Annotated in this window: 84 protein-coding genes and 1 pseudogene (1 of these 85 running past the window's edge); 57 read left to right on the top strand and 28 right to left on the bottom strand. The window is 41.3% G+C overall.

Translation table 11 applies throughout. The features are described from left to right. Nucleotides 1-831 carry the 5' portion of an isochorismatase gene (locus V7K50_RS12115; protein WP_334960291.1) on the bottom strand. It extends 204 nt beyond the left edge of the window, so only the first 831 of its 1035 coding nucleotides appear in the window; it begins with the start codon at nt 829-831; the stop codon falls past the left edge of the window. 448 nt (nt 832-1279) lie between these two features. Between V7K50_RS12115 and V7K50_RS12110 the strand changes: the two genes are divergently transcribed. From V7K50_RS12110 to cofG, 6 genes are all read left to right on the top strand, one after another. Further along, nucleotides 1280-1534: a SemiSWEET transporter gene (locus V7K50_RS12110; protein WP_334960289.1), complete on the top strand. Its 255-nt coding sequence runs from the start codon at nt 1280-1282 to the stop codon at nt 1532-1534. A 137-nt stretch (nt 1535-1671) separates the two neighbouring features. Further along, on the top strand, nt 1672-3327 hold the full coding sequence (locus V7K50_RS12105) for a B12-binding domain-containing radical SAM protein (RefSeq protein ID WP_334960287.1): 1656 nt from the start codon (nt 1672-1674) through the stop codon (nt 3325-3327). Between the two features lie 127 nt (nt 3328-3454). Beyond that, the gene (locus V7K50_RS12100; protein ID WP_012411100.1) at nt 3455-3643 is read left to right on the top strand and encodes a CPXCG motif-containing cysteine-rich protein; all 189 of its coding nucleotides are present in this window, start codon (nt 3455-3457) and stop codon (nt 3641-3643) included. Between the two features lie 19 nt (nt 3644-3662). Continuing rightward, nucleotides 3663-4112, top strand: coding sequence for an SRPBCC family protein (locus V7K50_RS12095; RefSeq protein ID WP_334799844.1), 450 nt, complete (start codon nt 3663-3665; stop codon nt 4110-4112). 840 nt (nt 4113-4952) lie between these two features. After that, nucleotides 4953-5714 carry a beta-carotene ketolase CrtW gene (crtW, locus tag V7K50_RS12090; RefSeq protein WP_334960285.1) on the top strand — a complete coding sequence of 254 codons (762 nt, stop codon included), beginning with the start codon at nt 4953-4955 and terminating at the stop codon, nt 5712-5714. 215 nt (nt 5715-5929) lie between these two features. Continuing rightward, nucleotides 5930-6916, top strand: coding sequence for a 7,8-didemethyl-8-hydroxy-5-deazariboflavin synthase subunit CofG (cofG, locus tag V7K50_RS12085; RefSeq protein ID WP_334960283.1), 987 nt, complete (start codon nt 5930-5932; stop codon nt 6914-6916). A gap of 161 nt (nt 6917-7077) precedes the next feature. Here the strand turns inward: cofG and thrS are convergent, their stop codons facing one another. Then, nucleotides 7078-8928, bottom strand: a complete 1851-nt coding sequence (thrS, locus tag V7K50_RS12080; protein WP_334960307.1) for a threonine--tRNA ligase — start codon at nt 8926-8928, stop codon at nt 7078-7080. A gap of 417 nt (nt 8929-9345) precedes the next feature. Between thrS and V7K50_RS12075 the strand changes: the two genes are divergently transcribed. Next, nucleotides 9346-9663, top strand: a complete 318-nt coding sequence (locus V7K50_RS12075; RefSeq protein ID WP_334960282.1) for a DUF2605 domain-containing protein — start codon at nt 9346-9348, stop codon at nt 9661-9663. A 305-nt stretch (nt 9664-9968) separates the two neighbouring features. After that, on the top strand, nt 9969-10298 hold the full coding sequence (locus V7K50_RS12070) for a DUF2973 domain-containing protein (protein ID WP_334960281.1): 330 nt from the start codon (nt 9969-9971) through the stop codon (nt 10296-10298). Between the two features lie 204 nt (nt 10299-10502). Here V7K50_RS12070 and V7K50_RS12065 read toward each other — a convergent pair whose 3' ends face one another. The 4 genes from V7K50_RS12065 to V7K50_RS12050 form a co-directional block, all read right to left on the bottom strand. Next, a complete protein-coding gene (locus tag V7K50_RS12065; protein WP_334960279.1) occupies nt 10503-10739 on the bottom strand; it encodes a DUF7219 family protein in 237 nt (78 codons plus the stop codon). 46 nt (nt 10740-10785) lie between these two features. After that, entirely contained in the window at nt 10786-11061 is a 276-nt protein-coding gene (locus V7K50_RS12060) for a hypothetical protein (RefSeq protein ID WP_334960277.1), read from the bottom strand. A 448-nt stretch (nt 11062-11509) separates the two neighbouring features. After that, the gene (locus V7K50_RS12055; protein WP_334960275.1) at nt 11510-13033 is read right to left on the bottom strand and encodes a chlorophyll a/b binding light-harvesting protein; all 1524 of its coding nucleotides are present in this window, start codon (nt 13031-13033) and stop codon (nt 11510-11512) included. 83 nt (nt 13034-13116) lie between these two features. Then, complete coding sequence (locus tag V7K50_RS12050) at nt 13117-14175, bottom strand: chlorophyll a/b binding light-harvesting protein (RefSeq protein WP_334960273.1); 1059 nt, start codon at nt 14173-14175, stop codon at nt 13117-13119. A 515-nt stretch (nt 14176-14690) separates the two neighbouring features. On the opposite strand from V7K50_RS12050, the gene V7K50_RS12045 reads away from it, so the two are divergent. Both V7K50_RS12045 and V7K50_RS12040 read left to right on the top strand, forming a co-directional pair. After that, nucleotides 14691-15104: a RusA family crossover junction endodeoxyribonuclease gene (locus V7K50_RS12045; RefSeq protein WP_334960271.1), complete on the top strand. Its 414-nt coding sequence runs from the start codon at nt 14691-14693 to the stop codon at nt 15102-15104. Beyond that, entirely contained in the window at nt 15104-15784 is a 681-nt protein-coding gene (locus V7K50_RS12040; protein WP_334960268.1) for a hypothetical protein, read from the top strand. Before V7K50_RS12045 ends, V7K50_RS12040 begins: the two co-directional genes overlap by 1 nt. Nucleotides 15785-15926: 142 nt before the next feature. On the opposite strand, the gene V7K50_RS12035 is transcribed toward V7K50_RS12040, so the two are convergent. Beyond that, the gene (locus tag V7K50_RS12035; protein WP_334960266.1) at nt 15927-18209 is read right to left on the bottom strand and encodes an amylo-alpha-1,6-glucosidase; all 2283 of its coding nucleotides are present in this window, start codon (nt 18207-18209) and stop codon (nt 15927-15929) included. A gap of 1357 nt (nt 18210-19566) precedes the next feature. Here V7K50_RS12035 and V7K50_RS12030 point away from each other — a divergent pair. The 3 genes from V7K50_RS12030 (at nt 19567) to trpE (ending at nt 23905) form a co-directional block, all read left to right on the top strand. Beyond that, entirely contained in the window at nt 19567-21576 is a 2010-nt protein-coding gene (locus tag V7K50_RS12030; RefSeq protein WP_334960264.1) for a DICT sensory domain-containing protein, read from the top strand. A gap of 210 nt (nt 21577-21786) precedes the next feature. Further along, complete coding sequence (locus V7K50_RS12025) at nt 21787-22209, top strand: photosystem I reaction center subunit II PsaD (RefSeq protein ID WP_334960262.1); 423 nt, start codon at nt 21787-21789, stop codon at nt 22207-22209. A 181-nt stretch (nt 22210-22390) separates the two neighbouring features. Further along, nucleotides 22391-23905, top strand: a complete 1515-nt coding sequence (gene trpE, locus V7K50_RS12020; protein ID WP_334960261.1) for an anthranilate synthase component I — start codon at nt 22391-22393, stop codon at nt 23903-23905. 479 nt (nt 23906-24384) lie between these two features. Here trpE and V7K50_RS12015 read toward each other — a convergent pair whose 3' ends face one another. Further along, nucleotides 24385-24624 (bottom strand): hypothetical protein, encoded by a 240-nt coding sequence (locus tag V7K50_RS12015; protein WP_334960259.1) that lies wholly within the window; start codon nt 24622-24624, stop codon nt 24385-24387. A 101-nt stretch (nt 24625-24725) separates the two neighbouring features. Here V7K50_RS12015 and V7K50_RS12010 point away from each other — a divergent pair, with 101 nt between their 5' ends. Next, nucleotides 24726-24896 carry a hypothetical protein gene (locus tag V7K50_RS12010; RefSeq protein WP_334960257.1) on the top strand — a complete coding sequence of 57 codons (171 nt, stop codon included), beginning with the start codon at nt 24726-24728 and terminating at the stop codon, nt 24894-24896. A 245-nt stretch (nt 24897-25141) separates the two neighbouring features. Here V7K50_RS12010 and V7K50_RS12005 read toward each other — a convergent pair whose 3' ends face one another. Beyond that, the gene (locus V7K50_RS12005; RefSeq protein ID WP_334960255.1) at nt 25142-25318 is read right to left on the bottom strand and encodes a hypothetical protein; all 177 of its coding nucleotides are present in this window, start codon (nt 25316-25318) and stop codon (nt 25142-25144) included. A 37-nt stretch (nt 25319-25355) separates the two neighbouring features. Here V7K50_RS12005 and V7K50_RS12000 point away from each other — a divergent pair, with 37 nt between their 5' ends. From V7K50_RS12000 to V7K50_RS11990, 3 genes are all read left to right on the top strand, one after another. Beyond that, entirely contained in the window at nt 25356-26318 is a 963-nt protein-coding gene (locus tag V7K50_RS12000; protein ID WP_334960253.1) for an orange carotenoid protein N-terminal domain-containing protein, read from the top strand. A 170-nt stretch (nt 26319-26488) separates the two neighbouring features. After that, nucleotides 26489-26734: a UPF0175 family protein gene (locus V7K50_RS11995; protein WP_334803981.1), complete on the top strand. Its 246-nt coding sequence runs from the start codon at nt 26489-26491 to the stop codon at nt 26732-26734. Then, on the top strand, nt 26731-27213 hold the full coding sequence (locus V7K50_RS11990) for a DUF3368 domain-containing protein (protein WP_334960251.1): 483 nt from the start codon (nt 26731-26733) through the stop codon (nt 27211-27213). Before V7K50_RS11995 ends, V7K50_RS11990 begins: the two co-directional genes overlap by 4 nt. Here the strand turns inward: V7K50_RS11990 and V7K50_RS11985 are convergent. Then, complete coding sequence (locus V7K50_RS11985; RefSeq protein WP_334960249.1) at nt 27193-27351, bottom strand: hypothetical protein; 159 nt, start codon at nt 27349-27351, stop codon at nt 27193-27195. The genes V7K50_RS11990 and V7K50_RS11985 overlap by 21 nt on opposite strands. 65 nt (nt 27352-27416) lie before the next feature. On the opposite strand from V7K50_RS11985, the gene V7K50_RS11980 reads away from it, so the two are divergent. Further along, nucleotides 27417-29150, top strand: coding sequence for an AIPR family protein (locus V7K50_RS11980; RefSeq protein WP_334960247.1), 1734 nt, complete (start codon nt 27417-27419; stop codon nt 29148-29150). Between the two features lie 135 nt (nt 29151-29285). After that, the gene (locus V7K50_RS11975; RefSeq protein WP_334960245.1) at nt 29286-29873 is read left to right on the top strand and encodes a Uma2 family endonuclease; all 588 of its coding nucleotides are present in this window, start codon (nt 29286-29288) and stop codon (nt 29871-29873) included. Between the two features lie 2 nt (nt 29874-29875). Here V7K50_RS11975 and V7K50_RS11970 read toward each other — a convergent pair whose 3' ends face one another. Beyond that, nucleotides 29876-31411 carry a hypothetical protein gene (locus V7K50_RS11970; protein WP_334960243.1) on the bottom strand — a complete coding sequence of 512 codons (1536 nt, stop codon included), beginning with the start codon at nt 31409-31411 and terminating at the stop codon, nt 29876-29878. Between the two features lie 316 nt (nt 31412-31727). On the opposite strand from V7K50_RS11970, the gene V7K50_RS11965 reads away from it, so the two are divergent. Both V7K50_RS11965 and V7K50_RS11960 read left to right on the top strand, forming a co-directional pair. Then, nucleotides 31728-32822: a DUF4350 domain-containing protein gene (locus V7K50_RS11965; RefSeq protein ID WP_334960241.1), complete on the top strand. Its 1095-nt coding sequence runs from the start codon at nt 31728-31730 to the stop codon at nt 32820-32822. Nucleotides 32823-33021: 199 nt separating this feature from the next. Then, nucleotides 33022-33972 (top strand): AAA family ATPase, encoded by a 951-nt coding sequence (locus V7K50_RS11960; RefSeq protein WP_334960239.1) that lies wholly within the window; start codon nt 33022-33024, stop codon nt 33970-33972. A 266-nt stretch (nt 33973-34238) separates the two neighbouring features. Here the strand turns inward: V7K50_RS11960 and V7K50_RS11955 are convergent, their stop codons facing one another. Beyond that, entirely contained in the window at nt 34239-35393 is a 1155-nt protein-coding gene (locus V7K50_RS11955; protein WP_334960237.1) for an iron-containing alcohol dehydrogenase, read from the bottom strand. A 604-nt stretch (nt 35394-35997) separates the two neighbouring features. Between V7K50_RS11955 and V7K50_RS11950 the strand changes: the two genes are divergently transcribed. Continuing rightward, entirely contained in the window at nt 35998-36795 is a 798-nt protein-coding gene (locus V7K50_RS11950) for a sulfite exporter TauE/SafE family protein (protein ID WP_334960235.1), read from the top strand. A 13-nt stretch (nt 36796-36808) separates the two neighbouring features. Here the strand turns inward: V7K50_RS11950 and V7K50_RS11945 are convergent, their stop codons facing one another. Next, entirely contained in the window at nt 36809-37486 is a 678-nt protein-coding gene (locus V7K50_RS11945; RefSeq protein WP_334960233.1) for a cadmium resistance transporter, read from the bottom strand. A gap of 343 nt (nt 37487-37829) precedes the next feature. Between V7K50_RS11945 and V7K50_RS11940 the strand changes: the two genes are divergently transcribed. Then, nucleotides 37830-38537 carry a cadmium resistance transporter gene (locus V7K50_RS11940; protein ID WP_334960231.1) on the top strand — a complete coding sequence of 236 codons (708 nt, stop codon included), beginning with the start codon at nt 37830-37832 and terminating at the stop codon, nt 38535-38537. 517 nt (nt 38538-39054) lie between these two features. Here the strand turns inward: V7K50_RS11940 and V7K50_RS11935 are convergent. Then, nucleotides 39055-39441, bottom strand: coding sequence for a hypothetical protein (locus V7K50_RS11935; RefSeq protein ID WP_334960230.1), 387 nt, complete (start codon nt 39439-39441; stop codon nt 39055-39057). A 388-nt stretch (nt 39442-39829) separates the two neighbouring features. Here V7K50_RS11935 and V7K50_RS11930 point away from each other — a divergent pair, with 388 nt between their 5' ends. Further along, complete coding sequence (locus tag V7K50_RS11930; protein ID WP_334960228.1) at nt 39830-41734, top strand: chloride channel protein; 1905 nt, start codon at nt 39830-39832, stop codon at nt 41732-41734. A 156-nt stretch (nt 41735-41890) separates the two neighbouring features. Here V7K50_RS11930 and V7K50_RS11925 read toward each other — a convergent pair whose 3' ends face one another. Continuing rightward, on the bottom strand, nt 41891-42304 hold the full coding sequence (locus V7K50_RS11925; protein ID WP_334803965.1) for an AbrB family transcriptional regulator: 414 nt from the start codon (nt 42302-42304) through the stop codon (nt 41891-41893). A gap of 457 nt (nt 42305-42761) precedes the next feature. Here V7K50_RS11925 and V7K50_RS11920 point away from each other — a divergent pair, with 457 nt between their 5' ends. The 5 genes from V7K50_RS11920 (at nt 42762) to V7K50_RS11900 (ending at nt 47596) form a co-directional block, all read left to right on the top strand. After that, a complete protein-coding gene (locus V7K50_RS11920; protein ID WP_334803964.1) occupies nt 42762-43202 on the top strand; it encodes an Rrf2 family transcriptional regulator in 441 nt (146 codons plus the stop codon). A 57-nt stretch (nt 43203-43259) separates the two neighbouring features. After that, on the top strand, nt 43260-44234 hold the full coding sequence (cbiB, locus tag V7K50_RS11915) for an adenosylcobinamide-phosphate synthase CbiB (protein ID WP_334960226.1): 975 nt from the start codon (nt 43260-43262) through the stop codon (nt 44232-44234). A 98-nt stretch (nt 44235-44332) separates the two neighbouring features. After that, the gene (gene pyrR / locus V7K50_RS11910; RefSeq protein ID WP_334960224.1) at nt 44333-44869 is read left to right on the top strand and encodes a bifunctional pyr operon transcriptional regulator/uracil phosphoribosyltransferase PyrR; all 537 of its coding nucleotides are present in this window, start codon (nt 44333-44335) and stop codon (nt 44867-44869) included. A 452-nt stretch (nt 44870-45321) separates the two neighbouring features. After that, nucleotides 45322-46587 (top strand): DUF4912 domain-containing protein, encoded by a 1266-nt coding sequence (locus tag V7K50_RS11905; RefSeq protein ID WP_334960222.1) that lies wholly within the window; start codon nt 45322-45324, stop codon nt 46585-46587. Between the two features lie 82 nt (nt 46588-46669). Further along, nucleotides 46670-47596: a phosphodiester glycosidase family protein gene (locus tag V7K50_RS11900; RefSeq protein WP_334960220.1), complete on the top strand. Its 927-nt coding sequence runs from the start codon at nt 46670-46672 to the stop codon at nt 47594-47596. A gap of 228 nt (nt 47597-47824) precedes the next feature. Here V7K50_RS11900 and V7K50_RS11895 read toward each other — a convergent pair whose 3' ends face one another. Continuing rightward, the gene (locus V7K50_RS11895; RefSeq protein ID WP_334960218.1) at nt 47825-48139 is read right to left on the bottom strand and encodes a hypothetical protein; all 315 of its coding nucleotides are present in this window, start codon (nt 48137-48139) and stop codon (nt 47825-47827) included. Nucleotides 48140-48967: 828 nt separating this feature from the next. Here V7K50_RS11895 and V7K50_RS11890 point away from each other — a divergent pair. The 12 genes and pseudogenes from V7K50_RS11890 (at nt 48968) to V7K50_RS11835 (ending at nt 67925) form a co-directional block, all read left to right on the top strand. Continuing rightward, complete coding sequence (locus V7K50_RS11890; RefSeq protein ID WP_334960216.1) at nt 48968-53236, top strand: ATP-binding protein; 4269 nt, start codon at nt 48968-48970, stop codon at nt 53234-53236. A 463-nt stretch (nt 53237-53699) separates the two neighbouring features. Further along, nucleotides 53700-55910: an EAL domain-containing protein gene (locus V7K50_RS11885; protein WP_334960214.1), complete on the top strand. Its 2211-nt coding sequence runs from the start codon at nt 53700-53702 to the stop codon at nt 55908-55910. Between the two features lie 896 nt (nt 55911-56806). Continuing rightward, nucleotides 56807-57418, top strand: a complete 612-nt coding sequence (locus V7K50_RS11880) for a PEP-CTERM sorting domain-containing protein (protein ID WP_334960212.1) — start codon at nt 56807-56809, stop codon at nt 57416-57418. A 761-nt stretch (nt 57419-58179) separates the two neighbouring features. Beyond that, a complete protein-coding gene (locus V7K50_RS11875; protein WP_334960210.1) occupies nt 58180-58857 on the top strand; it encodes a hypothetical protein in 678 nt (225 codons plus the stop codon). A 70-nt stretch (nt 58858-58927) separates the two neighbouring features. Next, nucleotides 58928-59098: pseudogene (locus V7K50_RS11870) on the top strand (CRISPR-associated endoribonuclease Cas6); the annotation flags it as partial. Nucleotides 59099-59443: 345 nt separating this feature from the next. Next, nucleotides 59444-61090: a mechanosensitive ion channel family protein gene (locus V7K50_RS11865; protein ID WP_334960208.1), complete on the top strand. Its 1647-nt coding sequence runs from the start codon at nt 59444-59446 to the stop codon at nt 61088-61090. A 23-nt stretch (nt 61091-61113) separates the two neighbouring features. Beyond that, nucleotides 61114-61365, top strand: coding sequence for a hypothetical protein (locus V7K50_RS11860; protein WP_334960206.1), 252 nt, complete (start codon nt 61114-61116; stop codon nt 61363-61365). Nucleotides 61366-61738: 373 nt separating this feature from the next. Continuing rightward, nucleotides 61739-62326 (top strand): LemA family protein, encoded by a 588-nt coding sequence (locus V7K50_RS11855; protein ID WP_334960204.1) that lies wholly within the window; start codon nt 61739-61741, stop codon nt 62324-62326. A gap of 6 nt (nt 62327-62332) precedes the next feature. Next, nucleotides 62333-64255: a M48 family metallopeptidase gene (locus V7K50_RS11850; protein WP_334960203.1), complete on the top strand. Its 1923-nt coding sequence runs from the start codon at nt 62333-62335 to the stop codon at nt 64253-64255. 321 nt (nt 64256-64576) lie between these two features. After that, the gene (locus V7K50_RS11845; protein WP_334960201.1) at nt 64577-65296 is read left to right on the top strand and encodes a hypothetical protein; all 720 of its coding nucleotides are present in this window, start codon (nt 64577-64579) and stop codon (nt 65294-65296) included. Between the two features lie 244 nt (nt 65297-65540). Continuing rightward, a complete protein-coding gene (locus V7K50_RS11840; protein WP_334960200.1) occupies nt 65541-66308 on the top strand; it encodes a DUF1350 family protein in 768 nt (255 codons plus the stop codon). A 462-nt stretch (nt 66309-66770) separates the two neighbouring features. Then, nucleotides 66771-67925 (top strand): PP2C family protein-serine/threonine phosphatase, encoded by a 1155-nt coding sequence (locus V7K50_RS11835; protein ID WP_334960198.1) that lies wholly within the window; start codon nt 66771-66773, stop codon nt 67923-67925. Here the strand turns inward: V7K50_RS11835 and V7K50_RS11830 are convergent. From V7K50_RS11830 to V7K50_RS11815, 4 genes are all read right to left on the bottom strand, one after another. Continuing rightward, nucleotides 67908-68234: an STAS domain-containing protein gene (locus tag V7K50_RS11830; RefSeq protein ID WP_334960196.1), complete on the bottom strand. Its 327-nt coding sequence runs from the start codon at nt 68232-68234 to the stop codon at nt 67908-67910. The two genes, V7K50_RS11835 and V7K50_RS11830, sit on opposite strands and share 18 nt — an antisense overlap. Before the next feature lie 850 nt (nt 68235-69084). Beyond that, nucleotides 69085-69750 carry a nucleotide exchange factor GrpE gene (grpE, locus tag V7K50_RS11825; RefSeq protein WP_442944584.1) on the bottom strand — a complete coding sequence of 222 codons (666 nt, stop codon included), beginning with the start codon at nt 69748-69750 and terminating at the stop codon, nt 69085-69087. A gap of 188 nt (nt 69751-69938) precedes the next feature. Further along, nucleotides 69939-70430: a Dps family protein gene (locus V7K50_RS11820; protein WP_334798949.1), complete on the bottom strand. Its 492-nt coding sequence runs from the start codon at nt 70428-70430 to the stop codon at nt 69939-69941. Between the two features lie 83 nt (nt 70431-70513). Continuing rightward, complete coding sequence (locus V7K50_RS11815) at nt 70514-70777, bottom strand: sulfiredoxin (RefSeq protein WP_334798950.1); 264 nt, start codon at nt 70775-70777, stop codon at nt 70514-70516. Nucleotides 70778-71029: 252 nt separating this feature from the next. On the opposite strand from V7K50_RS11815, the gene V7K50_RS11810 reads away from it, so the two are divergent. Continuing rightward, on the top strand, nt 71030-72619 hold the full coding sequence (locus tag V7K50_RS11810) for a SpoIID/LytB domain-containing protein (protein WP_442944583.1): 1590 nt from the start codon (nt 71030-71032) through the stop codon (nt 72617-72619). Between the two features lie 272 nt (nt 72620-72891). Here V7K50_RS11810 and V7K50_RS11805 read toward each other — a convergent pair whose 3' ends face one another. Further along, nucleotides 72892-73191, bottom strand: coding sequence for a ferredoxin (locus V7K50_RS11805; protein WP_334798952.1), 300 nt, complete (start codon nt 73189-73191; stop codon nt 72892-72894). 630 nt (nt 73192-73821) lie between these two features. Between V7K50_RS11805 and V7K50_RS11800 the strand changes: the two genes are divergently transcribed. The 5 genes from V7K50_RS11800 to V7K50_RS11780 all read left to right on the top strand — a co-directional run bounded on the left by V7K50_RS11800 (nt 73822) and on the right by V7K50_RS11780 (nt 78264). Next, on the top strand, nt 73822-74826 hold the full coding sequence (locus V7K50_RS11800; protein WP_334960192.1) for a Gfo/Idh/MocA family protein: 1005 nt from the start codon (nt 73822-73824) through the stop codon (nt 74824-74826). Between the two features lie 10 nt (nt 74827-74836). Further along, nucleotides 74837-75613: a type I methionyl aminopeptidase gene (gene map, locus V7K50_RS11795; RefSeq protein WP_334960191.1), complete on the top strand. Its 777-nt coding sequence runs from the start codon at nt 74837-74839 to the stop codon at nt 75611-75613. A gap of 175 nt (nt 75614-75788) precedes the next feature. Further along, complete coding sequence (locus tag V7K50_RS11790; RefSeq protein ID WP_334960189.1) at nt 75789-76277, top strand: restriction endonuclease subunit R; 489 nt, start codon at nt 75789-75791, stop codon at nt 76275-76277. A 69-nt stretch (nt 76278-76346) separates the two neighbouring features. Continuing rightward, entirely contained in the window at nt 76347-76961 is a 615-nt protein-coding gene (locus V7K50_RS11785) for a Uma2 family endonuclease (protein ID WP_334960187.1), read from the top strand. Nucleotides 76962-77577: 616 nt separating this feature from the next. After that, entirely contained in the window at nt 77578-78264 is a 687-nt protein-coding gene (locus V7K50_RS11780) for a calcium-binding protein (protein ID WP_334960185.1), read from the top strand. Between the two features lie 349 nt (nt 78265-78613). Here the strand turns inward: V7K50_RS11780 and V7K50_RS11775 are convergent, their stop codons facing one another. Continuing rightward, on the bottom strand, nt 78614-79966 hold the full coding sequence (locus V7K50_RS11775) for a pentapeptide repeat-containing protein (RefSeq protein WP_334960183.1): 1353 nt from the start codon (nt 79964-79966) through the stop codon (nt 78614-78616). 30 nt (nt 79967-79996) lie between these two features. On the opposite strand from V7K50_RS11775, the gene V7K50_RS11770 reads away from it, so the two are divergent. The 5 genes from V7K50_RS11770 to V7K50_RS11750 all read left to right on the top strand — a co-directional run bounded on the left by V7K50_RS11770 (nt 79997) and on the right by V7K50_RS11750 (nt 97894). Continuing rightward, nucleotides 79997-81508 (top strand): FAD-binding oxidoreductase, encoded by a 1512-nt coding sequence (locus V7K50_RS11770; protein WP_334960181.1) that lies wholly within the window; start codon nt 79997-79999, stop codon nt 81506-81508. Nucleotides 81509-81919: 411 nt separating this feature from the next. After that, nucleotides 81920-82177, top strand: coding sequence for a helix-turn-helix domain-containing protein (locus V7K50_RS11765; protein ID WP_334960179.1), 258 nt, complete (start codon nt 81920-81922; stop codon nt 82175-82177). 176 nt (nt 82178-82353) lie between these two features. After that, a complete protein-coding gene (locus V7K50_RS11760; RefSeq protein WP_334960177.1) occupies nt 82354-87840 on the top strand; it encodes a trifunctional serine/threonine-protein kinase/ATP-binding protein/sensor histidine kinase in 5487 nt (1828 codons plus the stop codon). A gap of 24 nt (nt 87841-87864) precedes the next feature. Next, nucleotides 87865-96855, top strand: a complete 8991-nt coding sequence (locus tag V7K50_RS11755; protein WP_334960175.1) for an amino acid adenylation domain-containing protein — start codon at nt 87865-87867, stop codon at nt 96853-96855. Nucleotides 96856-97039: 184 nt separating this feature from the next. Beyond that, nucleotides 97040-97894: a phytanoyl-CoA dioxygenase family protein gene (locus V7K50_RS11750; RefSeq protein ID WP_334960173.1), complete on the top strand. Its 855-nt coding sequence runs from the start codon at nt 97040-97042 to the stop codon at nt 97892-97894. Between the two features lie 100 nt (nt 97895-97994). On the opposite strand, the gene chlP is transcribed toward V7K50_RS11750, so the two are convergent. Further along, nucleotides 97995-99215: a geranylgeranyl reductase gene (gene chlP / locus V7K50_RS11745; RefSeq protein WP_334960171.1), complete on the bottom strand. Its 1221-nt coding sequence runs from the start codon at nt 99213-99215 to the stop codon at nt 97995-97997. Nucleotides 99216-99506: 291 nt separating this feature from the next. Between chlP and V7K50_RS11740 the strand changes: the two genes are divergently transcribed. Then, the gene (locus V7K50_RS11740) at nt 99507-99983 is read left to right on the top strand and encodes a hypothetical protein (protein WP_334960169.1); all 477 of its coding nucleotides are present in this window, start codon (nt 99507-99509) and stop codon (nt 99981-99983) included. A gap of 633 nt (nt 99984-100616) precedes the next feature. Further along, nucleotides 100617-103721 (top strand): HEAT repeat domain-containing protein, encoded by a 3105-nt coding sequence (locus V7K50_RS11735; protein ID WP_334960167.1) that lies wholly within the window; start codon nt 100617-100619, stop codon nt 103719-103721. A gap of 26 nt (nt 103722-103747) precedes the next feature. Here the strand turns inward: V7K50_RS11735 and V7K50_RS11730 are convergent, their stop codons facing one another. Beyond that, nucleotides 103748-103885 carry a hypothetical protein gene (locus V7K50_RS11730; protein WP_334960165.1) on the bottom strand — a complete coding sequence of 46 codons (138 nt, stop codon included), beginning with the start codon at nt 103883-103885 and terminating at the stop codon, nt 103748-103750. 49 nt (nt 103886-103934) lie between these two features. On the opposite strand from V7K50_RS11730, the gene V7K50_RS11725 reads away from it, so the two are divergent. Further along, complete coding sequence (locus V7K50_RS11725; RefSeq protein ID WP_334960163.1) at nt 103935-104951, top strand: sulfate/molybdate ABC transporter ATP-binding protein; 1017 nt, start codon at nt 103935-103937, stop codon at nt 104949-104951. Nucleotides 104952-105082: 131 nt separating this feature from the next. Here V7K50_RS11725 and V7K50_RS11720 read toward each other — a convergent pair whose 3' ends face one another. After that, nucleotides 105083-107854 carry a pitrilysin family protein gene (locus V7K50_RS11720; protein WP_334960161.1) on the bottom strand — a complete coding sequence of 924 codons (2772 nt, stop codon included), beginning with the start codon at nt 107852-107854 and terminating at the stop codon, nt 105083-105085. A 498-nt stretch (nt 107855-108352) separates the two neighbouring features. Here V7K50_RS11720 and V7K50_RS11715 point away from each other — a divergent pair, with 498 nt between their 5' ends. Further along, nucleotides 108353-108817: a hypothetical protein gene (locus tag V7K50_RS11715; RefSeq protein ID WP_334960159.1), complete on the top strand. Its 465-nt coding sequence runs from the start codon at nt 108353-108355 to the stop codon at nt 108815-108817. A 184-nt stretch (nt 108818-109001) separates the two neighbouring features. Here V7K50_RS11715 and V7K50_RS11710 read toward each other — a convergent pair whose 3' ends face one another. Further along, a complete protein-coding gene (locus tag V7K50_RS11710) occupies nt 109002-109478 on the bottom strand; it encodes a Uma2 family endonuclease (RefSeq protein WP_334960157.1) in 477 nt (158 codons plus the stop codon). 120 nt (nt 109479-109598) lie between these two features. Between V7K50_RS11710 and V7K50_RS11705 the strand changes: the two genes are divergently transcribed. Beyond that, nucleotides 109599-110408 (top strand): hypothetical protein, encoded by an 810-nt coding sequence (locus V7K50_RS11705; protein ID WP_334960155.1) that lies wholly within the window; start codon nt 109599-109601, stop codon nt 110406-110408. Nucleotides 110409-110494: 86 nt separating this feature from the next. Here the strand turns inward: V7K50_RS11705 and V7K50_RS11700 are convergent, their stop codons facing one another. Both V7K50_RS11700 and V7K50_RS11695 read right to left on the bottom strand, forming a co-directional pair. Continuing rightward, on the bottom strand, nt 110495-112564 hold the full coding sequence (locus V7K50_RS11700; RefSeq protein WP_334960153.1) for a prolyl oligopeptidase family serine peptidase: 2070 nt from the start codon (nt 112562-112564) through the stop codon (nt 110495-110497). A gap of 33 nt (nt 112565-112597) precedes the next feature. Beyond that, nucleotides 112598-115343 (bottom strand): hybrid sensor histidine kinase/response regulator (locus V7K50_RS11695; RefSeq protein WP_334960151.1); only part of this gene is annotated, 2746 nt, incomplete at its 5' end.

Here is a 115343-nt window from a genome sequence, read left to right as displayed (position 1 = left end):
AGCCACACAGTGACTTTTAGCTTGGCCACCAATAATGACAACATCAAATTCTAAAAGTTGTTTAATCAGGCGCGTATTCTTTTGAGCAAGTGGACGTTGTTCAAAATCTTCTAACACTTCTGGACGTAAGATAGAATAGTTTTCTGTTAAAGGATTTTCGCCTTTAATTTCAAATTGTGCCTGACTCTGACGCCCAATGCCGTGGAAAAATATTGCTTCTTCTACCGATGAAACTAAAGCATGACCGATACCGCCCAACATAGAATGATAAGGCCAAATAGTGAGGGGATATTTACCGTCTTGACTGAGTTGCTTAATATAATGGTAGGCGTGTTTCTCTAATAATTCATAATCCCTATTAGTAACACTGTTGGCAACTGCTGGGTTGACTTTCCAGATACCTTGTTGAATATCTGCTAGTGTGATACTAGTAGCTGCTGGAGTTGGATGTTCTCCCGCAGCGTTCACCCAAAAGATCGGATGAAAAATTTGCGTTGCTGTGTGGGTGTCCAGAGTGGGTACAATTTTTGTAATTACTCCCAAGTTACGATAGATAAACTCACATAACCTGACGTTATCATCCACCGCCGCATTACCAGATTTTCCACCTACAAATAATTCAAAGCCGGGGATACAGAAGGTGTTCTGGACATCAATTAACAATAGACAAATACGGGTTTTATCTAAAGATGCTGGTTTGATATCGTGTTGTTTTGCCCAGATTTCAGCTTCGGTGGCACGTTCTTGGTAAGGTACGCGCGAAACTTCGCCCACTTCTTCAGGGTTAAAGTGTCGGGGAATTGGTAGTTGGGGTGTTATTTGGGTGTTCATAATTACAGTCGGTTTTATTCTGTCATAACATCTATAACTTCAATACCCAAATTTTCTTAAGTCCTTCAGCAAGTTGAGGACTTTTCAAACAACCTCTTAGCGCCGAGGGCACCACAAGCTTAGACTATTGCGTTACGCTCTGCTAACACACCCTACAATAGTACTGAGATTTTTTCAGAAATCAAATATGATTCCTATATAAAGCGGTATGAGGCGGCAGAGTATTTGTTAAACAAAGATGCAGTTGGACTAAAGCTGATCTCAAAAAACCGAACAATAAGGGCTGAATCAAAAATTAAAATGCCATCATAAAAACGAGAGATAACTACGAGCTGATTTAGAAGTTGGCAACCTTCATGTAATATAAAAGTAGTAATATAGACATTAACCGCACAAAATCTTCAGCAATGGTACTAAGTTAGGGTAGTGTTTACCAGGATTAAACCGCATGGACTTTGTTACAATTCTAGGATTACTTGCCGCTTCTATAACTACGGTTTCATTCTTACCCCAGATGATTAAAATATGGCAAAATCAATCAGCGAAAGACGTTTCTTTTGTTATGTTGATTTGTTTCAATACCGGGATATTTTTATGGCTTATATATGGAATTATCCTGAAACAATTGCCGATCATTTTGGCTAATGCTGTCACACTATTTTTTAACTTGATAATTCTATGGCTTAAAATTAAATATAGATAAAGAAGTCCTAGTGACTGTAAGTTGCGCCTATACAAACTCTCATACACCTGCGCGGACTAAAATCAGTTGGTTTTGGCTGTGTAGGCGCGAATTATATGAGACTGCATGATTGATTCAAACACCCAAAAGAAACCCCTGTGACATCATCTGTTTTTGATTCTGAACGCCTTCTATTTACACCCACCAGCCCAGACACCAACGCTATCCCCATAATCTTCGCCTTTCCCAATGAGTACAGCGTAGGTATCACAAGCCTTGGCTATCAGGTGGTGTGGGCAAATTTTGCAATGCGTGATGATGTGAAGGTGAGTCGCCTGTTTACCGATACTCACGAACAACTCCCTAGAACACCAGAAATTGTGGGATTTTCTATTTCGTGGGAACTGGATTATGTGAATATTTTAAATTTGCTGGAATCTTTAGAAATCCCCATTCGAGGAACCTCTCGTGATAATTCTCATCCGATAATTTTTGGTGGTGGCCCGGTTCTTACAGCTAACCCCGAACCTTTTGCAGATTTTTTTGATGTCGTTTTGCTGGGGGATGGCGAAACCCTGTTGGGGAATTTTATTGAGGCTTACAAAGAAGTCAGAAATACCTCAAGACAAACTCAGCTAAAAAGACTTGCACAAATACCAGGAATTTATGTACCAAGTTTGTATGAGGTGGAATATCACACTAGAGATGGTGAAGTAAAGTCTATTAAACCAATTTCTCCCGAAATTCCCGCAGTGGTGCAAAAGCAAACTTATCGAGGGAATACCCTATCAGCCTCAACTGTAGTCACCGAAAAAGCGGCATGGGAAAATATTTACATGGTGGAAGTGGTGAGAAGTTGTCCAGAAATGTGCCGCTTTTGTTTGGCGAGTTATCTCACGTTACCTTTTAGAACAGCCAGTCTAGAAGATTCATTAATTCCAGCGATCGCCAAAGGTTTAGAAGTCACAAATCGGCTAGGATTATTAGGGGCTTCAGTAACTCAACATCCAGAATTTGAGGCCTTGCTAGATTATATTAGTCAACCAAAGTATGATGATGTCCGTCTCAGTATTGCCTCAGTGCGAACCAATACCGTAACAGTCCAGTTAGCAGAAACTTTGACGAAACGAGACACGCGATCGCTTACCATTGCTGTAGAGAGTGGTTCTGAGAAAATCCGGCAAATCGTCAACAAAAAGCTGCATAACGATGAAATCATCCAAGCAGCCGTCAATGCCAAAACTGGCGGATTAAAAAGCTTGAAACTCTACGGAATGGCAGGAATTCCCGGTGAAGAAGCAGAAGATTTAGAACAAACCGTGGCAATGATGCGTAATATCAAAAAAGCTGCGCCGGGATTGCGGTTAACATACGGATGCAGCACCTTTGTACCCAAAGCACACACACCGTTTCAATGGTTTGGGGTGAATCGCCAAGCCGAAAAGCGGTTACAGTTTTTGCAAAAACAGCTAAAACCACAGGGGATAGAGTTTCGCCCAGAAAGCTATAATTGGTCGATTATACAGGCTTTGTTATCGAGAGGCGATCGCAGACTCTCCCAACTTCTTGAACTTACTCGTGACTTTGGCGATTCCTTAGGTAGCTACAAACGTGCTTTCAAACAACTCAAAGGACAAATCCCCGACTTAGATTTCTACGTCCACGCCGAATGGTCAACAGAACAAGTATTACCCTGGAGCCACTTGCAAGGGCCTCTGCCACAGTCTACACTACTAAAGCATTTGGCTGATGCTAAGAGTTATATCAATTCATCCCCAAAAGAACTACAGCCATTACTGGGGACTAGGAACTAGGGACTGGGGACTAGGGACTGGGGACTAGGGACTGGGGACTAGGAATTAAAAGTTAATACCCAATACCCAGTACCCAGTACCCAATACCCAGTCCCCAATACCCAGTCCCCAATACCTTGAAAACTTGATGCAAAACACAGCTGAGTATTACTGCGCCTATTGCGGCGAACCAAACTTAACTTTTATTGATTTGAGTGCTGGAGGACAGCAATCTTACGTTGAAGATTGTCAAGTTTGTTGTAACCCAAATATTTTGTATGTGCGGGTTGATGAAGATACCCTAGATATCGAAATTGATACCGAATCCGAAAGTTGAATTTTAGGTTTTTCTTTCCATGCTGCACTTTAAACATTCCTCAATAATTAATACGTCACCAGAAGTAGTTTGGAAATTTCACGAAAGGCCAGATATTTTGCAACTCTTGAATCCACCTTGGCAGCCAGTCCAAGTGGTTCGTCGTGAAGGGGGGCTGAACGTGGGAGCTATCACCGAATTTCGTCTGTTTCTCGGCCCATTACCCTTAACTTGGTTAGCGCGTCATACTGAATGTGAAAAATATCGCCTGTTTACCGATGAGCAGATATCTGGCCCTTTTGAGTATTGGGTACATCGACATGAATTTGAACCGGAAGATGGCAAAACTAGGTTAACTGATGCTATCTCCTTTTCCATGCCTGGTGGAGGAACAGTTGAATTTATCAGTGGTTGGCTAGTGCAAGCCCAACTAGAAGCGATGTTTCGCTATCGTCACTATGTGACTAAACGCGAGTGCGAGTCATTATAAACCAATGGTCATTCTCTTATACTAAGTGGCTCCAACCCATTAGCTGATTCTGAGCCATACTATAAGTCAATGCGCTTGGCTTTGTGAAAAATTGCTTTGTTGGGTTGCGCTTTGCTTAACCCAACAAAGCCCAAGAAATGTTGGGTTTCGTTCCTCAACCCAACCTACACAACTCCAACCCATTAGCTTATTCGGAGCTACACTATAAGTTTGAAAAATATTATTATTTGCTCTTTTTTAGTCTGAACAATAACACTCAGGAAACCTTCTAACTTTCCTTAGATTTTTTTTGATATTTGAAATACGACTCATACCATTTATTTTTGAATATCCGTCTATAGAACTTACGCAGAATCACAAAAAGTAGGGACAATTCATGAATTGCTCCTACTTACCGCTAATTATGTTAGGGACTGACAATAAATAAATTATCCATCTTGTGGGGTGGGCAACATGAGCGCCCTAAATCTGGGACGGGTGGGGACACACATTCCACAAAAAATTTGTGATGTTTTTTTATTTGTCAGTCCCTTAAAGTCTTTTTCCCTGGCTTCGGCTGTTTACAAAGTACCATATTAATAACACTAGTTCCTACAATCACGATATTTATCAGTATTGTCACGTATGCAAATCAACCATCAAACCAAAAAATGTTTTTGGTTTGACGCTTCTATGTGTAATAATAGTTAAAGTATCTTAATATTTATAAACATTTTAAAGTATTGGCACTATCCAATGCAAAGCACTAACCACTAATAGAGTCTTCTGGCTGGTAGTTTGTGGTTTTTCTGGTGACTATATTTTAGGAACTTTCATCTGAATACTAGGCGGAGTAAAAGCGTGATTCAATTAGAACAACCACCCAGTCATCAAACAAAACTGACCCCTGTAGTTAAAAGTAAATCTCAGTTTAAAGGACTTTTGATTGCTATTGTAATTGTTAGCGTATGGGTAATTAGCCTGAGTTTATTACTTCCTCTTAATATCTCCAAATTAGAATTTTGGATGCTACTGCCTATCATACTTTGGCAAACATTTTTATATACGGGATTATTTATTACATCTCATGATGCTATGCATGGGGTAGTATTTCCTCAAAACACCAAAATTAATCATCTTATTGGGACATTAACCCTATCTCTTTATGGTCTTTTACCATATAAAAAATTATTGAAAAAGCATTGGTTACATCACCACAATCCAGCAACTCAAGGAGACCCTGATTTTCATAATGGTAAATACAAAAACTTCTTTGCTTGGTATTTCCATTTTATGAAAGGTTACTGGAGTTGGGGACAAATAATTGCCCTCATTATTATTTATAACTTTGCTAAATACATACTCCATATACCCAGTGATAATCTAACAAACTTTTGGGTAATTCCCTCGCTTTTAAGTTCATTGCAATTATTTTATTTTGGTACTTTCCTCCCACATAGCGAACCAATCGGAGGTTATGTTCAGCCTCATTGTGCCCAAACGATTAGCCGTCCAATTTGGTGGTCATTTATTACGTGCTATCATTTCGGCTACCACGAGGAACATCATGAGTATCCCCATATTTCTTGGTGGCAGTTACCAGAAATTTACAAAGTAAAATAGTTATTGTTTCTCTAATAAGTAACTGGGTGTGAATAATTAAAAGTTTGTAGTAAAGGTTTCAACCATTAAAATAGGGCTGGAGCCTCTTAACTAAGAGCAAATTTTCTATCGTAAAATCAAGAGTTAAAGACCCCTACATCTATATGTAGTATCATTTTCATTCGGGGTTAAATCCCCGTCTGAAATGTCTTTAATTTTTAATTTTTAACCTGCTTATGCCAATTAATAATTCTCGTATTGTCACCTATAGCCCTGCTTATACAATCGTTCCCACTTACGAGTGCTTTAATCGGTGTAGCTACTGCAACTTTCGTAGTGAACCGGGTAAAAGTCCCTGGATGAGTCTTTCAGATGCAGAAAGTATTTTAAAACCACTTCAAAGCGAAAAAGTCTGTGAAATCCTCATACTTAGTGGTGAAGTGCATCCCCATTCGCCAAAGCGTCAGGCGTGGTTTGAGCGGATTTATGATTTGTGTGAATTAGCGCTTTCAATGGGGTTTTTACCACACACAAACGCAGGACCTCTGAGTTTTAAGGAGATGCAAAAGCTCAAATGTGTAAATGTTTCAATGGGGCTAATGTTGGAACAGTTAACGCCAACATTGTTAAATAGTGTACATCGTCACGCACCGAGTAAATTACCAGAAGTTCGTTTACAACAATTGCAATGGGCGGGAGAGTTACAGATTGCCTTTACAACGGGGTTGCTGTTGGGAATTGGGGAAACTGTAGATGATTGCTGGGAAACATTAACAGCTATATGTGAACTGCATCAACGTTATCACCACATTCAAGAAGTTATCCTGCAACCTCATAGTCCTGGACATCAGCAAACCTTTGATGCACCACATTTTGACCCCCATCAGTTACCAGAAGTCATTTTTAGGGCGCGTCAGATTTTACCGCCAGATATTACTATTCAAATTCCGCCGAATTTAGTTAAAGATCACCGATGGTTACTCGCTTGTATTGAAGCTGGTGCGCGAGATTTGGGGGGAATAGGGCCAAAAGATGAAGTGAATCCCGATTATCCTCATGTTCAGGAACAGGCATTAAGAGAAATTTTACAGCCTGCGGGGTGGGAATTGGTGCCGCGATCGCCAGTTTATCCCCAATTTGATCGCTGGTTGTCGAAAGAATTGCAAAAAGCAGTGAAACACTGGCGTAAGACTTTAACTCCAGTTTCTCTTTTGTCAGAATAGGGAAGTAGAGATTTTCCCACCTCGTAGTAAGCTGTCGCGCATTTAATTTGCACAACTAGGGCGGGCAAGATGCCCACCCCACAAGAAATTCATTTTTTTTAGGATGCAAATTAAAAGATTTTTAGCTTAGTTTCTTTGCTGATGAGTCTTTAAACTTGAAGTTAATCTGCGCTTGTGACATTGATGTGAAAGTTATCGAAGTTAGCGATAGCTTCTTGTAATTTATCCACAACTTGATCAACAGAAATACTACCTAAGTCTCCAGAGGTGCGGGTACGTATACTCAAGGAGTTGGTTTCCACTTCCTTGGCTCCCACAACTGCCATTACTGGTATTTTTTCTTTCTCTGCATTGCGAATCTGTTTACCCAAGCGATCGCCACTAGTATCAACTTCTGCACGGATACCCAATGCACGCATCTTCGCCACCACATCTTTAGCAAAATCTAACTGTGTGTCACCTACTGGTAGTAATCTAGCTTGCACTGGCGCTAACCATAAAGGAAAATCACCTGCATATTCTTCAATTAATATCCCAATAAGTCGTTCTAGTGAACCAAAAGGCGCACGGTGAATCATGACTGGGCGTTTGCGAACACCATCTTCGGCAACATACTCCAAATCAAAGCGTTCTGGCAAATTGTAATCTACTTGCACAGTTCCTAATTGCCACTCGCGATCTAAAGCATCACTAAAGATAAAGTCAAGTTTGGGGCCATAAAAAGCCGCTTCTCCAATACCTTCAAAGTGTTCCATCCCCAAGGTTTCAACTGCGCGGCGAATTGCACCTTCGGCTTTGTCCCAAACTTCATCAGAACCGATGTACTTATCACTAGCAGGATCGCGGAAACTGAGTCTAGCTTTAAAGTTCTTCAGTTGCAGCTTATTAAACACCGACAAAATCAAATCCACCACACTGAGGAACTCACTATCTAGCTGTTCTGGGGTAACGAACAGGTGAGAATCATCCACAGTAAAACCGCGCACACGTGTTAAACCGCCCAATTCCCCTGATTGTTCATAGCGGTAAACAGTACCAAATTCTGCTAGTCGCATCGGTAGTTCCCGATAAGAGCGTAACTCACTCTTATATATTTGGATGTGAAAGGGGCAGTTCATCGGCTTCATCACGAAGCCCTGTTCCTGTGCAGCATCTTCTTGATTATCTGCCATTAAGGGGAACATATCTTCTTTATATTTCTGCCAATGTCCAGAGGTTTTAAATAAATCGACTCTGGCAATGTGAGGCGTTACTACAGATAAATAACCCCGTTTTAACTGTTCCTGCTTCAGGAAGTCTTCTAAAGTACTCCGTAACACAGTGCCTTTGGGTGTCCACAAAGGTAAACCCGGCCCTACTAGATCAGAAAATATAAATAATCCCAGTTCCTTACCCAGTTTCCGGTGATCTCGTCGCAGCGCTTCTTCTTTGCGTCGCTTATATTCAGCGAGTTGTTCTGGACTTTCCCAAGCTGTAGCGTAGATGCGTTGTAATTGGGCTTTAGTTTCATCTCCACGCCAATAAGCGCCAGCAACGCTTTCTAATTCAATTGCTTTCGGGTTTAATTCACTGATATTTTCCAGATGAGGCCCTGCACACAAATCCCACCATTCATTCCCCAGGTGGTAAATCGTGATTGGCTCGTTTTTGATATCTGCCAGAATTTCTAGCTTGTAAGGTTCTTTAATTTCCTGAATCCGGCGTTGGGCTTCTTCGCGGCTGACTTCTTCCCGAATTACTACCAGTTTACGATTGATAATCTTCACCATCTCTTTCTTGATGGCTTTGAGATCGTTCTCGCTAAAAGGTTCTGGATTGTCGAAGTCATAGTAAAAACCGTTTTCAATCCAAGGGCCGATTGTAACTTGCGCCTTGGGAAACAGCTTTTGTACTGCCATTGCCATTACATGGGAAGCAGTGTGGCGAATCTTTTTTAAGTTCTCCGATTCGCTGGTACGCGGTAAATAAATTTTTTCAACTTGTTCTGACTGATTTGATGAATTTGGCGACATTGGCTGCTGAACTGTTGGCGAAGTGATTACAAAAGGTGATTTATCTGAATCTGTAGGCTTATTCAACTATAACGACTTTGATTTTGGCCAGTTCGACTTTATTCTCACTACTGAGATTAATTTTTAATCCGGGATAAAGATAAATTTTTGATTACTTACCTGAGTGTCAAATTCAGGATTGCACGCGTACGCGTAGACATCGCTAAATTATCTGATGAATTGCAACTTTATAGCATATATACCTATAAATGCCTCTCCAAAGGAACTGTACAAACCGAATATCAAGACTATATAATGAAATCTGTGTTCTTTGTTACAAATTTTTACATCTCGGAATTATGAGAGAAATCAAAAAAGTGTTAAGAAACGTAAATAACGTTAATATTAGTAAGCAAACTTGAAATATGCTTCTCATTTATGCCAGACTCAAATGTACCAGGGACTGAGTTGCTGAAAACGGTTTTAGAACCCCTGCTAGAAGATTTTCAGCATTGGTTTACGCGATCGCGCCATTTACTCGAAACTGAGCAACTATCATTTATGAGTAACCAAGAGCAATCTGACTTACTCTTGCGGGTTAAGCAAGCGCAAGATGAACTAAATACGGCGAAGATGCTATTTGCTGCTACTGATAAACAAGTCGGGATTGATATGGCAACATTAATGCCCTGGCATGAATTAGTTACAGAATGCTGGAATGTTGCAATGCGCTTTCGTCAAGGACGTGAAGCATAAGCTGTAACTAGGAGCATCTGCTAAATTTCGGCAGACTACTCAGCTATGTCTCCTAAAAAGACGGTAAATCAGTCGTTAAAGAAATAGTACAAAATTCTTAACAACTTCTTAACACTTTTTGGATTAACAAAATAATGTATCCTATGCTACCGTAAGTAGAACAACGGTTGACAAATAGCTCCATATAGATGTAATAGCACCAAAAGGTGCGTAAAATACTCGTCTTAACTGTGAGTCACAGTGTCGGCGAAGCAAAGCGTTTACAAAATAAAGTTTAAAAAATTACTGTCCTGGAGGAAAATCCAATGTTACATCTGCTTTACATTCTGGCTTTTACAATCCTTGCATTCATCGCTGTTGGCAACTTAATTCGTAACTTGATCATGTTCAGTTTTGATCGTGATCGAACTTACCCAACAAATTCTTCGCCAATGAATAATCAAGGCAATTATGGTTATTATTCATCAAAAAGACAGTTTGTACCCCATCCAGAGTTATTAGATAACGCGGGTAACTTAATTAAAGAGCCACTTTTGGTAATGCGTTCGATTAACGTTGAAGATGCGCGTCAACATCTTGATGCACTTTACGAAGCATCCCCAGGACATAAAAGAGAAAATTCAGAAGAAGCATAACGTAACGTAGAGACGCGATTAATCGCGTCTGTTAGGAGTTTAGGTGTAAATTATTGTTGTTTTTACATCCTTAACCCTTTTCTTAGCAGAAATTTATTCCCATATCAATCCAGTGAATGTAGCTAATTGGTGGATGCCGAACTCATCGTTGCAAGGACTGCGATCGCAGGCGGATACAATTTTCATTCTATTTAGCTAGCGAATTTACAATTCTTTTTTGGCGCTTTTCAACTGTCTCCAGAGGATGTGAATTTGTTTGTAAGCCTCTTCTGGGGAAAGTTTACCACTAGTTTGGAGGCTGCAAATGTAGTTTACCCGTTGAGAAAAATCTTGAAGATTAGCGTTAAATACTAAATACTCTGGTTTAAATTGCCCATAATATGGACTACGAGGATATAGAAAATCACATAGTTCAGATAGCAAATCAGATTGTCGGTTCATAAGTATTTAGAGTATTACGGATTAGAAATTATCTAATTGGAAAATTTTAACAAAGCTTTCGCACACCCTTTTGACAAGCATTACAGAAAGAAGTTTGAGGTTCAAAGTCAAGACAGCCGAACGCCTCCTCAGAACAAGCTTTAATTGGATGTACAGTACACTTAAGGCGATAGTCGTTAGTGAAATATTCACAAGCATGACAAGGAATTTCATGTAGCTTTTTTAAATGATTTATCCCTTGTTTTAAGGTAAACCAGATACTCAAAATAAAGAAAATCAAAGTGCCCCAAGCAAATGAAGCACAAAAAATTGTAGCTAGCATAAGTCATCCTCCTAAAGATTAGAAATAAAATGCCCGCAGTCAACTGCTTTTAACCGCAGGCATGAAATATTATTTAGCTGGTGTTGAGTGAAACTAAAATAACTAAGTTAGTAGGTAGACATAAATCAATATGTCATTGCCTAAACAGTCTAATTATTAACTTGAAGCAATGAGTGCCAAGAATGCCAAACTTAATCTGTGAACGCCAATACACCAAGGAACAACTTACAATAGCGATCGCCTTCCTTGCAGAACTTCGCGTTCTAAGATGATATTGTTAGTGCTACCACAAACCATTAAAGGGACAGATCGGCACGTGTAGCCGTTTAAACAAGGAGTGAGGAGAAAGCGAGAAATCTAAGTCTTGCTCTAAGTATTTACTAGATACTTTATTGTAAAGACGTAGAATGCTACGTCTTTACATCATGGGTACTAAATCACTAGATGATTAAATCGAGTTAATTGCGATCGCACCGAATAAAGCAACACTAGTCAATAGTAGATAAGCGAAGATTGCTCCACCAATTCCACCAATCAAAAAGCCCTCAGTAAATTGACTCCATTCGGCGACAGTATTGATGCTCTGTGGCACTTTGGCAAGTGTTGCAACCGAAACCGGTCGTGAATAGATTTCCTGTTGTCTTTCGTAGCTAGTAGTGCCATAAAGCGAAAAACCAATCGTCAGGATGATAATCAAACTGCCTGTGGCTAGTAAACCAACCAAGCTGCCCACATTAGAATTGCGTAATAAACCTAATGAACCTAACGTAGCAAAGGGGCCAACTAGCCAGTAACCATGAGCCATGCCAATTTCTAATCCTCGCCACAGAGCAGATATACCAGGGCGATAAATTGGCAAGTATTTGAGAAGCTTCAGCGTCAAATCAGCAGAATTGACTACGGTTACTTGATTACTCGTTTGGCGATCTACACGTGGAGGCTGAACCATATCACCATTTTTAAAATCAAATCCGCCTGCGATCGCACGAGCGCGGAGAGCGTGCCAAATGTGACCTAACAGAAATATGAGCGCAAGCACAAAATGGAAAGTTACCAACCAACCACGAGCAGAAACTATACCAGCAGAAGTTTCTATAGCTCTAACTGGCCCATAAAAAACTTCGGGATAGACAGTGTTATTAACTGATGCAAAATATGCTGCTAAAAAGCCCATGTATGCTACAGCACCAATGCTGTAAGATAAATACGCTTCCCCTGAGTAAATCAACACTCGGCGTGCCCAAGCAAATGGCTTAGTCAAGATGTGGAAAATACCACCGCCAATTAACATCAAACCAACCCAGATGTGACCGCCAACAACATCTTCCAAGTTATCAACAGCAGCCAATCCCTCTGAACCCCAAGCCCCAAATAGGTAGCCAAAAATGCGGAATGGGTTAAGTGTCGGATGATTGATTACCCTAACATCTCCACCGCCAGCAGCCCAAGGATCAAACAGTCCACCCCAAAACACCGCCTTAGCAACTAAAGCCAAAGCACCCAAACCTAAAAGCGTTAGGTGAATGCCCATGATGGTTGTCATCTTGTCCTTATCTTCCCAGTCGTAGCCAAAAAATCCAGCCCAAGTGGGATTATCTTGTAACACCTCTGGCCCCAGCAGAGAGTGATAAATACCACCGGCTGCCAGAATCACTGAAGGTATCAGATGCAAGACGCTGATTACAAAGTAGGGATAGGTGCTAATAACTTGCCCACCAGCACCGACACCCAAACCCAGAGTTGCTAGATGAGGCAGTATGATTAACCCTTGCTCATACATTGGCTCATTAGGGTTGAAGCGCGACAATTCAAACAGCGTCATCCCTCCAGCCCATAACAAAATCAATGCAGAATGGGCAATATGAGCGCCTAGTAATTTTCCCGATAAATTAGTGAGACGAAAGTTACCAGCCCACCAACCAACATCAGGTATCTGTTGCTTATATGGGCTATCTTCAATTACTGCTGTCATTTCCAAAACTCCTTGAGAATATTTAGCAATATTGTTGAGCTTATGCTTCCAGACAATTGCAAATCTATTGCATTAAATTGAATTTAGCTAATTGGTTGCGGAATTACCGCATCCTGACTCACCCTACCTTTGCGAAAATCGAACCCACGCGCCCGCAAGGCGTGCCAGATATGACCTTGGAGAAAGAAGAAAGCTAACCAAAAATGGGCATTAGCTAACCAAGTCCGGGCAGTTACAAGGTCAGGGTCAGGTGATGAAAAGTACGGCACGATATTCTGTCTAACCACGAGCGCCGGTCCATAAAAAACTTCAGGATATACAGTGGTGTTTACTGATACAAAGAGAGTTGCAATAAAGCCCATCAGTGCTAAAGCGCCCAAACTGTATGAGAGGTAAGCTTCTCCAGACCAAACAAATAGTGGATGCGTCCAGGTAAAGGGCTTTGTCACAATGTGGAAAAGTCCACCAAAAATCAATATCGCACCAACCCAAATGTGTCCGCCAACTACGTCTTCTAGGTTGTCAACGCCAGCAATCCAGAATTTCCTAATTGCGCCAAACAGATAACCAAAAATGACGGCTGGGTTTAATGTCGGATTTGTAATTACCCGCACATTTTCAACATTTGGGTCATACAAACCCCCAAAGTACATTGCTTTGGCGACTAACAAGAATGCACCACAACCCAGTAAAACCAGATGTATACCAAGGATTGTGGTCATTTTACCCGTGTCTGACCAGTTGTAGCCAAAGAAAGGAACTCTACCTTCCAATTTTTCCGGGCCACGCAGGGAATGAAAGATTCCTCCGAAACCCAAAAAGGCTGAAGAAATTAGATGCAAAGCTCCAATTACAAAGTAGGGATAAGTATCCACGACTGCACCATTTGCGCCAACACCCCAACCTTCAGTAGCTAAATGAGGTAGCAAAATTAAGCCTTGCGAGTACATCGGTTCTGCTGGATTAAAATGGGCTAGCTCAAATAAAGTCATAGCTCCTGCCCAGAAAACGATCAGACCAGAATGAGCGACGTGAGCGCCTAGTAATTTCCCTGATAAGCTGGTGAGTCTGGCGTTACCAGCCCACCAAGGCGAGTCAGTAAGGTCTTGCTCCACCGACAGCGGACTTGTAGAAGTTGTCATTTTACATCTACCTTTTATTGAGAATTTTATTCAATAATTCTTAAAAAGAGTCTACACCAAAATCTCAATTAATAAAAGAAAATATCATTAATAATCTTCGATCCGTTTCTAGTGGTGGTTGACGCAAGCCGCAATGATGAGGAGCGAGATGCTGTAATTGGCTTGAACAGACGATGGAATCTTCTTTACGTCGTCTACATTGAGCGTGGATTGCCAGCTTGAAACGGCATGGTGTGAGTGATGATATAATTCGTGAAGCACTCGGCGAAGCGACTGAGCGAGGCAGCAACAGTTAGTAACGGCAGTATCCCTCTTTCATGAGTAGCGGGAATTTCCGCTTGTGTTCGGGGTTACTAAGTAGGTAGGCGTAAATAATTATCGTTGGGATAAAGCAGGGGGCAGGGAGCAGGGGGAAAAAGAGTTTGAGCCTTGTTTACTTTTCTTTACACAGTGTGGTTTTGTTGTGCCCACTTACTTAGCATAAAATAACCTGTGATCTATTATTTAAAAGTGCATTGATCAGATTTGAGTTCATAGTAGATGGCCCACCAGTATCACAACAGGCTCGTAATCGCGGTAAGGGCAATCGGCTTCAAGCTTGGAAAAATACAGTGCGACAAGAAGCTGAAAAATATTGGTCTTCGGAACAAAAAACAGCTACTGGGTTGGTTATGCTCCAAATAACCTATTTCTATGATTCTGATCAAATAGATGTAGACAATATAGTGAAGCCTATTCAAGATGCAATTAAAGGATTAGTCTACGTCGATGATAATCAAGTAAGCGATCTCCTAGTTAGAAAGAGGAATTTGTTAGGTAACTTTAGAATAGAAAACATGACCTCGACATTGGCGGAAGGCTTTACTCGCGGCAATGAGTTCTTATATATTGTGGTAATTGATGCTCCTAACCAGGAGGTAATTATTTGATGGAAACTTCAACCGCAAACTTAGAAAGAGAGCGATTGCTGAAACTAGCAGAGGAGTATCGTGAAAAGGGTTACGAAGTTTTTTTTCATCCAAATTCAGAAGACTTGCCTGACTTCCTTAATTACTATCGCCCTGATATGATAGTACGTCGGGGAGAAGAAAATGTAGTTATTGAAGTCAAGTCACGCTCCTCACTTAACTCTTCTTCTAATCAATATTTAGGTAATTTAGCTCAAGCGGTAGAAAAACATCCTGGTTGGAGATTTGAATTAGTAATGACCAACCCGCAGGATATAATGTATTCTCTGAAAGCAGAGGGTTCTCTTCAGGAACATGAAATAGAATCACAGTTGCATGTAGCAAGGCAACTTACAACGCAACATCCAGAATCAGCTATTCTATATTCTTGGTCTTTGGTAGAAGCAACTTTGAGACTTATTACCGAAAAGGAAGAGCTAAGTTTAGAAAGATTTGATCCACTCTACTTAGTAAAGCAATTAGCAACTGAAGGTGTAATTTCAAAATCTGAGTATCAGTTACTAATGAATGCACTCTTATTACGTAATGCGATCGCTCATGGCTTCAAAACTACACAAATTACGCAAAATTCTGTATCTGAACTGATCGAGCTTACAGAGCAGCTTTTAAGAACTTTGCACACTGGCGACGAAGCAGACTAACACTGCGTTAGTTGGAGCAGATGCTAGGACAGCCTTGGTGCTGAATTTCAGGTTAGGCCACCTAGCGATGTCTACGACGGGCGTAGCTGCCGCACCAACCATAAAATAGGGAGTGGTAAATTACCCACTCCCTACTCCCTTTCTAAGCTTCGATAACTACCCGAAGATTGCCCCGTTTTTTCGCAACGCGACAAGCAGTAGTAGTACCAGAACGCTCGAATTCCAAATCGAGGATGGTGGGGCCGACTCGCAAATTATGAAATGACAGGCGATTAATCGATTCTGGCAAAGCGGGGTCGATTATTCGCAAGCAGTTATTTTGAGCATCAGGCACCAAGTTGACCATCATTTGTAGTAGTTGGAAGATACTACCCGTAGCCCAAGCTTGGGGAGTGCAAGCAACTGGATACTGCACAGGGGTATTATCACCGTTCCGTTCGTAGCCGCAGAAGAGTTCTGGAGGACGTTGGTAGGGTTGTTGCTGGGTCATATCGAATAAACCTTGAAATATTTCCAAGGCTTGATCAATTAGACCGAGCGATCGCAATCCCATTGCAATCAGAGCGTTATCATGAGGCCAAACTGAACCAGTGTGATAACCCATTGGATTGTAAGCAGGTGACAAACTACTCAGAGTCCGAACGCCCCAACCATTAAACATATCTGGTGCCCGCAACCGTTCGGCGACACTATAGGCTTTTTCGTGGGTGAAAAGTCCCAAATGCAGACAATGACCGGGATTTGAGGTAATACTGTCTACTGGCTTACCATCTCCATCCAAAGCCAAAGCGCAGAAATCCTGGTTTTCCACCCAAAAATCTCGATTAAAACGAACCTTGAGATTTCTGGCCTCTTCTTGCCAACGATCTGCCAAATCAAGCCGCTTTTTCATTCTAGCTATTTCTGCTAGGCGCATTTTTGCGGCATAGACGTAAGCTTGCACCTCAGAAAGAGCAATTGGCCCGTTGGCTAATTCTCCCTTGTGGTCTACAATACAGTCGCCAGAATCTTTCCAACCTTGGTTAACAAGACCGCGTTTAGATTTACGGAAGTAACTCAGGTAGCTGGTTTGTTTGCTATTGCGATCGATCCACTCCATTGCTGCTAGAGCGTTTGGCCAAAGTTGCTCTAGGAGTTCTTGATCGTGAGTCCAAGCGTAATGTTCGGCATAGAGCATCAGCCACAGGGGAGTGGCATCAACTGTACCGTAATAGGGTGTATGGGGAATTTCTTGACAACGAGCCATTTCTCCCAAACGTAACTCGTGCAAAATCTTACCCGGTTCTTCTTCGCGCCATTCGTCGTCGATTTTACCTTGGTATGTCGCCAGTAATATCAGAGTTTCCTTGGCGATTTGCGAGTTTAACATCAGGGTTTGAGAAGCTGTAACCAGCGAATCTCGCCCAAATAATGTCGAAAACCACGGCACTCCGGCGGAAACAGTCTTATACTTCCCAAAAGACTGGCGCAACAAATACATATCTTGTTCAGCCCGCTCAATCACTCGATTGAAGGTACTCTTATCTGAGCTAATGCGGGTAATTTGTTGTACCCAGTTTTGCTCCTCCATCAACTCAGCAGCTTTCGCCTGTCCTAAGGTAGTGGCGGCGCTGACGGTTGAACTGGACTGGTTGTTTTTCAACATATTCACGCGATAGCCCAGCTTTTGAGTTTCGTGAGAAGCTAACTCTAGCTGCCAAACCGCAGTGTAACCCTTAAAGTAGTCTGGTTGCCGATGCTGGAATAAAATCCGGGATTCCATCACCGAGCCATCCAAACCTTGATAGGCGAGTGTTAAGGATTCCTCCCTAGAAGCGGATGACTCTTTGGGTATTGGTGAAACGCCATCAAATGTTCCTTCTTCAGCCGTCGGTTCTACTAGGCGTAAAAGCCGGCCTCGTTTTTCTCTGTCATAGCCTCGGACTTCAAATAAATCAACAAAATCCGCATCAAAGCTGATGGTTAGTTCAAAATTGACAGTGGTTGTGCTGTAGTTAGATACTTCTATTTCTTCAAATAGTGCCCCATTCAGCACGATTTCTCGGCGAATTCCGATAGTTTCGGCTTTGAGGCGATCGTCGATTTTGGGGGTGGTACATAAAACTGAGAGTGAAAACCCTTTCTCAGCAGTACTACTTAAGAGTACAGGCGATCGCCCTTCAATTTGCAACTCCAAGCGATTGAGAAATCTTGTATCACAACAAAACAGTCCCATACTGGGATTGCCATCGTTAAGGGAACAGGCAGAAATATTCCCGATAGTATCTGTAACAAAAAATAAGTCATCATCCTTAACCGTCAGTGTCGGTTGTGATCTTTCACTCACAACACAAGGCCACTCAGGGATAGGTAATTGTTCAGCAGGAATAAAAGTTTTTCCATCCAGGAAAATTTTTTCCGGGGTCATTAGTGTATCCGGTGTCATGAGCCAAAGTTCCGTGTATGGGTCTATATTTTTGTGGTGTCTTTCTTATCCAAGAGGCAGACGGTCAGAGAAGAAAGAAGAAATATCCTCTTGCTTTGTGACAGAGCAACTAAATTTATTTAACGCAATGTGCTACTTAATTCTTGCAACCTCTCCCCAAAACGGGGAGAGGCTTTGATTTTTGCTCCCCAGCCCTTGTCTACGGTGTACACACATCTTGGTAATGAAGCCCAAACCCTGGATTTTCCCCCTTGCCAAGGGGGGAAATATCCTGTTCTCCCCCTTACCAAGGGGGAGTTAGAGGGGGTCAGAAGGACTTGTGTGTACACCGTAGCTTCCCTGGTAGGGAAGGGGTTGGGGGTTAGGTTTGAGATCAAGTCGCACAGGGTCTTTGATTTAGGTCAAAAAAAGAAAGATTTGTGTCGAGACACGCGGTGCAAACAAAGAACAGCGTATCCTAGAGAGACACAAGGTGCTGAATCTGGTCAATTATCTTTCCCCTGCTTTTAAGTATGGGGTTTCTCCTCTGCCCCTATCCTCTCTGCTTCTTGTTGATCCTCACAACTTCCGAAAAAAAGACGCTCTCTAAAACTCGTTTGAGCCATTAGAGCCAAAATAATCCTTACACACTGCGGACAAAATAGCAGCGTTCAAATCCATATAAGCAAATTTTGATAAATTTATATTTGATAAGTGTAAAGTCAAGACTGAAAACTCAGGATTTTGAGATAATTCATTAGTCACTTAACTTTCAGAAACACAATATATATTGTATACTCAGCAAAAATGCCAAATTCCGAATTTTTGTTGGCTATAGAAACCATTTGCTCTTTACCATTATACAATTTTGTCTTAAATATCTTTGGTATTGGATTAGACTAATTTATGATAATTAATTTATTTATTAAATTTAAATTATGTAAATGTACTATTAATGATTTTTGGGTAAAAAAGTTCTTTAGTTAGCATAAATCAAGGTCGGTAAAGTAGGCGATGCCTACAACGGGCTACGCCAACGCGTGGACTATACAATCAATGAGTAGTAGTTATTGGGGAACAAATGAATCTAAATTATACAATAATTGCTGTTTTAATACTTAGAGAATAAAGATTCGACCTATGCAATTATATAGCAAAGTTGGTCAAGAATGTATATTGGGCGTAGTAGGTTGTCAATAATTCAAGTTGTCCGCATTCCTCCTAGTTGGTAACGAAGTGTTGCGCCTACGTTGGCGAAAAGCGCTTTTTAGCGTTCTTTACATATCGCAACTGTCTATTTAACTTGAGAGTCCGTTGGAATTTGTACAATGCAGCTGTGACGTGGATCTGATCGAGGTTGAGCGTTTAACAATAATTCATGAGCATTTCGACTTCTGTGCTGAGTGATCTGCTAAAGTCCCTACCCTACTTGCGGCCCCAGCTATATTTTAAGGCTTCACTAACGGCGCTCTCCCACGCGATGGAAGATCAAGTTTTGGCTGGGACTTTAGCCCAACCCCTTGTAATTGCTAGTTTTCAGCGAGAGCGATTCTACCGCCAAGAAGCTCATCGCTACCAGCGACTTGCCTTGCGAAGTAATCAAATATACGTATTATCTGCTCCAGAAACGGATTTCACCAACAGTTCGGAATATTACGAAAAAGTCGCTTTTGAGCCAACGGATGGCTTAAGTCATGAGTGGCATTTGGTAGTGATTGCTGACAATTATGCTACTTGTCTAGTTTGTCGGGAAAACCTTGGCTCTATTGCCAAAAACAAGCAGATACCGGAACTAAGCCCGAATCTGGATATCGACACAGCGCGAAGATTTGAGGGAGTTTGGACATCGGAGAGGGGAGTTAGCCTCAAAGCAGCCGAATTGCTGTTAGACAGGACTTTGGTTTACAGACCAGAACTGGCTAGTAAAATTCAACAGGCACGTCAGAGGTTTGGCATCGGGGAGCCGCGAAACCACTCTGGAGCCGAACAAGTAAACGAATACGCTTGTGACATTGATACAGATCCCTTTGTACAGCGCTTAGTCACTTATTTGCAAGCAAGCCAGTACAAATTGCACAAAGCCTATCGTTCCATTGCTGCCCAAGCACGAAAAGAACGATTAGTCAACTCAATTAGTACTGCCATTAGGCGATCGCTCGATCCTCACGAAGTTCTCCAGGTGGCGGCAGAAGAATTAGGACAACACCTAGAAGCTTGTCGCTGTTTAATTTACCGCGCTCAAGCCGCAGATAGCCAAGCCATAATTGAACACGAATTTTTGACTCCCGGTGTTTTATCGGTTCGTGGGCAAACCTGGGAGTTAGAGCAAAATTCCCTATTTCGGGACATCGTGGAACAAGGCGAAGGTGTTTGTGTGAGCGATACCCTGAGTGACCCTCGCGTGACCAATTCGCCAGGACTTTCCACGATCGCTAAAAGGTTTGCCATTCGTTCTTGGTTGATGGAACCAGTATTTTATCAAGGACGATTATTGGGCATTGTGGAGTTGCACTATTGCCGAATGCCACCGCACGAGTGCCAACCTGGGGAATTGGATTTGGTAGAAGCGATCGCTACCCAAGTGGGAGCAGCTCTCATCCAAGCGGAAGCTTACGCTAACCTAGAAGAACTAAATCAGCAGCTAGAAGCCCTAGACCGCACCCGTAGCAACCTTATAGCCATCACTGGACATGAACTGCGTACCCCCCTATCCACCATTCAAGTGTGCCTAGAAAGCCTCGCTAGTGAGCCGGATATGCCCTTGGAGTTGCAGCAGATCATGCTCAACACGGCTCTTTCTGACTCAGAGCGAATGCGAAAATTGGTACAAGATTTCCTCACACTTTCCAACTTGGAAAGCGGCCGGGTGCAATGGCATCCAGAATCACTCAGCTTACAAGAGTGTATAGATTTATCACTCAGCCGAAATCGCCCGCGTTCTTCAACGGAAAAGCCGCCCCAAATCAAGACTCAAATTGCCGAAAACCTACCTCTGGTAAGAGCTGATGGTGATTGGCTAGTAGAGGTACTGGCAAAACTTATGGACAATGCTTGTAAATTTACGCCACCCCAAGGAGAAATCACGATTAAAGCGATTTATAACAGCCGTCAAATGGTTGAGGTAACTGTGGCTGACACTGGACGCGGCATTGAACCAAATCGTTTAGAAGTAGTTTTTGACCGCTTTTATCAAGAAGAGGGAGCGCTGCGCCGCACCACTGGGGGGACTGGACTTGGTTTAGCAATTTGCCGTCAAATTGTTAATGGCTGGGGTGGGGAAATTTGGGCAGAGTCAACAGGCAAAGACCAGGGTAGTCAGTTTCACTTCACCATCCCGATTGTTCAGAATAGCCAAGAGGAAAAGCGGACAAAAGTCAAGAGTAGATAGGATTGGGCATCCCTTCTCTACGAGACGCTACACGTAGCTTGCTTCCAAGAAGTGGTACGGCTCCGCTCAGGGCAAGTGGGCATGGGGCATTAATTTTTAACAAATGACAAAGGACTAATGACTAAAAACTGTTACAGTCTATGACGCGATCGCAATATGATCGTGGTTGCGGTGTTACGATTCCCTAAAAACGTTGAGAGAACGGAATTTATGGCAGAAACACTCTCTGGACAAACCCCACTATTTGCTGGCAGCACTGGTGGCTTGCTAAACAAAGCAGTAGTGGAAGAAAAGTACGCTATCACTTGGACTAGCCCGAAAGAGCAAGTTTTTGAATTACCTACAGGTGGTGCTGCTACTATGCGGAAAGGTGAAAACCTGCTGTATATAGCTCGTAAAGAATATGGCATCTTTTTGGGCGGTCAGCAACTTCGGAAACTGAAAATCACAGACTACAAAATTTACCGGATTTTGCCCACCGGAGAAACTACCCTAATTCACCCAGCCGATGGTGTCTTCCCCGAAAAGGTGAATGAAGGTCGTGAAAAAGTGCGTTATGTCCCACGTAGCATTGGGCAAAACCCCAATCCATCACAACTCAAGTTCAGTGGTAAAGCAACCCACGACGCATAGGGACTAGGGACTGGGGCTTGGGGACTGGGGACTGGGGACTAGGGACTGGGGACTGGAGAATATAAACTAAATTCTTCCCAATGCCCCATACTCTTTACCTCATATCCAATCCCCAATCCCCAATCCCCCTTATCCCCAGAGGGAACCCCACCTTCCCCAATCCCCAATCCCCTAGCAATTTATGGTATTCCCCGATTTCTCCGAATTTTCTCAGCTAGCTGTAGAAGGCAACTTTGTCCCGGTATATCAAGAATGGGTGGCGGACTTAGATACCCCCGTATCCGCTTGGTATAAGGTCTGTGCAGGTCAGCCCTATAGCTTTTTGTTGGAATCCATCGAAGGCGGGGAAAAGCTAGGACGCTATAGTTTAGTCGGTTGCGATCCGGTGTGGGTTTTGGAAGCAAGGGGCGATCGCACTACCCAGAAAAACCGCGATGGTTCGGAGGTCGTTTTTACGGGCGATCCTTTTACAGCTTTAGCCGAATGTTTAGCACCTTATCACCCGGTAAAATTACCACAGCTACCGCCAGGAATTGGCGGTTTGTTTGGGTTTTGGGGCTATGAATTGATTAACTGGATTGAGCCACGTGTGCCAATTTATCCACCAGATGAGCGAAATATCCCTGATGGATTGTGGATGCAGGTAGACCACCTATTGATTTTTGACCAGGTGAAGCGGAAAATTTGGGCGATCGCTTATGCTGATTTACGCGATCCGAATGTAGATTTACAGGAAGCATATCAACAAGCTGGCGATCGCGTCACCCAAATGCTCGAAAAGTTATCTCTACCCCTATCGCCAGAAAAAACCAAACTGGAATGGAAACCGCCAGGGAGTAGGGTATCTGGAGAAGCAGAGGAATACACCAGTAATTTTACCCGCCCTGATTTTTGTGCCAGCGTCCAAAAGGCCAAAGACCATATTAAAGCAGGCGACATTTTCCAAGTAGTAATTTCCCAGCGACTATCAACAACATACACAGGCGACCCCTTTGCCCTTTACCGCTCCCTACGTCAGATAAATCCTTCGCCTTACATGGCTTACTTTAACTTCCAAGATTGGCAAATTATCGGTTCCAGTCCTGAAGTGATGGTGAAAGCCGAAATCGATGCAGAGGGTGAAGTGATCGCAACGGTACGGCCAATTGCTGGGACACGTCCACGGGGTAAAACCACCCAGGAAGATGCAGCCTTCGCTAAGGATTTACTCGAAGATCCCAAGGAAGTTGCCGAACACGTCATGCTTGTGGATTTGGGGCGGAATGATTTAGGGCGTGTTTGTCAAAATGGTAGCGTCAAAGTTGATGAATTAATGGTGGTTGAGCGCTACTCCCATGTAATGCACATTGTGAGCAATGTTGTCGGTAAATTAGCAGTTGGTAAAACAGCATGGGATTTACTGAAAGCTTCCTTCCCAGCAGGTACCGTAAGCGGCGCACCCAAAATTAGGGCGATGGAAATTATTCACGAGTTAGAGTCTAGTCGCCGGGGCGTTTATTCCGGTGTATATGGATATTACGATTTTGAAGGACAATTAAATACTGCGATCGCAATTCGCACAATGGTAGTACGCGATCATACAGTCAGCGTACAAGCCGGTGCAGGTTTGGTGGCTGATTCTGAGCCAGAGAAAGAATACGAAGAGACGCTGAATAAAGCTAGAGGTCTATTAGAAGCGATTCGTTGTTTGCGTTGAATTGGGGACTGGGGACTGGGGACTGGGGACTGGGGACTAGTCAATAGTTAGTAATTATTCTCCCTCATCCCCAATCCCTTTTGTCGCCTGTATAATTACTCTCGCATATAATTAATTGCACACTGGTTTTTGTTGCTTAATTGTAAAACAGGGCTTGATATAAGTACAGTAACAGTTCGATTTGCTGTATGAGAATCGAGACCAGACTTTAAAAGTTGAGATACCAATATTTTTCTATTTTGAATTACATAGATTTTACTTTGAACTGCAAGATATTTGGAAACCATTTGTGCAACTTCTAAGCCCACGTATCCACAATATCGTGATAAATTGGGAAGTTTTATAAATCCAATTAACATCGATTTTTTTCCAAAGCTAAACAGAGTTTTTTAGACATATTTAAAAATGAAAAGAAGTCTTGATATCAAAATCCAAGACCTCCGTTAAATTTACCACACACTAGATATGAACAAACTTATTTATCCCAATTGGCTGAAGTAAATCGCCCAAATAGTTCCAGTTACTCCAATGGCAATTAAAAGGTTAGTAAAAAATCTGCCGAATTCAATCTCTTGTCCCAGTAACTTGTCATCTTGACCGACAGTGAAAAACAATGACCAAGCTTGATTTGCATTGATAGTCTCAAAGTTGTTGAAATCAGGTCTAAAAACAACAGATCCAATTAAATCTTTTTTTGGATAATCAAAATCGGTTCTCATAAGTTTGCCTCTAAATTATTTTATTTGTCAAGTGGAGAAAATTCCTCAAGGCTGGTTAGCCATCTAATCAAACCGTGTCCGACGATCTCATCTATAAATTAATGTTAACTATTGTAAATATTTTTTGCAACTGCTTGACACAACAAAAAAGTAGTGTAACCCGTACTAAGCAAGTGGGGTATTTCGGATTTATGCGAGAAGTAGGCGATGTCTACAACCGACTCTTTGATGACGAAATAGGTTCAGCTAAAGGATTGTTGATAGAAATTTGATATATGTAGAGACGTGCGATGTTTACAACGAGCTACACCTACTCTCTTGGAAGTGAATGCACACAAAAGCACCAATTGCATTTATCTAACTTCAGTAAAACTTATCATTTGCATAAATAAAAATTCTTAATCTATAACTGAGAAAGTATTGCTTATTTGTAACGAAATTGTTATGTTTCTTTACGTATGGATACAAAAGCAATGTCAATGCGTTAAACCACTGTTGAACAAGGCTTTTTAAATAACTATGCAGTTGAGCCTGCAATGTGCGTTGCCGAGTATTCAAACTCAACGGCAATAGAATCGCTATGCCTTTGGTAAAGCGATTTATACAAGGGGCTACCCCTACGTAAATACTGCTGAATGCCTTTGTTAACAGCTAAACGCTTTTCTTCCGTCTTTGCACATTTGATTTTTGACATTCGATAGAACTGTAATTTTCTTTGGGGAATTTCTGCTATGTCTTTTACCATCCAGTCGGCTCAAGGTATTTTTCCCGGCACCCTAGTTGCTGACGTTGTTCCAACGGTTGTCGAATCATTCTCTCAACTCAATGCTGAAGATCAACTAGCATTGCTCTGGTTTGCCTATACCGAGATGGGTAGAAGTATTACCGTTGCTGCTCCTGGCGCAGCCAATATGGTTCTCGCGCAAGGCTTACTCGAACAAATTAAGCAGATGCCTTTTGAGGCTCAAACACAAGTCATGTACGATTTGGCTAACCGTGCTGACACTCCCCTTTGCCGTTCCTATGCATCCTTCACCGTGAATATCAAGTTGGGCTTTTGGTATCAGTTAGGAGAATGGATGGCCCAAGGAATCGTTGCTCCGATCCCCGAAGGTTACAAACTTTCTCCTAAAGCTGCGGAAGTGTTGCAAGCCATCCGCAATGCTGATTCCGGTCAACAAATCACAATCCTACGCAATACTGTAATTAGCATGGGATTTGACCCGAATGCTCCCGGTAGTTACAAAAAGGTCTTACAACCTGTGGCTCCTCCCACTGCACTAGCATTTCGGACTAAAGTCACCATCGAGGGCATCAACAATTCTACGGTGCTGGGCTATATCAACAACATGAATGCCAATGACTTTGATGCTGCGGTTACTCTGTTTACCTCCGAAGGCGCTTTGCAGCCTCCCTTTGAAAGACCGATTATTGGTCAAGAGGCAATCCGCGCTTATATGCGTGAAGAATGTCAGGGATTGAAGATGATCCCAGAGCGTGGCATATCTGAGCCTGTGGAAGATGGCTATACCCAAATTAAAGTCACAGGTAAAGTTCAAAGCCCTTGGTTCGGTGCCAGTGTGGGGATGAATATTGCATGGCGGTTTTTGCTAGATCCCCAAGGCAAAATCTTCTTTGTAGCGATTGACTTGCTGGCTTCTCCAAAAGAACTGCTCAACTTAGTACGTAAATAGAGGGCTAGATTAGTTGGTGCTTAGGCGTGGATGAGTGAGGGAGCGAAGCCACGCTTAAGCAAAAGAAACTGATAACGGCTTTTTTGGCGATCGCAGCTGAATAATATTCTGTTGAAAGCTTCGGTTTAGCTTATCCTAAAATCTAGAGGTGTTAATGAGCTAATAAGACTATGAGTATTGTCATCTCAGATAAAGTCTTACAAACAATTCAGATGTCTGACACAGAATTGCTTCAGGAAATTGCAATTATGCTCTTTGAACAAGAGCGTTTTACTCTGGGACAGGCGAGTAATTTTGCTCTGATGAATCAACTTGAGTTTCAGAGGTTACTAGCTAGTCGCAAAATTCCTTTGCACTACGATATAGCTGAACTGAGGGAGGATGTAAAAAGTTTGTCAGCTAACGATTGGCGATGATTGTTGTCAGCAATACATCACCTATCAGCAACCTAGCTGCTATTGGACAGTTAGCTCTGTTGCAGCAACTCTATGGTAAGGTGATTATTCCATCGGCAGTTTATCAGGAAATTCTTGACTCTGGTGCAACAGATCCAGGTACACTGGCAATTAAAAATCTAAATTGGATTCAAACTATACCAGTTACAAATCTTGTTCTACTTCAGACTTTACAAATTAACTTAGATCCGGGTGAAGCTGAAGCGATCGCCCTTGCTGTAGAGTTAAATGCTGATAGACTGATTATCGATGAAAGAAGAGGCAGAAATGAGGCAATTCAAGCTGGTTTGCGAATCACTGGACTACTGGGCATTTTGCTAGCAGCTAAACAACAAGGGTTTGTGCCGCAGGTGCAGCAGATATTAGATAATTTGATTGCTAACGGCTTCTGGATTCGTGAACAATTGTATGCAGAAGTCTTATTGTTGGCGGGAGAATAGCGATCGCACAGATGATATTTTGGACTCATGGCGATCGCTCCTGGCTAAAAATCCTGTTTTTGTTTGATTGTGTCCTACAAATCCCCTGTGTGGGTGAAATATTAGTATTTTGGCGGTGAAGATAAGGTCTAATTGCACTTTAGTAAGTGTTTCAAACTATACTATTTAGATGTAAGGTTTGAAATATTATGGTTCACAGTAATATGAATTACATCAAAGCTTTTCAAGCAAACACGGAATTAATTCAACAATTCGATGAGGATAAGGCTTATTTGGCTTGGTCGATGGCTCTTTATTTAGACTGCCCAGATGCTGAACAATTAGCCACTGAATGTCTTACAGATGATGGCAATGATAAAAAAATTGATTTCATACGTCTAGACTGGGACTCGAAGAGAATCCTCTTTGCTCAAGGATATTATTCATCAAGAAAAGTTGACAGCGCACCTGCCAATAAAGCATCTGATTTAAACACAGCATCTGCTTGGCTAATATCAGGAGATGTTAATGAAGTTCCTGATAAGTTAAAAGCTATTATTAATGACTGTCGTAGCGCCTTAGACAATGGGGATATCGAGCAGATTGATTTGCTCTATGTTCATAACCTTCCAGAATCAGTAAATGTATCTAAGGAACTTAATACTGCTGCAACTTACCTTTCAAGAAGTTTAGCAACAGATGCTAATATTAATGTTGTTGCACGTGAACTAGGTACTGAGGCTCTTGAAAGATTATATTCTGCACAAGAGTCATCTATCGCCGTTAAAGATAGTCTTGAATGTCCTGCTAAAGTCCAGTTTACTGAGGAAGGTCCATCTTGGAAATCTGCTATATTATCTATTCCTGGAATCTGGTTAAGAGATATTTTTAACAAATATGGCGATGACCTATTTTCTGCAAATTATCGAGGGTTTTTAGGTATTAATAAGCGTAGAAAGATCAATACTGGTATTCGCCAATCAGCAGAAAATGATTCTAGCAACTTCTGGGTATATAACAATGGGATTACAATTCTTACCCTGGGATTTGAAGAAAATAAACGTAGTAGTACAACAACCCTGCAAGGTATTTCAATTATTAATGGCGCTCAGACAACAGGTTCTATCGGTTCAGTAGATATTACCAAGTATCATCTAAAGGAAGTAAAAGTTTTATGCCGGGTTATTCAATGCTCAAACGCAGCTACAATTAGTCAGATAGTTAAGTATAATAATACCCAAAATGAAATCACAACCTGGGATCAGTATAGTAATAGTGCTGAACAAAAGCGGATCTCTGAGGAATTTAGAAACTTTGGTCATGAATACTCATTGAAAAGAGGCTTCAGTTCATCTTCTGTACAACTAGGGATTGAGCAAGTAATACAACCAATGCTTGCATTTACTGGTGATTATATAAGTGCTAGTAGAGGTAAGAATTCTCTGTTTGAACGTCGTAGTTCTTATGAAAAAGCATTTAAAGATCAAAAATCAAGGCATATTCTATTAGTACATACTCTTTCCAAAGCAATAAATATACACAAGATAGAACTAAGTAAAAAAAGGGCTAATAATCAGTTAGTTTCTATTGAAGAGAAACAGATAGCTTTATTTAGAAATTTAACATTTAAAAGTTTTCTGATAGCTATTATAGGAAAGTGTCTAGAATCAATTATTGGTGAAAAAGTTGATTCTTTACAAGTTGCCTTCACACCTGACGCATCTAAGATAACCAATAAATCTATTAATGACTTAATTGCATTATGGCTACCAATTGTAACCGCTATACTAGCATATGTGGCAAACATAATAGATAAAGATTTATCAGAAATATTTTCGGAAAATGATTCACTTGAAAGTATTTCTAGCAAAGTTAGTACGTTTATTTATGTGAGTCAAGCTACTAACCCTAATCCTGCATTTACATCTTTCAAAAGTTTTATATCTCCCAAAGGTTAAGCACTTAATACTTTTAAAAAACTAAGTAGTAAAACATTAAAATTGCAAGAAATATACAATCAAAACAAAAAAATGCTTTGGGCGATCGCACCCCACACAGCACTACACTAGAAACTAAGATGCTCAAAATAGCCTATGAACGCCACTACAACCACTTTAGCTTCTACACTCAAATTGAAAATTGATTTGACTGATGAGCAATTTTTCCAAATGTGTCAGAAAAACCGCGATTATCGATTTGAGCGTACAGCATCAGGGGAATTATTAATTATGCCACCTACAGGTAGTGATACTGGCAACCGTAACTTTGATATGGTTGTTGAATTAGGAATCTGGAATAAACAGACTAAATTAGGCAAAGGTTTTGACTCTTCAACCGGTTTCACTCTACCCAATGGTGCAGAACGTTCTCCTGATGCTTCTTGGGTGAAAATTGAGCGTTGGAATGCTTTAACCCCAGAACAACAAGAAAAATTTGCCCCCATTTGTCCTGATTTTGTAGTAGAGTTACGTTCTCTTAGTGATTCTCTAAAAGATTTGCAAGAGAAAATGCAAGAATATATTGAAAATGGCGCTCAATTAGGCTGGTTAATTGACCGGAAAAACAAGCGCGTGGAAATTTATCGTCCAGGTAAAGATGTAGAGATATTAGACAATCCTGCTACGTTATCAGAAGAAAATGTCCTACCTAGATTTGTGTTGGATTTACAGCAGATTATGTAGTTTTATCGATTAGGATACACATAGCGCATTTCAAAGCGACTCTGTTCCCAAAGTGGTAGCAAAGCCTGTTTAGCAGCATTTAATTGAGCTTGCGAGAAAGAGATTTTCCCATTTTCTATAATCCAAATAAATATCCGAGTTATTAAATCTGCATTTAAACTCTTCTCGGATTCACAATTATTTATTCTTACAACTTGTTCATCTAAGCAATCCATTGCATATTTAAAAGTCAAGTTTTTCCAGTCTGTGGAGTTGCTATAATTTTCTTCTTGCGTATTTGTCCATTCAACCTTACGCAAATTTCCGATAATATAGTCTATACCTGTTATGGAAGAATCTGTATTACGCACTAAATTTGTATAAGCTTGGTAATATGGTTGCAATAGCGAAGCAGCAATGTTTTCCACATATATATGTAGCCAAGATTGGATGTCGTGAAGATAAGGTGCTAAATATCTGAGATGATCAATTTCTTTAATCAGCACACGACCACTTTTGGAATTTGTTATTTTCGCTAGTAGTTCAGCTTCAGATAGTTGAGACTTTTTGGAGTAATAATTAATAACTTGGGGAATATACTTTTCTAATAGCCACTGCTTCGTATATCTAGCTGTCCAGATTCCGCGTTCCCCAATATCTTGCTGCCAAAATGTTAATTTATCTGGATGAATAGATTGAAAATTAACATTATTTATCTCATATATTATATTAATTTGATTATTAGGGAATAAAGATAAGTCACTATCGAATTGGGGAAAGATAAATGTATGATCGTGAATTCCTCGACTAACTCGAATTGATATATCTTCTCTATGGAATATATGCCATTGTGATTTACCTTTAGTATAATCAAATTCATTAGCAAATTGTTGCATTAAGTTCCATAATTCTTGCTTGACAGAAAAAAGGATAAAACCGCGAATTGCGGAAAATTTTACGAATTCAAAATCCCATGTTTCTAGAACATTCTCAAATTCAATTATTAAATTTTGATATTCTTGAAAAACTTCATCAACACACAAACACAAGTCTGTTACTTCTAACTTCGATAAAATAACTGTTGTTTGACCTAAATTTACTGTAAAATTATTTTTATCTAACTGTTTCAAAAACCGACGACATCCCCAATCTGCCTCGGTGTGCAATCCGATCATTAATTGACCTAAAATATCTTGATGATTTAAGTAAATTTTTAGACCTCTAAAAAGAATGCTGCTGAATTCTATTTGACAATTACCTTCTCCAAAAGCTTTGGGTAAATTACAGGCGATCGCTACTTTTGGTTTCACAACAACTAAGCGGTAGCCTTCTCGCGTAGTGGAAGGTTCAAAATCACATTTTTCTAAAACATCGTGTAAATCTGGATAGCGTTTGATAAAATTTTCTATTAAGTTGTATTTAGTTGATATTGAAATACTTCTAGTATTGTTATTGTTTTTTTTAACTAGATTAAAATCATCGTCTTCATTTTGTAAAATATGATTGTCAAAACCTTGTATCGATATGATAAATTGTTTAATTGACTCTGGAATAGTCATCAGATAGTCTACCTGCTTGTATAAACTTGCTATGCCTTATTTTGTTCGTGTAATTAGCAATTTATCAAGTCAGTTTGGATTATATCGTGATTGTAGATACTAGAATGAAACCATTCTTCTTAAACACCGCCAAGGCTATGTAAGGCTGAACGTCGCCACGCGAAGCAATCGTTAGGATTCATTGAAATAACTTGTACGGTTTGTTACCACAGGTGTTTTAATCCAGGGTTTCAGAAAATTAATTATATTTTTGACTTTACCTGCAAAATAAGTAAGTATTAACACTAGTGATACTCAAAGGCAATAAAAGTCGAAAATGAAAGGTTCAAATCGCCTTGCCTGGATGGGAGCGATCGCACTCGTTGCGATGGTTTTACTTAGTTTGTTCGCGGCTCCCAATAATACTAAACTTAACATTGGCTCTACTTATAACCGCGCTCCTGATGGCTATGGTGCTTGGTATGCTTTTATGCAACATCAGGGAATTTCGATCAAGCGCTGGCAAAAGCCTTTTAGTGATATTCAGGCAGAGAACAGCCCCGTTACCTTCCTACAGGTAGGCGGCTATCCAAGGGAAACAACACTGGATAGTCAAGAGCGTGAATGGGTAGAAAAAGGGAATACTTTGGTAATTTTGGGTGCCGGGGCGCGGGTTACAGAAGCGGAGTTTAGTACTATGCAAAAATCTGCCGAAGGTGATATCAAAATTGATACACGTAGACGATATAAAAAAGCTAACACCAAGCAAGTTAATTTAGGCGATCGCTTTGGTGCTATTGTCTGGGAAGAAAATTACAAACAAGGAAAGGTAATTTTTTCTACCACTCCTTATTTAGCTGCCAATGCCTACCAAGATTATTTAAGTAATTTCAAGTATCTATCCAGTTTAGTAACTGAAAAAAATCACACAGTATTTGTCGATGAATACATCCACGGCTATAAAGATGCCGATGTCAGAAAGAAAGAAAGCGAAGGAGATTTATTTAGCTTTTTTGCGAAAACTCCTTTATTTCCAATATTGATGCAGGTAGTTATCCTACTATTAGTGCTAATTTGGGCACAGAATCGCCGCTTTGGTAAGCCAGTAACTTTAGATATACCAGTTATAGATAATAGTGAGGCATATATCCAAGCTTTAGCGGGAGTGTTGCAGAAAGCTGATACCAGCGACTTTGTTGTAGAGATGGTTGGCAAACAAGAACAACTACAACTCCAAAAAGCCTTGGGATTAGGGCAAATACTTTTAGAACATCAAGACTTGATCAATTTCTGGATAGAAAAAACAGGTGCAAGTCCAGCAGAACTAGATGCAGTTTTAAAGCTACAATCTCGCAAACAACCTATCAGTGAACGAGACCTGTTAAGCTGGTTGGGGAAATGGCGAACCATTAGACTAATTCGTAATTCGTAATTAATTAGGACTTACGCAAAATATCTCTCAAACTCTTATTTCTCCGTGTCGCGCCAGTCGCTACAACGGGGGGAACCCCCGCAACGCGCTGGCTTCTCTGCGCCTCTGCGGTTCGTTATTCCGTAATTCTTGCGTAAGTCCTATTAATTTTTTGGAATTATGCATAATATTTCTGCATTAGTTATTTATCAATAAAAATATGAGTGCAACCCATCCTATCTTAATTCGTCTTGGTCAAAGTCTTAATCAAGTAATTGTCGGACAATCTAGCTTAATACAGCAACTCTTAGTAGCACTGCTAGCGGGTGGACACGTAATTTTGGAAGGAGTACCGGGAACTGGTAAAACCCTCCTAGTAAAAGTGTTGGCGCAGTTAATTCAAGGAGAGTTTCGGCGGATTCAATTAACACCAGATGTTTTACCTTCAGATATTACTGGTACAAATATTTTTGACTTGAATAGCCGTAATTTCACTTTGAAAAAAGGGCCAATATTTACCGAAGTGCTGCTAGCAGACGAAATCAATCGGACTCCTCCCAAAACACAAGCGGCGCTACTGGAAGCGATGGAAGAGATGCAGGTAACGCTAGATGGTGAAAGTTTACCCTTACCCGATTTATTCTGGGTAATTGCAACCCAAAATCCCCTGGAATTTGAGGGTACTTATCCCTTACCAGAGGCGCAGTTGGACAGATTTTTATTTAAGCTGGTGGTAGATTACCCCGATCAAGCTGCGGAAAAGCAAATGTTGCTGAATCGTCAGGCGGGTTTTGCAGCAAGGCGTTTGGATATTAGCCGTTTGAAACCAATCGCAACAGTAGACGATATTTTGCAAGCACGACAAGCAGCCAAAGAAGTTAAAGTATCAGAAGCGATCGTTGATTATTTGTTGGCGTTGGTGAGAACATCGCGTCAATATCCTGATTTAACTTTGGGTGCATCGCCTCGCGCCGCCGGTGCTTGGTTGCAGACATCTCAAGCCCTAGCGTGGTTAGCTGGAAGGGATTTTGTCACGCCAGATGATGTGAAAGCAGTTGCATCGCCGTTGCTACGTCATCGCCTCATTTTGAAACCAGAAGCCATGCTGGATGGTTTACAAATGGATGCGGTAATTGCGTCGGTAATTAATCAAGTGCCAGTTCCCAGGTGAAAAAATTCTTTTTAAACAGGACTTACGCAAACAATAGCTGAAACCCTTATTTTCATGTAGGGGCAATTCATGAATTGCCCCTACAGCGTTTACTTTTGTGTCAGTCCTATTAAACTAAACTCTTCCCACCACCCAATACGCTTGGGTTAAGGGCTACTGGCAACAATTTTTGGTTTTCGAGACGCGATAAATTGCCGACTCTACAAGTGTTTTGTTGCTCATTCTGAACTGTATTGTCCCACCACCTACTCACTACTTTCCACTTCTTACGCTGAGAGAGTTAAAATCTGCTCGATTACCTGAGAATTAACATCTTTGTATTCGCCCAAAGCTACAGTACCGCGCTTTTCAAAACGCTCAATAATTACAGGAATGGTATCAAGTCCAACGCCGTAATCAGACAAGTGTGTGGGTACGCCAACAGACTCGAAGAAATTACGAGTTTTAGCGATCGCTTCAGTAATCCGTGCTTCTTCACTACCATCGACAATCCCCCAAACTCTCTCGCCATACTGTAAGAGTTTTTGCCATTTGCGATCGCGCCTAATTGTCAGGGTGTTAGGTAGCACAATCGCCAAACTTTGAGCATGATCCAAACCATGTAGTGCTGTCAATTCATGCCCAATCATGTGAGTTGCCCAATCCTGGGGTACTCCTGCACCAATTAACCCATTAAGTGCTAACGTCGCAGACCACATCACATTTGCCCGTGCATCGTAATCTTGGGGATTCGCCAGGGTTTTTGGCCCCTCCTCAATCAGCGTTTTCAAAATTGATTCAGCCATCCGGTCTTGTAGTGGCGCATTGACTGGATAAGTCAAATACTGTTCCATCACATGGGTATAAGCATCGACAATTCCATTGCTAATTTGCCGCACAGGTAAGGAAAAAGTTGTTTCCGGGTCGAGAACAGAAAAACGCGGAAACACCAAAGGACTGCTGAAAGGTAGTTTTTCTTGGGTTTCCCACTTAGTGACAACCGAGTTCGTATTCATTTCTGAGCCGGTTGCTGGTAAAGTCAAAACTGTACCAAAGGGCAAAGCAGCCTTTACAGGTGCATTCTTGGCGAGGATGTCCCAAGGATCACCAACAAAGGGTGCCGCAGCAGCAATAAACTTAGTGCCATCAAGAACTGAACCGCCACCTACCGCAAGTAGAAAGTCTATGCCCTCATTCCGCACTAATTCAACCGCTTTTAATAGGGTTTCTAGATGAGGATTGGGTTCGATTCCACCAAATTCCACTACATTCCGTCCAGCCAATGCAGACTTCACCTGTTCATACACGCCGTTAGTTTTGATGCTACCCCCACCGTAAGTAATAAGAATTTTGGCATCAGCAGGAATTTCAGCAGCAATATTGGCGATTTGACCTTTGCCAAACAGGATTTTGACTGGGTTGTAAAAAACAAAATTTTTCATCAGTGAACAGAGAAGAGAATCGGATTTGACCTTGATTATTCTAATTAGTTTTGGTATTTCCTCGCCTAAGCTTGTTAATCACTAGATATAGAACAGCTTCAGTAAATCAAAAAGTTTTTCCCAAGAGCGATCGCAAGTATGGGTAAATCTCGCAATACGAGACTTCTTGCATAAATCAAAAAATAAACCCCACCCCGCCTTTAACTTACGTCAAAGTCTCCCCTCCCGAAGAGCAGGGAGGGGTTGGGGGTGGGGTGTTAGGGGACTTTTGCAAGAGGTCTACGGATCGGATAAGGTTTTTTGATGACAGGCCTTAGATCGCAAAGACGCGATTTATCGCGTCTCTTGCCTTAACCGAACCGTATGAGTAAATCTCGTACTCATTTAGGTATTTTTTCTAGCAACCATTTCCCATAAATCTCCAGTCCTACGGAGGATTATCCAGATAATCGAGCGATATACAAAGCGAATACGCTGGACGTTTAATCATGTTTACGATTAAAATACGGTAAGTGCATCGTCTTACGGGCTTTTCTATCTTAAGCCTTTCCCCCTGCTCCTTGCCTCTTCGTTGAACTGATCGTACTTAAAACCCCCAAAGAGTATGCACTATTTATTACTACCGCTCTTAAGCTTTTTTGTTGGCATCATCGTTGGTTTGACGGGAATTGGCGGAGCCTCTCTCATCACCCCAATGTTGATTTTTGTCTTTCAGGTTCCGCCTTCTATCGCTGTGAGTTCTGATGTTGTGGCTGCCACATTGATGAAGATTGTTGGCAGCGTCAAGCATTGGGAACAGAAAACCCTTGACACAGAAGTTGTTAAATGGCTGGCATTTGGGAGTGTTCCCGGCTCACTGTTCGGCGTGGGAATTTTGCACTTTATTAAAAGTACAGGTGAGTATAACCTGGATAACATCTTGCTGCGTTTACTTGGCGGGATGATTTTGCTAGTCACAGTCTTAGCACTAGTGCAATTGTTGTTATTGACTTTTTGCCCCAAATTTAATTTACCTGAACTGCCAAAATTAGATTTAGAAACTAATTTAGGTCGTTTTCTGACAATCACTTTGGGAGGAATTTTAGGCTGTTTAGTTGGTCTAACTAGCGTTTCATCGGGTTCAATGTTTGCCCTAGTGCTGATTGGGTTTTTCCGCCTTGATGCCCGAAAGTTAGTGGGTACAGATATTTCACACGCAGCAATTTTACTACTGTTTACAGCCTTCGGTCATCTCAGCTTGGGAACAGTTGATTGGAGTCTGGTACTACCTATATGGCTAGGTTCTGTTCCAGGGGTGTTACTAGGCGCTAAAGTCTGCCAAATAGCTCCCCAGCGACCATTACGGTTTATTATTTACGCAATTTTGATGATGGTGAGTTGGAAATTGGTTCATCAGGTGTAACCAAATTGAGATTTTAGCTCCCAAATCTACCATTCAAAATGGAAGGTAGTAGAGTGAATGTACCTCGTTCATACATAATGAATAGACCCAAGCAAATTAACACAAAAGGTACCACAGCTTCACCGTAGCGACTTAAAATATTGCCAATGGTAGGTTGACGGCTTAAAAAATAAGCGATCGCACACCAAATCCCTACCATGATAAAAAATATACTTAGAATTACTCCCAAGCTGGCAAGATCATGACCAGCGAATAAGGGAATATATATACTAATATTGTCACCACCATTAGCGATCGTGACTGCTGCCACTTTATAGGTTTGGGGATGCAAAACACTCAAAATAAAAGCCAATACCGGGTTAGTAGGTGTGGACTGACTAAAATCACTGCTGACTGTCTGAACTGTAATATTTTCTTCTTTTCTAGATACTAATTGTTGAATACCAATTACTATTGGTAGCAATCCTAGCAATCCTATCCATTCTCGATGTACGACCAATCCACCAAAAAATCCTGGTAAGCTGGCGATGATAATGGCTGCAAAACCCAGATATTGACCGAGTAAGATATGCCGGGGGCGAAAATTAACATTTACCTGTGAAAAAAATATTAACAAGATAATGATGTCATCTATGTTAGTGGCTATGAAGGCAACGATCGCTTCACTGAAGAGTGTCCCTAGCTTACTCATGCTGGATTTTTAGAACCTACGATTTACCACCATACCAAATTAACCTTCTGGCACAACTAGAAAGAATCAAACGCAAAGATTTCACATTTACAAGCGTGAGATTCGGAAAAGAGGGTTTGGAGTGAAATGTAATATTATGCACATCGTTTACTGGTTGGCATGGGTTGGGACACATCCACAAGGTCTGCGCTGACAAAATCCTCAGAGATATCTGTGTGCGACTGGGTATTGAGGGTGTTAGCCTATTAAGAATAAAATCTTCTTGTTGACATGATGCTTTTGCCTTGGGATGCTCCCCAATAGGTAAGAGCATATCTATGTTTCTAAGCCTAGTTCTTGAAATATGAACGAGTTAGTTACTGCAATTACTACAGGGGCAATTGCATTTATTGCCACTAACATTGATGATATTGTCATTTTATTGTTGTTTTTTTCTCAAATAAATGCTAAGTTTCACCCACGGCAGATAGTTGCTGGTCAGTTTTTCGGTTTTACAGTTTTGTTAATTCTTAGTCTTCCTGGTTTATTTGGTGGGTTAGTTTTATCAAAAAGCTGGATTGGATTACTTGGTTTACTCCCAGTATCCATAGGTATCAGTAGTTTAGTGAATCGGGAAGAAGATTCGTCAAAAGAAGTTGTAGCTACAACAGAAGAAGCTGAAGCATCAACAATTACTAATTTTTTTTCTCCCCAAGCTTATAGTGTGGCAACCGTTACGATTGCCAATGGTAGCGATAATATTAGTGTCTACGTGCCTTTATTTGCTAGCAGCAATTTAGAGAGCTTTGTGGTAATTATCGGATTATTTTTTTTATTGTTAGGAGTTTGGTGCTACGCTGCATACAAATTAACTAAGAACAGAGTTATAGCTGATGTATTGACTCGCTACGTTAATAATCTTGTGCCTTTTGTTCTGATAGGATTAGGCGCTTATATTGTATTAAAAAGTGAAGCTTTGAACTTAATCAAGCTAGCTGCTAGTTGTGTCTGTTTAATTATTTTGGTGAAAAATAATCAAAGTGCGGATGAAATTGGCGAAAATTCTAAGTAAGCGGTTGTTTGAAAAGTATTTAACTGTGATTTTAGGCACTTCTAGATCCCCCCTAACCCACGCCAGTCGCTCTACTTGGGGAGACCCCAAGACCGCGCTGGCTCCCCTTAAAAAGGGGGGAACCGGAATCAAAGTCCCCGAATTTCTCGGGCAGCCACTGCGCCCTTGCGGTTCCCCGACTTGTTCGCGCAGCGTCTCCCCTTGGGAGAAGCACGTGGCGTGGATTTAGAGGGATCTAGAACGTTTTGCTACCAAGAAGAGGACTTTTCAAACAACCTCTAAGCGGGCGTGAATAATAAAAGGTTTGTATTAATCTGCTCACTACGAGCCAATTTAATTTTATTTACCTACTTATGGGAAGAGAGAAGGGATTCAACTAATCAGCGATCAGTCTTGAAGCGGACACAATATAAAACTGTGGCCTATTTGGGTAAATAAGACACAGTTTCACCGGAGTATTTAGTTATAATATTACAAAAAATCAAAGTAAAATTTGATTTATGTCCAAGTAATCCATTTACTGAGATTTGTTTCCTGGTTCATTAACTGTCTCTGTTGTGGGAAAAATTTGGCGATCGTAGTTAGTCCTTTGTTGGGTCAAGGCGATCGCACTAAAGAAAATGGCACTACCTACAGCCAAGGCTACCATCGGACGCTTAAGCAAGACAAAATCTCTGATCATCCTCGCTAAAGGTCGGCTTTGCCGACGTAGCGCCGAAGACATCATCAATTGTCTCCAAGTAAACGGATCGCGCACATAATGACCGCTTTGGCAAACTACTAGCCGTTCCTGGCAATAGGGACAGCAAAACAAGCCCATGCGCTTTTTAACTGGTTTGGGTGTACCATTCCTTTGGCAAATTGGGCAAGTAACATAATGATTATCAAAGGTGTGTATATTCATTTACCTCGTCCGCCTAGTCCATTTACTCGCTCTATAACAATAGCTATATTGAATTCGGATCAATGTATGGTCGCATCACGAGTATAGCTAGATTTAGGCAAGGATGACTCCTAGTTAATGTTTGCAGGTGCATCCACCCAGCCTACAAAAACTCTGTTGTCTCTAAAAATCACTCGCACCTCACTAGCGTCGGCATCGCTGACCCTTAATTAATAATTGTCTCCTATTTAACCATTCTCCCCACAAAAATTTTGCACAATGACATTTTTTACTAAAGCTTTGTAAATCAAGCAAATAAAGTCTACTTGTCTGGTTGCTAAATAATGGCTCACAATGATAAATAACAGATAAAAATTTAAATTTTTTCTTACATTTACCCCGCCTCTCAATGACTCTCTTGCCTCCCACTCAACTAAGGAAGGTAAGGTCACAACCTGCCTTTCCTATACCTTCCGCTCGTTTAGCTCACTTAATTAATCGTTTTCAACCATCTCCAGAAACAGTTGTGCTGTTTTTAGCCATACTCATTGGCGGTGGCGCTGGTATGGGTGTAGTCACCTTTCACTATTTAATCCAGCTAATTCACCAGCTGATGCTGGAAAATTTAATGGGTCAAATCGGTGTTTGGGGCGCTTGGACTTTAGCCTGCGTTCCCACCCTTGGCGGATTAATCGTCGGCTTGATGCGCTGGCGCACTCAAGACTTTGGCCCGGGACTTTCATCTCTCATCGCCGCCTCTCAAGGAACAGAAATTAAGCAACCACTACGACCTGTTACAAAAATGCTAGCCGCATCTGTTTCTTTGGGGAGTGGTGCTTCTTTGGGGCCAGAAGGGCCAAGTGTAGAAATTGGCGCCAATTTTGGGATGTTGTTCTCTGTGATCCTCAATGTATCTCAAGAACGACAACGTTTGCTCTTAGGTGCTGGCGCGGCGGCTGGACTTGCGGCTGGATTTAATGCTCCCATTGCTGGAGTATTTTTTGCCCTAGAGGTGGTGATGGGAGCTACATCTTTCGCTACTTCTGCTGTGAGTGTGGTACTGCTAGCGGCGGTGGTAGCAGCATTAATTGCCCAAATTGGTTTGGGGACACAACCTGCTTTTGATTTACCTGTTTACCAAGTTCGCAGTCCTTTGGAATTACCCCTTTACCTTGGCTTGGGTTTAGGGGCTAGCCTAGTTTCTGTCACTTATACAGAAGCAATTCGGTTAGCAAAAGCCTGCTTTGCTGGGAAGGTTCCAGGTTTTACCTTTTTGGGGCGAATTCCTGAGCCGATTCATCCAATTATTGGCGGTGTGATAATTGGTGCAGTTGCTTTACACTTTCCGCAAATTCTGGGCGTTGGTTATGAAACTGTAGAAGCAATGCTTCAGGATGTGGAGTTTCCACTCTACCTGTTGGTGGTGCTGTTGGTGGTGAAGCTACTGATGACTGCAATTAGTGCAGGTAGTGGTTTCATCGGCGGTTTGTTTGCACCAGCAATGTTTTTAGGTGCTTCTTTTGGTTCAGCTTACGCCAAAATGTTAGCTGTGGCATTCCCGACTATTTGCGATCAAATGGCGGCTCCCCCAGCTTACGCAATGGTAGGAATGGCAGCAGTACTGGCTGGTAGTGTTAGAGCGCCATTAACCGCTATTTTAATGCTGTTTGAATTAACCCGCGACTATCGGATTGTTTTACCATTGATGGCAGCAGTGGGTTTGAGTGTTTGGCTAGTAGAAAGGATTAAACCAACTTTTAACTCTAACTCTAACCTACAACAAATTGGTCTTTCGGAATTGAAAGATGAACAAGCGGAAATTGTGCAGCAAATTTTGGTAGAAGATGCTATGTACCCCTGTCCAAAAAAGCTACTTGTAAGCCTTGGGGTGTTAGATGCAGCTCTAGAAATGACCCGCGATCGCGTCCGCAGTGCTTTAGTAATTGATGAAGCAGAGCAATTAGTTGGTATACTTTCTCTAGAAGATATTAACCGTGCCCTTGCTCTTTGGCAAACTTACCCAAATTCCTTAACTGAAATTCCAGATAATTTATCCAGTCAAACCCTCATAGATATTTGCACGACTGAAATCCTCTATGCATGGCAAGATGAACTATTATCTGAAGCTTTAGACCGCATGAGTCTTCGAGGTTTGCATCAATTACCAGTGGTAGCACGAGATAAACCCGATCGCATTTTGGGTTTACTAGAAAAAGAGCAAATTGCATTAACGTGTAATTTAGCAGTTACGCGCAAGGCACTTCGCCATTATTTACCAGTCTTACCCACCACAGATATAGTTATTAGTCATTAGTCATTGGTCACTTGTACTGCCCTTCGACTACGCTCAGGAACCGCGACTTGTACCGAGCCTGTCCTGAGCGTAGCCGAAGGGCGGAGCCGAGGTAAGCCGAAGTATTGGTCATTGGTCATTAGTTTTCACAAAGGACAATTGACTAATGACCATTTATTAAGCTGTAGCGTCTATGGCTTCATCGCCTTCCCGATCTTCTGGATCTACCTGTCTCAGACGAATGTGTTTTTTGCCTAAAGTGATCAGAAACTCATCTCCTGGTTGAAGATTCATCTGCTTTGTATAAGCTGAACCTATAAGTAAGTTCCCATTTGATTGGACACTAATTCTATAGCTAGCACTACGTCCACCACGCCCATTAGCACTGGGTGTACTATCCAACTGAATGCCTTCTGCATCAATTAGGGCATTCAAGAACTTCATCATATTGACGCGCTCTATACCGTTTTTGGTAATGGTGTAGTAGCCGCACTTCTTCGCTTTGTCTTCTTTGCTCTCGCTCTCTAGCTCTTTGACTTTTTTGAGCAGTTCTTCACCAAGTAGGGGTTCAATTTTTTTCAGTTTAGGCATCAACTTAGGTCGAAAATGAATGTTTGAAGTGTTGGAATCGATTTTATTTTAGCTGAGGTTGAGCTAATAGGAACATAATCCTTTAGTTTTGATCTCAACCTAGCCAAGTATATTACACTCAGATGCACAATTGTTATGTCATTACCAATATTGCCAAGACAATCTATTTTAGAAAATCCTGGCAATGCTGATAACTATATATAGTTTGTGAATTACTGCTAGACTATATAAGTTTTAAGTTTTCTAAACTAACGCTCAAAAGGTTGTCTAGTTACTGAAGATGATAATTGAGTCATAGAATGATAAGCAAAACTGATCCTTAGTCAAAAGTCAAGAGAAGGCAATGTGGTCTTCTCCCTTGGCGCTAGGTTCTCCCCAAGTAGAGTAACTGATGCTCAAGGGTGAATATTTGGACTCTGGAAAATTGACTATTGACTAAACAACAAAGCTTACCAAAATGAAACTGACTACCAGAGGACACTATAGCGTGAAGGCGTTGCTAGATTTAAGTTTACAGCCAAGATATGGTCCTGCATCTGTGAGAGCGATCGCTAAACGCCAAGATATCCCAGCTCCTTACCTCGAAAAACTACTAATAGAAATGCGTCGTGCATCTTTAGTCAAATCAATTCGTGGTAGCATCGGCGGATACCAATTGGCAAGAGAGCCTGCACAAATATCTATAGGACAAATTTTAGAAGCAGTTGGCGAGACTAGTCATTTACCCCATCACACCCCAGCACCCGCACAAGCTGAAGATTGGGTAACATTTAGCCTCTGGCAGAGACTCAACCAAAAGCTTAAAGAAGCTTTATACAGTATTACTCTGGCAGACCTTTATTACGATGCTCGTAGCTGGCAAGCTTCCCTTGGAGAAGAGGCTAGTTTTGTGGTTTAGTCAAGAGTCAATAGTCTAAATGTTGACCCTTGATTTTTAACCCAAGACTTGTGAGTTATGACTAATAATATCTATATCTTAATAATTGCGGCATTTTTAGATTATTTAATTGGCGATCCTTGGGATTGGCCTCATCCAGTGCAAGTGATGGGCTGGGTAATTTCTCGCCTAACCAAATTTTTTCTCCAATTATGTCAAAATTCTCTCACACAACGTTTAGCTGGAATTGTACTAGGCATTATCTTAATAATTGGTAGCGGCCTTGTCGGCTTTTTGATGATTAAAATTGCCAGCTTGGTTCATCCACTGTTAGGAATTGCAATAGATAGCATTCTTTTAGCTAGTTGTTTTGCTGGTAAAAGTTTGCGAGTAGCAGCAGAGGCTGTTTTACAACCTTTAACAGCAGGAGATTTGGGTGAGGCTCGAAAAATTTTAAGTAATTACGTTGGTAGAGATACACAAAACCTCTCACAAGCAGAAATATCACGAGCCGTTTTAGAAACAGTTGCAGAAAATGCCACCGATGGGGTGATGGCTCCGCTTTTTTATGCAATTGTTGGTGTCTTTATCCCAGTTATCGGGGCAACTCCCTTGGCTTTAGCATACAAAGCTAGCAGTACCCTTGATTCAATGGTGGGCTACCGAGAAGCACCCTATACTTATTTGGGATGGTTCTGTGCGCGGTTAGAAGATTGTTTAACTTGGCTACCTTGTCGGTTAACAGTCGGGACTGTGGCGCTGTTATCGGGTAAACCCATGCATCTGTGGCGAATTTGCCGTCGGGATGCAATTAATGATCCTAGTCCCAATTCTGGGTGGAGTGAGTGCGCCTATGCTGCTTTTCTGGGTGTGCAGATGGGGGGTACAAATTGGTATCGTGGGGTAGCGAAGTACAAGCCACTGCTGGGAGATGCTATCTATCCCATTACTGCAACTTCTATTCAGAATGCTTTACAGCTGACTCGATATTGTTTTTTGCTATGGTTAGGAATAGCGATCGCTATATTCTTAATAGTTTCAAACAGGCAATGATAAATATAAAGTTAGAGACGCGATTAATCGCGTCTGTACAGAAGTTAAGAATAAAAACTCCTAACTCCTAACTCATCACTCCTAACTTATCACTCACTATGTCTGCCAAAGTCGTTGAAATTCTCTCATCTGAAGAAATCCGTCGTACCTTGACTCGCCTTGCCTCTCAAATTGTGGAAAGGACGCGTGATTTGTCTCAACTGGTACTTATTGGTATTTATACTAAGGGTGTGTTGTTAGCCGAACTGTTGGCGCGTCAGATTGAGATACTGGAAGGTGTAGCTGTGTCAGTCGGCGCTTTGGATATTACATTTTATCGAGATGACCTTGACAAAATTGGCTTGCGGACTCCAACCAAAAGCGAAATTCCTTTTGACCTGACGGGGAAAACCGTTGTACTAGTGGATGATGTGATTTTCAAAGGACGGACAATTCGCGCTGCTTTGAACGCAGTCAACGATTACGGTAGACCAGAGGTGATTCGTTTAGCTGTATTAGTAGATAGGGGTCATCGAGAATTACCAATCCACCCAGATTTTATTGGCAAGAAGTTGCCTACAGCTAAAGAAGAAATTGTCAAAGTTTACTTACAAAATTCCGATGGACGAGATGCAGTGGAGTTGATTAGTCATTAGTCATTGGGCATTGGGCAAATGCTCAATCCCTTGGAGTGGATGCCGGTTTTTGGCTAACCCACAACCTCATGTCATGGAAGCCTGATATTGTGGCGCGATCGCAACATCAGTTAAACTGATAATGTGATGAAAGCATGACATTGCGATCCCGGAAGGGCTGATAAATCCGTGAAACAGGTAAAAAACCTACTTTTACCCCTTGATCCCTAGATATGCTTAGTGGTTAATATTAACTTAACAAACAGAACTCCTCCGATCCCAAAGAAATGCTAATTTTGGCATAACCAGGAATTGAAAGGATGTTACTTCAATTTAAAAACAGATTAAAAACTTAAAAACTGGGCAAAACCAGGAGTCAGGATAAGAAATTCATCTGGAATGGATGAGATTTTATATAGCATTCTTTAACCAGGGGAAATCATTTACCGCTTAAACTACTGGAGGCCAAATTAATGGCAAAAGAACGCCCGCCACTAGAAGAGATGACCTTACGCCAACTACGCAAAGTTGCTAGCGAATATAGTATCTCTCGCTATAGCCGAATGCGTAAATCACAATTACTGGCATCAATTCAAGAAGTCCAGCGCAGTAAAACTTTACTCAGTCCATCTCGTTCATTGGAGGCACAAGAAACCGTGGAAGCTGCAAAGTTTGAATTAGGTCAGGAAGATCGGACTGGTGGATCTTTAGCTGATGTTGATGAAGGACTGGCAGATTTGCCCTCTGGGTATGGTGACAGCCGAATTGTACTCTTACCGCGCGATCCTCAGTGGGCTTACACTTACTGGGATATTCCCAATGAACACAAAGAAGAACTGCGGCGTCAAGGGGGACAACAACTCGCACTACGGATTTATGATGTCACCGACATCAATATAGAATACCAAAGCCCCCACAGCATTCAAGAATATCCTGCTGACGAACTAGCAAGAGAATGGTATATACCAGTTCCAGTTAGCGATCGCGATTATGTGATCGATATTGGCTATCGTGCTGCTGATGGGCGCTGGTTAGTACTCGCTCGTTCTACGAGAGTACACATTCCTCCCGTTTATCCTTCCGACTGGATAGAGGATGTCTTCATCACCGTCAACTTTGAAGAAGATTTGCGTGGTAAGACTCAGTACGAACTAGTTCCCCCTGCCAAGAAGATTGCAGTTACCGCCAATGGTAATGCTGTTGTGAATGGTAACAGCAACGGCAACAGCAACCCCATCTATGACGAAATATTTGGTTTAGCAGAATCTGTCGAATCGCTAAGGGTTGCTGGTTCTATCTTCGGCTCCCAACAAGGTGCAGCGCGTCCCGAACAAACTCTCAGTTCCTATATTTTCCCATCTGGTGTGGGTCTGTGGGCAGCTCCCAACGTGTCTGGTTTAACTGCTTCCGGTGTCGGAATGTCAGGTGTTGGCTTCTCGGCTTCCGCCATACCAATGCGTCCGCGCCAGTTCTGGTTAATTGCTGATGCTGAGTTGATCGTCTACGGTGCAACCGAACCCGATGCTACCGTAACCATTGGTGGCCGTCCAATTCAGCTAAATCCAGATGGGACATTCCGCTTCCAGATGTCCTTCCAAGATGGTTTAATTGACTATCCGATTTTGGCTGTAGCTGCTGATGGTGAACAAACTCGGTCAATCCAGATGAAATTTAACCGTGAGACACCATCTCGGAATACTAACACCAAAGAAGAAGCTGTTTTAGAATGGTTCCCTTAAGCTTTAGCTTTTAGGTTAGCTCCAAACTGAAATTTTAAATTATTCCCCGCTATAGTAATTCTGTAGCGGTTTTTTGCATTATATGTATACAAAAAAATTATTTTTGTTATTTATCTGGATAATTGGTGCAAGCTTTTTATCAGGTTGTCAAAAGATTGAAGCAAATTCAGTCTCAAAAGCATCTAAAAGTTGCCCTGGCAAAGATGCTAATTTCAGTATTGATTTTTTTAAAACCAATAATCAAGGTCAAAAAAATCAAAGAGGTATTAACAATGTCATAATTTTTAATCCCAAATCAGCAGAATTAGATTTCAAAGTTAATGTTGGTCTATCTCATAAACTCTATGCCAAAGATGCTACGGGAAAACTGCGTAGAGAATATGTAGCAAAGCAGTTTCATGAACTCATCGGTAATGAGAATGCCAAATTAAACGGACGGCTACCCATTGCCGCAATTAATGCCGATTATATAGGTACTGATGATCAACCACAAGGCTTAAATGTTTCTCGTGGTGTAGAGTATTCAGGAGCATTTAAAAATAAGCGTTCTTCCTTTGGCATATCAGGAGGTACACCCAACCAGCGACAGGCTACTATCCAAACTGGCAGAAGAAAAAGCGATATTCTCAATTACAATTTAGTGGGCGGTAATGGCAGATTCTATCGTCAGGGTAAGTTTAAAGATATTTGTCAAGATTTGGGAGAATTTGCTTGTAAAAATGCTAAAAATCGCTCTCTGGCAGCTATCACTAATCAAGGCTATGTAATTTTATTAGTTAATGACTTGAAAGCTAATTCAGATATTGAATCATCTCAACTTAATCAAGAATTACTACCAGATATGTTTGATAATGTTCTAGAAGGCATTGCTAGTAATAACTGTTTAGGTAAGATTCAAGAAGGGATTTTATTTGATGGAGGGATGTCTCCAGGATTGTATTACAACCAGAAAACTTATGTAGAGAACCTTGGGCCGATTGGTTCAGTTTTTTTGATTTACAAAAAATAAACCAGGAGTCACGTCGCTTTGCTCCGAATTAAAAATTAATACAGCGTAAGCGTTTCATTGATTTGAAATGGGTGGCTTATTTCCGCCGTGTTGTACTACATTTAATTATACAGCAGATTGCGCTCTAATCGAATACACGTAGAGACGTAGCACTGCTACGTCTCTACAAGGTTTTGAGTTTTATATATGTACTTCATTTACCTGAAATCTGCTGTATCTGGCGAAATTTTAGAGTACAGACTCTTTAACTTTTTGCGAATTCTCAAGCTTGTTTGGATTCACCCAACGATTGACAAATTCCTTGTTATGTTTGTACACCTTGATTTGCACTTGCTTGGAACTTAATTTGACTACTTCGCCGGGAATTCTTTGGACATCGCTAGAATCCGCACGAGGCTTGTAAAGCCAAATGACTTTTTGCCCAACTTCAAAGTAATTAGGATTGCTAGTTAAAGAAGGTGTACTTTCTGCCCAAGAGGGGAAAGCAACTGTTAAGTTGATCAAAAGTACTAAGACCACTAGACTGATTTGGAAAAGTTTCATGATCATTGCACTTGTCTTGGGTCTGCTGAAGCAATCAATCTGCTGCTCTATCATTTAGCTATAGCCTTTTGCTGTATTAATCGCAAACCAAGTTTGTATTTGTTCAAAGTTAAAATCTCTACTGATTTCAGGATAAAGCAACTTGTGGAATAAAATCAAATATTCTTATTTCTTAAAACGATAAATTGAATTTATGATGCAGGTGAAAAAAGTTGTAATGGTCTGACTTGAGATCCAATCTCTATCTCAGGATTAATAGACGCAAAAGAATACTCTGTCGTAAAAATTGATAATAATATATAGTGCTTTATAAGCTTTGAACTATATGCTTCAGAGTGGAAGCTCACTTGCCGCAAAGCAACCTAATATTGACAAACTAGTTCGTGCCCCTGCGGTAAGAGTTAAATCTGTCTACAGAAAAATTTACTGACGAGTTCGGTGTCATTTTACTAACAATTAACCGTTGTTAAAATGGACAGATAAGTAGGTAGGTGGGAATAAACCAAACTATGTTACGAAAAGTAAAGACGCCTAAAACCCTTACCAATGATGCATGACAAAGGACAAATGACGAGCCTCTCCTGCAAAGACGCTACGCGAACACCAGTTAACTATATTTACGCCCACCGACTTAACACCTTATCCTTTAGCAATACAGCGAATTAGTAGCCGACTCAATTAGTTAGGTGAACATGGTCAAATTATTAAGGCAACATACTTCCGTGAAGAGGAGTAAGCTTTGTCAGAAACCCCACTGCTAAAGCCTAGGGCTTGAAAACGACCCCAGATGTAGCCTATAACCGACACATGACCAATCGAAAGGAATTAATGAAGAACGAGTCAACGTCAGCAAGCAACGCCGACGTAAATTTCCTTCTTGGCGGGGGTGAAATGGGTGCTAGGATGCGAGAACAGGACTGGTCAAAAACGTCCCTTGGCCTGGCCCAGCACTGGCCACAGAGTTTGAAGACTGCCGTGCGGATTATGCTAACTTCTCGTCAAGCCATGTTTGTTTGGTGGGGCGAGGAACTGATTAACCTTTACAATGATGCTTACAAGGCTATTATTGGCGGTAAACATCCAGAAGCACTTGGGCAGCCAGCTTCTTATGTGTGGCGGGAAATATGGGATCAGGTTGGTCCCAGAGCCGAATCAGCAATGCTGAATAACGAGGGGACTTACGACGAAGCGTTGCTGCTGATTATGGAGCGCAACGGCTACCCCGAGGAAACCTATTATACTTTTTCATATAGTCCGGTTCCTAATGATCAGGGAGACACAGGTGGGATCATCTGCGCCAACACAGAAGACACGCAGAGGATCATCGGTGAGCGTCAGTTGACACTGTTGCGCGAACTAGCCGCGAGGACGGCAGACGCGCGGACATTCGATCAAGCCTGTACGCTGAGTGCGAGTTGTCTGGAAAGCAACCCTTGCGATCTCCCTTTTGCAATGATTTATCTGGTTGATCAAGATAAGCAGCAAGTTTTTTTGACTGGAACGTGCCGCATCGGGCAAAATCATGTAGCAGTTCCTGAAATCGTGGCTCTCGATTCTGATTGCGTTTGGCCTTTTGCAGAAGTGGTTAGAACCCATCAGCCAAAAGTGATTTCTAATTTGGAAGTGTATTTTAATAGTTTACCTTGTGGTGCTTGGCAGCGATCGCCCCATCAAGCGATCGCTGTACCCATTGCTTCATCAGGTCAAACGGGAAAAGCTGGTGTATTGATTGCGGGTTTGAACCCCTTTAGGCTATTCGATGATAACTATAAAGGATTCATCGATTTAGTTGCAGCTCAAATTGCAGCCAGTATTGCCAACGCCCAAGCTTACGAGGAAGAACGCAAACGCGCTGAAGCCTTGGCAGAAATTGACCGCGCGAAAACGGTCTTCTTCAGCAACGTTAGCCACGAGTTCCGCACCCCACTTACCCTAATGTTGGGGCCATTAGAGGAAACCTTAATCAATTGTGCCACTCTGCTTCCAGCCAAAGAACGAGAGCAGTTAGAAATGGTGCAACGCAACGGACTGCGACTGCTGAAACTAGTGAACAGTCTCCTAGACTTCTCGCGCATTGAAGCCGGACGGGTTCAAGCTTCTTATGAACCCACCAATCTGGCTACCTTCACCGCAGAACTAGCTAGTGTATTTCGTTCGGCAATAGAACGGGCAGGGATGCAGTTATCAGTCAATTGTCCTTCCCTTCCAGCACCAGTATATGTAGATCGCGAGATGTGGGAAAAGATTGTTCTTAACCTGCTCTCCAATGCCTTCAAGTTCACGATGGCTGGAGAAATTGCGGTCAGTTTGCAATGTTCAAATGAACATATTGAATTCACAGTCAAAGACACAGGAATTGGTATACCAGCCGAAGAAATCCCCCGCCTTTTTCAACGATTCCATCGGATCAAAGGGGCGCAAGGACGCACTTTTGAAGGGTCAGGAATTGGATTGTCACTGGTGCGAGAATTGGTGCAAATGCATGGTGGAACAGTCCATGTTACCAGTGTTCTCGGAGTAGGCAGTTGCTTTACTGTGTCAATTCCAACCGGATATGCTCATTTGCCTCCAGACCGGATTAGTGCCGCTAGAACTTTAGCTTCAACCGCATTAGGGGCAACACCCTATCTAGAAGAAGCCCTACGTTGGCTACCATCAGAGGGGAGTGGGGAATGGGGACTTGTACTGAGCGAAGCCGAAGTAGTGGGGAATAGGGAAATGGCATCTTCATCACCTACTCCCTACTCCCTACTCCCTACTCCCTCTGCCCGAATTCTCCTAGCTGACGACAACGCAGATATGCGCGATTACGTCAAGCGATTATTAAGTCAGCAGTATGAGGTGGAATCAGTAGCCGATGGTTTAGCTGCTTTGGATTCGGCCCGTGGGCGTGTCCCAGACTTGATACTGACAGATGTGATGATGCCTGGATTAGATGGCTTTGGATTGCTGCAAGCATTACGATCTGATCCGCAGACGCAAAAAGTTCCAATCATCCTGTTGTCGGCACGGGCGGGAGAAGAGGCACGGGTGGAAGGGTTAGAAGCAGGAGCCGATGATTATCTGATTAAACCGTTTTCTGCCCGTGAATTGTTGGCACGGGTAGAAGCAGCCCTAAAAATGGCTCGTCTTCGCCAGCAGGCAATGGAACGCGAGCAGGAGTTGCGAATTGAAGCTGAGGTCGCTAAAGCACACTTAGAGACTGTCCTAGCTGGCATTCAAGACCAGTTTTATGTGTTGGATCGAGAGTGGCGTTATACCTTTGTCAATGACCGGGTAGCAGCAGTTGTTGGCATCCAAAAGGAAGATTTAGTAGGTAGGATCATTTGGGAAGTGTTTCCAGATGTGGTCAATAGCGAGTTTTATACTCAGGTTCATCGAGCGATGGCACAACAAACTGTTGTTCAGTTTGAATACTTTTATGGGCTTTGGCAGCGCTGGTTTGAAAATCGCGTCTACCCCTTTGCACAAGGAGTCAGCATTTTTGTTACAGATATTAGCGATCGCAAACAGGCAGAGAAAGCACTTCGTGAAAGCGAAGAACAGTTCCGTAACATGGCTGACAATGCCCCCTTCATGGTTTGGGTTAGTGATGCTGATAGCAACTGCACCTACCTCAGTCAAAGCTGGTACGACTTTACGAGTCAGAGCGAGGAAACGGGTTTGGGATTTGGCTGGTTAAATGCTGTGCATCCAGAGGACAGGAATGAGGCTAAAAATGTTTTCCTGACAGCTAACAGCAGCAGATCGGCTTTCCGTATGGAGTACCGCCTACGGCGCAAAGACGGCGAATATCGCTTTTGCCTTGGTGCCGCTAATCCCTGGTTTGGGGTAGACGGTGAGTTTAAAGGTTACATTGGCTCAGTGATTGACATTACAGAACGCAAAGTTGCAGAAGCCGAACGCGATCGCCTCCTAGAACTTGAGCAAGCTGCCAGAACTGAAGCCGAAAGAGCTAACCGGATTAAAGATGAATTTTTGGCGGTGCTTTCCCATGAATTGCGATCGCCTCTCAATCCCATTCTCGGTTGGGCGAGACTTTTGCAGACTCGTGAGTTTGATGCAGCAGCCCTGAAGAAGGCGATCGCAACCATCGAACGGAATGCTAAATTACAAGCCCAACTAATTGAAGATTTGCTTGATGTTTCTCGGATCTTACAAGGCAAGCTCAACCTGAAGATGTTTCCTGTCAACCTAGTACTTGTAATTGAGGGTGGATTGGAAACAGTACGTTTGGCAGCAGAAGCTAAAAATATTCAAATTCAGACAATGCTAGATGCTTCTTTCGGGCAAGTTTTGGGTGATTCCGGTCGTTTACAACAAGTCTTCTGGAATCTCTTATCGAATGCCGTTAAATTCACTCCTGAAGGCGGAAAAATTGATATTCAACTAGAGCGCGTTGACGCTCAAGCTCAAATTACCGTCAGCGATACAGGTAGAGGGATCAACCCGGACTTTCTCCCTTATGTGTTTGAATATTTTCGTCAGGCTGACGGCACGACAACCCGAAAATTTGGTGGTTTGGGGTTAGGGTTAGCAATTGTCCGTCATTTGATCGAATTACATGGCGGCACAATTTCGGCAGAAAGTTTAGGTGAAGGACAAGGAGCCATTTTCAGAGTCAGGCTACCGTTAATTAAAAAAGATTTAACCCCAAAACAAGATATAAGTATTGCTGCATTAAATCCTTCTTCTGCGATTGAAATTCTTGCAGGTATCCAAATTTTAGTTGTGGATGACGACGATGATACCCGTGAATTCCACGCATTTGTGCTAGAACAGGCTGGAGCCAGGGTAATTGCTGTAGCATCAGCAAAAGAAGCACTGCAAGTATTAATGGAGTCAGAACCAGATATGCTGCTGAGTGATATTGGGATGCCAGAGATAGATGGCTATATGCTGATGCGCCAAGTTAAAGCATTGCAGGCAAAACAAATCAAACAGACTCCTGCGATCGCTTTAACTGCTTATGCAGGAGAAATCAACCAGCAACAAGCACTCGAATCAGGGTTTCAAAAGCACCTATCAAAACCCGTCGAACCAGAGGAGTTAGTCAAGGCAATTGCAACTATAATTGGCAGGAGTGGGAATGGCTGAGTGTTCGACTGCTGTGCATTGACCTATATAGCAATCCTAAATGAGTTGTGAAAATGCACGATGTCCAGATCCCCGACTTCTGCAAGAAGTCGGGGATCTAATATTTCACGAACGATTTAGGATTGCTATAGATTTAGAGGTATTAAACCCTTTAATTTATGATAAATTGATCATTCATGAATTGCCTCTAGGGCATGTACTTTTGCGTAAGTTCTACTTTTATTTTGTAACTTAAATTGTTGATATAACTCTTCATTATTTTGCTTGACTGCACAAAATACATCGGCAATCACTTGAGTGTTTAGTATAAATTTTAGGATGTTTTGGTGAGCCACCTACTCAACTAAATTACTCAGTTTAGTTAACTCATCAAATCTTCATGGATTTGAAGTGTAGTTTATCTTTTACAGTAACAATAGTGGGAATAATAAAGTAAATTCGATTCAGCAAATTAGTTAGCTATATGAGCCAAATATGTCCTATCTCCAAAACCTGTGCTTGTCGCAATGTTGCACGCTGCCGGTCTAAGGAGGCAGGCAGGCTCTTTCTCTGGTTCCCCGTTCCACATACCCTGAAAAAAGTCACCTCGTATCTACAGCAGTTTACCATTGAGTATGAACTGATGCACGAGCGACCAGGTTTGAGTTTGAACTGTCAACCCGGACAGTCCCTAGAAATTGCCCGTAACTTGGCGAAACTACTTGCACCAAGAGAATTAAAAGAGACCCAAGTCCTTTTCATTCGAGGCAATATCCAACCTCAACTCCATGATTTTAGTGATATAGCCTCATTACAACGCTTCATTAAATTGAACCAATCCGACTGGCTGGTTGAAATGCTAGCAACGGAACGATTCACCAGTTACTTCCAACCAATTGTCTCAATCAACGATACATCGCAGATTTTTGGATATGAATCGCTCTTACGAGGACTGGATGAACAAGGCAATTTAGTACTACCGACAGCAATTCTGGAGTTAGCAACCGAAGCCGGACTCCTACCACAACTCGACCAAGTTGCTCGCCTCAGCACAATCGCTCAATTCAGCCGCCATCAAGTGAGTGGGCATATCTTCATCAATTTTGCACCAACGTCACTTTATGACCCAGCTTTTTGCCTACGTAGTACGGTAGAGGCAATTGATACTGCCGGCATTTCCCACGATCGCGTTGTTTTTGAAGTTGTGGAGTCAGACAGTCCTCAAGATTTGGCCCATCTCAAGGCAGTGCTGCAATACTACCGGGATGGTGGGTTTTTAGTCGCTCTTGATGACCTTGGTTCTGGCTATTCCAGCCTGAACTTGCTGCATCAGTTACGTCCAGACTTTATCAAGCTGGATATGGAGTTAATTCGAGATGTGCATCAAGACCTTTACAAAGCTTCGATTACCGAGAAGCTTCTAGAGATTACTCAAAAGTTAAACATCCAGACCGTTGCTGAAGGAATTGAGTGCATTGAGGAACTGAACTGGCTGCGAGAACGAGGTGCAAATCTGGCTCAAGGCTATTTGATTGGTAAACCCAGTGCAGTGCCTATGACTACAACCCCTCGCTTTGATCCGATCGCATTAACTGTAGCATCAGCAAATTCTCAGGTAGTTGAGCAGGTTCAAAACCAAAGCGAACCTGAGCGAATTGTCGCGGCTGTCACCCAGCGCATTCGACAATCGTTGGAGTTAGAGGAGATTTTACAAACCACAGCAGCCGAAGTGCGACAACTGTTTGAAGTAGACCGAGTGCTGATTTACCAGTTTGAGCCAGACTGGAGTGGGTTAGTTGCTGTAGAATCCTTAGCAGAAGGATGCATGTCCATTCTTGGTTTTCACGTTATGGACACGTGCTTTCAATCTAGCCGTGCAGCTTACTTTCAACAAGGTAACACCAGAGCGATCGAAGATATTGAAACTGCTGGATTATCGCCGTGTCATATTGACCTCCTCCAGAGTCTGCAAATCCGGGCAAATCTTGTCGTACCCATTTTGCAGCAAGAGCGTTTGTGGGGACTATTGATCGCTCATCAATGCCGTAGTCGCAGACAATGGCAGCAATCGGAGATTAACTTATTTAACCAGTTAGCAGGTCAAGCTGCGATCGCTATTCAGCAATCAGAACTTTACCATCAATTACAACAAGCAAACCAAGAATTACAGCGCCTTGCCTGTTCGGATGGTTTAACCCAGGTGGGAAATCGACGCTGCTTTGATGACACCCTCAACGCAGAGTGGCAACGATTAGCACGAGAGCAAGGCTCGCTATCTTTGATTTTGTGTGATGTCGATTACTTTAAACTCTACAACGATACGCATGGACATCTGGCGGGAGATGATGCACTTAGACACGTTGCCAAGGCAATCTCTCAGGCAGTGAAACATCCCGCAGATTTAGTTGCTCGTTATGGTGGAGAAGAGTTTGCAGTCATTTTGCCGAACACTGATATCGAAGGGGCTATTGCAGTTGCAAGAGATATTCAGACCAATGTTAGTGCATTACATCTGCCTCATCCCCATTCTGATGTCAGTGAATTTATCACCCTAAGTCTTGGTGTGGCAACCATCATACCTAATAGCCAATTATCTCCTGCAACCTTAATTGCTGCTGCTGATCAAGGACTCTACCAGGCAAAAGCACAAGGAAGAAATTGTGTGGTGCAGATGGATTGTGAAGATGCTGATTGAATAATTAATAATTTAGCTGAAAATTTAATTTGCTCAACAAAAGTAATATAGGACTCATATTTGATTTCTGAAATATACGTAGGGGAGCCAGTGCGTTGCGGAGGTTCCCTCCGTTGTAGCAACTGGCGTTGCGTTACGCCAAAGGCTAACGCACCAGTTAACGATTTAGGTGCGTTAGGCTACGCCATAACACACCCTACAGATACTTAGATTTTTTCAGAAATCAAATCGCACTCCTATACATACAAGCTTAAAATACAATACGGTTCAGTTAAGGACAAAACTTACCCAAAATTAAGAAAAAACGGCAAGAAGTTGCTCGGATTTTGAGATCAAATAGCTATGTTGCGACACCGAATAGCCCGTCGTAGACCGCTTCTCTACGAACGCGAATAGCGTGTCCGAGACAGAGGCTGCACCCTAAGCATAGCTATACCACAAGCTTTACGGCTTCTGCATAGCTGGCTTTTGAGCAGGGGTATGCTCGCCGTATGCATCGTCAAAGCACCACAGTTGTAGTTACTCATGAAGTCTTGTCATGTGTGTAAGTCGTGCAAAATAAAAAAACTTTTTACTTAAAGTTTTCATAAAGTCAGCGTTTAATTACGTAGTTGAATTGATTTTTTCCAACCAAGTTGGTATGATAGCTTCAATCAAAAACACAAATTCCTATAAAAAAATATGCCATAAATACTGTTGAATAATTCATAAAGTTTAAATCCTCAGATCGAGGACTATTTAAGCATTATTAGTCAGGAAGTCGAGACATTTGCCAGCAATCCTATCTATGCGATCGCCATACATCGAGTGTCACTCACAATGGAGAATCTGCTTGATAAATTTCTCGCTCTCAAGATTTTTGAAACAAGCTATTAGTAAATCCAAGGAGATAATTTATGTTAAAAACAAATTTTTTTCAAAAACCATTAATGGTTATTCTGGGGTTAGCATTAGCTACTGTTTCTACCGCTCAACCCTCCCAAGCTGCTATCTTTACTTATCAGGGAGATACAACAAATGAACCGATTTGGCGGCGTGTAGCACCAGGGAATCCTCCCACTCTTATCAGTGGTGAAAAAGATGGGAATTTGGGAATGAGTGTACCTTACAGTGTATTTGATTTTACGGTCGATCAATCAGGTTTATATAATATAACTGGTGAATCTGAACCTACGCCACCTGCAAATAGAAAATGGGATATTTTCTTAGCTTTATATCAGGACAGTTTCAATCCTACTGAACAATTAACCAATGTTCTTATAGCAAATACTACTACTAATGGTAGTACTGTTACTTTCAACCAAGAACTCGTTACAGGACAGAAATACTTTTTAGTTACTACCGGTCGTCGAGTGAATGATCTTGGCCAGTTTAGCAACACAATAAGTGGTTCGGGTCAAATTACACCAATTCCTGAACCAGATTCAATACCTGCGATGTTAGTCACGGGTGGTATAACTTTACTACTGTCTAAGCGAAAAGTAGGTTTAAAAATATCGCATTTCTAAACCGTTTGTAAGCATATCTGCAACTTGTGAATAAGTTGGGGATATGCTTACAAAGTAGGTATGACTGCTATAGTTGCACTCATATAATCAGAATACTCTGTAAGAAAGCTAACAGGCTTTACCTATCGCTCTTTTCACTGCACCAAGAACTGTAGCATTTATTTGGTCTATTGGTTGTATACACGGAGTAGTCTAGTCGCTGTATGGTTTTGCTTCAACTATAGTGTCGGGACAACTACAACCCTTTCCCATAACTCAGAAAGTTTTCCAATTTACAGGTGAGTCTCACTTATAAAGAGTTTATTAACTTGATAGTTACCTATTTATAAGGCAAATAACAACAGCTTAGTTTCTATACAATATTAAGCTGAACTATTTTAAAAAGAAATAAAAATTAATTTTGTTCGTGTTTGATTACTATAATAGTTGGTATTTTACTCAATAAGTTGGTATTATCTTCATTAGATTACACAGATACACTTATCCATTTGGAAGAACGCAAATCTAACAAGAGGTTTGCGACTAACTTTGGTGTAAGGATTCATTAGTTTTTAATATGAGTTATTAAAAACTAGCTATTTAGTAGCGTCTGGTAAGGAGTTGAAAGTTTAAGGATAGAATCGGTTTTCTTTTTATCTAACAGAATCTATTGTCAAATTGCTCAATTTTGGCGATAACGATACTAACTGGAGTTTAGTAAACAGCTTTGAGCAAAACTATCTAATTTTTTCAATATTCAGTAGTAAATGGAGAAATATTTTATGCGTTTTACCCGCACGATACCCATTGCGTCTTTAATACTATCGATACTGGTTTTATGGCAGCCTACTTTAGCTGACTCAAGAAGTGGTCTTCCCTCGGAAAAAGAAGAAAAAATACCATCGATCTGGGATAGAAATAAGTGTCTTGGAGGTTCTTCGCAAAGTTTTCGCTTGGGTGGAGAACTCAATAATCCAGCCACTTATAATTTGCAAAAACTGCGAAATTTACAAGATGCTTTAAAAAAACAAAATCCAGCATTAGTTACTGAAGTTACTGTAAGCTTTCAAACCGGCTCAGGGCCACAAACAGAAACATACTATGGAGTCCCCCTATGGGAATTGATTAATAATCCGAAAGCCGGAGGTGGTCTAAAACCTGGGAATTCTGGGGTGAATAGTAAAAACTCTTTTCTGAGGCAATATGTTCTAATTGACGCTACAGATTGCTATGGTGCAGTCGTAGCTATTGGTGAAATTCAACCTAACTTTGAAGGGAAAACAGTGCTAGTTGCATTTGCAAAAAAAGGTAGTGATGGTAAAACCGTGCCTTTAACAGATGAAGGATTTGCTCGTTTAGTAGTTCCAGGTGACAAAGCTGGAGGTCGTTACGTTAGTAATGTGACAAATATCGTCATATTATCTGCTCCTCCTTCTCCTTTGAAACCAAAATATTTCTGATATAGAGACTAAGGTTGTCAATCTCAATAATATCAGCAATAACTTCTGGAGACATTTGTAAATCTATCAGGGCGATCGCACTGATAAAATTGCTTCTACTTGGGCAACTATCTTAGCACGTCGGGAGATGGGAGAATCATTGCAGGTGACATCCCAAGACTTAGAGATGCCCTACGCTACTGTAAAAACTTACGTAAAGTTAGCTCGGCGGGCGCTCAAGGATAATGTCAATCAACCTTAATTGGCAGTAGGGGCACAGCATTGCTGTACCTCTACTTTTGTTATGCACTGAAGTTTACTTGGGTAAAATACAGAGAATATAATTCACACGAAAACTTAAGGCGATCGCCTCAAATTTAGAACACAAAATGTTACTACCTTGACAATTCGTGATTATATGAAATAATTGTAATCTCTTTATATGATACTCTCAAGAGATTTTGACAATATAATATAGCGTTTCCTAATCATATTAGGTACATCAGAGCCACCTGAACCCTTGCGGTTTGGGGGTTGCGTTGCTGTACCTCACAAGGACAGAGAGACGCTATACAACCATTAAATTACTTCAGCTTTATGCTCACAAATGAATATATTAATTATTTTGGCTGAATCTGTATCAAAAGCTAGCATCGTACCACCACCTCCGACTTTCCCAACGGGCGCACAAATTAGTTCTTTCTTGTATACCTTCGGCGCATCTATAGTTGTTGTCTTCATCCTCTATATATTACTGTTCCATCTACTGCGATCGTTTCTTCGCCGCACAGAAAAAGATACAGCCCTGTTCATCCTTGGGATCTTACGAATCCCTGCGATCGCAATTTTTATCCTTGCCAGTTTAAAACTCTCTCTGACTCAACTAGGATCAGGGGGAATTATTAATTTGATTGATCGAGGACTGACGGCTTGCCTAATTCTTGGTTTCACTTACGGCACAACTTTGTTATTTACCGAAGCAGCAGTCTATTACTTAAAAGACTACGCCCGCAAAACTGAGGCTGTGTGGGATGACGTATTAATTCCACTCCTACAAAATTTTATTCCAGTCATCACTTACCTAATTGGAATATCTCTATTTTTCAGCACCATTGGCGTTGATTTAACAGGAATAGGGCTAGCAATAGGTAGTATTACCGTAGTGTTAGGATTGGCAGTAAAAGATATTTTAAGTGATTTTTTTAGCGGGTTGGTTTTGTTAGTTGATACACCCTTTAGATTTGGAGATGTCATCTCCATGCCAGATGGTTCAATTGCAATTATCAAACACATTGGTATTCGGGTGACAAAACTATACCTGATTAACGAGCATTGCGAGGTGTATACACCAAACACGACTTTGGGAGGTCAAAATATAGTCAATCTCAGTCGTCCGACAACTCACTATGCTTATACAATTAAAGTGTCAGTTAGAGTTGATGCTGATGCAGTGGTAGCAACAAACATTCTGCAACAAATTATTGTCGGGCATCCAGATACATTGGGTGAGCTTGATGAAAAACTTCAACATTTGGACAGTTTTGCAGCATTGAGAGAAGCCCAGGGCGATAAACTTTCAAAAAAAGAAGCTGGACGGCTACGTTTATTAATTGAAAAAGATGTCAACAGCTATCTGCAAAAAATTGAACAAGCATTTGAAGATTTTATTAAAGAAATTAAGAAACTAGAAAAGGGTGGATTGAATTCAGAGGAGTTGAAAATTATACAGAAAAACTATATAGAAATATTGAACCTTGTGGGGCTAGTAGTCATCACAGAACGTCAGGGAAAACGCCTGCGATCGCACCTAGAAGAAGAACCGACTGATAAAGCAACTCTGATTAGCTTGATTCGCCAATGGTATAAAACTTGGTTAAAAGATCCTGATTTAGTAATTGAAGACCAACATCTTTTACCAGATGAATGGGAGCATAAAATTGAGCTTATGAAAATTAAACTGAATAAATTATTTCAGAAAATCTCAAATCCTGGAGTAGATGAAACCAGATTAGATGATTACTCCTTAAAATTTGTCGAATGGCTGCATGATAATTTTAAAGAGTCTAATACTGCCTGGAAAGAACCACAAGTTCAGCTAACTGATATTCAAGGCTCTTCTATGCAGTTTTCTGTGAGATTTTATGTTGATAATATTCAGTTAGAACACTGGCGGCGTGGAAACCGCGTCCAAAATGAGATACGTCGAGAGATGGTGCGGCGGTTAAGACAAGCTTATATCTACACACTAGGATGATGAATTTCAGGTATCTAAATAGCATGACAGACATAACAGATTTATCAAAAATAATTGCCAGCAAAGGCGACAATCCAGGAATTTTGTCACCGGAAAATTTGCAGTCAAAAGAAGATACAGAACTTGAGCGAAAACTGCGAGAACTCAAGTTTAAACAAGAACTAAGAAAAGATTGGATTTTATTTATTGTCAGGGATGTAGTAATTTTTCCTACCGCCATACTTTTTATTTTTGCTGTGAGTGGTTATTCCCTATTTACTCAAATTCACAGATAATTTATAATCCAATACCGTTCAGTTAAGCCCAAAACTCTTGGTAGAGATGCGTTAGCGTAGCGGGACGAAGTACAATTTCGCGTTTCTACAGGTCTAAAATCAGCACCAAAAATCCTTAATCCAAGCGTATTGACTTATAATTTTTACCCTACTAGGTGTTGAGGGTGGGCACTTTTACGACATCCTTAAAAAATCTTACAACTTATCTAGTCAGTGCAATTGCGTAACTAATTTTACAGACGACGAAGCCAACTTACTACAAGTAGACTCATTTTTATATCCACATAAGTTTTTAAGTTTTGCTGGATATCAGGATTGCCGTAATTGGTAAATCTGCAAAAAAGTAAGTACCTGATGGAAATAATCTAAAAATATGGGGCTTTTAATATTTTCTGTTGCTTTAGTTGCCATTGTTGCTGTAATTATCATTAATAGCTACAACGATTTAGTCAAGTATCGCAACCGTTACAAAAATGCTTACTCTCAAATCGATGTGCAATTACAGCGTCGCTATGATTTAATTCCCAATTTGGTAGAAACTGCCAAAGGGTACATGAAACATGAGCGTGAAACCTTAGAAGCAGTTATTGCGGCTCGGAATTCTGCAATTAATGCTAGCAGTCGTGCCGCGCAAAATCCCGGCGATCCTCAAGCGATGCAACAGTTGGGCAATGCTGAAGGGGCGCTGACAGGTGCCTTAAGTCGGTTGATGGTACTTTCAGAATCTTATCCAGAATTGAAAGCCGATCGCGCCATGACTCAGGTAATGGAAGAATTATCTTCCACTGAAAACCGGATTGCTTTTGCACGTCAGGCTTTTAATGATGCGGTGACACTTTACAACACCAAGAGCGAATCTTTCCCCAGCAACCTTGTGGCAAATACTTTTAACTTTACTGTTGCAGAATTGCTCCCCGAAGCTGCTCCAGAAATAAAAAATGCCCCACGCGTGTCTTTTTAGGTGTCTATGAATTTCTTTGAACATCAGGATCGGGCACGCCAAAATACGCAACAATTAATTGGGTTATTTTCCCTGTCCATCGCAGTCATGATTCTGGCGATTTATATTGCCAGTTTATTTCTGTTTCGTATGGCTCCTAGAATTTGGTGGCATCCAGGGTTATTTCTCTACGTGGTTGGGATCACAATAATTGCGATCGCAATGGGAAGTTTGTATAAAATTACTTGTCTCCGGGAGGGCGGGAGCGTAATTGCTCAGGGGTTAGGGGGAAGACTCCTGCTACCAGAAACAGCCGATGAACAAGGGCAACAACTATTAAATATAGTCGAGGAAATGGCGATCGCTTCTGGTATATCTGTCCCACAAGTTTATCTCCTTGACAGAGAAATCAGCATTAATGCCTTTGCTGCCGGATTTACGCCCAATGATGCTGTAATTGGAGTTACCCGTGGAACTTTGCAACATCTAAATCGGGATGAGCTGCAAGGAGTCATCGGCCACGAATTCAGTCATATTCTCAATGGAGATATGCGGCTAAATTTGCGTTTGGTGGGACTACTCCACGGGATTTTGTTCATTTATTTAACCGGGGAATTGCTGTGGCGCCTTCGTGGTACTTTCCGCGAAAACAAGGGTTTGCCCCTGTGGGCTTTTGGTTTAGCACTGATGGCAATTGGCGGTATCGGATTATTTTGCGGACGTTTAATTAAAGCCGCAGTCTCTCGCCAACGGGAATTTCTCGCCGATGCTTCGGCTGTACAGTTCACTCGTAACCCCAATGGAATTACCGGAGTCTTCCAAAAACTCCAACAAATGGATTCTCGCTTGATATCGCCCGGAGCAGAAGCCGCTAGCCACATGTTTTTTGGCAATGCTCTCAACCCCTCTTTCTGGGACAATATGTTTTCTACCCACCCACCCTTAGCAGAACGTATCCGTCGCGTTGGAGGTTTGAACGCTCAAAATTTAGCAGCAATGCCATCTCGCAATCAAGGGCGTTCCCCCTCCCAGGAATCTCTAACAATGGGCTTTGCTGGTGGTTCTAGCCCCACGCCAGAACAGGTAATCAACCAAGTTGGCAGGGTGACACCAGAGCATTTTGCCCATGCTCAAGCGCTGTTATCGCAGTTACCAGAATCCCTGCGTTTGGGTGTGCGGGAACAGCAAAGTGCAATGGCGATCGCTTTTGCCCTAGCCTTAGATACTGAAAATATCGAGATCCAACAACGTCAAATTGCTTGGTTACGCGAGGTGCAGCCTGCTGATTTGGTAGAAAAAACCCTGGAATTTAGTAGCGAAATTAGCCAGTTAGACTCTAAAATTCGCTTGCCACTTGTGGATTTGGTAGTACCTATATTACGCCAAAATTCTGCCAAAGAATGCCAAAGGCTGTGCAAATGTGTTCACGGTTTAGTTAAAGCTACCGGAAGTTTATCACTATGGCATTTTGTGTTGCAGTTAATACTGTGGCATCGTCTCGAACCTAGTATAAATCCCACATCTGTGACAACGGTAGAATTCACCTCCATTGAAGAGATTTGGCCAGATAGTCTATTAGTACTGTCCGTAATTGCCCGCCTCGGATACTCTCAACCCGATGCATCCACCGAAGACATCGCCTATGCTTTTCGTTGTGGAGTTTTTCGACTTCCCAAAGCCGGAGAGCAAGAAAAACCAGAAACACCACTGACTTGTAATTTTACTGAACTGAAGAAAAGTATTGAGCGTCTGCGCCTTGCCACTCCCAAACTCAAACAGGCTATTGTTGATGCTTGTGCCCACACGGTACTATTAGATAACAAAGTTACTCCATCAGAAGCAGATTTACTCAGAGCGATCGCTATGACGTTAGATTGTCCCATCCCGCCATTTTTAAATCCTCAGCGTGGCGTTTCAAAACAGAAACAATCTTCTCAAAACCGAAGTTAATATAACTAATGGGATGCAATCCAAACAATAACTTAATCAATCATATATAACAATCATATTTTATTTGTGAAAATTGCAAACCGCAGACAGATCCCCGACTTGTTTAAGAAGTCGGGGATCTTATCTTGTTTCTCACGAGTATTTCAGAATTGCTATAGTATAAATAGTTATCGTGGCAAAATAGTATCATATTGTACAAAAAATATTTACATTGCCTAGAAGTATTAACTTGCCTGAAAAAGTTTAGACAAAATGCCAGCATTCTAGAAATTTGATTGCTATATTAGATTAAATAACTATTCTGGCAAGGGTTGAAAAGCTGTGCGGGATGATTTACAGGGCTTGGAAATTAGTCAGGATGAACTGCAAAAGCTGACTAATTTGCCTGTCAATGAGGAACTTATAATCATTACAAATCCTTTGAAGAGATTAGCAAAGACATATATCCAAAAACTTAAAAGCTCTGAAGGAGCAACTGTAGTTTTCATTGGATTTTCTACATTTGTTTTCGTCTATATTTTATTTGATATACTTATTAAAATCTTTGCTACTTGGATAACAATCCCATCTTGGATATTGTTAATAATTTTAGGTCTTTGGATTGGTGGTTTTACGCAAACTAGCTTGTATTTAATCTGGAAAAGTAGAAGCAAAGTTGTCAGAAATAATATGACAAGTTCTCTACGAATCCTGTTAAATGAGGTTAATAGATATAATACTGTTATTAGAGTAATAGATATCAATGACCAAATCGAAGAAGCTGGTAATCCAGAAGTAGTTATAGAAGAAAGAGATGGTGTTGTCGAAGCACTTAAGCTCACCAAAGCTGATTTAGTTCGCGCTTTGAAGACAGAAAAAATTTTGAGAGAGAATAAGAGCTTTATCCTGAGTAATACAGAACTATTCGTTAACAATTTAGCAACTTTAACAGCCATGCAAGTAACTGAACAGGCTACGGAGCATGGAAGGTTACTCAATGAAGCATTACAGATTGCATTAGATGTACAACATGAAATGAAAAGATTACAGACTCAGCGTTAAAGTAATTCGTAATTAAGTTTTGTAATGGGGAATTTAGAAAGCACCCCTAAATTTACTCAAAACTCAGCACTAAGTAAGAGTTGGAGAAAGGGTAGATGTTCCTCATAAGTCCATAGACGCTGTTGGCTGGGTTGGCTTCTAACCTACTCGGTAGATATTCTCAATGGCTTTTCCGATAATCCTTCCCACGGTTGCGATCCCCGGTCTAACATAAAGAATATTCCTCAAGCGATCGCTTATCCACATGGACTGGAAAGAAATTAGAGGGAACTGGGTAATCATTCCCCGAAATCCCATAGGTATCGTTCATTTTTTAGGAGGTGCATTTGTCGCCACTGCACCGCACATTACTTATCGCTGGTTCCTGGAACAACTGGCAAGTAAAGGTTATGTTGTAATTGCCACGCCTTTCGTCAATACACTAGATCATACTGCGATCGCCAAATCCGTGCTGTTAAACTTTGACCGCACCCTTGAACGCCTACATGATTCTGGGGCATTACGCAAGCTTTACTTCCCCATCTACGGCGTTGGACACAGTATGGGCTGTAAACTTCACTTGCTGATTGGTAGCCTTTTTCAAGTAGAACGCGCAGGCAATATTTTAATATCCTTCAACAACTACGCCGCTAAAGAAGCTATCCCCCTAGTAGAACAGTTCAATTCTACTTTTTCGATCGAGTTTACCCCCTCACCCTTGGAAACTAACAAGCTTGTCCAAGAACGTTACAATATCCGGCGCAATTTATTAATAAAATTTAGTAATGACACCATTGATCAATCGGCAGCTTTAACCAAAATCTTACAAGAACGTTTTGATGAGATGGTGACAGCACAAACGTTACCAGGAAATCATACAACACCTCTAGGTCAAGATATTAAATGGCAAACTGGAACATCTTTCACCCCCTTTGACGCTTTAGGGCAATGGTTCAAACAAGAAGCATACCGCGACTTGAACCAACTAAAAAGCAACATCCTTTTGTGGCTAAATCCTTTGGCAGCGCCATAATGTTTTATGACATGAAGAACTCATCAATTCGATGGGTAAATAGAAATCAGTTATGGCGCTTCTGGGTTGAGTCTAATAGAGACCTAAGGGACTTCCAGATAAATAAATATCCCATCGCTTTTAAGGCAGGGGAGCAGGGGGAGAAAAAGCCGTTTTGAAGGAGTGAAATTGGATAATTTATTTCTTGGAGTTCCCTAACCCCAAACCCCTTCCCTACATCTCCCTAACCCTCTCCTCTAGGAGAGGGGAGCGGAAAACCTTTGCTGCTGTCAGGGGAGTAAGATTCAAAGCCTGGTTTGGAAGTGAGGTTAAAATCTATTGCACAGAAAAGAGCGTAGACGCGAAACGGCTTGTCGTCAGACATCGCTATATCTCTGGATGATACTACCTAATTAGCTCAGAGCATATTTTTATTATCTATTTTGACAGCAGATTATTAATGAGTGTTTCCTGCAACTTTATATGTTTCAAATACTAGTAATTGATGATGACTATTCAATAAAAATACTCCTGAAAAGGATGTTAGAAAAACAGGGTTATGAGGTAGTTACTGCCAGTAGCGGCGAGGAAGGAATAGAAAAGGCGCTGGCTTACCGTCCAGCATTAATTATTTGTGATTGGATCATGCCGGGTTTGACTGGACTGGAAGTTTGCCACCGCATTAAGGAAGATCCCAAATTTTCTACTACATTCTTTATTTTATTAACATCCTTAGATTCTGTTGCCGATTGCGTCAAAGGTTTAGATGCGGGTGCTGATGATTTTATCTCCAAACCTATTGAACACAATGAATTACAAGCAAGGGTAAGAGCGGGATTACGCCTACATCAATTGAGTAGAGATTTACAGGCTCAAAAGTTGCTTTTAGAATCAGAAATGTCAGAAGCAGCAGAATATGTGCGATCGCTGCTGCCTTTTTCCATGACCGAACCCTTTAATATAAATTTTCGATTCATTCCCTCTCGACAACTCGGTGGTGACTGTTTCGATTACTATTGGCTCGATGAGGATTATCTGGCAATTTACTTACTCGATACTGCCGGACATGGACTCAAAGCTACTCTTCCCTCTGTTTCAGTGCTAAATCTGCTGCGTTCTCGTGCGCTCAAAGGTCTGAATTACTATCAACCTAGTGATGTATTGAAGGCTTTAAATGATACCTTCCAGATGAATTATCAAAATGACAAATATTTTACGATTTGGTACGGCGTTTACAACCGAATCAACCGACAGTTAATTTATGCTAGTGCAGGTCATCCACCAGCAGTTTTAGTAACCGGCACATCTCCAAGGAAGTCTGAAGTTAAACTTTTGAAAACCCCCGGTATGCCAGTTGGGATGTTTCCAGAGGCCAAATATATTGATGGGTTTTGCAGTATTGAAAAATTCAGTACCCTTTACATCTTTAGTGATGGTGCTTATGAAATCACTAAATCAGATGGCACACTTTGGAGTTTGGATGCTTTTATTCAGTTACTAGTTAGCTTACAACATCCTGTTGATTGCCAACTCGATCGCGTGCTGAGTTATTTAATCGCCCAGAACTCCAAAGATGCTTTTGATGATGATTTATCTATTTTGCAAATTAAGTTTGATGAATTAAGCCTGGGAGACTAAAACCTGATTAAATGCATCTTGGCTGGGGAATATTTCAAATACTTTATCCATATTAGTCAGTTCAAATAATATCCTGACTTGCTCATTAATTGAGCAGAGAACAAGCTTAGTATCTGCGGCGCGTAAGGTTTTAAAAGCTAAAACTAAAGCTCCCAAACCGGAACTATCCATAAACGTTACATCTTTAAAATCAACTAACACAATTTTCGCACCAATTTCTAAAATATCAGTGATGTTTTGTCGAAATTCTTGTGAAGTTGTGGCATTTAAATTACCACTTAGCTTAATAACTTTTACTTGTTCTCTCATAATTATGTCAGACTGATTTGTGTAAATGATGCTGTGATTTCGCTATTATATACCCATGTTATAGAATTTAAAAATGCTTGCAAAATAAAAATCAAGATTGAATATTTAGCAATTATTGATCATTGTTCCGATCATCAAGATGAATTATCAATATTCTAATAGTAAATTTTGGGATTACAAAAAAACATTCTTCTAATAAATATTGTTTGATTATTATTAACAAACCAATTGTAAAGAAACAAGGTATATCTCATTGATATAGGTATATACTGATTGAAGTTATTGCTTTTCAGATTATTTGCAAAATATGTTTGCAAAACTAAGATTCTCCAATACACCTTATAATCATAGCCGTAATTGAAATAATTCAAAATTCAACGGGTCGCAGCGATCGCACAGCTAAAATGAGTCTAGCAGAGGAACACCACTGCCTGGGGACTGATTTCTGGGTATAATTCTCTAACTTGTAGCAGGTCTACATCAACCACCAAGTTTTTCCAGTCCCTAGCCCCCAAAAACACGATTAAAATTACTCAACTATCGGAGTTTAACATCAGAATCATTAGTATATATAATCATTTGTTTATTAATGAGTACCTATGATAATAACTAGGATCTAGGTTTATTTATGTTCAATTACTTACATTATTAAAGTAATTTACCTCTGGACTAACGCTCTAGAGCCAAAAATTTAGCTTTCAACAGCGCCAAGCAAGCTAGAACCACCAACGCCCTAACAGAAGTTCTCTGGGTCTATCGCCTCTGCTATTTGTAGTATTCCCAATATTTGTCATTTTTTAACAAACAATACAAAAAGTAAAGAGTTATGAATTTTTAACTCCTCACTCACTCAAACAGGACTCACTTTAGCTCTGTAAAGCAGTTTCTCACCTTGAAGGTAGCCAGTGTAGCGTATATTGACTTTTTCCCCAGGTTGTGCATTTCCATCCATCAATTGATGCAGTTGGGGATTATAAGGTAATTCTGCTCCTATGGGTGCGATCGCTTCCACTCCCCACGCCTGTAAAAGCTTTTCCAGGGGTTTCTGCACCAATGGAACTATTTTGATTGCTGCTAGCTGTGGATTCTCCTGCGCTTTTTGTGCTGCTGTTGGCCATTGCAATAATAAAGACTCCAGCAGTTGCAAGGTTGACTGCTGGAGTTCTTGTAGTAATATCTCTCGCTGCTGTTCTAATTGAAGTTGCGATCGCTGGTACTCTGTTCTTAAATCGGCAATTTCTTCTAATAATTCCTGAGTCGGTGCTGTTTTCTCTTGTAACAACTCTACAGTTGAAAAGGTTGCAACTAATTCACTCAATGACATCTGTAGCACTGGCGACAGTTTAAGCAGCACATCTACCCGCATCTGCTCTAGCTTTCCTTGGCGTAACCGCAAAAGTTGACGCTCTGAGACACCAGCCGCGCGACTCAGGGCTTTAAAACTAGAAATACCCAAAAGTTGCATTAAATCTTGCAACTTTTGGGCATTGGGCATTGGGTATTGGGTATTGGGCATTGGGTATTGGGGATTGGAGATTGGAGATTGGGTACTGGGGATTGGGGACTTGTACTGAGCAACTTGTGCCGAGCGGAGCCGAGGTAAGCCGAAGTATTGGGGATTGGGAAGAATGAAAAATATTGCCCACCAAGTCCCAAGTCCCCAGCGATGCACTGAGCTTGTCGAAGTGTCCCCAGTCCCCATTCCTATTCTTCCAGTAAACTTCTCAACATCCAAGCTGTTTTTTCGTGTACTTGCATCCGTTGAGTCAATAAATCGGCGGTAGGTTCATCGTTAACTTCCTCTAACACAGGAAAAATAGATCGTGCAGTTCTGACTACGGCTTCTTGTCCTTCGACTAGTAAGCTAATCATCTCCACAGCTTTAGGAACTCCGGGAGTTTCTGGAATCGAACTCAGTTTGGCATATTCGCTGTAGGTTCCTGGTGCCGGATAGCCAAGCGCTCTAATTCTCTCCGCTATTAAATCAACTGCTAAGGCTAATTCTGTATACTGGGTCTCAAACATCAAATGCAATGTTTGGAACATCGGACCTGTTACATTCCAATGGAAGTTATGAGTTTTCAGATACAGTGTATAAGTGTCAGCCAACAGACGAGATAAACCCTCGGCGATTTTAGCCCTACTCGCCTCGTCAATGCCGATATTTACATTTTTGACTGTTACTTTTGATGACATAATTTTTTCCTAATTAGGTTATATGTAATTGGGCATTGGATATTGGACATTGGAAAGAAAATTAAGTCTCCATTCCCCATTCTCTATGCCAAGTGCATCTTCAAAACGCTACGGGGTGCTTTACGAACTCTGGCTAAAACGGTTTCTTTGCCTAAACGCTGGCAAGCTTCATACCGATGGCAACCAGAAAAGCCATAATATTGTCCATCTACTTCTAGGACATCAATAGGTTCTTGCTGCCCAATCTCCGCAATCGATTCCATTAAGGTTTGCACTTTATTTGGATCGGTTGCACGGGGCAATGGCCGTTTTATCTGATTTAATGGAATTTCTTGGACTCTAACCATAAAGAGTTTATCCAACTAGTTCTGTTTTATGTCTCTAAATAAATCATAGTCATTATGACTTTGTTTTGCAACTAGTTTGGGGCAAAATTTGGTAATGGTATCATTGGAGCATTCATGGGACAAAAAAACCGCGCTACAAAGCAATTGGAAAATCAGCTCCAACGACGCATTAAGGGAAGAGGCTCCGCCAATGGGAACGATTACTCGCTACCGCTTCTCTGCGAGACGCTGCGCGATCGCTATCAGATAGTCATGAAATTTTCGTTTTGGCGTTTTTCCCATACTGTGCTGACAACGTTTTGTCTATTGGGACTAACTGCTGCATCAGGGCCTGAGAGCAACATCCAGGATATGGAACTGAAAATTGGGATTGTGCAGCGATTTGGCTCACAACCCACAGCCAAGCTGCAACTGGAACCCATAAAAGGCGATCGCTTAAAGCTAAAATTTCAAATGGGCAACAAGCAGCAAATCCTGTTTACCAATAACCCTGTAAAGCTGGAAACAGTCATGGAAGCTTTACCCCAGTCAGCAGTCGAAGAAGTGGTAGTTTTAGGCACATACCGCACTTTTGAAAATGCCGAAGACAGTGCCAAAAAATGGCGTTCTCAGGGAATGGAAGTAGAAATAGCCCAGCCAGAACGCTGGCAGGTTTGGGCAAAACGAGATGTTTACAGCACTCCTTTATTACGACGCTTGCTATTGCAGAACATCCAAGCTTCTACCCAAGAAAAAGTATATCTTGATACTAAAATTTTAAAACAAGTGCCGCGAGTCAGTTGGGTAGTGGATGGTAACAGCTATAGCTCGAATGATTTAGAAATTAGCACTGATAAAAACTTGATTCGGGTAAATAAAAGCGACAAACCAGAGCTTGCTCGTCTTTATGCTGGCCGAATAAATTTGCAGTCAAATGCTTACGGCACATACACTCTAGTTAACCAAGTACCCTTAGAAACTTATTTGCGTGGGGTTGTGCCTTACGAAATAGGCACCGATGCACCAACAGCAGCACTGGAAGCCCAGGCGATTCTCGCCCGAACTTATGCCTTGAGAAATTTAAGCAGGTTTGCCGCAGATAACTATCAGTTGTGTGCTGATACTCACTGCCAAGTTTATTATGGGCTGAATGGAGCGGCTGCCAAGACAGACCGAGCGATCGCTTCAACCAGGGGTAAAGTGCTAACTTATAAAAATGAACTAGTAGATGCTCTCTATTCTTCTACCACTGGTGGCGTTACTGCTTCCTTCAGTGATGTCTGGAATGGCGATGATCGTCCCTACCTGCGCCCTGTACTGGATGCTCCGACTAATTTTTGGGACTTGTCTAAGCAGAGTTTAGCAGATGAAAAGAACTTCCAAAAATTTATTAATACGCAACAAGGATTTAATGAAAGCAAGTGGGATATGTTTCGTTGGCATAAGGAAACCCCTTTAAAGGATATTATCAAGGACTTGCAGAAATTTTTGCAGGTGAAAAACAGTCCCGATGCCAAATTTAAGACAATTCAGGCGATGGCAATAGTCAAGCGAAGCCACAGTGGACGTATCCTAGAACTGGCGGTTAAAACCGATCGCAGCACCTTTATTCTGCACAAAGACGAAGTTCGCAGTGCCTTTGCCGCTCCCACAAGTACGCTTTTTTACATAGAACCCCTGAACAAAGGCCAAGCGCAACTCTGGGGGTACGCTTTCATTGGTGGTGGATTAGGACATGGAGTGGGCTTGAGTCAAACTGGCGCTCAAAATTTAGCCAAACTAGGTTGGTCAAATCCAAAAATTCTCCAATTTTACTATCCTGGCACTCAGATTCAAGTTCTCAGCAAAGAGATTAAGCTGTAAACTAGCCAATATTTAAAAAATTAAGCAGGAACACGGTAGATATTGTGTTCCTGCTCATTACAAAATTAAGTTTTTTGCTAAAGTAGCTTTCAGAGGCACACACGGCATTAGGAAGGTTTTGAACCTAGATGTCCTGCTTCTAGGCTCAACGAAAGGTTTAGCCTTGGTTTTCGGCATTAACTTGAGTATACCAGATGTAAAAAACACAATACATCGGAAAAACTTACTGAAATTGCCGAACTTTGACTAACTTCCATAAGGTGTATGACTACTTAGTAAAGGTCTTCTTCTTTGTGAGTTTCGATTGTGACATCAGAGGTTGGGTAAGCGACACAAGTCAGCACATATCCCTTTTCTATTTGTTCATCATCTAAGAATGACTGGTCGCTCTGATCCACAGTACCACTGGTGATTTTACCAGCACAAGTTGAGCAAGCACCAGCGCGGCAAGAGTAGGGCAGGTCAAGTCCCTCATCTTCAGCAGCATCTAGAATATAAACATCATCAGCAACATCAATAGTTTTGTTCAGTCCTTCTTCTTGGTTGATTAATGTCACTTTATAAGTTGGCATTGAATAATCCTCTCTTTTGCAAACGGCAGTATAAGTTATCTTAAGGCAAAGGGTGCGGCTGTTCTGTGGGATTAGCCGTTGGTTTAAATTTGCTTCAATTCTGATACTACGAGAAAAATTAAACGATGTAACTGGAAATTGAACCCGATTAGTAATGAAATTTAGTTGCTTAATCCTGATAAGTTTTATTTATATTATTTCCTTCCCTAGTGAGGTTGTAATTAGAAAAAATTATATTATGGAGAAGAAACATGAGTGAGATTAATGCCACCTATATTTTGTCGGATTTACGCAGAAGAGATCCCCCAAATACCTTAAAAAGCAGGTCTGTTTCATCCCCTAAAAGGCGCTGATTAGGAAAAAATCAGGTGATTCAAAAATCTGATTAGACAATGAGCATAGCGATCGCGCAGTCTCTTGTAGAGCAATACCCTTGGGTTAGTGATATTTCGCCACCGAAGATCCCCTAAACTCCGCTTTTGAGCATAAGTACTTTTGCCTAGCTTCAAATAAAGTCTCATGCGTCCTTGAGGCGGTAGGACGAATGTTGTAGAGTCTAGACTGGTGAAATGAAGAGAGAATATCACCACTAAAAGCCGGAGATGATCAAAAACAGAACTAGTGAGGATCATGTATAATTCAGAAGCAGCTTTGGAAAAAGCAAGAGTGGGTGTAGGTTTGGTAGGTACTGGGTATGCGGCAAAGTTTCGGGCTGAGGCATTGCTCCATGATGAGCGATCGCATTTAGTCGCAGTTGTTGGTCATACAAGAGAAAAAACCGAACCCTTTGCTAGAGAGTACCAGATTGAAACATTGAGTTCTTGGCAAGAGCTAGTAGAGCGTGAAGATATAGACCTAGTAGTGATCTCTACGATTAATCGAGATCATGGGGCGATCGCTCGTGCAGCACTTACCAACGGCAAACATGTGATTGTAGAGTATCCTCTTTCATTGGATGTAATCGAAGCTGAGGAACTAATTGCCTTAGCCAAAGTACAACAAAAACTCCTGCATGTTGAACACCTGGAACTTTTGGGTGGTTTGCATCAAGCCTTGAAGCAAAACTTAGCCAAAATTGGTGAAGTTTTTTATGTTCGCTACAGCACCATCAATTCTCTGAATCCTCCACCCCGCAAATGGACTTATAACCACGAGTTGTTCGGTTTTCCCTTAATGGGGGCATTGTCTCGCCTACATCGTCTCACCGATTTATTTGGTAAAGTATTTACAGTTAACTGTCACCAGCGATATTGGGAAATAGAACCGGAATATTACCAAACCTGTTTCTGCACTAGTGAACTGTGCTTTGACAGTGGACTTTTAGCGCAAGTAGTCTATGGCAAAGGCGAAACTCTTTGGCAATCAGAACGCAAGTTTGAAGTTCACGGCGAAAAAGGTGGTTTAATTTTTGATGGTGACACCGGAATTTTCATCCAGCCAGGGGAAACAACACCTATAGAGGTTGGCCCTCGCCGGGGTTTGTTCGCCAAAGACACGAGTATGGTGTTAGACCATCTTTTTGATGGCACTCCTTTGTACGTTACCCCAGAGGAGAGCTTGTATACCCTAAAGGTTGCTGATGCTGCACAAAGAGCCGCACAGACTGGGTTAACTATGTTTATGAAAGATTTCTAGATAAAAGTTAATGAAAACTGAACTAATTGTTATTTTATCCCAACGAGAATTAGAAAAAATGCGCCAAGCTGGGCGTTTAGCTGCTAAACTTCTCCAGCATCTCGAACCCTTTGTGAAGCCAGGGGTTAGCACTCTTGAACTAAATGATGAAGCCGAACGTTGGACACAAGCCCATGGAGCCAAAAGCGCACCTCTTGGCTATAAGGGTTATCCTAAATCGATTTGCACCAGTGTAAATGAAGTAATTTGTCACGGCATTCCTAATGCCAAACAAATACTCAAGGAAGGTGACATCATTAATATTGATGTCACGCCGATTGTTGAAGGTTATCACGGCGATACATCCAAGACATTCTTTGTTGGTACCCCTGCTCCAACAACGAGAAAGCTGGTAGAGGTGACAGAAGAGTGTTTACGCTTGGGTATTGCTGAAGTTAAACCTGGGGGACGCATTGGCGATATTGGGGCAGCTATTCAAGAGTATGCTGAAGGACAAGGCTTTTCTGTGGTGCGAGATTTCGTTGGACACGGTATCAGTAATATTTTCCATACTGCGCCGGATGTTCCCCACTATGGCACACGCGGTAAGGGCAAGCGCCTCAGACCAGGGATGGTTTTTACCATTGAGCCAATGATTAATGAGGGTACTTACGAAGTCGAAGTTCTGGGGGATAAATGGACTGCTGTCACGCGCGATCGCAAACTTTCTGCTCAATGTGAGCATACCTTAGCTGTAACTGAAGACGGCGTGGAAATCCTCACCCTACCTGAAGGCGAGAATTACTAAGCTGGTAGATTTTTCTACTACTTGATTAACATAATGGTTGAAACTCTTGCTGCGGAAAACGTCACACTTGAGCAACTAATATTGCTCTATGGATTAGAGTTAGTTGATTCGGAAGAATTCTTTCGAGAGTGGCAAGATGACCTACCAGAACTGACAAGCTTAAGAATTGCAGCTATTGGATCAAATAAAGGCAGGTTACATAAATTTACGAAACTATCCGCCTTTATTAGAAAATACAGTTAACACGATTGTTTTATCGCCACTGCTATTCATTGGCAAGTTTTATTTACCTCCTTTTCACGTCAAATTAGAGAAATCTATCGAGATTGAAACACAAGATAAGCAAACTATCATCAAAGGACGAATTGACTTCTTACTTCTAAATCAAAAATTCTGGGTAACAGTTATTGAGTCTAAACAGGTTGCTTATTCGGTAGAAGCAGGACTTGACCAAATTCTGGCATATATGCTGGCTGCTCCCCAGTCACAAGATGTAGTATTTGGCATGATTACTTCTGGTGGCAGTTTTATGTTCATTAAACTACTCAAAGGTTATCCTCCTCGCTATGCCACTTCGGATATTTTTGATGTCCGTAATCGTGGTAATGAGTTATATAATGTACTCCAAATTTTGAAGCGTATTAGTCAATTGACTTTTGCCTAATTAAAGCTAGTTAAAATAATTACGAGCAGTATTGCTGCTCTAGTTCTGAACCTGGAAGGACAAATATTGATGGTTTCAGCCACTATTAATACAGGTAATTTTAGCTCTGAGGCGTTCGTTGCTGCTTATCTCGATGATGTACGCTACGAGTTAATCGACGGAGAACTAATCGACTTGGAACCCACTGGACTTCATGAACAGGTAGCTGGGTTAATTAATCGTAAGCTCAACGTAGCAATTGATCTGCTCAACTTGCCTTGGTTTATTCCCATGAAATGCCTGATTAAACCATTAGGTCAAAATTCAGCTTTTAGACCCGATGTTGTGATTCTTGATCAAACGACTTTGGCGAATGAACCATTATGGAAAACTGAGCCAGTGATTACACTAGGCAATTCTATTAAATTGGTCGTGGAGGTAGTTAGTAGCAATTGGCAGAATGACTATGCCCGAAAAGTGGAAGACTACGAAGCTTTAGGTATTGGGGAGTATTGGATCGCAGATTATCTAGGGCTAGGAGGCAAACGCTACATTGGCTTATCTAAACAACCAGTGATTACAATTTATCAGTTAGTCAATGGAACTTATCAAGGACAACAATTTAGGGGAACAGAACGCCTGATTTCCCAAACATTTCCAGACGTGAATTTGACCGCGCAACAGATATTTGTCGCGGGTCGCTAGAGTTAGAGATTGGGAATACGTGGCGCTTTCTGGGGAGAAGTTTGTTAACTGCTTAATAACCCTCATCTATCACTCTCCGAAAACTTTTGCCATTTCTGAAATCTAGAGCATTTGTATAGCAGGCGATGTCTACGACGGGCTGCGCCTACGCGCGATTCTTTATCTAATAACAAATACAAGACCGATTTTTTCTAATAGTATAGCTTGTATTGATCGCTTCATAAGGCTTCTAGCGATCGCCCTCCCGCAGAGTGACAGATGAGAGATAATTCATTAGTGGGGGTTATGTTGGAAAAGCGCAAAAACAATATAAACTAACTTTTAGCACTATTTTTGATGTCAACATCATCAATAAATCCAGTGCTTCTTAAATCTTCAAAGTTAATAGCAAAGACTTTTTACAATCGGGTTTGGTTCTGTTGTCTCTTCCCACTGGTTATTTTTCCACCTTATTTTCTCGGCGTTGCTGAATGAAAGTGTGAAACTCTATGTTTGAAACTGTTTTCTTTGCGTCTTTGGAGGAAACCAAATTCATACGTTTAATTAGCAACGTCGTTTTCTGATGGTCAAGTGATGAGGTAATTTTTTACACTCTAAGTTAAGGAGAAACACATTAATGGTTACTTATAACGGTACCAATGGACCTGACATTTTGATTGACCACAATCACTATTTTGGCTATGGTTACTTCAGTCTAGTTTTCATCAACGGATTTGGCGGTGACGATTTTATCAGTGGGCAAGATATTTTTACTTCCTATGAACTCTTTGGGGGTGCTGGCAACGATGTCATCGTTGGCAGTGTTTACGGAGATCTCCTCGTAGGCGATGATTTCTTTGGCGGCGTTGGTGGTAACGATTACCTCGCTGGGGGTGCGGGGGACGGCAACGATGCCCTCTATGGGGGTGCTGGCAACGATACTCTCGATGGGGGTGCTGGCCCTGATAAACTCATTGGGGATGTTGGCACTGATAGCCTCATTGGGGGTGCTGGCAACGATCTTTTCCTGTTTTATTCAGTTTCAGATAGTCAACCTGGTTTGTCACGAGATATTATCAAAGACTTTGTTGGAAACGGTAACTTACCCGGTGACAGAATCGATATATCTAACATAGATGCTAACACCACCATCAAAGGCGACCAAGCTTTCACTTACATTGGAACTCGCGGATTCACCGCACCCGGTCAGATCCGTTATTCTGGAGGTATTCTCCAAGGTAATACTGATACTAATCTAGCGGCTAATTTCGAGATTAAGCTTGAAGGATCACCACTACTAGTGGCAAGCGATATTATCCTTTAATAGAGTTCTTGCAAAAGTTCTTAACACCCCCACTTCTAAAAGCAAATTCTTAAGAGGATGTTTGAAAAGTATTTTTGATAACATCAAAGCCTCCCAAACCTAACCCCCCAGCCCCCCCTTCCCTACAAGGGAATGGGGTTTTCAAAGCCTCTCCACCTTTCGGGGAGAGGCTTTGAAAACCAGTTTTAGTTTTTATCTGGTTGTATGAAACTACCCTGCCTTCCCGACGCGGGAAGGGGGAAAATTCAAAGTCTCTCTCCTCTTAGGAGAGAGACTTTGAGAGAGGTTTTCCAAATACCGTGAAAAGTCAGATTAGTTAAAGGTAATATCAAATCCAAAATTGGTATAATTACCGTCCTAACTTATTGGGAATACCTTCGCAACCACCAGGAATAGTACCTCTAGTTTTTTCGCCACCCCAAGTGCAACAGTAGCAACGTGCAGACTCAGAAATCCGTTGCACATTGGTCAAATCGGCATTTTCCACCACCGCGCCAGTGTGTTCGCCGGTTTCATAATCTGGTGGTTGGGTGCGACTGCGGGGTGATGCTTTGTCCACTACACCGTAGAATAGACGAATCCCGTTGATGTCAGCACCACTGAGATTAGTGTTATATAAAATTGTGCGCGATAGGTTGGCTTTTACTAAGTCACAACCAGCCAGATTAGCGCGGACAAGATTAGCTTCACTCAGATCAGTCCAACGCAAATCGGTATTAGAAAGGTCTGCTGCGGCTAACATTACGCCTAAGTCGATGACACGCACACCTTCCAGGCGGTCTTCTGCATATCCGCCAGTCCCGTCGAGAATGGGACGACCTAATAGGCGATCGCGTTTTAGGGGTGAAAGCAACTTGGAACGTGACAGAAAGCGGAGAATTTTCGCTTTCCCACTACCATCGACACTACTCAAAATTGCCGCCGTGCGTCCTTCAGCGATCGCTCTTTCTTGGGGCCAATCTTCTAATAATCCTTCTTCATCTAATACCAAGTCGGAAACGCCCTGGAAATAGGAATCAATGGTCTGTTGCTGGGTGATAATATTTTGCTGAACCGTTAGCAGGTTTTGCTGAATTGTCAAGTCTTTAGAAATTACATATTGTCGCCACGCTACATAAACGGCAATGATGGCGATGAGAATTTGCCCCAACGCGCCAAACCAATCTGCTAGGGTTCCAGCAATATCCCAGTTAATTTGGTGTCCTAAAACAAGTAAGCGATCGCCGACACCTGTGAATCTGATTAAGCCGATAATGGCTACTAATAGTCCCAAAAAGGCCACAAACAGCGTGCGTTCTTGGGGTGAAAACCACTCGTCTAAAACTTCTTGGAACCAAGGCAATAATATCGCTAGGGATAACAGCAAAGCCATCAGCGTTCCGATAATGCCGACGATCCAGTTATTCAGGATAATTCCAATGAAGGTGATGGCGATCGCGATTAAAGTAATTAGCAATGCCCTGGGCTTAACAGTGAATTGGCTGGTAATGGGTTGCTTGACTTCAGAACGAGCTTGTTGTAGGGCAGTTGTATATTGCGGAGATTTTAAAGATGCGATCGCTGCTAGGGCTTGTTGTGTCGCTAGTACTTGTGAACTGAGGTTCTTCTCAGTTGCACTACCGTCAAAGTCATCTGGCTGCAAGTCGTTTTCGGGGATTGGTTCTGGGGTTGGTAGATTAGAGGAATCGGATTCAATCGTCATGTTTTCTATTTTGCCCCTTCAATCCAGGTTATGCAGCGTTCCTACCGCAGTAATTTCTTAAATAGCAAGCTGAAGATTATCCTGCTTGTCGTTCTGGCAACTACTACAATTGCCCTGACAGTCATGGCCAGACCAGTTACTCACCTGACTTTAACAGCCTGGAGCGATCGCGATGACCGTCAACCCCTGCCTGCCGGCACCGTTGATGATGCCAGTCACCTGAACCAGACAAAATTGACAATTAAGCAGGTTAAGAGTCAGCCTGGAGTTGCTGAGGTGATACTACAGTCTGTACTTAGAGATGCCTTAAGTCAAGGTAAGAAAGTAGCGATCGCAGGTTCACGCCATACTATGGGTGGTCACACTCTGTATATTAACGGCATCTCCCTCGATATGCTCCACTTCAACCGGATGCAATTCAACCCAGCAACTAAAATCCTGACAGTGGAATCAGGAGCCAAATGGTCTGATATTATTCCCTACCTAAATAAACGTGGCTATTCTGTCGCCGTCATGCAGTCCAACAACGATTTTTCTGTTGGCGGCACAATGAGTGCCAACGCTCATGGCTGGCAACATAATAGTCCCCCCTTTGCTAGCACCGTCGAAGGTTTCCGGTTAATGCTGGCAAGTGGACAGGTTGTGGAGTGTTCCAGACAGGAAAATCCAGAGTTATTTTCTCTAGTTTTAGGCGGTTACGGACTATTCGGCATCATTCTTGACGTAGATTTGAGAGTAGTGCCCAATGGGACGTATATAGCTGAACGGTTCGTGATTAAGAGCGAGAATTATATTGATACCTATCGGCAACGGGTAGATGGTGTAGGTAATATTGGTATGGCATACGGTAGACTTTCTGTTGCACCGGAAAGCTTTTTACAAGAAGCTATTCTCACCACCTATCGCCAACTCCCACAAGCAACTCACGCTATTGGCTCTTTAGAAAAACAGGCAGAATCTGGAGTAACTCGGGCAGTTTTCCGTGGTAGCATCGGCAATGATTATGGTAAGAACTTGCGCTGGCAATTAGAAAAAATCGTTGGCGGAGAAGCCGGCAACCATGTTTTGAGAAACCAGATTCTCAACCGTTCCTCCGCCTTATTTGAGAACCGTCACCAAGCAGAGACTGACATTCTCCATGAGTACTTTATTCCCCCTAAATCTCTGGAAGGGTTTTTAAAGCAGTGTCGCACCATTATTCCCAAGTACCAGGGGGATTTACTCAATGTCACAGTGCGAAATGTTCACCAGGATAACGACAGTTTTCTCAAATACGCCGATAGGGAAGTTTTTGGATTGGTGATGCTGTTTCATCAGCAACGCACCCCAGAAGGGGAGGCAAAGATGCAGGTAATGACCGAGAAACTCATTGAGGCAGCCCTAGCAGTTGGTGGCAGGTACTATCTGCCCTATCGTCTTCATGCCACACCTGAACAATTTCGTCGAGCTTATCCACAAGCTGCTAAATTTTTCGCCCTCAAGCGCAAGTATGATCCTAACGGGGTTTTCCAGAATTATTTTTACCTGAAATACGGTAGTTAAAGGGGAACATATCTCAATACAGTTCAGTTAAGCTTTTCTTTCTTCTCTTCCTTCTCCTCCCTTTGCGTCCTTCTCCCTTGGGGCTAGCCTCTCCCTTTGGGAGAAGGGGAGACGCTAACGCGAATGCGGTTCGTTAAAAAAAAGAGTTAAGCCTTAACTGAACCGGATTGGAATATATCTGAAGAAGACACTATTTGTCTGTAACTAAAGCTTGTTGAAAATAGAAAAAATCTTTCCAACACAATCGTCGAAAAATTACACCACAATAGTCATTGCGTTAATTACATAGACACTTGTTGATAATCTTTCAAAAAATATCTAGTATATTACCGGGTTACAAATCAGCCTAAGCAGCAGTAACATGTAACAAAATATATATAACTCGCTATATTAAATAGTGTTTTAAGTTACATGATTTTTAAAAACCCTTTAGTAGTAATCCAACAACCAGAAGTTGGTAAGCTGATTCTTAAACTTCGCACGATCACTGGCTTGACACAGGAAGAGTTTGCAACATCTTTAGGTGTTACGTATTCCACGGTTAATCGTTGGGAAAATGGACACGCCAAGCCATCGCGTCTCGCCATGTATAGGATTGAAGAGATGTTAGAGGAGATAGGTGAACAGAGGCAAGAGTTGTTAGCAAAATATTTACCAAATAACTTTTAAAGTGAAAATATTATCCTATATTTATAGATGGGTATTGTTAAAAGTTGCTAATCTAAAAAAATGATTAAAAAGCATTGTAGTGCTATTTACATTTTCAAATAAAAAACGTAATTTGTAATTTAACCATTAATAGGCAATTATAATTAATGCCTTCCTAATAAATAGCGGAGAGAAAAATGATTACTGATCCAAAATATCAAATTATAGAAAAAATTTCCGATAGTGTGGATACTGTTGTTTATCGGGCGCAGGAGCTTACAAATGAAAGAATGGTTATCCTGAAAATACTCAAAAATGAATACGCTAATCTTGAATACATAACAGAGTTTAAACATGAGTATGAAATTTCTAAATCATTAGATTTACCAGGAGTTATCAAAATTTATGGATTAGAAAATTATCAAAACAGTATTGCTTTAGTTTTAGAGGACATTGGAGGACAAAATCTAAAACAATTTATTAATAATAATAAAATTAATATAATAAGTTGCTTAAAATTAGCTATTCAGCTTGTGGATATTATTATAGATTTGCATCAACAACATATTATTCATAAAGATATTAAACCACAGAATATAATTATTAATCCTAAGTCAATGCAGGTTAAAATTACTGACTTTAGCATTGCCTCGCGTCTGTCAAAAGAAAATGCAATGATCAGTAATCCTAATTTGCTTAAAGGAACACTTGCTTACATGTCTCCAGAGCAAACAGGTCGCATGAATAGGTCGATTGATTACCGCACAGACTTTTACTCTTTAGGTGTAACTTTTTATGAGATGCTGACTGATAATTTGCCATTTAATTGCACAGACGCCTTAGAAATAATTCACTCTCATATTGCCAAACAGCCGATACCTCCTCATCAAGTAAACACAAAAATCCCAGAGGCTGTATCTAATATTGTCATGAAACTATTATTTAAAACTGCTGAAGAAAGATATCAAAGTGGCTTAGGACTAAAAGCAGATTTAGAGATTTGTTTGAAGCAGTTATTAAATAATGGTAAAATCGAAAACTTTATTCCTGGCAAGTTAGACAAATTTAGCCAATTTACAATTCCTCAAAAACTCTATGGACGCGATAAAGAAGTAGCATCTCTCATGTCAGCTTTTGAGCGAGTAAGTGTTGGTAAAAGTGAGATGATGTTAGTTTCAGGTTATGCAGGAATTGGTAAATCCTGCTTAGTTAATGAAATTCATAAACCTATTCTCCAACAAAAAGGATATTTCATTTCTGGTAAATTTGATCAATTTAAGCGAAATATTCCTTATACGGCTCTAATAGAATCATTTCAAGAATTGACTCAAAAATTATTAACAGAAAGCTCTGAAAAGATAATTGTTTTGAAACAGAAACTTTTAGAAGCATTTGGTGGAATTGGCCAAGTTATTATTGATGTTATTCCTGAAATTGAAAAGATTGTAGGTCAACAGCCACCTGTGCCACAATTAGGAGCAATTGAATCCCAAAACCGCTTTAATCGAGCGTTTCAAAAGTTTATTCAAGTATTTACTCAAAAAGAATGCCCACTTGTTCTATTTTTCGATGATTTACAATGGGCTGATTTGGCCACTCTAAAATTGATTCAGATGTTGATGCTTGATGATAGCCAATATTTTTTGATTATTGGAGCTTATCGAGATAACGAAATAATATCAACTCATTATTTAAATCAAATCTTGAATGAAATCCAAAAAGCAGGAACGATTGTCAATAATATTATACTAAAGCCTTTAAGTATTGGTGACGTGTACGAATTAGTAGTCGATACACTTCATGCTGCAACAGAAAAAACAAAAAACCTAGCTGAACTTCTTTTTAATCAAACTCAGGGAAATCCTTTTTTCTTAACTCAGTTGTTCCAAACTATGCACCAAGAAAAGCTATTAAGTTTTGACTTTAATAGTGGAACATGGCAGTGGGAAATAAATCAAATTGAGACTATTGGGATTACAGATTATGATGCTCTGGAATTAATTGTCAGAAATATTAAAAAATTGCCTCAAGAGACGCAAGATGTCTTAAAACTAGCTGCTTGTATAGGCAATCGTTTTAACATAAACATTCTCGCAATTGTAAATGAAAAATCTCAATCAGAAACCGCCTCTGAATTATGGGAAGCACTTCAAGCAAGTCTAATTCTGCCATTGAGCGAAAACTATAAAGCTCCACTGTTTTTTGACGAAGACATATCTACATCCTTAGAATATCAAAAATTAAAAGTTTCATATAAGTTTTTTCACGATCGCATCCAGCAAGCAGCTTATTCCCTAATTCCAGAATCAGAAAGAAAACAAACTCATCTGAGAATTGGGCAATTAATACTAGAATCTTGCCAAACAGAGGAAATTGAAGAAAATATTTTTAATATTGTTAACCACTTAAATTTTGGTACTGAATTTATTTGCGATCAATCTCAAAGAGTTCGGCTAGCTAAATTAAATCTGATGGCTAGCCAAAAAGCAAAAGCATCATCAGCTTACGAAGCAGCTCTTAGCTATTCAACAGTTGGATTAGAATTACTGACACCATCGAGTTGGAAAAATCACTACGAATTGATGCTAGGACTTCATCTAGAAAGCGCAGAGTTAGAGTACTTAAATACTAATTTTAAACCAGCAGCTATTCTAAGTGAAATTATTCTAGATCAAGCTACCAATCTACTCGATCAAGTCAAGGCTTATCAATTACAAATCCAGTTTTACATGGCTCAAAATCAGATGCTTAAAGCCATTGATATTGGACTAGAAGCGATCGCAAAGTTGGGTATTTCTCTCTCAGCGATACCAAATAAGCAAAGTACTATACCTAATTTACCTCAGCTTCAAGATTTAGAAAATTTTCCACTTGTAAAAGATCCTTATATACTAGCAGCTTTAAAAATCCTTGTGACTATTGCTGGTGCTGCTTTTATTACTAATCCAAAAAAGACAAGTTTTCCCCAGATAATCTTGACTGTCGTCAATCTGTGTATTGAACACGGCCATTCAGCTTTTGCAGCTCACGGATATGCTTATTATGGGATGCTGTTGTGTGGCTATCTTGAAAATATTGATGCTGGATATCACTCTGGTCAAATAGCTTGGCAAATATTAGAGCAGTTCCAAGATATTGAACTTAAAAGTAAAGTATACGCACCATTTTATGGTTTTACTATTCATTGGAAAGAGCATATTAAAAAAACAATTACACCGTTGCAAGAAGGAATTCAAAGCGCATTAGAAATTGGAGATTTAGAATACGCTGGCTATTGCTCTGTTCACTATTGCGGGCATATATTTTTTAGAGGAGAAGAACTTGAATCAGTAGCTCATCAGCAACTATCATATATTGATTTACTACAAAAATTTAAACTAGATTTTCCTATAAATTACATTAAGATTTGGCATCAACTAGCACTTAATTTGCAAGGTTTGTCAGAAAAAAAACATCTTTTATTTGGCGATAGTTTTAATGAAGAAACAATGCTGCCATATCTAAAAAGTACTAATAATTCTACTTCTTTATTTGCTGCTTATGTTGCCAAGTTGATTCTTTTTTACTTATTTAAAGATTACACTCAAGCAATTGATAATGCCAAATTAGCTTCGGAATACATAGGTAGTGTGATGGGGATGATGACGGTTGGCATCCACAATCTATACTATTCATTAGCTCTAATTTCTTTATATCCAAATGTTGAACCTAAGATTCAACAAGAATATCTGGCTATTATCAATGCCAATCAGGAAAAAATGCGGTTATGGGCTGGTCATGCTCCTACTAACTATCAGCATAAATATGATTTAGTGGAGGCGGAAAAAGCGCGAGTTTTAGGGCAAACCTTCGTAGCTATGGAGTATTATGAGCTAGCTATTCAAGGAGCCAAAGAACAGGGATATCTGCAAGAAGAAGCACTAGCCAGTGAGTTAGCAGCAGAATTTTACTTTTTCCGTGGTAGAGATCAGCAGGCGATCTTCTACCTGAGAGAATCTTATCATGCTTATATACGTTGGGGAGCGATCGCAAAAGTCAATGATTTAGAGTCAAAATACCCCGATTATTGCCAATTGAGAATAAATCAAGAATCATCGAGTTTGAAGACTACCTTGCGAACTACTTCAAGCAAAGTCAATAATTTGGCATCTTTTGATTTGTCTACAGTTTTTAAAGCTTCGCAAGCTATTTCTAGTGAAATCATGCTAGATGAATTGCTATCTAAGTTGATGACAATTGTTATGGAAAATGCTGGCGCACAAACTAGCTGCTTCCTTTTAGAGAAAAATGGTCAAATGATAATAGAAGCATTAGTGGGAGTTAACAAAGATGAGATGTTTTTGGAAAACTCTATGTCTTTAGATAATAGTCTATATGTACCTATATCTATACTCAACTATGTGATGAGAACTAACGAAAGTATCGTTATTGGTGATGCTAGCTCTGAAGGAAAATTTACTAGCGATCCTTATATTATCCAGAATAAATGTAAATCAGTTTTATGTACACCCATAATTCATCAAAATAAACTTATCGGAATTCTATATCTGCAAAATAACTTAACAACGAATGCATTTACTACTGAACGTTTAGAAGTTTTAAAAATTCTCGCCTCTCAAGCAGCTATTTCTATCGAGAATGCCAAGCTTTATACTAATCTCTCTCAACTAAATGAGAACTTGCAAGAAGCTAACCAGCAATTAGAGAACTATAGCAAAAATCTGGAAATAAAGGTCGAAGAGAGAACACAGGAATTACATAATAAAAATGTGTGTTTGGAAGAACAAGCACTAGAATTAGAAATGACATTAAAGCAACTAAAAACAACACAGATCCAGATGATTCAAAAAGAAAAAATGTCTGGATTGGGTCAATTAGTTGCTGGTATAGCTCATGAAATTAATAACCCAATTAATTTTATATATGGGAATATTTCTCATGCTAGTGAATACATTAAGGATCTATTACATCTAGTTAAAGTTTATCAAAAATTATCACCCAATTTGAATCCTCAAATTCTAGCGGAACAAGAGGATATAGATTTTGAATTTTTGCTTGAAGACTTACCAAAATTGCTATCTTCCATGAAGATTGGAGCCGATCGCATCCGCCAGATAGTTCTTAGCTTACGTAACTTCTCCCGTTTGGATGAAGCAGAAATGAAGCCAGTTAATATTCATGAAGGTATTGATAGTACTTTACTAATATTACAACATCGACTTAAAACTGAGTCTGTCAATTCTAAGATTGAAATTATCAAAAATTATGCCTCCTTACCATTAGTCGATTGTTATCCAGGTCAGCTCAACCAAGTATTTATGAATTTGTTAGCTAATGCTATTGATGCTTTGGAAGAGTTTAACTCTCATCGTTCATTGAAGGAAGCTGAACTGAATCCAGGTTATATCAAAATAACTACTGAGTTATTAGAGCAAAATCTGCTAGCCATTCGCATTGCTGATAATGGTTCTGGGATAAAACCGGATATACTTTCTCAGATTTTCAATCCTTTCTTTACTACTAAACCTATTGGGAAAGGTACTGGTTTAGGATTATCTATTAGCTACACAATTATTGTAGAAAAACATCGAGGTCAAATTAGTTGTCAGTCAGTACCAGGACAAGGAACTGAATTCATAATTGAACTTTCAGTACATCAGAATAATTCTCAATTAATCAAGTAAAAAATTGACATTAAAAGAATCTTTATGATTAACAATTCTCAAGGTACAGATATTGCTCCTATTTCAATTTCCGAAGTCTTGATGGCTTTGGTAACAGGAAATATAATAGATAAGCCTTATGAACCTTCAAATATCGGAAAAATATCCCGATTAACAACTACACAAAGGGATTTGTATCTGGATAATATGCTCCATCCAGATAGTACTTTTTTCAGTTTAGGAGCATCGGTAAAGTTACCAAAAACTTTAGATAGATTTATTTGGGAACAGGCAGTAAAAATAGTATGTCAAGCAGATGATACAATTAAAACAAAGTTTATTTTTTATCAAGGTGAAGCTTTTCAATTTGTAGATAAAAGTGCTGATATTCATTTTGAATTCATCGAAATGAATACTAATAATCCTGATTTTAAGAGTGTAGAAGATATCATACAGAAAAAAATTAAAGTAAAGCTTGAATTTAACAAAAACTATTTATTTAAAAATATTTTATTCGAAGAGCAGCAGGGTAATTATACTGCTATTTTAGGTGCGCCTCATATATTTTTTGATGGATATTCTGTCAAAATTTTCTTTGAAAAAGTTGGGAAAGTTTATTTGGATTTAAAAGCAGGTAATATTCCTCAAAAATTTAAATTTGGTTCTTTTTATGATTGTATTGAAGAGCATCTACTTGAATTTGATACTCAAGAAAATCAGCAGTATTGGCAGGAATCTTTAAGCAATATTATTCCTGTCACATCTTATATAAAACCCAAAAAAGAAAACAAAGCCCAATCGAGAAAAGTACAAATTGCTGGAAATGAGCTAGAGCAGATTAGAAAATATTGCCAATTAAATAAATGTAATATCCCAGCTTTTTTTAGGGCTGTGTATGGTATTTACTTGAGTAAGTATTTACAAGCACCAGGAGATTTTGTATTTTACGATATTATCGGGAAAAGAGATAAACAAACACTTAATGTTTTAGGTTGTCTTTATCAAGTAGTTCCCGTTATTGTTAATCAAAATCTTCTGGGAAATAATTCAAAGGTTTTTAATTATCTTTCATATATAAATGATTATCGGAAAAATCTCAGCCATTATCAAAATATTTCTGTATTTGAGCAAAAAAAATATTTGACAAATGAACAATTAAAATTCTTCTACAATTTTTATAAATTCAAAGTTATTAATCTACCTGTTGCTGAAGAAAATCCTAGATTAACTGTTTATAATTCTTTTGCTGATAATGAAGTTCATCTTATAGTAAACGAGTTTAAGCATACTATAGAGATAGAAATATTTTATAATGAAACTTGTTTTGTGTATGTCGAAACTTTAGAAAGATTGCTCTTTATAGCCAATCAAGTTAGTCAAGGATGTGAGTATTTTCATCAAGTGAATATATTGCTAGAAAGTGAGCAGAAAGAATTAGTAGAAACTTGGAATGATACTAGCAGAGATTACGCCTTAGATAAATGCGTTCATCAGCTATTTGAAGCGCAGGTGGAGCGATCGCCACATACCTTAGCTCTCATCTTTAAAGAAGGACAGAACCACCAACAGTCTTCACTCACTTACGATAAGCTCAATCAGCACGCGAACCAGTTAGCACATTATCTGCGTTCGCTAGGTGTGAAACCAGATATGCCCATAGGAATCTGTGTAGAGAGAACGCTAGAAATGGCGATCGCAGTTTTGGCAGTTCTCAAAGCTGGTGGGGCTTATGTACCAATGGATTCAGCCTATCCCAAGGAACGTCTAGCCTTTATGCTTGAGGATACTCAGGTATCAATATTACTCACTCAACAAAAACTATTAGCACAGCTTCCTGAAACCAAAGCGCAGATTATCTGTTTAGATAGCGACTGGGACAACATAGGCGAATATAGTCAAGAAAATCCCTCTAGTGAAGTCACACCAGAGAATTTAGCCTATATCATCTACACCTCTGGTTCTACAGGCACACCGAAAGGCATCTGTTTAGCTCACCGTCCTTTAGTAAATTTACTGCAATGGCACTTAAACTCACTATTAACAGGTGTACGTACCCTGCAATTTGCCTCTTTGAGCTTTGATGCCAGCTTTCATGAGATGTTTGCTACTTGGTCTTCAGGAGGAACTTTGTTTCTCATCTCAGAAAACTTGCGTCGGGACACTACAGCTTTAGCTGGCTTTATTCAGAGTCAAGAGATTGAAAAAGTTATCCTGCCCGTTGTCGTACTACAACAAATGGCAGAAATGGCTGTATCTCAGTTGGAATTATTTACTAGCTTAAAAGAAGTTACTACCACCGGTGAGCAACTACAAATCACCCCAGCCATTGTCAAATTATTTAAATCACTACCACACTGCTCATTTCATAATCACTATGGGCCATCAGAAACCCATGTAGTAACGGCTTTGACATTAGATCAGAATCCTGATTCCTGGCCAACTTATCCCTCTATAGGTCGTCCCATCGCTAACACCCAAATCTACATACTTGATGGAGAGTTAAAGCCAGTTCCCATCGGTGTTCCGGGAGAGCTTTACATTGGTGGCGATAGTTTAGCTAGGGGTTACTTCAATCGACCCGATCTTACTGCCCAACGCTTTATTCCCAATCCTTATGCAAAATCGCATCGCTTGTATAAAACAGGTGACTTAGCTTGCTACTTACCAGATGGCAATATTGAATACCTGGGTCGGATAGACCAGCAGGTGAAGATTCGCGGCTTCCGCATTGAGTTGGGGGAAATCGAAGCAATGCTATTACAGCATCCTGATGTTCTTGAAGCCGCAGTCATGGCGCGTGAGGATGTGCCTGGGAACAAGCACCTAGTCGGTTATATTGTTTCCAACTTGATTCCAGAGCAAGTACCTGATGCAAGTATTTGTCGAGTGGAAACTGATGACAACAGGGAAACCCAACATCTATGGAAGATTTTGCAGCGCACAGTGAGTGGCAATCTCCGTAAATTTCTCAAGGAGAAACTGCCAGATTATATGATGCCTTCCAGCTTTGTGATGTTAAATGCATTGCCACTAACTGCTAACGGGAAAGTAGATCGTCGTTCCTTACCAGCACCCGATCGCACTAGACGGAATCTGGAGCAAGATTTTGTCTCTCCTCGTACTACCGTTGAGAAAGTACTAGCAAAAATTTGGGTGGAAGTTTTGCGATTGGAGCAGATCAGCGTCCACGATAACTTTTTTGAGATTGGGGGACACTCACTGCTAGCGACTCAGATAATCTCTCGTGTTCGAGATACCTATCAATTAGATTTACCATTGCGGTGTTTATTCGATGCACCTACTGTTGCTAGCTTGGCAGAAATTATTGAGGCACAACTCCAGCAAAATCTAGAATTGCAGACTCAAGGAATTGTACCTGCAACGCGCAACCAAAACTTGCCTCTTTCTTTTGCCCAGCAGCGATTATGGTTTCTGGAACAGTTCTTACCTGACAATCCCTTATACAACTTACCGCAGAGTTTTCACCTTGTTGGTCAAGTAAATCTAAGTGCCTTAGAAGAGAGTATCAACGAAATTATTCGCCGCCATGAGGTTTTACGCACCACTTTTGCTTTCTTAGATGGGCAGCCAGTACAAATTATTGCTCCTACTCTAACTGTAACTTTGCATCGAATAGATTTGAGATCCCTGTCTGACTCGCAAAAAGATACAGAAATCCAGCGATTAACGATTGAGGAGTGCCAACGGTCTTTTAACCTCAATCACGGGCCGCTAGTACGAACCACCCTGTTGCAGTTAGGCGCAGAAGAATATGTACTGCTTTTGAATATTCACCATATTGTTTTTGATGGTTGGTCTGTCGCTACATTTTTCCGAGAACTGAGACTGCTATATCAAGCTTTCGTCAACGGTCAACCTTCTCCTCTAACTGAGTTGCCGATTCAGTATGCAGACTTTGCCCTTTGGCAACGACAATGGTTGCAAGGAAAAGTATTATCAGAGCAACTAGACTATTGGAAGCAGCAGTTAGCAGATTTACCCATTTTACAGTTACCAAGCGATCGCCCCCGACCACCAATCCAAACTTATCGCGGGACGCGTCAACCTTTAGCACTTTCCAAATCTCTCACCGAGAAACTAACCCAATTCAGTCAGCAGGAGGGAGTTACTTTATTTATGACGCTCTTAGCAGCGTTCCAAACATTGCTATTCCGTTATACAAGTAGCGCAGATATCCAAGTAGGTTCGGTAATTGCCAACCGCCACTATCAGGAAATTGAGAGTTTAATTGGATTTTTTGTTAACACCTTAGTACTACGTAGTGATTTTTCTGACTCTCCAACTTTCCGCCAGTTGCTTAAGCAAGTGCGAGAAGTAACCTTAGAAGCATACTCCCATCAAGACTTACCCTTTGAGAAACTGGTAGAGGAACTAGAACCAGAACGAGATTTGAGCCGCCATCCCCTCTTCCAAATCGGCTTTGCTCTGCAAAATGTACCCATACAAGCTCTGGAACTTTCGGGTTTGACTATTAACCATCGCTTAGAACACAATGGCGCAGCCAAGTTCGATCTGTTCCTAGAACTATTTGAAACGCCAGATGGGATTAGTGGTTGGTTTGAGTACAGCACCGATTTATTTGACGCTGCTACCATCTCTCGCATCGGGGAAAATTTTCAGACTTTAGTTGCAGGTATCGTTGCTAATCCCGACCAGAAAGTTGCAGATTTACCCCTTTTAACAACTACTGAGCGCCAACAATTATTAGTGGGATGGAATCAAACTCAAGCAGATTACCCTGAACAAAGTTGCATTCACCAACTATTTGAAGCCCAAGTACAGCGATCGCCTGATTCTGTAGCAGCAATTTTTGCAGAACAGCAAATAACTTATCATGACTTGAATGCCAGAGCCAATCAATTAGCCCGTCATTTACAAACTTTAGGTGTCAGGCCAGATGTGTTGGTAGGGATTTGTGTAGAGCGATCGCTAGAAATGATTGTAGCTATATTAGCAATTCTCAAAGCTGGTGGGGCTTATATACCTCTAGATCCAGCCTATCCACAGCAGCGTTTATCTTTAATGCTGACAGACTCTCAGCTATCAGTGCTACTAACCCAACAACATTTGTTGGCACAACTGCCTAAACATCAAGCGCATATTGTTTGTTTGGATAGAGACTGGCAGGATATTGCTACACAAAACCAATATAACCTTGATATTAGTATTAATCCTGATAACTTAGCTTATGTAATCTACACCTCAGGTTCCACTGGCACACCAAAAGGTGTACAAATTATGCACTGCTCTGTAGTTAATTTCCTCCACTTCATGGGTCAGCACTTGGAACTGACAGAGCAAGACATACTTCTTTCCGTCACTACTTTATCTTTTGACATTGCAGTATTAGAAATTTTTCTACCCATTACTCTCGGTGCCCGTGTCGTTATGATCAGTCGGGAAGAGACTATGGACGGTACAGAGTTAATCGCAAAGTTAACCAATGCTGTTACCGTTATGCAAGCTACACCTGTCACTTGGCAACTGCTTCTAGAAGCAGGTTGGCAGGGTAGCAAACATCTGAAAATACTGTGTGGTGGGGAAGCTTTGCCGAGAAAATTAGCTAAACAGTTGCAACAGAGCTGTGGTATTTTATGGAACGTTTATGGCCCCACTGAAACTACCATCTGGTCAGCAACATATAAAGTTGTATCTGAGGACGGACAAGTTCTGATTGGTCGGCCTATAGCCAATACTCAGTTCTATATACTCGACTCTCAGTTACAACCTGTGTCTGTAGGTATGCCAGGAGAACTCTACATTGGTGGTGCTGGTTTAGCACGCGGTTATCTCAATCGCCCTGCTCTTACAGATGCTCGGTTCATTCCCAACCCTTTTATGAAGGCAGAAGAATATTCCATCACTCATTCCTCCCAACAGCGCCTTTATAAAACAGGGGACTTAGTTCGCTATCTCCCAGATGGCAATATCGAGTATCTCAGTCGTATCGATCACCAAGTGAAGATCCGCGGCTTTCGGATTGAGTTAGGAGAGATTGAAGCAGTGTTGATGCAACATCCGTTAGTCAAAACAGGTGTTGTCATAGATCGGGAAGATGTACCCGGACAACAGCGTTTAGTAGCTTATGTGGTACAAAATCAACAAGATGAGAATGCCCAAGAGTTATTAGCGGATTGGCAAACCGAACACCTTTATCAGTGGCAAACACTCTACGATCAAACCTACAAGCAAACTACTGAGGAACAAAACCGAGTATTCAATACTATTGGTTGGAATAGTAGTTATACAGGTATGCCCATCCCTGCAAAGGAGATGCGTGAGTGGGTAGACCAAACTGTTGAACGCATTCTTTCTCTGCAACCCAGCCAAGTACTAGAAATTGGTTGTGGTACAGGTCTGTTGCTATGCAAAATTATTTCCCATTGCAGTAAGTATTGGGGTACTGACTTTGCGCCTGAAGCTCTGCGACAAATCCAACAGTTAGAAATATCGGGTCAAGATTGGCCACAACTGACTTTGTTACAAAGACCTGCTGATAATTTTGAGAACATTGAGACAGATGCCTTTAATACAGTAATTATCAACTCGGTAGTTCAGTATTTTCCCAGCATTGACTATCTGGTGCAAGTTTTGGCAGGAGCTATTAATGCTGTGAAGCCTGGTGGTTTTATCTTTGTCGGAGATGTGCGTAGCTTACCCTTGTTAGAGGCTTACCACGCTTCCGTAGCACTGTATCAAGCATCATCCTCACTTTCCACAGTGCAGTTACAAGAGCGCGTTCGACAACGCCTCAACCAAGAGGAAGAGCTGGTAATTCATCCGGAGTTTTTCACAGCATTGCGTCAGCACTTCCCCAAGATTAGCCACGTTCAAATTCAGATCAAGCGCGGTCAGTATCACAATGAACTCACAAAGTTTCGCTATGATGTGATTCTGCATATAGGAACTAATACAGATAATACTGTAAATATTCCTTGGCTAGATTGGCAAAAACAAAAGCTAACGCTGTCATCTGTTCGTCATCTGCTATTAGCAACTCAGCCAGAAATTCTCTTAATTAGAAACGTACCTAATGCCAGGATAATTAAGGAAGTCTTGACTGTAGAATTGCTGAACAACCCAGATGGGCCTAAGACAGTAGGTGAGATGCGATCGCATCTAGAGCAACTTCCCCAGACTGGGATTGATCCTGAAGAACTGTGGAATTTGAGCCAGAATTTACCTTATTTGATCGATATCATTTGGTCAGAATCTAGTGTGGCTGACTGTTATGAGGTAGTTTTTAGACATCGCCAAAGGGGAAGAGTAGATGTATCAGAGGCGATCGCTTCTCAAGATCCAGTTCACACTAAGCCTTGGAATTACTATGCCAATCAGCCGTTACAGAGTAAGTTTACTCGCAAGCTGGCTTTAGAACTCCGCCACTTTCTCGAACAAAAGCTACCAGAATATATGATACCTACAGCTTTTGAGTGCCTAGAGAAATTACCACTGACACCCAATGGCAAATTAGACCGTCGGGCGCTACCTGCTCCCAATCAGTCCAGATCGATCCTGAAAGTAGCATTGATTGCACCTCGTACTCCTACTGAGGAACAAATGCTCGATATCTGGGCTAAGATACTCGGTATTGATCATCTGGGCATTCGGGATAATTTCTTTGAGCTTGGCGGTAATTCTCTGCTAGCAGCGCAGTTAATGATGTCTGTACGAGAAACTTTCCAAGTAGAACTGCCCGTAAGATGTATTTTTGAGCAGCAGACTATAGAAGGACTCAGCCAAACCGTTGAGAAAGTACGTCAAGAAGGAATTGCTAGTCTCAATACTATTGTTAATCTCAAAGCTGAAGCTGTACTCGATCCAAGCATCTATCCTCAAGGAGTGCTGACTCAGGATATCAGTCAGCCGCAGCATATTTTCTTAACAGGAGCAACAGGCTTTTTAGGTGCTTTCTTAATCCATGAGTTGCTACAGCAAACTCAGGCGAAAATATATTGCCTTGTGCGTGCTAATAACGAAAGCGAAGGTTTCAAAAGGCTACAGGAAACCTTAGAAAAATATTTAATCTGGGACGCAAGCCAAAGTTCCAGAATCATCCCCATACCAGGAGATTTAGGTTTACCCCGTCTGGGAGTTTCTCTAGAGCAATTTGAGAAGCTAGCAGAGCAGATTGATGTGATTTATCATAGTGGTGCTCAAGTCAACTTTGCTAAACCATATTCTGTAATTAAGGCAGCAAATGTTCTTGGTACTCAAGAAGTTCTCAGATTAGCGTGTCACCATCAACTTAAGCCAATACACTATATCTCAACAATTGCCATTTTTGGCACAATAGCCTGTTTAACTAGAGTGAATACCCTTTATGAGGACGATGATATTGATAATAGTGAAACTTATCTTTATGAGGATATTGGTTATACCCAAAGTAAATGGGTAGCCGAAAAACTTATTTGGATTGCTAAATCTAGAGGTATCCCTGTAACAGTTATTAGATCGGGATTTTTAATGGGTCATCCCCAGACTGGCGTAACTAATACAGATGACTACATATCTAGATTGATTAAAGGTTGTATTCAATTAGGTAGTTTTCCAGATTTAGTTAATCAAAAACAAGATTTAATTACTGTTGATTATGCCAGTAAAGCGATTGTTCAAATATCTAGAAGAAAAGAATCTTTAGGAAAGGCTTTTCATTTAGTTCCTTTAGCATCGCAAAATATTGATTTAACTAGATTATTTGACCTGATATCAACTTGTGGATACCAACTGAAAAAAGTGCCTTATGAACAATGGACAAATGATTTAATCAATCAAGCTCGATACTCTCAGGAAAATCCTTTATTTCCTCTCATACCCATGTTAACTGAAAAAGTCCATCAAGGGCTGACTGGATGGCAACTATATCAAAACACTCCTGATTTAGACTGTCGCAATACACTTGAGGCAATTGCTGATACTTCCATCTACAGTCCATCAATGGATACTGAATTAATCAGTAAATATTTAGCTTATTTCCAAAATAGCGGATTTTTAAATATAGATTTTGTAAAGTAGACATATTTGTTAAGGAATTTAGCTAGGTAAAACTCATTGGTATTTAAAACACTTATGAAACCTTTGAAGGGTTTTGAGTAATTTACCCTATCAAAAATGATTAAAATCATTTAAGTGTTCCTGGCAATGTCTCTAAACTTTAAAAGAGTTAAATTTTAATTATTCATAGATACAAGGTTGTAATATGTACCTAACAGAAGAACAATTATTAGTCTATAAAAATCAAGGACTTATTTTATTATCAGAATGTTTCTCACGCGCTGAAGTCGAAATTATGAAAGCAGAATTATCTGCTTTATCTACAGACAAGTCACCAAAAAAGATTCTTGAAAAAGATAATAAGACTGTACGTTCACTTCACGGTTCACATACTACAAATGATGTTTTCAATTCCCTAGCAAGACATCCCTTAATTGTTGAGCCTGCTATGCAAATAGTTGGCAGCCAAGTATATATATATCAATTCAAAGTCAATCTTAAGGCAGCGTTTACTGGTGATATTTGGAAATGGCATCAAGACTATATCTATTGGCGTAAGGAGGATGGAATGCCAAGACCACAAGTAGTTAATGCCATGTGTCTGTTAGATGATATGAGCGAATTCAATGGTCCGCTATTTGTTATCCCTGGTTCCCATAGAGAAGAGATGATTGACGTGACGACTGATCATCCTAAAGTGGCAACCACAAATTCTAATATTTCTAGTGACAGCGATGCATGGATATCGAGTTTTAGTGCTAATTTGAAGTATTCTCTAAGCCCAGAATTGGTTACTGATTTAGTATCGAAGTATGGAATTTATTTGATAAAAGCAATGGCGGGTTCGGTACTATTTTTTGATAGCAACATTGTACATGCTTCATCAAATAATATCTCACCATTTGGGCGATCTACTGTGATTATTACTTATAACAGTATTGAAAATATTCCTTTACCAGTTGAAAATCCCCGACCAGATTTTCTTGTGAGTCAAGATTATCGACCAATCACTCCTCTAGCAACTGATGCGTTATCTCAGTTTTCTCGTGTTCTGTTATGAATCAGGACTTACGCAAACAATAGCTAAAACCCTTATTTTTAGGTAGGGGCAATTTATGAATTGCCCCAGAGCGCGTGTAGCCGCAGTATTCCGCACTCAATTAAGGTGCAAGTGCATTACCCCGAATTAGGCTACCAATGGTTTTGGCAGTAATTTTTAATTGGGTGATGGGATTAGCTGGGACAACTGTTTTATACAAATAGCTATCGAATGTTAGCCGTTGTACATCGAGATCATCGCACATTTCCACAAACGCCTCGCGGGTGGCGTTGGAACGATAGAAAACGGTTTGCAGAATGTCCAACACCTTGTAAGTGAGTCCATATCTTTTATCCCAACGCTTCAGATAAACCTTGAGGTCATTTTCTGTAGGAATCCGGCTACCACTGTTAGATGTTTCGACAATGGTTTCAGCACACATCCGCCCAGATTTAGCGGCAAAATAAATACCTTCACCAGAGGACTTGGTAACATAACCAGCAGCATCTCCCACCAAAGCGATACGACCGACAACACGACGGGGACGGGGATGCTCAGGAATGGGGTGGGCTTCTATTTTGATGATTTTACCGCCTGCTAGCTTCTCGGAAGCACGAGCGCGAATACCAGCTTGTAACTGTTTGATGCTGGCTTTGTTGACGTGCATTGTACCCGTACCGACAGCTACGTGGTCATGTTTGGGGAAAACCCAAGCGTAGAAATCGGTAGAAACGTCATCACCGACATACATTTCGGCGAGGTCGTTATAGTAGGCCATTTTGTCTTCGGGTAAGCGAATTCGCTCTTGGAAAGCGATCGCATAATTGTAATCCCCAGCGTCCATTTCTTTAGCAACGCGAGAATTCGCCCCATCTGCCCCAATAATTACATCCACTTTCAGGGTTTTGGCAATCCCCTGTGATATCCCATCTGTATGGTCAATGTAATGGATCGTATAAGGGTCGGTATTGTTTCCTGGTATATCGAGTTTATGAACAGTGGCATTAATTAAATTTGCGCCGACTTTTGCCGCGCGATCGCGCAAAAAGCCATCCAGCACTTCCCGGCGGCACATTCCTATATATTCATCTTCATTTACCAGATTAATATCAACTTCCCGATTAGAAGGCGAAATCATTTTCATCTTCCGTACCCGGCGATCAATAATCTCTGGTGGTAAGTCAAATTCACTCACCATACATAGGGGAATTGCACCCCCACAAGGCTTTGCATTGTCCAGCTTCCGCTCAAACAAGTAGGTTTCAATCCCAGAGGCTGCCAGTGTTTCTGCGGCAGATGAACCAGCAGGGCCTGACCCAATAACAGCAACCCGTAGTGTCAAAGGTCTTTCTCCCAAATCTTCACATTTACCCAGAGCATACTACCACGGTCTTTCGGGTGATTTGACGCTTTGCCTTCAGGTTTCTACTGAAATGCAATATTCCTTAATGTTTCGATACGAAAAGCGAGATGGGGAATGGATCGCATTTACCACTGAGAATGATCGCAAACAGATTCACCACAGCCACTCAGTACAGACGCGATTAATCGCATCTCTCTATCTCCTTAAGACTGTGCGATCGCATTTACCAGTGGGAATCATAACAAACAGATTCACCACAGTAAATATCCAATGGCTTACCAAAACATTACCGCCTCTCTTTCCCCAGCAGATATCCAAGAAATTAAAGCAGCCTTTGCGACTATCCAAGCAAAGATGCCCTTTCTCGTTACCTTGAGTGTGGAAGAACGACGCAAGTTATTTAAGATGGGCGATAAAAGCCTAGCTTTCGTCAACACTAGCCTGACTGCTGCCCAGTCTAACCGAGACATTTTACCAGCTAGCTTTGATGTAGACGAATTTCTGCGGGATTATCAATTAGCCACCACCCTCACCGAAGTTTTGATTGGACTGCGACAACTGACAGAACAAGTAGATGATACCCTAATGGCAGTCGGTAGCGAAGCAATGGGCAGCAGTTTGACAGTTTACGACTACGTGAAGACAGCTGCTAAGAAAACTCCAGGGTTAAAAACTATTGCCGAACAGTTAGGCGAACGGTTTAAAGCTATAAAAAGTAAACCTGCTAAAGCCACTTCTGATTCATAGGCAAATATTGCCATTCGGTTTATAACCGTTCTCGCTTGCGTCAAATACAAGCATTCGTAGGGGCACAGCATGCTGTGCCCCTACCGCGTATCCTGGTGTACTGGATTCAAACAATAAGTGCTGTAGTCTTTGAACTCCGTGAATGAGTAGTTAAACCTCATTAATGAGTCTTTAATACTCGTGGACGAGTCTTTTATACTTGCGGATGAGCTTTTGATACTTGCGGACGAGTCTTTAATACTCGTGAGCAAGTCTTTAATACTCGCGGGAGAATCTTTAATACTCGTGAGCAAGTCTTTAATACTCGCGGGAGAATCTTTAATACTCGTGAGCAAGTCTTTAATACTCGCGGGAGAGTCTTTAATACTCGTGAGCGAGTCTTTAATACTCATGAGCAAAGATCAATATCAAGTCTGTTCTCTTACTTTGCGCTCTTTGCGCCCTTTGCGGTTCGTTTCTTCATTCTCTTATTCCTGCCTGAACGCAGCATAGTAAATTTTCAAATTTGGGAAGCTCCCACAAATACAAACCTAAAAACCCAAATAAAATCTGACTTACTCAATCAGGAATCAGGAATTGCAAGCTTGGTATTATACTCATAACCGCGTGCAATCTGCCGCCTTGCCCTGATTTATGCTCATAACTCCCCGCCACACTAACAAGCTCTCCCTCTTTTTCCTTTTCTGTTTCACCCTACTCCTAACTTTCTTCCTCTCCCTCTCTTGGGTAAACGCCAAAGAAACCCCCAAACCCAAACCCCAAGATTGGCAGATTAACGGTATATTAGCAGCCCTTGATGATGGATACGACAATGTTAAGGGATATGCTCTGAAGAAATTAGTTGAATATGATCTGAAAGATTTGAAATCCTTGGGTAAGAAACCGGACGATGTTGCTCAAAAAGCTGACAAAATCCTCAAGGATAAATCCGTTGACTCAATTGTTCGTTACGGTGCAGCATCGGCATTGGGAAATCTAGGGGAGGCTGCCAAACCCTACGTCAAAGACATCCTCGACATCCTCAAGGATAAAACCGTTGACTCAATTGTTCGTTCCGGTGCAGCATCGGCATTGGGAAATCTGGGGGAGGCTGCCAAACCCTACGTCAAAGACATCCTCGACATCCTCAAGGATAAATCCGTTGACTCAAATGTTCGTTCCGGTGCAGCAGTGGCATTGGTAAATCTGGGGGAGGCTGCCAAACCCTACGTCAAAGACATCCTCGACATCCTCAAGGATAAATCCGTTGACTCAATTGTTCGTTCCGGTGCAGCATCGGCATTGGGAAATCTGGGGGAGGCTGCCAAACCCTACGTCAAAGACATCCTCGACATCCTCAAGGATAAATCCGTTGACTCAAATGTTCGTTCCCGTGCAGCAGTGGCATTGGGAAATCTGGGGGAGGCTGCCAAACCCTACGTCAAAGACATCGCCGACATCCTCAAGGATAAATCCGTTGATAAAGATGTTCGTTCCAGTGCAGCAGAGGCATTGGGAAATCTAGGGGAGGCTGCCAAACCCTACGTCAAAGACATCCTCGACTTCCTCAAGGATAAAACCGTTGACTCAATTGTTCGCTACCGTGCAGCAGTGGCATTGGGAAATCTGGGGGAGGCTGCCAAACCCTACGTCAAAGACATCCTCGACATCCTCAAGGATAAATCCGTTGACTATTATGTTCGTTACGGTGCAGCATCGGCATTGGGAAATCTGGGGGAGGTTGCCAAACCCTACGTCAAAGACATCGCTGACATCCTCAAGGATAAAACCGTTGACTCTTATGTTCGTTCCGGTGCAGCAGTGGCATTGGTAAATCTGGGGGAGGCTGCCAAACCCTACGTCAAAGACATCCTCGACATCCTCAAGGATAAATCCGTTGACTCAAATGTTCGTTACGGTGCAGCAGTGGCATTGGGAAAGATAGAACAACTCAACCTGAATAATGTTGTTGTAATTCTGGATAGCATTTATTACGCAGGTCAATCAGAATTTGAACAGTGGCGATTTTTCACCTATTTCTTTGCTGGCGGCACTGATGAAGTCAAAACACTGCTGACATGGCTGGGTTTTGCTGACACTAAAACGATTCCTACTTCATTAAGCCACGATCGCGGTGATAAAACTCTCAAAATCTTTGCCCAAGCCTGGAAACCTAGTCAAGGTTTAGAACGATTAAGGGAAGACTTAGCAAAGCAAATTGCTCTAGTTGCCAGAAAAGTCTCTTGGCAACCACAAGATATTGTTATTTTAGAAACTCACTACAACAACCTGAAAAATGCCGGATACAACGAAGCTGATTCACTGCAATCAGTCATACTTCACCTCAAAGGTTGGCAGTGGTTTTTTAACGCCAGAATTGTTATCATCTCTCACATTGCCTTTTGGCTAGCCCTCATCTTTGCCTACCCCAAATTTCCCCAAGTCCAAGCCATCTTCTTCTGGAACCCTTGGGTACGCCGGATTGTCGGCGTGGGCTATGTCGGCTTTCTCCTCACCTGGTTTCCACCCTTCCGCCGCAAATTATTTGAACCCTTCAAACCTTCCCTATTAGCCGACGCCGGCTTGGATAATTTTTATGACCAATCATACTTCCCAGAGTCAAAAGTCAAAGTTCCCACATCAGGAGACATCCTGCCAATTACCGCAGCCTTACCCAGTATTCAAGGACAAATTATCTTAGAAGGAGATTCCGGCTTAGGCAAGTCGATGTTTCTCCGTCATCTGTTGCAAAAGTCTCAGCGCATCGTCGTTTATCTCCCCGCCCAGAAATGTCATAAAGGCGTAATAGAAGCCATCCAAGACAAGCTACACGGCCAAGCCCAAGATGCCGACTTTTTGAAAAACCTGATTTACAGTGGCGGGATAGATATCTGCATCGACGGACTTAACGAAGTCACCGCCGAAACCCGCGCCAAAATCACCCAGTTTGTCGAAAGCTATTTCCGGGGCAACATTATAATGACAACCCAGCCCCTAGAGTGGACACCCCCCTCAACAGCCAAAACATATTACTTGCAGCCCCTTGAACAAGAACAAATTCAAGAGTTTTTGATCTCCCGTCAGCTGCGCCTCCCCAAAGATGCGAAAATTCAAGGTGCTGATTACGAAAAAGCCAGCATCAACTATTTAACAGAAGTCCTCAAAGATCAGCAAGCCAAAGAAGAGTTAGACGCAGCCCACCGAATTCTTTCCAATCCAATGGATCTAACAGTAGTAGCGCTGATGCTATCACAAGATAAATATCCAAACTTGTTTCGTCTGCAAGAACAGCGATACAACTTAATGGCAACAGAATACCAGCAAGACTGGAAACAAGAATTTCCACTCAAAAGATTTTCTGCCGCCGTCTACCAAATGCGACTCGAAGACAAACAAGCTATACCTGAAGATGAATTTCAGCAAGTTGTCATGTCTTTAGAAGACGATAAATACAAAATGGTAGTCAGCCGTCAGTGGCAAAATGAAAAAGGCGAAGCGAAGAAAGAATGGTACTTCCGCCACGATAAAGTTATGGATTTCTTTTTGGTGCAAAACTTTCTGGGCGAAACTAATACCGCCGAAGGACTATTAGTTGATAGAATGGGCGATCCGCGTTTTCGTGGTGTTTACTTCTTGCTGGCAACCTTACTTCCTTTAGATGCAGCCAAAGAACTGCGAGAAAAATTGATTCAATACGCGGCTGATACTAAAGACAATACGGTGAGTAATACCTTTGTGCAGTTGTTGCGGACTAGGTAATTTGGGGATTGGGCAATACGGTTCGGTTAAGGCAAGAGACGCGATAAATCGCCGTCTCTACATTCTTTTTCGGAGATGTCTATTGTAGCTGGTGCGATCGCAGCAGTTGCGATCGCTAAATCTTGTTCATCTGAAAATAACGATCTATGGTATATGTAAGACACAGTAATCCTACCAAGGATCTGTAGATTGAGTTACAGAGGTATAGCAGCAGTGGGCATAGTAGTTGAAAACGTCTCCAAACAATTCGGGAGTTTCAAGGCAGTTGATCAGGTCAGCCTGGAAATTAAGAGTGGTTCGCTAGTTGCGCTTCTCGGTCCATCAGGCTCAGGTAAATCTACGCTATTACGGTTAATTTCAGGTTTAGAAATGCCAGATAGCGGCAAAATTCTGCTGACCGGTAAGGACGCTACATACCAAAGTGTGCAACAGCGCAATATTGGCTTTGTGTTTCAGCACTATGCCCTATTTAAGCATCTGACTGTCAAGCAAAATATTGCCTTTGGCTTAGAAATTCGCAAGGCACAGCCAAAGAAAATTAAGGGGCGGGTAGAACAGTTACTCGAATTGGTGCAATTGACTGGATTAGGCGATCGCTATCCGTCACAACTTTCTGGTGGTCAAAGGCAACGGGTAGCACTAGCCAGGGCACTGGCAGTCGAACCTGATGTATTGCTGCTAGATGAACCCTTTGGCGCACTTGATGCCAAAGTTCGCAAAGACTTACGGGCATGGTTACGCCGCCTCCATGATGAGGTTCATGTTACCACGGTTTTCGTTACCCACGACCAAGAGGAGGCAATGGAAGTCTCCGATGAGGTTGTGGTGATGAATAAAGGGCGTATCGAACAGGTGGGGACACCAGCCGAAATTTACGATAATCCGGCTACAGCTTTTGTGATGAGTTTCATCGGGCCAGTGAACATATTACCTAGTAGCTCGAAGATTTTTAAAAGTAGCGGCTTTGATGCGCCACACCCCCAAGTGTTTTTGCGTCCCCAAGATGTGATTTTTGAAAAGTCTGCCAACGATGCCACTACACCTGCGACAGTGAACCGGTTGGTACATTTGGGTTGGGAAATTCAGGTGGAATTAACTTTCGATGATGGGCAAGTGGTGATGGCGCATTTAACACGCGATCGCTTTAATGACTTAGAGTTAGAACCGAAACAGCGAGTGTATGTAAAGCCAAAGGATGCAAAGTCTTTCCCAGTGTCTTATTCTATTTAAACTTTTGCTAGGTTGCTAAAGGTCAAAGACCTAACCCCCAGCCCCCTTCCCTACAAGGAAAGGGGGAGTTTGACTCCCCTCTCCGTTTCGGAGAGGGGTTGGGGGAGAGGTTCTTCATATATGTGAGGCAATTAGCCGCCCTTGGGCACAGTCTCTCCTGGACCTGCGGTGACAATCACCAGATTTTCTGGCTTAATTAAATCTTCAATTGCCTTTTGGATGTCAGCCATCGTAACTGCTTGAATTTGTTGGGGAAAATCTCGGATTTCCGCCGGTGAAAGCCCCAAGACAGCATTATCTAAAATGATGCTGGATACATCACTGGGATTAGCTAAATCCACAGGGTAGCTGTTGGTAATTGAGCGTTTTGCCGTGTTTAATTCCGCCTCACTCACTCCTTGCTCACGTAACTGTTTGAGTAGAGCGAGAGTACTGGCGATCGCTTTTTGGGCATCTCCAGGAGCAGTCTGCATTTGAATCAAGAACGGGCCGGGGTTGATGCCGGCGGCAAAACCACTATATATACCGTAAGTCAAACCTTGGCGATCGCGCACTTCTGTACCCAGGCGACTTGATAAGGTATCACCACCGAAAATTTGATTTAGCACCAGTGCTGCATAATAACGTGGATCTTTCCGAGAGATGCCATTGTAGCCGATGTAGGTAACAGCCTCAGTTTTACCGGGAATTACTTGGTTTAGACGTGTCAAAGTTTGTGGCAATGGTACGGACTTGATTTCCAGAACAGGTGGCTTACCTGCGGCTTGCCATTTACCAAACACCTGATTCAGCAAAGTTTTTAGCTTAGTTGGATCAAAGTCTCCAACTATTGCGATCGTCGTAGTATCTGGTCGGTAGTGTGTCTGATAGAAGCCAAGTAAATCATCACGAGTAATATTCTTTAAACTCTCGGCTGTGGGAAAGCTGTGGAATGGATGATTTTCAGGGTAAATTGCTTGCTGGAATACTTGCCGTCCTAAACCTCTAGGATCATCTAGCTGGACTTTCAGACTTGTCAATGCCCGTTGGCGACTCAGTTCTAACTGATCTGCGGGGAAAGTGGCGTTTTTTAAGACATCTGCCAGAGTTTGAATCAATATTGGCAGATTTGCTGAAAGTCCCTCACCGCTAATGTTAGTTCCCTCGCGGCTAGCGCTGAAGCTCAAATCGGCTCCCCGGTCTTCTAAAATTGTTGCTAGGGTCAGAGCATTTTTAGTCTTTGTCCCATTCATTAAGTTGTTTGCAGTCAGATTCGCTAATCCAGCTTTTTGATTGCCGTCAAATTCAGCACCAGCGCTAATTTGTCCACTCAGGTTAATGGTGGGAAGGTTGCGATCGCTTAACAACAAAACTTTCAAACCATTATCTAAGGTAAACTCTTCTGGTAGTGATTGTTTGCCTGAATCTGTCGCTGATGTGGTAGGTGGCAGATATTTCGCCAGTTCTGCTGGATCTACAGGCTTACCAGGGCTGAAATTTTCCACCGTGCGACTAGAACCAGCGTTAGAAGTTCCTGGTTTGCCATCTGGTTGAGTCGGCTCAAAGAAACCGATGGTTTGTTTAGCCGGATTGAGATAAGTTTTCGCTACTTGCTGCACTTGATCCGGGGTGACTTTAGCGATCGCAGCCAGATAGGTTTCAATAAAATGATAATCCCCTGCGATCGTTTGGTTATACCCCAGTTGAGTAGCCTGACTAGTGATATCTTGGTTCCCCAAAATATACGAAGCTTGCAGTTGCGTCTTCGCCCGGTTCAACTCTTCTGAGGTAACTGGCTCCTCTTGCAATTCTGTTAAAGATTCTTGGAGTACCTGGGAAATTTTACTCAACTCTTTACCTGGAGCCGCCGTAGCTTCAATTTCATACCAACCAGGTTCGATGAGTTCCGCAGCACCACCACTCACTGAACTGGCGAGTCCAGATTCCACCAACGCCTGATAAAGCCTAGAGCTACGTCCACCTGTGAGAATGGCATCCATCAAATCAATTGCTGGCACATCAGGATGTTTGATATCTGGTAGAGGATACACCGCTTGCAATATGGCTGCACTTCCAGGTTGCTTCAGGACAATCGGTGCTTTTTTAGCAACAGATAGGGAAGAAGAAGCCGTGGGTAATTTCCCTGTCTTTATGTGTCCTCTTTTTACCAACTTACCGTAAGTTTCTTTGACAACTTTAAGTACAGGTTCTGTGGCAAAATCCCCAGTAATAACTAACGTGGCATTTTCTGGGCTGTAATAGGTTTGGTAATAATTCCGTACCTGCTCCACCGTGAATTTTTCGACATCGGCTTTTGTGCCTCCCACCGATAAGCCATAAGCTCGATTGGGGAAAGCCGCTCGCATCACTGCCCGATTCAGACGATAGCCGGGTGAATTTTCGTACCCCTGCAACTCAGAGATTACCACCCGCTTTTCACTTTTTAGTTGCTCAGTCCCAACTAAAGAGTTTTCCATGCGATCGGCTTCCAGTGTCAGCAGTGCTTCTAATTTGTCTCGCTGCACTGTGCCAAAATAAGCCGTTTCGTCATAACTAGTAAAAGCATTGAACTGGCTACCCAAGGCACTAAACAACCTTCCAAACTGTACTGGACGGTCATTTGTACCTTTGAACATCAAATGTTCTAGTTGGTGAGAAATGCCATTCTCTCCCTTAACCTCATTGCGTGAACCAACTTTATACCAAACCTGCACACTCACCACTGGAGCGGTATGAACTTCTTTGGTTAGCACCGTTAAGCCATTGTCCAATACCGTTTTTTGTACACCTTGGGTGAATGAGAGAGTAGATACAGGTGCCACTGCTGTTGGTGTTGCAGCATTGGTGAAATTGCCCGACAAAGGCACGATAGTTAAGATCAGGCTCAGGAAAAATCCTATAAGCATGTATGAGCGCCGTTTCATAAGCAATGCAAAATTTCCAATTTTTAAATAAAACCCCAAAGGGCATTTCAAAACTTAAATCTAACTCAAGTTGTTAGTTATAGAGGGAATAAGACAAAAACGAAATAAAATCTCCTCAAAAAAAATTTGGCAGGGGAAGATGACACATAAACTTAAACTTATTGCCACACCAATTTTTCTGCGGTGAGTTAGCCCCTAAATTTTATTTATAGGGGCAATAACAGACGATTTTAATCGCCGCCCCCATGTTAAAATGCCCAAGATGGGTAAATTTAGTCTAGTCCAAGAAGCTGAGAAATCAGGATATTAAAACAGTGATATCTTAGGAATCTCCGTGGCTTCAGCCCAATAAATACCAATGCAAATATATTAATAACCTTTGCAATGTGTTCCATGTTACACGATTTTCGGAATATCCAGTTTTAAAATCAGCTTTAAGCCTGTTGTGATCCCATGAGGGCAGGTATCTCTGTCAAATTAGCAATAACTTTTTGAGATATGCAAACAAGAAACTTAATTGGAGCGTTTACACTAGGTATGCTGTTAACAGCAATACCTGTATTATCAGCTCATGCCTCAGCAGTACCGGACTTGTACCAGTTCCAAGGGAAGAATGTCAGCATTACTTACTCAACCACAAGCTTTACTGGCAAGCCACTTTTTACCTATAAAGATCAGCAACAGACATTAAACTTTACAGGTAATGAGCAGATCCGTTCTGTAGAAACAGAAATTGGTACACTAGTAACTGTAACTATCCGTCAGACAGTAGATACTGGCAACACCTTGTTTACCTTGATCTTACCCCGTGTAAACCTTGGAAACAGTAAATCAGCCATAGTTGAAACTAAGGGAATCACAACAAGAAACCTCTTTTCTGTGATTCCTAGATTTAACCAGGGGCAAAGACAAACTTATATAACAATCCCTTTGACTGGTACAGCCCAATCTGTCGAGTTTTAAACACAAGAGCGGTAATACTGTTTCTTTGTGAGACTGCGCCAAACTCTGTTTCAAAAGAAAGCTTGCAACACACATAAAAGTGACTTTTGGTTTGGCGCTACTTTATATCGAATTGGTATCAGCGTTAGGATTTGCCTTACCCAGAATTAGAAGCGATCGCATTTATAAAATCTCTTCTCTGCAATTACCGTTTAATTTGCTTAGGAAACTTAGAAACTAACAAAGATTGTTCTAATTCACCTTGCTCATTATAAAATTTCATTTGACCTTGTTCATTACATAACCAGACTTCAACAGCTTGAGCTTCTAAATATAAATTTCTTTTAAATTCCATTTCTTCCAAAGTGTTACCACTAGATTTTACTTCTACACAAATTTCTGGTGCAATCGATGCTGATACTTCATTTTCAATTTGACAAAATCGTTCCTCTGAACACCAGACAACATCAGCAACTTTCACACCGTCTGATGTGTTGATAGCACATTCTGGCATTACTTCTCCTGTATTCAATAAAGATTCTAATAAACGTTGGATTCTTCCTTGATAAAAAGAATGTTTAATTTGGACTGGACTCATTACAATTTGTCCCCATTTATTTAATTCAATTTTGAAGGGTAAATCTTGTAATTGTTTGTGTTCACAAACTTCTTCCCATTTCATAGTTAATATTTGCCTAGAATGATTGATTTAATTTTAACTCATATATCAATATTGAAACTCACCCTCTCATTGCAGATAAGAGAGTGGAACGAAACTCAGCCGTACTATCTCAATTAATTCATGAAGATTATCGAACAAAACCAGCATCGGCTCATTTTGCGTTTCCAAAAATCGCTTTGGGGTGTATTACTCATTAGCATAACTTTGATTCCATTTGGTCTTTTCCTTTGTTTATTGGGGTTGGTACTTCAGCGTGCTAATTATCCTGGAATCATCGCCGTAGTAAGTGGATGCGTAATGGTTGCAATAAGTCTATATACAATAATTAAGGATACAGAAATTACTACTTACACTTTTGATAAAGTAAAAAATTCCATTCTCTGGGAAAGACAAAATCGATTCAAAATTTTACAGACAAAATCTGTTGAGTTTCCGTGTCATCTTATTTCAGGTATTGAAGTAGAAGATGTCAGTGGTTCTGAAGGAGGAATATCTTTTTATCCGAGATTAATTTTGGCATCAATCTACTGGCGCTTTTATCTAAAGTCTGATGGTAGCTATGAGAGTGCTGTAAGTATTGCCAAAACGATTGCACAGTTTTTAGATATCCCCTATTTTGCTAGAAAATCGGAAGTACCTACTTCAACGCTTTATATAAAAATTATGGCAAACCGAGAACCTGGGCAATCTTCTTGGCAATACCTAGAGAATGAAGTTGAGCTTTTGCGGCAACAGTTAGAGCATCATCCTAACGATCCAGACATTCATCAAGACTTAGGAATTTCGTTGTACTATCTGAATAGATGTATGCATGGAAAGGAAGCAGTTACCCATCTGCAACAAGCAGAAAGATTATTTGAGTCTAGAGAGGATAACGATCGCGCCGCTATTGCAAGGGTAATGACAGCGCTTGTAAGTTGGAACTACTGATGTCGGGGAAAACTTTTTGTGTAAATTAATTATTGATTCAGTTAGTTTAGCCTCGTAGGGTGGCCAGTGCCAGCCCTACAAAGTTGCTACAATTTCACATCCAAAGCACGCACCAAAAAAGCCCATTTGTCTGCGGCTTCTTCGATAATTTTAGCCGTGGGTTTACCTGCACCATGGCCTGCTTTCGTCTCAATTCTAATTAGCGTTGGCGCATCACCAGCGTGAGCCTCTTGCAAAGCGGCGGCAAATTTGAAACTATGAGCAGGGACAACGCGATCGTCATGATCGGCTGTGGTAATTAAGGTTGCTGGATAAGCTGTATCTGCTTTGAGATTTTGCAATGGCGAATAAGCATACAGCGCTGGAAACTCTTCTGGATTATCTGCTGAACCATATTCGGAAATCCAAGCCCAACCGATGGTAAATTTGTGGAACCGCAACATATCCATCACGCCGACTGCTGGCAAAGCTGCACCAAACAAATCGGGACGTTGCGTGATGCAAGCACCCACTAATAAGCCACCATTACTACCACCTGCGATCGCTAGCTTCTCAGTCTTAGTATACTTATTAGCAATCAACCACTCAGCAGCGCCAATAAAATCATCAAAGACATTCTGCTTTTTCGACTTCATTCCTGCTTGATGCCATTCTTCACCGTACTCTCCACCGCCGCGGATATTAGGCATAGCATAGACACCACCCATCTCCATCCATACCAAAAGACTCACAGAAAAACCAGGTGTCATTGACACATTAAAACCGCCATAAGCATAGAGATAAGTATGGTTATTTCCATCTAATTTAATGCCTTTTTTGTACGTAATAAACATTGGCACTTTAGTACCATCTTTGCTGTGATAAAAGACTTGTTTTGTCTCGTAATTATCTGGATTAAAATCTACCTGTGGCTGGCGGAAAACCTCACTTTTTCCGGTCACCAGGTTGTAGCGATAAATAGTGCCTGGTATGGTAAAACTGTTAAAGCTATAAAAAGTTTCAGTATCATAACGCTTACCAGCAAAGCCATTGGCTGAACCGAGTCCGGGTAGTTCTACCTCTCGAATAAACGCACCTTTGAGATCAAAAATTTTAATTTGGCTGCGAGCATCTTTGAGGTAATCAGCAACGAACTGATTATTAAGTATACCGACACTTTCTAAAGTTTCCGCAGATTGGGGAATGATTTCTCGCCAATTTTCTAGCGCCGGGTTTTTTGTGTCAATGGCAATAACTCTTCCCCGTGGTGCATTTAAATCTGTACGGAAATAAAACACGCTATCATCATTGTCGATAAAGCTGTAATTTGCCTCAAACTGATTAATTAGTTCTACAACTTCAGCATTAGGGTTAGTCAAATCTTTGGAGAAAACCAAATTTTCTGAGTCACTACCCAGCCAAATTGAAATTATTAGATAACGTCCATCTTCAGTAACACCACCACTAAAACCCCATTCCTTTTGGTCAGGACGATGGTAAATTAAAACGTCTTCTGATTGGGGTTTACCTAGTTGATGATAGTAGAGCTTTTGATAATAGTTAACATCTTCTAGTTGAGTTTTTTCATTTGGTTCATCGTAGCGACTGTAGAAAAAACCTTGATGATCGTGTGTCCAAGATGCGCCAGAGAATTTAATCCACTTCAAGTGATCTTGGAGGTCTTCACCAGTTTCAACATCGCGGACTTTCCACTCTTGCCAATCAGAACCAGAGGACGATAGACCATAAGCTAAAAGTCTACCATCCTCGCTAATAGACAATCCTGAAAGAGCAACAGTGCCATCTTCTGAAAGTTTATTAGGGTCGATTAAAACTTTGGGTTGATCGTTGAGGGTTTTCAAGGTGTAGAGGACACTTTGATTTTGCAGCCCATCGTTTTTAAAATAAAAGTAGCGTTCACCTTCTTTAAAAGGGATTCCGTATTTTTCGTAATCCCAAAGTTTGGTAAGGCGCTGTTTAATTTTTTCCCTAGCATGAATTTCACTCAGATAGCCAAAAGTAACTTGATTTTGTGCCTGAATCCAAGTTCTTGTTTCTTCAGAATCAGGATCTTCTAACCAACGATAAGGATCTGCGACTAAAGTACCGTGATAGTCATCGACTTGATTGCTCTTGTGGCTGGATGGATAGGTGAGAGGTTTTTCAGAAGAAGGCATGGTCTTAGGTCAAAAGTGCTTCTTTACATACTACTAAGTATTAGTTGGACTGCTAATGAGTTTCTCCCCTTTTAACATCCGTGTCGCAGCTTCGAGGAGAGCTTCTTCGAGATAAGGCTTGGTAAAGTAGCCACTAGCACCGAGTTGAGATGCAATTTGTCTGTGCTTGTCTGCACCCCGTGAGGTGAGCATTGCGATCGGTAAGTGGTTGAGGTTTGGGTCTTTCTGGATGCGAGAGAGTAATTCTAGACCATCGCAACGGGGCATTTCGATGTCGCAAAATACGATATCGCAAGGCAGACCGGAGCGAAGTTTATCCCAAGCTTCCTGACCATCACGCGCCTGTTCTACGCGATAACCTGCCTTATTAAACGTCAGGGATAGCAATTCTCTGACTGTAATGGAGTCATCGACGATTAGCACTGTCGGGTCAATTTTCGCAGGAGAGGTATCTGGAGGAGTAGCTTTTTGTTGCCAAGAATTGCCACCCATTTGTGTAGAAATCCGTCCTTGGAAGATGTCAATTATTTCCAGCACGTCAGCAATGGGCATAATCCGACCATCACCAAGGACTGTAGCACCAGCTACACCAATGGGTTTAGGGGCTGGACCTTCAAATTGCTTAATTACAATTTCTTGTTCGCTCAACACTAGGTCAATCTGTAGAGCAATCATGGTATTTGCCGATCGCACCACAACCACCGAAACCATATCATCATCTCTGGTGCCGCCATAGACATTACCGCGACTGATTTGGCGATTGAAGGTTAAAAGTTCCTTCAGAGGTCGGAATGGTAGCACTGTATCACGCCAGGAAATAAATGATTGCCCATTGGCATCGTGCTGAATATTTTTGAGTGGTATATCCAGGGTATCTTCTACACCATCCATCGGGAAGGCAACCCTGGCTCGATCGGAGACGCAGCAAAGAGCTTTACAAATACTCAGAGTCAGTGGTAAACGAATGGTGAAGGTGGTTCCCTTACCAAGAGTAGAATCGGTGTTAACTGTTCCCCGAATTTCGCTAATCTCGGAGCGCACTACGTCCATACCCACACCACGGCCAGAAATTTCATCTGCCTGGTCTTTAATGGTAAAACCAGACTGGAACAGCAGATCGTAGACTTCCAGGCGAGACATAGCTTTTGCCTGCGCTTCTGTAAGCATGCCAATCTTCACCGCCTTAGCCTTAACCTTTTCCGAATCAATGCCTGCACCATCATCGCCTACGGAAATGATCGTTTGATTACCTTGGTGGAAGGCGCGGATGGTGATGATTCCCACGGGTGGTTTACCAGCAGCTTGCCGTTCTTCTGGGGTTTCAATACCGTGAGCGATCGCATTATTCAGCATGTGAGTTAATGGATCGGTCAGATGATCCAAAATCATCTTGTCAATTAAGGTCTCACCACCTTCGATCACCAACTCTACTTGTTTGCCACACTTGATGGCGTTGTCGCGCACTCCTCGCCGCCAGCGATCGATAGTTTGGGCAAAATGCACCATTCGCGCTCTTGTTAATCCCTCTTGTAACTGGGTGGTTACTTGGCGGAATTGCCTTGCGACTCGCTCGGTTTCTTCGGTAACAAAATCAATGTCACTAGCCGATTCACGTACTCGCACAATGCGCTCAATCATCTGCTGTGAGAGGGTGTGGAAGGGAGTAAAACGATCCATTTCTAACTCGCTAAAACCCCTATCGGCGTTGGCATCTGGCGCTTGAACACCGGGGTCTTTCTTTTTGCGTCCAGCTAACAAAGAGGCTTCTAATAGCGATCGCTCATACAACTCTTGCATCCTTGCGCCTACATCTGAGAGTTGTTGTACCTGAATCAGCAAGTTATCTAATGACTGTCGCAGCCGTTCATGATCCTGCTCTAAGGTGTTGCGATTTACCACCAATTCCCCAACCAAATTACTCATATCGTCCAGTTGCTTAACTGGAACCTTCATCGTTTCTTCAAATCTCGGAGTCCGACGAGTAGAGGGACGGGTAGCTTTGTTGGTGTTCGATTTGACTGAGGGTGAATGGGATATTGTTTGATCGGCTTCTGCCAGTAACTTCTCCAAATCACCAAATTCATCTTTGATCGCTGGTGATGGAATCGGAATTTTAGCCAAGACTGGTTGAATGTCTAGGGGCTGGCTGCGATCGCTGTCATTATCTGTACCTAGCAATTCTTCCAGGGCAGCAAAATCTAGTTCTGGTATCTCCTTAGCTTTGGGGATGGGTGCGACTTCCTCTCCTAATAATGCTGCCAAGTCTGCAAATTCATCTTCTAGAGTAACTTCTGCAATGGTTTCTCTAGTTGCCAACTCTTCAGTCGAGGCAATAATAGTATTTTCTATCTCTGACACTGGTGCCGCTTCAGATGTCTCTCCTAAATTCCAAAAATCGTTCTCGACATCTTCCTGAATAACCCTTTGTGTGAAGTCATTAACAGATTGTGAGTCAATTATTGCGGCATTTTTTTCTAATTCTTCCTGATTTTCTGCTTCTGTCAGAATAGTTTCTGTAAACAGTAAATCATTTTTAAAATCTATATTTTCTGTGAACTCAAAGGTCGCTTCTAAATTATTATTTTCATCAGGATCTAAAACTTCTGCACTCGTCTGGAGGGAATCGGAAGTTTCCCCAAAAATTATATTTTCTGATAGTTCATCCACAGGATTTTCTGTGGTGCCCATCTGAATATATGTAGAGTCGTTTGTTGCGACATCTTCAAACAGCAGTTGCGGATTTTCATCGAAGGAGCCAAACAAATCACTTGACTCTACT

Source organism: Nostoc sp., assembly GCF_036917135.1.
In the GTDB taxonomy this organism is placed as follows: Bacteria; Cyanobacteriota; Cyanobacteriia; order Cyanobacteriales; family Nostocaceae; genus Nostoc.
The sequence above is the reverse complement of the archived record's forward strand: the minus strand, read 5'-3'. Positions and strand labels throughout refer to the sequence as shown.

What these genes read in the sequence shown, in the direction of transcription:
- V7K50_RS12000 (WP_334960253.1), top strand. Translation starts at nt 25,356, where the DNA reads ATGTCTTTTACCATCCAGTCGGCTCAAGGTATTTTTCCCGGCACCCTA.
- V7K50_RS11770 (WP_334960181.1), top strand. Translation starts at nt 79,997, where the DNA reads ATGCAGCGTTCCTACCGCAGTAATTTCTTAAATAGCAAGCTGAAGATT.
- V7K50_RS11705 (WP_334960155.1), top strand. Translation starts at nt 109,599, where the DNA reads ATGAAGATTATCGAACAAAACCAGCATCGGCTCATTTTGCGTTTCCAA.
- V7K50_RS11820 (WP_334798949.1), bottom strand. Translation starts at nt 70,430, where the DNA reads ATGTCATCAAAAGTAACAGTCAAAAATGTAAATATCGGCATTGACGAG.
- V7K50_RS11945 (WP_334960233.1), bottom strand. Translation starts at nt 37,486, where the DNA reads ATGAGTAAGCTAGGGACACTCTTCAGTGAAGCGATCGTTGCCTTCATA.
- V7K50_RS11930 (WP_334960228.1), top strand. Translation starts at nt 39,830, where the DNA reads ATGACTCTCTTGCCTCCCACTCAACTAAGGAAGGTAAGGTCACAACCT.
- V7K50_RS11935 (WP_334960230.1), bottom strand. Translation starts at nt 39,441, where the DNA reads ATGAATATACACACCTTTGATAATCATTATGTTACTTGCCCAATTTGC.
- V7K50_RS12015 (WP_334960259.1), bottom strand. Translation starts at nt 24,624, where the DNA reads ATGAGAACCGATTTTGATTATCCAAAAAAAGATTTAATTGGATCTGTT.
- V7K50_RS11715 (WP_334960159.1), top strand. Translation starts at nt 108,353, where the DNA reads ATGCAAACAAGAAACTTAATTGGAGCGTTTACACTAGGTATGCTGTTA.
- V7K50_RS11850 (WP_334960203.1), top strand. Translation starts at nt 62,333, where the DNA reads ATGAATTTCTTTGAACATCAGGATCGGGCACGCCAAAATACGCAACAA.
- V7K50_RS11905 (WP_334960222.1), top strand. Translation starts at nt 45,322, where the DNA reads ATGGCAAAAGAACGCCCGCCACTAGAAGAGATGACCTTACGCCAACTA.
- V7K50_RS11960 (WP_334960239.1), top strand. Translation starts at nt 33,022, where the DNA reads ATGAGTGCAACCCATCCTATCTTAATTCGTCTTGGTCAAAGTCTTAAT.
- V7K50_RS11920 (WP_334803964.1), top strand. Translation starts at nt 42,762, where the DNA reads ATGAAACTGACTACCAGAGGACACTATAGCGTGAAGGCGTTGCTAGAT.
- V7K50_RS11810 (WP_442944583.1), top strand. Translation starts at nt 71,030, where the DNA reads ATGAAATTTTCGTTTTGGCGTTTTTCCCATACTGTGCTGACAACGTTT.
- V7K50_RS11940 (WP_334960231.1), top strand. Translation starts at nt 37,830, where the DNA reads ATGAACGAGTTAGTTACTGCAATTACTACAGGGGCAATTGCATTTATT.
- thrS (WP_334960307.1), bottom strand. Translation starts at nt 8,928, where the DNA reads ATGTCGCCAAATTCATCAAATCAGTCAGAACAAGTTGAAAAAATTTAT.
- V7K50_RS11925 (WP_334803965.1), bottom strand. Translation starts at nt 42,304, where the DNA reads ATGCCTAAACTGAAAAAAATTGAACCCCTACTTGGTGAAGAACTGCTC.
- V7K50_RS11755 (WP_334960175.1), top strand. Translation starts at nt 87,865, where the DNA reads ATGATTAACAATTCTCAAGGTACAGATATTGCTCCTATTTCAATTTCC.
- V7K50_RS11785 (WP_334960187.1), top strand. Translation starts at nt 76,347, where the DNA reads ATGGTTTCAGCCACTATTAATACAGGTAATTTTAGCTCTGAGGCGTTC.
- cofG (WP_334960283.1), top strand. Translation starts at nt 5,930, where the DNA reads ATGCCAATTAATAATTCTCGTATTGTCACCTATAGCCCTGCTTATACA.
- V7K50_RS11865 (WP_334960208.1), top strand. Translation starts at nt 59,444, where the DNA reads ATGAATATATTAATTATTTTGGCTGAATCTGTATCAAAAGCTAGCATC.
- V7K50_RS12095 (WP_334799844.1), top strand. Translation starts at nt 3,663, where the DNA reads ATGCTGCACTTTAAACATTCCTCAATAATTAATACGTCACCAGAAGTA.
- V7K50_RS12065 (WP_334960279.1), bottom strand. Translation starts at nt 10,739, where the DNA reads ATGAACCGACAATCTGATTTGCTATCTGAACTATGTGATTTTCTATAT.
- V7K50_RS11780 (WP_334960185.1), top strand. Translation starts at nt 77,578, where the DNA reads ATGGTTACTTATAACGGTACCAATGGACCTGACATTTTGATTGACCAC.
- V7K50_RS11800 (WP_334960192.1), top strand. Translation starts at nt 73,822, where the DNA reads ATGTATAATTCAGAAGCAGCTTTGGAAAAAGCAAGAGTGGGTGTAGGT.
- V7K50_RS11735 (WP_334960167.1), top strand. Translation starts at nt 100,617, where the DNA reads ATGCTCATAACTCCCCGCCACACTAACAAGCTCTCCCTCTTTTTCCTT.
- V7K50_RS12070 (WP_334960281.1), top strand. Translation starts at nt 9,969, where the DNA reads ATGTTACATCTGCTTTACATTCTGGCTTTTACAATCCTTGCATTCATC.
- V7K50_RS11895 (WP_334960218.1), bottom strand. Translation starts at nt 48,139, where the DNA reads ATGAAACTTTTCCAAATCAGTCTAGTGGTCTTAGTACTTTTGATCAAC.
- V7K50_RS11765 (WP_334960179.1), top strand. Translation starts at nt 81,920, where the DNA reads ATGATTTTTAAAAACCCTTTAGTAGTAATCCAACAACCAGAAGTTGGT.
- V7K50_RS12100 (WP_012411100.1), top strand. Translation starts at nt 3,455, where the DNA reads ATGCAAAACACAGCTGAGTATTACTGCGCCTATTGCGGCGAACCAAAC.
- V7K50_RS11710 (WP_334960157.1), bottom strand. Translation starts at nt 109,478, where the DNA reads ATGAAATGGGAAGAAGTTTGTGAACACAAACAATTACAAGATTTACCC.
- V7K50_RS12035 (WP_334960266.1), bottom strand. Translation starts at nt 18,209, where the DNA reads ATGACACCGGATACACTAATGACCCCGGAAAAAATTTTCCTGGATGGA.
- V7K50_RS11815 (WP_334798950.1), bottom strand. Translation starts at nt 70,777, where the DNA reads ATGGTTAGAGTCCAAGAAATTCCATTAAATCAGATAAAACGGCCATTG.
- V7K50_RS11700 (WP_334960153.1), bottom strand. Translation starts at nt 112,564, where the DNA reads ATGCCTTCTTCTGAAAAACCTCTCACCTATCCATCCAGCCACAAGAGC.
- V7K50_RS12060 (WP_334960277.1), bottom strand. Translation starts at nt 11,061, where the DNA reads ATGCTAGCTACAATTTTTTGTGCTTCATTTGCTTGGGGCACTTTGATT.
- V7K50_RS11975 (WP_334960245.1), top strand. Translation starts at nt 29,286, where the DNA reads ATGAACGCCACTACAACCACTTTAGCTTCTACACTCAAATTGAAAATT.
- V7K50_RS12075 (WP_334960282.1), top strand. Translation starts at nt 9,346, where the DNA reads ATGCCAGACTCAAATGTACCAGGGACTGAGTTGCTGAAAACGGTTTTA.
- V7K50_RS11950 (WP_334960235.1), top strand. Translation starts at nt 35,998, where the DNA reads ATGCACTATTTATTACTACCGCTCTTAAGCTTTTTTGTTGGCATCATC.
- trpE (WP_334960261.1), top strand. Translation starts at nt 22,391, where the DNA reads ATGGTATTCCCCGATTTCTCCGAATTTTCTCAGCTAGCTGTAGAAGGC.
- V7K50_RS11965 (WP_334960241.1), top strand. Translation starts at nt 31,728, where the DNA reads ATGAAAGGTTCAAATCGCCTTGCCTGGATGGGAGCGATCGCACTCGTT.
- grpE (WP_442944584.1), bottom strand. Translation starts at nt 69,750, where the DNA reads ATGCCCAATACCCAATACCCAATGCCCAATGCCCAAAAGTTGCAAGAT.
- V7K50_RS11760 (WP_334960177.1), top strand. Translation starts at nt 82,354, where the DNA reads ATGATTACTGATCCAAAATATCAAATTATAGAAAAAATTTCCGATAGT.
- V7K50_RS11720 (WP_334960161.1), bottom strand. Translation starts at nt 107,854, where the DNA reads ATGAAACGGCGCTCATACATGCTTATAGGATTTTTCCTGAGCCTGATC.
- cbiB (WP_334960226.1), top strand. Translation starts at nt 43,260, where the DNA reads ATGACTAATAATATCTATATCTTAATAATTGCGGCATTTTTAGATTAT.
- V7K50_RS12010 (WP_334960257.1), top strand. Translation starts at nt 24,726, where the DNA reads ATGTTAACTATTGTAAATATTTTTTGCAACTGCTTGACACAACAAAAA.
- V7K50_RS11890 (WP_334960216.1), top strand. Translation starts at nt 48,968, where the DNA reads ATGAAGAACGAGTCAACGTCAGCAAGCAACGCCGACGTAAATTTCCTT.
- map (WP_334960191.1), top strand. Translation starts at nt 74,837, where the DNA reads ATGAAAACTGAACTAATTGTTATTTTATCCCAACGAGAATTAGAAAAA.
- V7K50_RS12055 (WP_334960275.1), bottom strand. Translation starts at nt 13,033, where the DNA reads ATGACAGCAGTAATTGAAGATAGCCCATATAAGCAACAGATACCTGAT.
- V7K50_RS11740 (WP_334960169.1), top strand. Translation starts at nt 99,507, where the DNA reads ATGGCTTACCAAAACATTACCGCCTCTCTTTCCCCAGCAGATATCCAA.
- pyrR (WP_334960224.1), top strand. Translation starts at nt 44,333, where the DNA reads ATGTCTGCCAAAGTCGTTGAAATTCTCTCATCTGAAGAAATCCGTCGT.
- V7K50_RS11875 (WP_334960210.1), top strand. Translation starts at nt 58,180, where the DNA reads ATGCGTTTTACCCGCACGATACCCATTGCGTCTTTAATACTATCGATA.
- V7K50_RS11835 (WP_334960198.1), top strand. Translation starts at nt 66,771, where the DNA reads ATGTTTCAAATACTAGTAATTGATGATGACTATTCAATAAAAATACTC.
- V7K50_RS11840 (WP_334960200.1), top strand. Translation starts at nt 65,541, where the DNA reads ATGGACTGGAAAGAAATTAGAGGGAACTGGGTAATCATTCCCCGAAAT.
- V7K50_RS11955 (WP_334960237.1), bottom strand. Translation starts at nt 35,393, where the DNA reads ATGAAAAATTTTGTTTTTTACAACCCAGTCAAAATCCTGTTTGGCAAA.
- V7K50_RS11970 (WP_334960243.1), bottom strand. Translation starts at nt 31,411, where the DNA reads ATGACTATTCCAGAGTCAATTAAACAATTTATCATATCGATACAAGGT.
- V7K50_RS11990 (WP_334960251.1), top strand. Translation starts at nt 26,731, where the DNA reads ATGATTGTTGTCAGCAATACATCACCTATCAGCAACCTAGCTGCTATT.
- V7K50_RS11860 (WP_334960206.1), top strand. Translation starts at nt 61,114, where the DNA reads ATGACAGACATAACAGATTTATCAAAAATAATTGCCAGCAAAGGCGAC.
- V7K50_RS11885 (WP_334960214.1), top strand. Translation starts at nt 53,700, where the DNA reads ATGAGCCAAATATGTCCTATCTCCAAAACCTGTGCTTGTCGCAATGTT.
- V7K50_RS11900 (WP_334960220.1), top strand. Translation starts at nt 46,670, where the DNA reads ATGTATACAAAAAAATTATTTTTGTTATTTATCTGGATAATTGGTGCA.
- V7K50_RS12025 (WP_334960262.1), top strand. Translation starts at nt 21,787, where the DNA reads ATGGCAGAAACACTCTCTGGACAAACCCCACTATTTGCTGGCAGCACT.
- V7K50_RS12050 (WP_334960273.1), bottom strand. Translation starts at nt 14,175, where the DNA reads ATGACAACTTCTACAAGTCCGCTGTCGGTGGAGCAAGACCTTACTGAC.
- V7K50_RS11750 (WP_334960173.1), top strand. Translation starts at nt 97,040, where the DNA reads ATGTACCTAACAGAAGAACAATTATTAGTCTATAAAAATCAAGGACTT.
- V7K50_RS12040 (WP_334960268.1), top strand. Translation starts at nt 15,104, where the DNA reads ATGGAAACTTCAACCGCAAACTTAGAAAGAGAGCGATTGCTGAAACTA.
- V7K50_RS12005 (WP_334960255.1), bottom strand. Translation starts at nt 25,318, where the DNA reads ATGTCAAAAATCAAATGTGCAAAGACGGAAGAAAAGCGTTTAGCTGTT.
- V7K50_RS11775 (WP_334960183.1), bottom strand. Translation starts at nt 79,966, where the DNA reads ATGACGATTGAATCCGATTCCTCTAATCTACCAACCCCAGAACCAATC.
- V7K50_RS12030 (WP_334960264.1), top strand. Translation starts at nt 19,567, where the DNA reads ATGAGCATTTCGACTTCTGTGCTGAGTGATCTGCTAAAGTCCCTACCC.
- V7K50_RS11830 (WP_334960196.1), bottom strand. Translation starts at nt 68,234, where the DNA reads ATGAGAGAACAAGTAAAAGTTATTAAGCTAAGTGGTAATTTAAATGCC.
- V7K50_RS11980 (WP_334960247.1), top strand. Translation starts at nt 27,417, where the DNA reads ATGAATTACATCAAAGCTTTTCAAGCAAACACGGAATTAATTCAACAA.
- V7K50_RS11995 (WP_334803981.1), top strand. Translation starts at nt 26,489, where the DNA reads ATGAGTATTGTCATCTCAGATAAAGTCTTACAAACAATTCAGATGTCT.
- V7K50_RS11805 (WP_334798952.1), bottom strand. Translation starts at nt 73,191, where the DNA reads ATGCCAACTTATAAAGTGACATTAATCAACCAAGAAGAAGGACTGAAC.
- V7K50_RS11880 (WP_334960212.1), top strand. Translation starts at nt 56,807, where the DNA reads ATGTTAAAAACAAATTTTTTTCAAAAACCATTAATGGTTATTCTGGGG.
- V7K50_RS12110 (WP_334960289.1), top strand. Translation starts at nt 1,280, where the DNA reads ATGGACTTTGTTACAATTCTAGGATTACTTGCCGCTTCTATAACTACG.
- V7K50_RS11855 (WP_334960204.1), top strand. Translation starts at nt 61,739, where the DNA reads ATGGGGCTTTTAATATTTTCTGTTGCTTTAGTTGCCATTGTTGCTGTA.